The following is a 115,343-nucleotide window of genomic DNA, read 5'->3' on the forward strand; positions in this document are numbered from 1 at the left end:
TGAAGACCTTCAGCAATATTGTATTGATTATGAAATGAAAATTAAAGCTTACGGCGGATTGGATTTTCAGCTTTTAGGAATTGGAAGAACGGGACATATCGGGTTCAATGAGCCGGGATCTCACGTAAATTCAGGAACGAGAAGTATTACATTAGACCACTTAACGCGTGTTGATGCGGCATCATCATTTTTAGGAATTGATAATGTGCCTAAAAAAGCGATTACAATGGGAATTGGTACTGTAAAACATGCCAAAAGAATTGTACTTCTTGGATGGGGAATCAGCAAAGCAGAAATTATAAAAAAAACAATCGAAGGTGAAATTTCATCTCGCGTTCCGGCGACGTATTTACAACAGCACAACAACACAACTTTTGTTTTAGATACCGAAGCTTCATCAGAATTAACGAGAGTTAAAACACCTTGGTTGGTAAAATCGGTAATCTGGACAGACGAATTGAAATTGAAAGCGGTGGCTTGGTTAAGCGAATTGACGAAAAAACCTTTCCTGAAACTGACTGACAAAGATTATAATGATAACGGAATGTCTAGTGTTTTAAGTGAAGAAGGAACTGCATACAATTTGAATATTAAGATGTTCAATAAAATGCAGCAGACTATTACGGGCTGGCCGGGCGGAAAACCAAATGCTGATGATACATACAGACCAGAACGTGCTACTCCGGAAAGAAAAAGAATTATCATTTTTAGTCCGCATCCGGATGATGATGTGATTTCAATGGGAGGAACTTTTGATCGATTGGTAGAGCAGGGGCATGATGTTCATATTGCGTATCAAACTTCTGGAAATATTGCGGTTTCGAATCAGGAAGCTTTAAAGTTTGCTGAAATTTCTAAGGCATTAAATGCTAATTCTGGGGAAGCGGAAAAGATTATTGACTTTTTGAAAAACAAAAAAAGTAATGATATTGATTCATTAGAAGTTAGAAAATTAAAAGGTTTGATTAGAAGAAGTGAATCTTTAGCGGCAACAAGATATTTAGGTTTGCCGGATTCTAATGTAAACTTCCTTGATCTTCCTTTTTATGAAACGGGAACGGTAAAGAAAAATAATCTTGGCGAAGCGGATATCGAAATTATGTGCGATATCATCGAAAGAATAAAACCTCATCAAATTTACGCAGCTGGAGATTTAGCAGATCCGCATGGAACGCATAAAGTGTGTCTGGACAGTTTATTTGAAGCTTTAAAACGTTTGAAACACAAAAGTTTTATGGATGACTGCTGGGTTTGGTTGTACCGAGGTGCTTGGCACGAATGGGAAACATACCAAATTGAAATGGCTGTTCCAATGAGTCCGGATCAGGTGTTGAAAAAACGTCATGCGATTTTCTATCACCAGTCTCAAAAAGATGGTGTAATGTTCCAGGGTGATGACAGTAGAGAATTCTGGATTAGAGCAGAAGACAGAAACAGATTAACAGCTGAAAAATATCACGCTTTAGGTTTAGCAGATTATTCTGCAATCGAAGCTTTCAAGAGATATTTTTTCTAAGGGAATCTTTAAAAATAATAAACTATTTCATGTGGTTTATTTGGTTAGTTACCAAGTTTTGAAATGCAGCCGTGGTTGGCTGCATTTTTTTTATGCTTGTTTTGAGATTTAACCACAAAGTTTTTTTTACCGCAAAGTTAGCTAAGGGCACAAAGTTTTTTTTGCTTGGTCTAAAAAAGGAATATAAAAAAGTTCGCAAAGCTTTGTGAATAAACTTTGCGAACCTTGCGTAACCTTAGCGCTCTTTGCGGTTAAATACTATATAGAAGAATTCAAAATTCTTTGCTTCACATGATCGATATACGATCTTCCTATAACATATCGAAGTCCTTCAATTTCAATACTGTTTCCTTCAACGGCGTCGATTTTGTCAATTGCAATGGTGTACGAACGGTGAATTCGCAGGAAGTTTTTTTCCGGGAGTAAATCTGTAAAGTCAGATAAAGTACTGTGAATGATATATTTTCCGGTTAAGGTGTTTATTTTTAAGTAATCTTTTAGGCTTTCAATAACCAGAATTTCGTTGAAGAAAATCTTCTTCATTCTCTTTTTGTCGATTTTCACGAAAATAAAAGGGCTGTCTGTGGTATTTTCTTGTGGAGAATTGGTTTTGTTTTCAAGTCTTTTGCTGATTTTATTCAGCGTTTTCATTAATCTCGGGAACTCAATTGGTTTTACCAGATAATCTAAAACGTCCAATTCATAAGTTTCAATTGCAAACTGACTGTAAGCACTTGTAATAACTAATAATGGCGGGTTTTCAAGACTTTTTATAAAATTAATTCCGTCAAGAACAGGCATATTTATGTCCAGAAAAATAACATCAACTCTATTATTTTTCAGAAAATTTAAGCCCTCAATTGGATTACTGAAAGTATCTATTACCTCAAAATTCTCAATCGGCTCTAAATAGTTTTTTATAACATTGATTGCCAATGGCTCATCGTCAATAATCAAACATTTTATTTTCATTTCTATAATCTTATGTTATTTGAGCGAAATAATTTAGCAGGTAAACTTATATACGAGAAAAAGCTGTGTTAGGTTACTTTAATAACAAGCTTCACGACAAAAATATTCTTTTTATTTTTAAATGAAAGCTTATAGTCACTTTTATTATAACCTAATTCCAGTCTTTTTTTAACATTTTCAATCCCTATGCCACTTGACTTGTTAAAATTATCCTGATGCGGCGTAATTTCTGGCGTTGGATTTGAAATCGTAAAGTGCAGAAAATCTCCTTTTACTTTAAAGTCAATGTTGATTCTAACCTTTCCTGTGTTTTTGTTTACACCGTGTTTAAAGGCATTTTCAACAAAAGTCAATAAAATTACCGGAGAAATCTCCTTATCGTGAATATCTCCGGAAACTTCCATGTTAACTTCCAGACGTTCATCATTTCTAATTCGTTCCAGATCAAGATAATTCTGAATACAAAGAATCTCATTTTCTAAACTTTGCTTTTTTCCCTGCGTATCATAAAGCATATAACGCATTAATTCCGAAAGTTTAAGAACAATCTTTGGAGTTTTATTTGATTTTTCGACAGATAAAGAATAGATATTATTTAAAGTGTTGAAGAAAAAGTGCGGAGAAATTTGCGATTTCAAAAAAAGTAACTCAGTTTCTAACTGCGATTTTTCAAGATCGGTAACTCTTTTTTGCTCTTTTAAAAAATCTAAAGTGATTTTAATAGCTGTTACAAAAGTCATTACATACAATTCTCCCATCATCATATCTATAGTGTAATTGAGCGTTAGTTTATCAATTGTCTGCGGACCTTCCGGCCATACATTATGCGTGATTAGCATATAAGTAAGATTGAATTTTATAAGCACCATAATAAAGATGGCTGATAAAACTGCAAGTACATAAAGCACATACTTTTTTCGGTACACCAGATACGGCATAAAAATCAAGATATTCAGATAACACAAGGTCATGTGAATTGGAAAACCCAGTAAATTGGTTTTTAGCGAATACAAATAGTCATTAAAATAGCTTCCCCATCTAAAAGTATTGAATAAGAAGTAAGTCAGCCAAAAAACCACATGATAATACAAAGGTACGCGGTATAATTTGTTAGAATTAAAATTCATAATATGAGTATGTTTTGTGACTTTTTTTGATGTTTATCTAAGTTTATGTGTTATCCGTCTAAATAAGTTTTAATAAAAAGTCGGTTTGTTTAAATTTAAAGTTAAATTAAGGTTGTTTTATATGAAGAAATTTCTCGTGCCTGCTTTATTTGTAATTCTGGTTACAAGTTGTAAAATAAAGTCATACAAAAATAATAATAATGAAAATATTTTTGTAAACCATGTTGATCCTTTTATTGGAACAGGTGGACACGGCCATACGTACCCAGGGGCAACGGTTCCTTTTGGGATGTTACAAGTAAGCCCAGATAACGGAATCTCAAGCTGGGACTGGTGTTCAGGCTATCATTATTCAGATTCTATCGTTTCTGGTTTCAGTCATTTGCACTTAAGCGGAACAGGAATTGGCGATTTGGCGGACATTTTATTTATGCCGACCAACAAAAAAGTCGATTTAACATTAAAAACAACTTCACGCGATCAATTACCTTATAAATCATTTTACAGTCATGTTAACGAAAAAGCAACACCGGGCTCTTACCAAGTTTTTCTTAAGGATCCTAAAATCAATGTAGAATTAACTTCTTCACAAAGAACAGCGTATCATAAATATACGTTTACAAAAAACGACAAACAATCAGTAATTGTCGATTTAGGATTTGCCATAAACTGGGACAAAGCCTTAAAGACCGGAATTACAATTGAAGACGAATATACTATAAGCGGTTACAGATATAGTAAAGGCTGGGCAGTAAATCAAAAAGTATTTTTTGTAGCGAAATTTTCAAAACCTATTACAGAATCAGTTTTAACGGCTGATAAACAAATTGTTACTGGCAAAAAAACAGATGCAGAAAATACATCGGCACAATTATTTTTTGACCCAAAAAACTCAGATGAATTATTTGTAAAAGTAGCTTTATCATCTGTAAGTGTGGCTAATGCCAAAGATAATCTGGACGGAGAAAAAGCAAATTTCGACAATACAAAATCAGAAGCTGCTTCGATTTGGAATAATGCATTAAGCAAAATTAAAGTTGAAACACCTGTAGATTCGTTAAAAACCATTTTTTATACTGCGATGTATCACGCACAAGTTGCCCCTGTAACCTATAGTGATAAAAACGGTCAATTTAGAAAAGAGGATGATCAAATTGTTACAGCAAAAGATTATACGGCTTATTCGACCTTATCACTATGGGATACTTTTAGAGCCGAAAATCCTTTATTGACTTTGCTGGCTCCAGATAAAACTTCAGACATTGTAAACTCAATGTTAGCGTATTACGATACCAAAAAAATATTACCGGTTTGGACTTTATACGCCAACGAAACCAATACAATGACAGGATACCATTCTATTCCGGTAATTGTCGATGCTTATTTAAAAGGTATAAAAGGTTTTGATGCCGAAAAAGCTTTCGAAGCCATGAAAACTACCATGATGCAGGACGAACGTGGTTTAAACTTCTACAAAAAATACGGTTATATCCCTTATAATTTATTAGATGAATCGGTTACGATTACACTAGAATATGCTTACGACGATTGGTGTGTAGCGCAAATGGCAAAAGCTTTAGGAAAAAACGACGATTATCAATTTTTCTTAAAACGTTCTCAGGCCTATCAATATTTATTTGATCCGAAAACAGGATTCATGAGAGGAAAATCGGATGATGGAAAATCTTGGAACGAACCTTTCGACCCAAAGCATTCTAACCACAGAGAACATACTGATTATACGGAAGGAAACGCTTGGCAGCACAGTTGGTTTGTACCACAAAATGTCGATAATTTAATTTCGATTCATGGCGGAAATGAAACCTTTACCAAACGGTTAGAGCAATTATTTACCGAAAGTTCTGAGATTACAGGAAACAATGTTTCGGCAGATATTTCGGGATTAATTGGACAATACGCACACGGAAACGAACCAAGTCACCATATTGCGTATATGTTCAATCATGCAGGGCAGCCTTGGAGAACGCAATATTGGGTACGTCATATTTTAGACACGCAATACAATACAACACCGAACGGATTAAGCGGAAACGAAGACTGCGGACAAATGTCGGCTTGGTATGTTTTCAGTTCAATGGGATTATACCCAATGAATCCGGCTTCGGGAGAATATGAAATAGGAAGTCCTATTTTCGAGAAAGCAACCATCAATCTTGAAGGAGGCAAAACTTTTGTAATTGAAGCGCAAAATGTTTCAGACAAAAACTTTTACATTCAGTCGGCTACTTTAAACGGTGTCGAATTCAATCAAACAGCAATCACACATCAACAGATTTTAAAAGGCGGGGTTTTACATTTTGTAATGGGACCTCAGCCAAATAAAAACTGGGGAACAAAAAATAAACAAAAAACGTAACTAACCTACTAACAAATAAATTTAATGGATATTATTGACGTATCGATAATCGTAGCTTACATTCTGCTCTCAGTGAGTATCGGAATTTGGATTTCAAGAAAAGCAAAACAAGGATTAGATGACTATTTTCTTGGAGGAAAAACTATCAAATGGTATTTTTTAGGTCTAAGTAACGGATCTGGAATGTTTGATGTTTCCGGAACTTCCTGGATGATTGGGGTACTTTTTCTATACGGAGTAAAAAGCTTTATGTTCATGTGGCTTTGGCCAATTTGGAATCAGATTTTCGTGATGATGTTCCTTGCAGTCTGGATTAGAAGATCAAAAGTAATGACAGGTTCTGAGTGGATTTTAACTCGTTTTGGAAGTGACAGAGCCGGAAAAGCATCGCATATTATTGTCGCCATTTTTGCCATCATTTCTACCATTGGTTTTATCGCTTATTTCTTCGAAGGAATCGGAAAATTTGTAACCATTATTCTTCCGTGGGATTTAACACTTCATTATGGCGATTTAATTCTGTTGACTTCAGAGCGTTCTTATGCCTTAATCATCATCTTTTTAACTACGATTTATACCGTTAAAGGCGGAATGTTTTCTGTAGTTGCGACAGAAGTGGTGCAATATTTAATCATGATCGTAGCCGGAGTTTTAATTGCCGGATATGCTTTTGTTAATTATACAGATATTCAAATAAATTCGGTTATTACCGAGGAATGGAAAAATGTTTTCTTCGGATGGCAGTTTGAAACCCAGTGGAGTGATAAATTCCAAACTTTCAATAATTTAATTGATTCTGAAGGTTACAAAATGTTTGGCGCTTTTATCGGAATGACGTTGTTCAAAGGATTTTTTGCAAGTGTGGCCGGGCCAACGCCGAGTTATGATTTACAGCGTGTTCTTTCTACAAAATCAGTAAAAGAAGCAGCTTATATGAGCGGTTTCACGAACTTAATTTTATTCATTCCGAGATATTTATTAATCACAGGAATCGTAGTAATCGCATTGGTAAACTTAGCACCAGAATTAAATGCAAACACAGGTTTAACAGGAGCCGATTTAGAATTATTAATGCCAAAAGTGGTCAATTTATATATCCCGGTTGGAATTAAAGGAATTCTTTTAGCAGGTTTATTAGCCGCTTTTATGTCGGGATTCTCAGCATTCGTAAACGCGGGGCCAGCGTATATTGTAAATGATATTTATAAAAAATACTTTAAACCGGTTGCGACAAATGCACATTATATTAAAGTAAGTCAGATTTCATCTTTCCTTGTAGTTGGTTTAGGGGTTTTTATGGGATTCTTCGCAGACTCAATCAATTCCTTAACGCTTTGGATTACAAGCGCTTTATATGGAGGTTACGTTGCAGCAAATTTCCTAAAATGGATTTGGTGGCGTTTTAATGGCTGGGGTTATTTCTGGGGAATGTTCGCCGGATTAATTGTAGCTTCTTTACAATTTGCTTTAGGTCAGGCTAAAGGAAGTTTAACAGAAGGATCATTTTTATACGATTTATCACAAGTGCAGGCAATTTATTTGTTCCCAATAATATTTGGTTTCTCTATTTTAGGATGTGTTTTAGGAACGTTCTTAAGCAAACCAACTGATATGGAAGTTTTAAAATCTTTTTACGCAAACGTAAGACCTTGGGGATTCTGGGGGCCAGTTTATAAAGAATTAAAGTCAGAAGATTTTACTTTCGAAAAAAACAATGATTTCTGGAGAGATATGATGAATTGTGCCATCGGAATTGTGTGGCAGTCCAGTATGATTTTGCTTCCGATATTCTTTATTATCAGAGATTATCCAAAAGCAATTACGGCTTTGATTGTGTTTTTAGTAACGACTACGATATTAAAATTCACATGGTTAGATAAAGTTAGAAAAATAGCGGATTAGATAAAAGATACAAGATGCAAGAGCTTTGTCAAAGTTTCAAACTTTGACAAAGCTTTGAAAAACGAAAAATTAAAAACATAGAAACATAGGTTTAAATGTGTATAAAAGAATACAAAAAGAAACTAGTTTCTAACACATAGCGATGTTTGTTGATACAAGTGAAACGCCTTTATGAGGTTTTCAAAAACTATGTTCCTATGTGTTTAAATAAATGACAAAGCTTTACAATAAAACAAACAATAAAAAACAAAAAAATGAGCAGTATTCCTTGGCAAGACAGACCCGAAAACAGTAACGATGTAATGTGGAGATATTCTGAAAATCCAATTATCGACAGATATGCAATACCATCATCAAACAGTATTTTTAATAGTGCTGTAGTTCCTTTTGGAGATGGTTATGCAGGAGTTTTCAGATGTGATAACAAAGCGGTTCAAATGAATATTTTTGCCGGCTTTAGTAAAAACGGAATCGATTGGGACATTAACCACGAACCAATCGTAATGCAGTCTGGTAATACAGACATGATTGAATCTGCTTATAAATATGATCCGCGTGTGGTTTTCATTGAAGACCGTTACTGGATTACCTGGTGTAATGGTTACAACGGACCAACAATTGGAATTGGATATACTTTTGACTTTAAAGAGTTTTTTCAATGTGAAAATGCCTTTTTACCATTCAACAGAAACGGAGTTTTATTTCCTCAAAAAATAAACGGAAAATACGCCATGTTAAGCCGTCCGAGTGATAACGGACACACACCATTCGGAGATATTTGGATCAGTTACAGCCCGGATATGAAATATTGGGGAGAACATAGATTGGTAATGAAACCAAGTCCTTTTGAGCAAAGTGCATGGCAGTGTACAAAAGTTGGGGCAGGACCAATTCCTATTTTAACGAATGAAGGCTGGCTGATGATCTACCACGGCGTTATCAATACCTGCAACGGTTTCCGTTACGCAATGGGTTCAGCACTTTTAGATGTCGATTCACCAGACAAAGTAAAATACAGAACGCAGCCTTATTTATTAGGCCCGGCAGAAATTTATGAAATGGTAGGAGATGTGCCAAATGTTGTTTTCCCATGTGCCGCTTTACATGATACTGAGGAAGATAAATTAGCCGTTTATTATGGTGCAGCAGATACTGCCGTAGCCATTGCATTTGGTAAATTAAGTGAAGTAATTCAGTTTACAAAAGATAACAGTTTATAGAAAAAAACATGCGTTTAAAATTTCAATGGTTAACAGTTGTTTTAGTTTCTTTTTCGGTTGTAAGTTTTTCACAATCGAAAAAAAATACCATTATTCCTAAAACATATGTTGCTTCAAAAACGGCAAATCCTATTACAATTGATGGAGACGAATCTGATGCTTCATGGAGCAAAGCAGATTGGACAGCTCTTTTTGAAGATATAGAAAATGGCATTAAACCCAAATATGCAACAAAAGTTAAAATGCTCTGGGATGAAACCAATTTTTATATTTTAGCAAAGATTGATGAGCCGCACGTTTGGGCAAATTTAAAACAGCGTGACACTATTATTTTTTACAACAATGACTTTGAAGTTTTTATAGATCCCGACAGCGACACTTTTAACTATTACGAATTAGAAATAAACGCCTTGAACACTGCTTGGGATCTATTTTTATCAAAACCTTATAGAGAAAATGATCTCGTAGTTTTAAACGACTGGAATATTCCGGGTTTAAAATCAGCGATTAAAGTTCATGGAACGCTTAATAATCCAACCGATATTGACCAAGGCTGGGTTTTAGAAATGGCGATTCCGTGGGCATCTTACAAAACATCTTATTTCGATCAGAACGTACCTGTAGATAAATTCTGGAGAGTTAATTTTTCAAGAGTAAACTGGCAGCATTCACTTGTTGACGGCAAATACGAACGCAAAAAAGACGCCGACGGAAAATTTCTGCCAGAGTACAACTGGGTTTGGTCGCCAATGGGAGTCATCAATATGCATGAACCTGAAAAATGGGGCTATGTTTATTTTTCATCCAAAGAAGGAAAAGATACCTTTACAATTCCGCAGGATGAAAAAGTAAAATGGGAACTTTACAATTTATACAGAGTCCAAAAAGAATATTTTCAAAAGAATAAAATTTGGGCAAAATCGCTGACGAACCTAACAAAAGAAAACATCAGTGTTGATAATAAAATTTTAAAACCTATCTTAGAAAACCATTCCGCTGGATATAATATTTCAGTAAAAAGCCCTTTTTCGAATCAAACATTTGCTATAAAAGAGGACGGAAAAATAATAACACAATAACCACTATGAAACTACCAAAACTATTACTTTTTTTACTGGCATTCAGCATTTTTTCGTGTGCCAAAAAAGAAGAAACCACATTTAAATTTGCAGTCTGGACAACCGCAGACGCCAAAAAATCAGATGCAGATTACACCAAAGAATTCAAAAAATACAAAGACGGGGGAATAGATGAAGTATTAATCAATACGACTACAGATCCGAAACTTTTAGAAAGATTAGTGCCTCTTGCCACAAAAGAAGGCCTAAAAGTTCACGCCTGGATAATGGCCATGAACAGACCCGGAGATTCTGTTGCGTTAAAACATCCAGAATGGTATCAGGTAAGTAAAGAAGGAAAATCCTGTTTCGATAATCGTCCTTACGTAGATTATTACCAATGGTTATGTCCAACAAGAAAAGAATCCAGAGAACATGTTTTACATTTAGTGGAAGAACTGGCAAAAGTTGACGGAATCGAAAGTGTTCATTTAGATTATATTCGTTTTCCGGACATCTTTTTGCCAATTAGTTTATTGCCAAAATACAACTTGGTTCAGGACGTAGAATTACCTCAATTCGATTTTTGTTATTGTGACGAATGTGTAAAAGCATTCGAAAAAATCCACCATAAAAATCCAAAAGAAAGCCACAACACTTCTATCGATATGGAGTGGAAAAACTTTCGCTTAAACGCCATAAAAGCCGTTGTTGACGATGCATACAAAATTGCACACAAACACAACAAGCAATTAACCGCAGCCGTATTTCCTTATCCTGAAATGGCAGACCATATGGTGCGCCAGCGTTGGGATAAATGGAATATCGACGAAGTATATCCAATGATTTACCATAGTTTTTATAATGAAGAAATTGACTGGGTAGGTTATGCCACAAAACAAGGTGCTGCTGATTTAGAAGATAAGAAAACGAAAATCAATACAGGAATTTATATTCCGGGATTGAAAAATGATAAGGAGCTAAAACAAGCTATTTTAGAAGCAAAAGAAAATGGAGCTGTAGGAGTTTCATTTTTCGACGGAAATGCATTGTCTGAAAGTAATTTGAAGACAATCAAAGAAACAAAAGCAAGTTTAAAGTAATATTTTTTAAATACATAGAAACATAATATTGATAATTCAACTTTGTCAAAGTTTAAAACTTTGACAAAGTTCAGGCGATAAAGCTATGTTTGTTAATACAAATGAAACGCCTTCTATTCGGTTTCAAAAGCTATGTTCCTATGTGTTGAAATAAAATTAAGATAAAAGTAAACAGCATGTCAAATAGAAGAGACTTTATCAAAAAAGCAGCTTTAGGCGCAGCAGCTGTAAGTTCTGTAGGCTTTAGCGGATTTGCGAAAGAGAAAGAAAATGAAAAAGAAGGCGCATTAGAATTTCCTTCAAAAAAAGTAAAAAAGCCGGTTGTTATTTCAACATGGAATCACGGATTACCTGCTAATAAGGAAACCTGGGAACAATTAAAAGCCGGAAAACCAGCTTTAGATGCCATTGAAGCCGGAATGAAAATTCCCGAAGCAGATCCAAATGTTCGCAGTGTAGGTTACGGAGGATATCCGGATCGCGAAGGAAAAGTAACGCTTGATGCCTGTATTATGGACCACAACAGCAATTGCGGTTCAGTTTGTTTTTTACAAGGCATTATGCATCCAATTTCTGTAGCAAAAAGAGTATTACAAAATACACCACACGTAATGCTTGCCGGACAAGGCGCATTGCAATTTGCATTATCAGAAGGATTTAAAGAAGAAAATTTACTAACTCCGGAATCTGAAAAAGACTGGAAAAAATGGCTGGAAGATTCAAAATACAAACCAGTTATTAATATAGAAAATCACGATACCATAAGCATGCTAATGTTAGACCAGGATGGAAACCTTTCTGGTGGCTGTACTACAAGTGGTGCGGCCTGGAAAATGCACGGACGCGTCGGTGACTCCCCAATAATCGGCGCGGGTCTTTTTCTGGATAACGAAGTTGGAGCTGCAGCGGCAACAGGTTTGGGTGAAGCCGTAATTAGAACCGCAGGAAGTGCCATGGTTGTCGAATTAATGCGTCAGGGAAAATCACCTTATGATGCGTGCAAAGAAATCACAGAGCGTATTTACAACAAACACAAAAACCACAAAGACATGGAATATCTGCAAGTTGGTTTTATTGCCTTAAATAAAAACGGAGAACATGCAGGTTACAGCCTTAGATCAGGTTTTAATTATGCCGTTTCTGATGATGAAAAAGGACACAGAATGGAAGATGCGAAATTTAAAATGTCGTGGGATAAATAAAAACATTATGCGGGAACTTTGTCAAAGTTTTAAACTTTGACAAAGTTGAATCGCGAATAAATTTTAAACACATAGTTACATAGATTTTTCTCTCACAATCTATCCTGATAATATCGGGGCTATGTGTTCAAACAAAAACAAAGAATGAAAACAATAATATCCATATTAACCTTATTACTTTCAGTATTATCTGTTAATGCACAAGAAAAAGTTCCGTTTTGGCAGAATGAAAAAATCAATGAAGATAATAGAGAGCCCATGCACGCCGCCTATTATGTTTTTGAAAACGAAACATTAGCTGCTAAAAACGAATGGAGACAATCTAAAAATTACCTTGACATTAACGGAGCCTGGAAATTTAAATATGTGGATAATCCGGCTGCACTTCCAAAAGATTTTGAGAAAACCAATTTTAACGATAATGCCTGGGATAATTTTAAAATTCCGGCAAGCTGGGATGTAAACGGTTATGGATATCCGGTTTATGTAAATACGACTTACGATTTTGATTATTTAATGGCGCCAAATCCGCCGTTTGTTCCAACAAAATATAACCCAACAGGAGTTTACAGAAGAGAAATCACCATTGATAAATCTTGGGAAGGAAAAGATATTTTTTTGCATATCGGAACAGCAAAATCAAACTTGACCGTTTGGGTAAATGGTGTTTATGCAGGTTATGGTGAAGACGGAAAATTACCTTCTGAATTTAAATTAAACAAATACGTAAAAACCGGAAAAAATACGATTGTGCTTCAGGTAATGAAATGGAATGACGGTTCGTATTTAGAATGTCAGGATATGTGGAGAATGAGCGGAATTACAAGAGATTCTTATTTAGTTGCGAGAAACAAAGCACATTTAAATGACTTCGAAATTATTCCAGATTTAGATGCTAATTATGTAAACGGAAGTTTAAAAATATCGACTCAATTTTCTGATTTAGATAAAAAAGACAGTTATACTTTAGACGTTCAGTTAAAAGATGGCGACAAGATTGTAACCTCAAAAAATATTTCCGCTTTAAGCGAAAAACAAACATTTGATTTTGCAGTAGAAAATCCGAAGAAATGGAGCGCAGAAATTCCAAATTTATATCAGGTACGTTTTATTTTAAAAGATAAAAAAGGAACTGTAATTGAAGTTATCAATCAAAATGTTGGATTTAGAAAAGTAGAAATTAAAGGCGGACAGCTTTTAGTAAACGGAAAAGCGATTTACATAAAAGGGGTAAACCGTCATGAAGTTGATCCAATTACGGGGCAGACGATTTCAAGAGAAAGAATGGAACAGGATATTAAATTGATGAAAGAATTTAATATCAATGCGGTGAGAATGTCGCATTATCCAAACGATGAATATTTCTACGAATTATGCGATAAATACGGAATTTATGTTGTCGATGAAGCCAATATAGAATCGCACGGAATGGGTTACGATATTACCAAAACGCTTGGTAATAAACCAGACTGGGAATTGGCGCACATTCAGCGTATGCAGCGTATGATCGAAAGAGACAAAAATCATGCTTCGATCATTATCTGGAGTATGGGGAACGAAGCAGGAAACGGCTACAACTTTTACAGAGGATATTTGTGGATTAAAAACAGAGACAAATCAAGACCAATTCAGTACGAAAGAGCAACTGCGGGAGCCTGGGACGGGAAAGATTTAAAATTCGAATGGGATTCAGACATTATCGATCCAATGTATAGTTCTCCAAACAAAATGGAAGAATATATTTTGGCAAATCCAAATCCATCAAGACCTTACATTCAGTGCGAATATGCGCATGCAATGGGGAATTCAATGGGGAATTTTAAAGATTATTGGGATGTGATTCGTAAATATCCAAACTTTCAGGGAGGTTTCATTTGGGATATGATCGATCAGTCGGTTTATAAAAAACTGGATAACGGAACCACTATTTTAGCATACGGAGGAGATTTTGGGCCAAAAGATGTAAAAAGCGATAACAATTTTGTGAACAACGGCGTATTTACGGTAGACAGAAAACCAAATCCGCATGCACTTGAAGTGCGAAATGTGTATCAAAACATTCTGACTTCCTGGCAAAATCAGGAAATGGCTACAATAAAAGTTTACAATGAATTTACGTTTAAAGATTTAAGCAACGTAACTTTACACTGGACATTAATTTTAGACGGAGTGAAAGAGACGACAGGCGTTATCGATTATTTAGCAATCGATCCAACACAATCAAAAAGCTATACATTGCCCATTAAATTAGGCGATAAAAAATTTCAGGAAGCTTTTATAAACATCAGCTATCAGTTAAAACAAGAAGAACCATTTTTACCAAAAGGTTTCGAAATTGCGACAGAACAACTGGCGTATAAAGGAACGTGGAAAAACGATATTAAAATCGAAGGAGCTTCAAAAATTACGGTGGAGAAAAAAGCAAATGCGACGGTTTTCAAAAGTGATAAAGCAGAGATTACTTTCGACAAAAAAACAGGATTTATCAGTGGTTATTCCTTCAATAATCAGCCTATTATAAAAGACGGATATCAATTGCGTCCAAATCTTTGGAGAGCACCAAACGATAATGATTTTGGCGCTAATTTTCAGGTAAACTTAAAGGCTTGGAAAGAGGCAACAGAAAATCCAACTTTGGTAAACTGGACATTTACTCCAACTAAAGACAATAAAATTCTGGTAAAAGCAACGTATAGTTTAGCTTCAGTTTCTTCTACTTTAGAATTGAATTATGAATTAAACGGAAACGGAGAATTAGTCGTAAAAGAAGCTTTAAATATTGATAAAAACAAAGAACAGCCTATTTTACCAAGATTTGGAATGGAAGTAATTGTTCCGAGAGATTTTAGTAATATGAAGTATTACGGAAGAGGTCCGCACGAAAATTATATTGACAGAAACTACAGTTCAAAAGTGGGATTGTATACACAAACCGTTTCAGAACAATATTATCCATACATCCGTCCGCAGGAAACGGGAAATAAAACTGATGTACGTTTCTTAGAATTATTGGGTGATAAATTAAAATTAACCGTAACATCTGATGAATTATTGGCCGTAACTGCTTTACATTTTTTAAATGAAGATTTAGACGACGGATTGAAAAAAGACCAAAGACACGCTGCCGAATTAAAGGAAAGAGATTTAACAAGTTTAAAAATCGATTCTAAACAAATGGGAGTTGGCGGAATCGACAGCTGGCAGGCATGGCCAATGGAAAAATACCTTTTGAGAGGAAAAAATTATCAATATCAATTTAAAATAACACCATCTTTAAAATAGTAATTATGAGATCATTAAAACCCTTATTCGTCTTAATCTTCTTAACTGTTTTAAGTTTGGGTTATAGTCAGAAAAAAGTTTTTACTGCAAAAGACATTCAAATTATCCCGAAACCAAATCAAGTTTTGATTCAATCAGGAAGTTTTGAGTTTTCTAAAAATACCGTTTTTGTTGCCAATACAGATTTTCAAAAAGATATTTCAAATGCTTTAATCAACAAATTTGAAGTTGCTGCAGGCTGGCGACCAATTTTGGGAGTAAAAGCACCGCAAAACAATTTTGTTCAGTTTAAAACAGATCCAAATCTGCATAAAGAAGCTTATAAAGTTGAAGTAAACAATAACATAATCACAATTACAGCAAAAGGAAATGCCGGTTTTATCTACGGATTAGAAACGATTAGACAATTGCTTCCTACAGCTATTGAAAGCACTTATGCAATTACATCAGCAAAATGGCAGATCCCGAATGTTGTGATCACAGACGAACCGCGTTTTCAATGGAGAGGTTTAATGCTGGATTTATCACGTCATTTTTTCGATAAAAATTATATTCTGGCAACAATCGATCGTTTGGCTATGCACAAAATGAACGTTTTGCATTTGCATTTAGTTGATGATCAGGGCTGGAGAATTGAAATTAAGAGATATCCAAAACTAACAGAAGTTGGAGCATGGAGAGTGAATCAGGAAAATGTAGCGTGGAATGCCAGATTAACCACAAACCCAGATGAAAAAGGAACTTACGGAGGATTTTTTACGCAGGAAGAATTAAAAGAAATTGTAAAATATGCAGCAAGCAAAAACATCGAAGTAATTCCTGAAATCGAAATGCCGGCGCACGTAAGTTCTGCCATTGCAGCTTATCCGGAATTGGCTTGTTTTGATCAGCGTATCGGCGTTCCGTCTGGCGGAGTTTGGCCAATTACAGATATTTATTGCGCAGGAAAAGAATCTACATTTGAGTTTCTGCAGAATGTATTAGATGAAGTGATGGCCATTTTTCCATCAAAATATATTCATATTGGAGGCGACGAAGCGACAAAAACCAATTGGGATAAATGTCCGAACTGCCAAAAAAGAATGAAAGATTTAGGTTTAAAAAATTCAACTGAATTGCAAAGTTATTTTGTAAAACGCATTGAAAAGTACATCAATTCTAAAGGTAAAAAAGTAATTGGCTGGGATGAAATTGTAGAAGGAGGTTTAGCTCCAGAAGCAACTGTAATGAGCTGGAGAGGAACAAAAGGCGGTATTGAAGCGGCAGACCAAGGTCATGATGTAATTATGACCCCAGAATCTCCTTGTTATTTTAATTTTTATCAAGGTCCTCAAAATGAAGAACCATTGGCTTTTGATGCATATAATCCTTTAAATAAAGTATACGAATTTGAGCCTATTGTACCAACAATGTCGCCTGTAGAAGCAAATCATGTTTTGGGCGGACAGGCTAACTTATGGGCAGAATATCTTTCGGGACCAAAGGATTCAGAATATATGATTTTTCCAAGACTGGCTGCTATGGCTGAGGTTTTATGGAGTTCAAAAGAAAGCCGTAACTGGATTGATTTTACAACGCGATTAAAACCATTATTAAACCGTTATGATTATTTGGGAATCAATTATGCAAAAAGTGCTTATTTGGTAACCGCTTCTTCAACAGCAAATTTGGCTAATAAACAAGTTAGTGTGTCTTTGCAAAATGAATTTCCAAATCCGGATATTCGATATGTTTTAGGAGATGGAAATATTGATCATCGTGCTTCAAAATATACGATGCCGCTTGATTTTAAGCAAACCACAATCTTAAAAGCTTCGTTGTTTCAGGACGATAAACCAATAGGGAAAGTATTTACAGATACAATTATTTTCCATAAAGCCTTTGCACAAAAAGTAAAATACTTAACACCTTATAATGATAATTATAAAGGTGATGCAAATACAATGGTCAATACAATTCGAGGAAGCAAAAACTTCCATGACGGACAATGGCAGGCGTGGCTTGTTAATGATATGGAATTGGTAATCGATTTTGAAAAGCAGGAAAGTATTGAACAGGTAACCGTAGGAGCTTTAGAAAGTCAGGGAGCTGGAGTAAATTTTCCTGTAAAAATTAAAGTTTTGGTTTCTAATGATGGAATCAAATATCAGGAAGTTGGGAAAGTTTCACGTCCGTATGCTCCAAATGTAACATCGGAACTGAAAGATTTCAAAATCAATTTTGCAAAAACCAATACAAGATTTGTAAAAGTAATCGCTTATAACCTTAAGAAAAGCCCTAAAGGAGAAAGTTCTTGGTTGTTTGTGGATGAGATTTTAGTGAATTAAATACTTAGTACGTTTCGAACTTTGTCAAAGTTTTAAACTTTGACAAAGTTGATATTACGTAGATTATTTAAACACATAGAAACATAGATTTATTTTTTGAATGAATAAAAAAGAGTATAAAAAGAAACTGGTTTCTCACACATAGTCCCGATAGCTATCGGGATGTGTTAATGCAAGTGAAACGCCTTTTTTTATAAACTATGGGAGCTATGTACCTATGTGTTGAAATGTGAATTTTACAATTAAACAAAAACAAAAAACTATAAATAAAATAAAGATGAAAAGAGGAATATTCATAATCGCGTTATTATTTTCCGTTCAAATGTTTTCGCAGGCCATTTATGAAGATGAGCGTTATGTACCGGAAACGGATCCGTTAGTGTTGAAAAATTTAGAGGCATGGCAAGGCAAAAAGTTTGGATTATTAATGCACTGGGGAACTTACAGCCAATGGGGAATTGTAGAATCATGGTCAATTTGCCCGGAAGATTATGGATGGTGCGAGCGTAAAAAAGGAAGCAATCCTGCTAATTATAATCAATATGTAAAAGATTATGAAGGTTTGAAAAAGACTTTTAACCCAACTAAATTTGATCCGACAAAATGGGCAAAAGCAGCAAAAGCAGCGGGAATGAAATACATGGTTTTTACCACCAAACACCATGACGGATTTAATATGTACGATACTAAATATTCTGATTATAAAGTAACAGATGCGGCTTGTCCTTTCAGTACAAATCCAAAAGCCGATGTTTTGAAAGAAGTTTTCAATGCTTTTAGAGCTGAGAATATTTCAACCGGAGCGTATTTTTCTAAACCAGACTGGCATAACGAAAATTACTGGGACCCATATTTTCCTCCTTTCGACAGAAACGTAAATTACGATCCGTCATTATATCCAGAAAAATGGCAGAAATATGTTGACTTTACACACAACCAAATTTTAGAAATCCTTACCAATTACGGTAAAGTAGATATTTTATGGCTTGACGGAGGCTGGGTTAGAAAAAGAGATCAGCAAAACTTAAAAGAAAATTACGACGAGAAATTTACTGAAAACGAATCTAAAAATGGTTTCATCAAACACAGAGTTGTAGATCAGGATCCTAAAATGGACGAATTGGTGGTGAAAGCGCGCCAAAAACAACCGGGATTAATTGTGGTTGACAGAGCAGTTCACGGAAAAAATCAAAATTATTTAACTCCTGAAAATAGAGTTCCTGAAAAAACACTGCCTTATCCTTGGGAGTCTTGTATTACATCTGGCGGAGGATGGTCTTATACTCCAGACGCGAAATATATGACAGGAAGACAAGGTATTCATATGCTTATTGATGTTGTTGCCAAAGGCGGTAATTTATTATTGAACGTTGCGCCGAGTCCGGAAGGAGAATGGCAGCAAGGTGCTTATGATTTATTACAAGCTTATGCAGACTGGATGAAAGTAAACAGTGTAGCGATTTATGATACGAAACCAATCGAGCCTTTTAAAGAAGATAATATTTGCTTTACACAAAATAAAGCAGGAAATGTATTTGCTTTTTATTTAGCAAAAGAGGGAGAAGATAAAATTCCTGCATCGGTTACAGTAAAATCTATCAGCCCTAAAAAAGGAACGAAAATTACAATGTTAGGTTCTAAAACTTCGCTTAAATGGACAAAAGAAGGAAATGGATTTAAAGTTGTAATTCCGGAAAGCCTTAGAAATAATTTACCTGTAAAAGAAGCATGGACTTTAAAAATAGAAGCTATTAACAGATAAGAATATGTTTTCAATATCAAAAAAAATACTATCAAAAACAGCATGCAGCTTTTGCATGCTGTTTTTTAGCATCACAAGTTTTGCACAACAACCAGCAGACTATGTGAATCCGTTTATTGGGACTTCGAACTTTGGAGCTGCTTTTCCGGGACCGATTGCGCCGCGCGGAATGGCAAGTATAAGCCCGTTTAATGTTGCCGGGGTAAAAAATACTCCAATGGAAAAAGACAGTCAGTGGCTTTCGAATCCGTATGTAAACGAAAATACCTTTTTAACTGGATTTAGTCAGGTTAATTTAAGCGGTGTGGGCTGTCCGGAATTGGGTGTTATTTTATTGATGCCAACAACCGGAGCAGTCGAAATTGATCATTTAAAATACGGATCGGCGTATTCTAATGAAGTGGCAAAAGCCGGATATTACAGCGTTGACCTCAAGAAATATAAAGTTAAAGGAGAATTTACAGCTTCAAAACGAGTTGGAGTAAGCAGATTCAATTTCCCGAAAGGGCAGTCAAACATTTTATTAAATCTAGGTTTAGGATTAACGAATGAAGAAGGTGCGATGATAAAAGTCGTTTCTTCTACAGAAATTGAAGGCATGCGTTCCGTTGGTTCGTTTTGTTATAACAGTCCTGAAGATGCTTATCCGGTTTATTTTGTGGCTAAATTTTCTAAACCTGCCGCTAAATTCGGCGTTTGGAAAAAACCAGCTAAGCATAACGGTGTTGAAGCGCAATGGATGGGATATAACGGTAAAGCCAGAATAATGGAAAATACTATCAAAACAGTAGTTGGCGATAGTATTGGAAGTTTTTTTACCTATAAATTCGATAAACAAGAAACGGTTGAAGTTAAAATAGGAATTTCGTATGTGAGCATCGAAAATGCCCGTGAAAACTTAGAAAAAGAAACGGGAAACAAATCGTTTGATGATGTTTATAAAGATACTTATAACGAATGGAATCAAGAACTTTCGAAGATTTTAGTTGAAGGCGGTTCAGAAGATGATAAAACAATTTTTTACACGGCTTTATATCATACGTTAATTCATCCAAATACCCTAAATGATTGTAACGGAGAATATCCGCAGATCAAAAGAAGCAAGATTGGTAAAACCGACGGAACCCGTTATACTGTATTCTCATTATGGGACACGTATCGAAACATGCATCCTTTAACATCTTTAGTTTATCCTAAGCAGCAATCAGATATGATAAAAAGCATGTTAAAAATGTATGATGAAAACGGCTGGCTGCCAAAATGGGAATTAAATTCTACAGAAACATTTACAATGGTAGGAGATCCGGCAAGTATAGTTATAGTTGATGCCTGCTTAAAAGGAATTCAGGATTTTGATGTTTACAAAGCCTACTATGCAATGCTGAAAGGTGCAGACCAAATTGAAAATAACCCGCTTCGCCCTGGACTTAAAGAATATATAGAAAAAGGATATTTATCAACTAATTATCCCGGACCTGTTTCTACAACGCTGGAATATAATACTTCAGATTATGCGATTTCACTTTTGGCAAAAGCTTTAGGTGAAAAAGAAGATTATAAACGTTTTGCTAAACGGTCATTATCCTACCAAAAATTATTTGACAAAAATTTAAAATTACTGCGGCCTAGAATTGCTAACGGAAATTGGTACGAACCTTTTGACCCGGAAGCAGGATCTAATTTTCAGGCAAATGTTGGTTTTATCGAAGGAAATGCGTGGCAGTATGCTTTTATGGTGCCGCATGATATCAGGGGATTGATAAAATTAATGGGAGGTGATAAACCTTTCTCAGATCAATTGCAAAAAGTTTTTGACAGTAAACAATTTGATATGGCAAACGAGCCGGATATTGCTTATCCCTATTTATTCAATTATATAAAAGGAGAAGAATGGAAGAGCCAGCAAATGGTCAAAAAACTGGTAGAGGAATATTTTCAAAACAAACCAAAAGGATTACCGGGAAATGATGATACCGGAACAATGTCGGCTTGGTTAGTATATTCAATGATGGGATTTTATCCAATATCTCCCGGCGACCCAATTTATACGATCACAACACCAATGTTTGATAAAGTAACGATCAAATTAGATTCAAGATATTATAAAAAAGAAAATATTGTTATTGAAAAAGAAATCAATACTGATGGAAAAATCAAAACAATAGAATTAAACGGAAAACCACTGAACAGTTATTTTATTTCACACGATGATTTTGTGAATGGAGGAACACTGAAAGTGATTCAAAATTAAACTCTCACAACTATGTTACAACTCAAAATCAAAAAAACAGCCATTATTTTTGTAATGGCTGTAGGTTTTTTTAACCAAACCTATGCACAGAAAAAATACCCGTATCAAGACGCAAAACTACCGGTAGAAGATAGGGTAAAAGACTTGTTAAGCCGTATGTCGCTTGAAGAAAAAGTGCGCCAGATGGATATGTACAAAGGCGAATTTTTTAAGGAAAAGGAAGATTTCTCAAAAGTAAAGTCGGATGCTAAAATTGGAAATCTGGGAATTGGGGCGATTCATGATATTTATCCGCGTTCTGCAAAAATGATTAATGATCTTCAAAGTGAGATAATTAAAAAAAATAAATGGGGAATTCCTGCCCTTATTATGTGCGAGATGCTTCACGGATATTTAGATGATGGAAGTACAGCTTTCCCAATGAATATTGGTCTTGGAGCAACCTGGGATGTAAGCGTAATGGACAAAGTGGGAAAAGTAATTGCGATGGAAGCAAGAGCGCACGGTGTTCATTTTGGTTTAGGCCCAAATTTAGATTTAGGCCGCGAACCACGCTGGGGTCGGGTTGCAGAAACTTTTGGTGAAGATGCGTATTTAAACAGTGAAATTGGTTTAGCGATGATAAAAGGAATGCAGGGCGATGATTTAAAATCAGATCGTTCGATTATTGCAGAACCTAAACATTTTGCCGTTCACGGTATTCCACAGGCGGGAGGAAATTCTTCTCCAATTTTAGTCGGAGAACGTTCGGCGAGAGAAGATCATCTTCCTTCATTTGAAAAAGCATTCAGAAAAGGCGGTGCATTGGGAACTATGTGCGCATATTCTGAACTGGACGGAATTCCTTGTGCAGCGAATCATTGGTTATTGACTGATGTTTTAAGAAACGAATGGGGTTTTAAAGGAATTGTAGTTTCAGATTTAGGTGCAATAAAATATCTTCAGGTAACGCATTTTGTTACAAGTTCTCCAAAAGAAAGTATCAGAGAAGCAATTACAGCTGGAGTTGATATGCAGTTTTATGATTTTACAAATGAATTTTGGCAAACCAGCATTATAGAATTGGTAAACGAAAAGAAACTAACAATGGCACAGATTGACCGTGCAGCCGGAGGGGTTTTACGTTTGAAATTCTTATTGGGATTATTTGAGAATCCATATACAGATAAAAACCTCATCAAAGAGCGTTTTCATACTAAAGAAAATCAGGATGCTGCCTTAGAAGCGGCTCATAAATCTATCATTTTGTTAAAAAATGAGAATAATTTATTACCTTTAAGTAAAGACATTAAAACAATTGCTGTTATTGGTCCAAATGCAAATGCTTCAAGACTAGGCGGATACGCGGTTAAGAACAAAGTTGGAACAACAGTTTTAGAAGGAGTACAGCAAATTGTGGGAAAAAACGCAAATGTACTTTATGAAGAAGGTGTCCCTTTAATTGTAAAAGGACAGATTATTCCGTCGAAATATTTATTTACTCCAGATGAATCTCAAAACGGATTAAAAGGAGAATATTTCAATAACAGAAATGTAGAAGGAACTCCGGCATTGACTCGTATTGACAGCCAATTAGAGTTTGACTGGCCTTGGTCTCCTGGCGATGGCGTTACAGATGATGATTTTTCTATTCGCTGGACAGGTTACATAAAATCAGATAAAGCATTCGACGGCTGGATAGGTTTAAGTTCTGATGACGGAATCAGAATGTGGATTGATGATCAATTGGTTATCGACAACTGGACAAAAGGTGCGACAAGCATGGTTACCACTCCAAAAAACATTGAAGCAGGAAAAAAATACAAAGTCCGCATTGAAATGTGGGAAGGAGGCTGGGGGGCCAGAGCGCACTTACGCTGGAATTTAGAAAAAGTAAACTTACAGCCGGCAATTGATGCTGCTAAAAAAGCCGATGTTGCGATTGTAGTTTTAGGTGAATCAAACGAATTGGTTGAAGAAAACAGAGATGTTGCTTCTTTAGACTTATTTGGAATGCAGCAGGAATTGATCGAAGAGATTCAAAAAACAGGAACTCCTGTGGTTTGTGTGTTATTAAACGGTCGTCCGCTTTCAACAAACTGGATTGCAGAAAATATTCCGGCAGTGGTTGAAGGCTGGTTTCCGGGAGAATTAGGAGGAAGAGCAGTGGCTGATGTTTTATTTGGAGATTACAATCCGGGTGGAAGATTGCCAATAACAGTTCCAAAATCAGTTGGACAGCTACCTATATATTATAACCAAAAACGATCTGCGATTCACAGATACGTTGCAGAGAGCGAACATCCGTTATATACATTTGGTTACGGATTAAGTTATACGAAGTTTGAATACTCAAATCTTAAAATTAATACTACTGAAATTAAAGCCGACGGAGAATTGAAAGTTTCGGTTGATGTTAAAAACGTTGGAAGCAGAGACGGAGATGAAGTTGTACAATTATATATTAAAGATGTTTACAGCAGCACTACAACTCCTGAAAAAACCTTAAAAGGATTCAAAAGATTAAATATTAAGAAAGGCGAAACCAAAACGGTTGATTTTACACTTACACCAGATGAGTTATCTATTTGGAATAGAGAAATGAAGCGCGTTGTAGAGCCTGGAGATTTCGAAGTTATGGTTGGAGGAAATTCTACAGATTTGATTAAAACAAATTTCAAAGTTTTGAACTAATTTGTACAAATTGGATGATATGTTTAAGGTTTAAGATAATTAAAAAAGAATGCTGTTAAAAAAATGATAAATCATTTCGATTAATGCGAGAAAGGCCTTTAAAATAAAGAGGATAAAGATTACAAATTAAAACGTTTTCGTACCCTAAAATGATAAATGTATTCCCAACACCTTTGCAAAATTGTCATTTGTCGAAATTATATCCTGTTAACAAAATGTATTCTTAAGTTTAACATGTTATTAACTCAAAAAACAACTAAATATGATCAAGAACGTACTAAAATTACTGTTTGTGATATGCTTATTTGGATTTCAAAATCTAGAGGCACAAACAACAGTAAAAGGAACGATAACAGATGCTCAAAGCGGAATTCCGATCCCTGGGGCAAATGTTGTTGTTAAGGGAACAAAAACAAGTACATCATCAGATTTTGATGGTAAGTACTCTATTACGGTTCCAAATCAATCAGCAGTTTTGGTTTTCTCTTATGTTGGCTCAGCTTCAAAAGAAGTGGCCGTGGGAACTCAAACTACCATTAATGCTGCTTTAGGCGCTTCGGCACAACAATTAGGAGAGGTAGTAGTAACTGCTCTTGGTATTAAAAGAGAGAAAAAAGCAATTACTTATTCAGCTCAAAACATTGCCGTAGATGAATTATCAGAAGCAAGATCATTAAACGTTGCTAACTCACTATCAGGTAAGGTCGCAGGTCTTAACTACTCTACAACTTCAAATGGTGTTGGTTCTTCTTCAAGAATTACATTAAGAGGTAACAGATCTCTTAACGGAAATAACCAGCCGCTATATGTAGTAGATGGTGTGCCTATTAGTAACGGTACAACTACAACTAACCCGGATATTGATACGGGAGGAACTACACAGCCAGACGGTATTTCAAACATCAATCCGGAGGATATTGCTTCGATGACTGTTTTGAAAGGACCCTCGGCAGCAGCTCTTTACGGATCAAGAGCGAGTAATGGTGTTATCGTAATTACAACAAAATCTGGAAAAGCAGGAAAAACATCTGTTTCGGTATCCTCTAATTTCATGGCTTCATCTGCTTACAACTTGATGAACTTACAAAATGAGTATGGTCAGGGAACAAATGGAGTTTACAATCCAACTTCTACCTCAAGCTGGGGAGGAAGATTAGACGGAAGCCAGGTTTCAAACTGGCAGTTAGTTCGTAACCCAAATTATGCAGGGCCGGCTACACAAAGTTATTCTCCACAGCCTAACAACGTTATTGATTTTTACAAAACGGGTTACAATTTAGCTAATACTTTAACTGTTGTAACTGGTAACGAAAAAGCACAGGGGTATTTCTCTTATACTAACACCCGTGCTGAAGGTATCGTTGGCGGAAACAAATTAGACAGACACAATCTTAACTTAAGATTGACCAGCAAAATCTCTGATAAATTATCATTGGATGTAAAAACTAACTACATCTTTCAGGATATCGATAACTTATTGAGAACTGGTGAAGAATCTATCGGAACATCTGCTTATTTATTACCTCGTAGTATCGCTTATAACGATTATAAAAATTTCGAATATTTTGATGGTGCTGGACAAAGACAATTAAATTATTTTGTTGACGAAACTGGATCTCCAGGAGGAAACCCATTTTGGTCTGCTTTAAGAGATGATGCCCGTAAAGATAAAAGAAACAGATTTATTGGTTTAGCTTCTCTTAAATACGAATTTACAAAAACGTTAAGTTTACAGGGTAGAGCTGGTTTAGACCAAATGACAAACAAAAATGAAAGAAACAGATATGCAACTATAGCATTCAATAATAACTTAGGTTCATACAGCGAATCTTATGAAACAGTAAGTGAATTGAATATTGATGCTTTACTTTCTTATAACGAAAAATTTGGAGATTTTTCTATTGGACTTAATGCTGGTGCCAGTTCATTGCAGCAAAACAGTTCAGCTTTAAATTCAGGAGGAGTTTTAAGTAAAAGAAACTATTTTGCATTGTCTAATGTGCAGACTGTTCAATCTACTTCTACAGCTTCAGAAAAAAGAATTAACTCAGTTTACGGATTTGGTCAAATTGGTTTCAGAAACTATTTATTCCTTGATTTAACAGCAAGAAATGACTGGTCTTCTACTGTACCAAATGATTATTTTTACCCTTCTGTAGGTCTTTCAGCTGTTATCTCTGACATAGTTAAATTACCTGAAGTAATTAGTTTTGCAAAAGTAAGAGCCTCATACGCAAAAGTAGGTAATGATACTGATCCTTACCAAACACAACAAAGATTCTCTTATATTGGAGGAAATGGCGGTATGTTATACGGACAAAATACAAAAGCTAATCCGAACTTAAAACCAGAGTTATCTTCTTCTACAGAGTTTGGTGCTGATGTTAGATTTTTCAATAATCGTTTAGGCTTAGATTTTACTTATTTCAATTCATTAACGAATAATCAAATTTTCTACATCAATACTCCTGAGTCTTCTGGATATTCTAGAGCGATCGTAAATGGCGGGGATATAGGTAATAAAGGTATCGAGCTTACACTTACTGCAACTCCTATCCAAACAGAAAACTTTAGCTGGGATATTACTGCCAACTACGCTTCTTATAAGTCAAAAATTAAATCTATTGCAGATGGAAGAGAAGAGTTAGTTCTTGGAGAAGGACGTTTAGTAAGAAGTAAAGTTGTTGTTGGCGGTGAATATGGAGATTTATATATCAAAGGTTTTCAAAGAGATCCAAATGGAAATATTATTGTAAATAGTGCCGGTATTCCATTAGCAACAAACGGTTTCGATGTTCGTGCCGGTAACTTTAACCCAGACTGGACTGGAGGTTTTAAAAACAATTTTAAATACAAAGATTTCTCTTTAAGCTTTTTAGTTGATTTTAGAATTGGCGGTGAAGTTATTTCATACACTCAGGCAAGACAAGCTGGTTTAGGAGTAAGTGATGTTACTCTTGCAGGAAGAAGCGGCGGAATTGTTGTTGATGGTGTTGTTTCTAACGGAAACGGTACATATTCTCCAAATACTACAAGTATTACTGCAGAGCAATACTGGACAGCTATTGGACAAAGAACACCTATTGCAGAACCTTTTATTTATGATGCAACAAACATTAGATTAAGAGAACTTGTTTTGGGTTATGCTTTACCAAAACGTTTATTAGGTGATTCAGGATTTACAAGTATTGATTTTTCATTGGTAGGAAGAAATTTATTCTTCTTCGTGAACAAAGCTAAATATTTTGATCCGGAAGCAGGAGCAGGAACAGGAAACCTGCAAGGTATAGAATCTTTCAACATTCCTTCAACGAGAGATTATGGAGTTAATGTTAAATTTGGATTTTAATTAAATAAAGAGATATCATGAAATATAGTTTTAAAATAAAAACGTTAGGGGTTGCATTAATGGCAGTTTCGATTTTATCAAGCTGTACCGGCGACTTTGATGAAATAAACAAAGATCCTAATTCATTGACTGAAGATCAGTTAGATGCTACGTTAGCAGGGCCTTCATTTGCATCAGCGCTTTATGCGGGTATTCATAACGGGTCTTACTCATCGCCTGGTGTTGATGATCAGGGAACATGGGGTATTGCTACAGGTATTTTATCTTCTACTTTTGTTCAATACTTAGATTGTAGATATGGTACAGAGAGAAATGCATTCGTAAACGGTTACGAAGGCCGTGGATGGTTAAGATTTTACACCGTTGCAGTTCCTGCTTTAAACAATGCTATTAAAGCATCTGAAGGAAACGCTGAAGCTTTGGCAGTTCTTAAAATCTGGAAAGTTTTCATGTACAATCAAATGGTTGATGCTTACGGGCCAATTCCTTATACTGAAGCAGGAAACGGAAAAGAGAAAGTAGCTTATGACAGCGTAGAATTTATCTACACAGACTTTTTTAAATTATTGAACGAAGCAAATGCGACATTATCTTCTACTTCTGCAACAACTGTGGCTTCACTTCAGTCAAGCGACAGAGTGTATGCAGGAAGTGTAGCCAATTGGAGAGTTTTTGGTAATAGTTTAAGACTTCGTTTAGCTTTGAGAATTTCTGATAAAGAACCTGCAAAAGCAAAAACAGAAGCAGAAGCAGCTGTAGCTGCAGGTGTAATGCAGACAAACGCTCAAAGTGCTTATTTCAAAGCGAGCAACATTACTCCAAACAATTTAAATATGATTGTAAACAGCTGGGGTTATGTGATGACCGCTTCTATGGAAAGTATTTTGGTTGGATATAATGACCCGCGTTTATCAAAATGGTTTGCTCCAATCGATACAGGAGTTTACAGAGGTCAGCCTATTGGAGGTTTGCAAGATCAATTTGGGACGACTAAATTCTCAGCTTTCAATAATGATGTTTTGGGTAACGGATCTGCAGGAAATCTTAGTGAATCTAAAAATATTGAAATCTTCATGGCTTCTGAAAATTATTTGAGCAGAGCTGAGGGAGCTTTAAATGGATGGAACATGGGCGGAACAGCTCAAAGTTTATACGAAACTGGTATTAGATTGTCTTTACAGCAATGGGGAATTGTTGATAATACAGCAATTAACGCTTACATTGCAGGATCAACTTTGCCAACTTTACCAAACGTACTTACTGTTTATCCAACTTTAGACTTACAAGATATTCCGGTAAAATTACCTGTAGCTTGGTCTTCAACAGTAGCGAATCAGCGTACACAAATTGCGGTTCAGAAATATTTAGCAATTTTCCCTGAATCTTGGGAATCTTGGGCTGATTTACGCAGAAGTGATGCAAAAGTTATCTATCCGCCGCTTAATACAGATAATAATGATCCGGGAGTTGGAAAAAGCTTAATGAAACGTATCATTTATGTTACAAACGAATATTCTTCAAACAAAGACGCTGTTACAGACGGAATCTCAAAACTAGGAGGTCCTGATTCTGGAGGAACTAAACTTTGGTGGGATACAAAATAATTATTTGGTTGAGTAAAGATCCACACAATTTTTACTTAAAATGATAAAAGGAGAGGAAACTCTCCTTTTGTTTTATATAAAAGTTAGGTTATGAATTTAAAAAAATATGGGGCAATTGTTTTATTAGTTTCAGTTTTTCTTGCTTGTAAATCAATTAAAAATGAACCAAAAACAGTTAATATTACCCAAAATTATATTGCAGCAAATCCGGTTACGACTGCCAGTCATGCCTCAACATTGGCGGAATTAGAAAATAATACACTTTTGGCAGCTTGGTTTGGCGGAAAATATGAAGGTGCAAAAGATGTTAGTATTTATATTTCATCTTATAAAGAAAAAAAATGGTCGGCACCAAAAAAACTGATTGAGCCTTTGGTTAAAGACGGCGATACACTGCCATGCTGGAACCCGGTTTTGTTTAAAAGTAAAAGCCAGAATTTGTATTTATTTTATAAAGTGGGAAAAAATCCTAGAGAATGGTTTGGCGCCATGATTGTTTCAAAAGATGATGGAAAGAGTTGGAGTAATCCAAAATATCTTCCAAAAGGAATTTTAGGACCAATTCGGAACAAACCCATCGAAACTACTCCCGGAATTATTTTATGTGGAAGCAGTACAGAAAGTATCGACGATAATAAATGGCGCGTTTTTATAGAAACCTACACAGAAGCTTCAGACAGCTGGACAATTGTAGATATTTACGACAAGAAGAATTTCGATATTATTCAACCGACATTTTTAATTCATTCTGATAATGAAATCCAGATTTTATCCCGAAGCCGACATAATAAATTGATTTCATCTTGGTCTGAAGATAACGGAAAAACATGGCAGAAAACAGACAGCATTAATGTTGTAAATTCAAATTCTGGAGTTGATGCTGTAACTTTATCGAATAAATCTTTTTTATTGGTAAATAATCCGCTTAAGATGGGAAAAGACTGGTTTAACGGAAGAAATGTTTTAGATGTTGAATATTCTAAAGATGGTGTAAATTGGAAAAAAATATTTGATTTAGAAAACCAGCCAGAAGGCGAATTTAGTTATCCAGCGATTATTCAGACTTCAGATAAAAAAGTTCATATTTTGTATACTTATAATCGAAAGTTTATCAAGCACACAACATTTGATTTGAAATAAATTTTAAAAACAGAATTATGCAAAAATACTGTCTTGCCTTAGACTTAAATAACCACCCGGATTTAATGGCAGAATATATCGATTATCATAAAAATGTTTGGCCTGAAATTCAGAAAAGTATCAAAGATTCTGGAATTATCAATTTAGAGATTTACAATGTTAGCGATCGTTTGTTTATGATTATCGAAGCCAATGACGATTTCTCATTTACAGAAAAAGCAAAACAAGATGCCGAAAATCCAAAAGTGCAGGAATGGGAAACGCTAATGTGGAAATTCCAAAAAGCATTGCCGCAAGCCAAATCAGGAGAAAAATGGATTTTAATGAATAAAATTTTTGAACTTAAATGAGCTGGCACACGGATGAAACGGATTTGCTTCGCAAAGGCGCGGATGGACACAGATTTTTATTATAAAAAACTATAAAAAGAAATCCGTTTTAATCAGCGTTTTCGCGAAGCGAATCCGTGTCATCCGTGTACCATTTTAGACAACGAAATTAATTATGAAATTTTTGCAAAAGATCAACTTTGTTTACGGTTTGTTACTTTTTAGTTTTATTACAAATGCTCAAAAAAGCAACTTGCCTCAGACATTTTATAAACACGATAAATATCTTTCTTCAGATAAATTAGAAGGTCGTTTGGTTGGAACAAAAGGAAATAATGACGCAGCATCTTACATCAAAAAATATTTTAAAAAGTACGGATTAAAGGAATTTAACAGCAGCTATTATCAGCCTTTTAATGTATTTGTAAAAGAAGGAATCAACAAAACAAAATCAGATAGTGTTTCAACCCAAAATGTTTTAGGATATATTGAAGGATCTGACGAAAAGCTCAAAAACGAATTTATCGTTATTGGCGCACATTATGATCATTGGGGCTGGGGCGGAATTGGTTCCGGAAGCAAAAAGAAAGATACCATTGCGATTCATAACGGAGCAGATGATAATGCATCTGGAGTTTCGGCTTTGTTATGTATTTTGGAAGAAGTTTCTAAGTTGAAAATCAAACCAAAAAGAAGTATTATTTTTATTTCTTTTAGCGGAGAAGAAGAAGGATTATTGGGTTCGAAATATTTCATAAATCATTTGCCGATAAAAAAAGAAGCCGTAAAAGTAATGCTGAATATGGATATGGTAGGAAGATTAAATGCCGAAAAACAAATCTATATGGGCGGAGCAGGAACTTTCCCAAACGGAGTCGACCTAATGAAAAAACTAGGCCAAAACAGCGGATTAAATCCTGTTGTATTCGCCGGCGATGTTGGCGGATCTGATCATGTTTCTTTTTACAAAGCTTCGATTTCTGCAGTAGGTTTCCACACAGGCGGACATCCGCAATATCATACGCCAGAAGATGATATTGATTTAATTAATTTTGAAGGTGGTGCTTTGGTAGCGAAGTATATTTATAATGCTTTGGTAAGTATTGCTGATTATGATGAGGAATTGGTTTTTATAAAGCAGGATTAATATAAATTAAAAAGCGCTTTTATTATGAAGTGGCTTTTTTGTTTATTGACTTTGAGTGCGATTACGAGCGGGAAGACATTATAAAATTTAGCAATGCCGACCCCTGATAAGGTTTCCTTCTTTCATTGTATTCTTTTTCTACAATAATATAAGACTTAACTTGTTTGTTTTTATCATTTCAAGAAAAAGGGAAGAAAAGTTAGAGACTTTTGATACGCTTATAATTTCTAGTAACAAAAAAATGCGCAAAGTCAGAGACATTTGCGCAGCTTTTCAGTTGAACTCATCTCAAAGCGGGTGAAGTTATTTTTTAATTGAATCATATTGCTGTTTAGTAATTAAATTGTTTTTAATCATCTTATTTAACCAATATATTGCCTTTTTCTTCGCAGTATTATCCATCTTGCTTAAATTAAGAGTTGAATAATCACCATAATCATAACTTATGTTATATTTCCTACATAATGCTTGGAAATAATCGAAATAAGCTTTTTCATAGTGGTATTTTTCAGCCATTATTTTTGAATAAACCATTACACTATCTGTGCTTTCTTCTTTAGTTGACTCCATCATACTATAAAAAAGTTCATCATAAGAATCTCTATCTCCTTTTTTACGAATATTATAAGCCAAAGTATCTTTGATAGTAGTAATTTGATTGATCGTAATGACTTCTTCAGAATTAATGTTAGCTTTATTATCTTGTATATGTTTATTCTTTTGACATGAAAAAAAGGAAAGAAGTAAAATATACACAATTTTTAATTTCATAATTTATTTTTTTAATTGTTAAAATACTATTCCAGTGATGAATATTAAGGATATAAATTCTTAAATTAGTTATTATACATATTAACTAATTTACAACAGTTCCTTCTGACAATTTCCCAACAACGACTCTATTTTTTGGGACGTTTTGTCCATTGGTTTGATATATTAATCTCCCATACATAAATGTATTCCAATTACCAAATTGTCGTGTTTGAAAGCCATGAGTACCACGATCTTGAAGGGCATAATCGCCATTGAAATTTACATTTTTTGTTACTTGTGGTCCAATTTCTTTGCCTTTGGCAGAGAAACCATCTCTTTCGTCTGGTGCAATTATAGAAACCCCTATCATTTCTTTTGAAGCTGAAATTTTGGCGGCTACAGGATCAGTTAAATTTCCATTTGAGTCGAGAGTATAACGGCCAGTTCGACAAGCGTGTATTACTATAGTAAATCCTTCTTTGCTTTTCGAATTTTTCCATAAGCTACTTGTTTGATTGAGGGTTTTATTTAAAATAGCCCCCGAATTAATTGTAGTTTCTCCCTTTTTTCCATAATCATTATAAAATTCTGCAGGATTTCCGTGGGCGAAAACATGAATTGTTTTTGTTATCGGATCATCTTTATATTGCCCACTATTGGCGGCCATAATTACAGGCTGATTATGGGCTGAATCTTTCAATAAAACAACTTCCAGACCTTCTAATTCTACACCATCAATTACTCTGTTTTCAGAAAAATTATAATGTGATTGATATGCATATTTTTCGCTTAAAGGGTCTGCATTCATAAATCTTGCTATAGTAGTATCATAATTTCTCCATTTAAAACTATCCCAGGTAAGTCCTAGTTCTTCTTGACGTTCTTGATTTTGGTATTTATAGTTTAGTGCATCATTACTGGACTTTTTAATATTATTATAACCTTCTTGTTTTAATCCAAAAGCATAAAAGTTATTTTCCTCTTGTATAGCGAGTGTTTTGTCATAACTTAAACGTACATTTCCTAATTGGTCCTTATACTGGAATATATATTTATATGAATTTCCAACAGGTTCTACATAACCTTCTGAAGTTGGAAAAAATTTTAATAGAGAATTTTTATACTGATAACCCTCTAAATAATCGGTTGTTGTAACACTAGGTGGCGAGGTGATGGTAATTGTTTTCTGCAATTTTTGACCATCCGCATTATAAAGGTATGTAATGCTGCCTGTTTGCAAGATTATTTTAGTTGGGAGATTAAAATGATTATAGACAATATCTGTAATACCTTTATTGGCATCAGTAATCATATTTCCATTTGAATCGTAGGTATAGTCAGTAGTAGTATCAATGACACCTGTACCAATTACATCATCCTTAAAACCAAAGGTTTTACTTCCCAGATCTGAGACCATCTGCAGGCGATTTCCACCATCATAAGTATAATTAAGATCATCCATTAGACCAAAGTTGGTTGGAATACTAATAGAGGCATTATTAACTAAATGTCCCGTACGTTTTAAGGTAACAATATTTCCATTTTTATCATAGGTAACATTCTCGTTAAAGAAACCTGTATTATCAGTAGCGCTTTTTAAACGACTTAAATTGTCATATGTATACACATAATTTTTAAGGGTTTTATCTAAATTATCTGTTAACCAGAAAGTTTGACTGATATTTCCGTTATATAATTTTTTGGTAACATCTGCGATGCCATTATAATTAATTTTAAAAGCAAATAAATCTTTAGGATCACCGACTATACTCAGTGAACTTATATCATTGATATTGGTTAACCAGCCACGTATGTTGTATTTATAATCTACTTTTTGTGTAGGTGATTCTACAGTATTTCCTATTTTTTTATAAATTAGGTTTCCTAACTCATCGTATGTATTATTCGTAATAAGTTCTGCTGCATCATTATTAATTTGATGAGTCTGTGTCAGAAGACGTCCTTGTGATAGATAAGTAAACGATTCTTTTGTTGTCAATTCTGTATCAGAGGATAACCTTTTGTGTTTGGTAATGCTGTATTGTAGTTGTCCTGAAAAAGGTTCAAGTTTGTTATCGGTATAGGTATACCCCCCCAGGTAGTTTTTGAGATAATTCCGAATAGGCCTTGCTTTTTCGTCGTAAAAGATAGCCTTTGTTTCTCCTAGATTTGAATTGTTGGTAACCAATATTCTTTTCCAGAAAGCTGTTGCAAGACCCTTTAACTGATTTGATGATAAAGCATTTTGTCCCTCTATACTAGTTGGTATTGAAATTGCCGTACTTGGAAAGATATAATTGTCGTAGTAGTTTACAGAAAGAAGTTTGAAAGTAGTTGGAGTAACTAAATTACTATAATAAGCCTCTATACCATCGAGTGTTCCATTTGGTTGTTTAGTTTCATTAATGATAATACGATTTGGATCATTTTGATCAGTCTGTAATGAAATTCTTCCCGAAGTATTTGCAGCAACAGAATTCATCCAGCCTGTATAAACTGGACGATTAAAAGCATCATATTTGGTAATAAGCCATCCAATTGCAGAAATATCTGAAAAAGGAGAATTAGCAGGTCCTGTCGCTACGATACGGTCTAGCTTATCATATATTATAAACTCCCATTGAGCCCCTGGCAGCTTTTTTTCTACTAATCTGTTTTTTGTGTCGTATTTGTATTGGTAACATAAATCATTTAAAATAGAAGTAGTAATACCTCCATCTGCTTTTGGAGGTAGTATAAAGCTCAAATTACCATAATCATCATAAATATAATATGTTTCGTGTGTGGTATTAATCTCTACGTTATTTACTACTGACACTCCATACGTTTTTTTTAGTATTAGATGGCCCTGCTTATCTTTAAATTCTTCTGTAGTATTGTTGCTTCCACTAATCCAGTTTTCGTTTTTTGTGATAGTCTTATATAGTTGTCCAACTCCATAATACCCAACGAAGGATAATGAAGGAGTGAATGTATTATTGGCTAAATTTAGAGTTATTCCATATAGTTTTACTTCATTTGCTAAATTTGTTTGATAGTCAACCTTAATTTCATGACCATTGCCCAATGCCCAATCTGCTCCCGGAGCGCAATATTGTAAAATACGGTCTTCTGACGAATTTTCAAATCCTTTTTGAGAAAATGGGTTTGGATTGACACTATTAATCTCGCTAGGATAATTCGCAACATAATAATTATTTGTATTTGTAGCTGCGTTATTTCGATAAGATGCTGTAGGTTCTGAAATATCTGTGTAAGGCAAATAATTCTTATCATTTCTGCCAATATTGTCATATCCTATATGAGTTATAATATCTTTATATGAAGGTGATGCCTTTATGGCGATTTCTTGCATTGGCCGACCTAAGCCATCAAAATATATAATACTTTCGTCAACGTCTTTATTAGAAGAGATTTCAGAACTATTTTTTAATGCTTTATTATAATTACGAGTAAAGATGTAGTTCTCATTACTAAAATTTAATGCCGTATACGCATCTGAAGAAATTTTTGCAACAAAACTACTTCCAAATTGTATAGTTGAACTAGGTTTTATAATAATACTTTGAGTAGCAATAAGAGTTTGTAATCCCATCTCAGGTGTAACTGTGTAATCTGTTTTTATTATATTTTCTGAGGTCTGAGCAATTAAGGTAGTACTTATAAAAAACAATAGTATTGGTAAGAATCTTAATGTATTTATCATCTTATATTAGTTTTTATATTTATATATATTTTCAGAAATAATATTTCCATCTCTATCTTTTACAAATTTAAGACGATTGAGTTCGTCATATTCATAAGTTGTAATATAGCCTTTAGGGTCCGTAATACTACTTATACCAACAAGCGGTTTGTAGGTATAGGTAGTTACCATAGCAGCAGGTAAATTTATCCTCAATTTATTAAGTTCAGTTATCAATAATTGTTCGTCAGATCCATTTGAAAGATTTTGAATAGTAGTAATGTAAGGATCTACCTGAGCCGAGCTTGCATTTTCAATCTTTGCTATTGGTTTTGTTTGATTATATCCCCATATATATACGGTCGGTGTACCGTCTTTTTGAGTAACCTCTTTTAAATTTCCATTTGAGTAATAGCTTTTGAAAATTACATCTTCAAAATAATTAACTGATTTTGTAAAGTCAAGAACAGGCTTGTTTTCTTTTAAATATGAGTCTACAAAAGCTGTATTTGATCTTTCAAGATTATATATTTTTGATTTTACGATATTGGTATTATCATATGCATACTCTGTTAATGAAGATGAAATAACTTTTTCCGTTCCATCATTTAATGTTTGTTTTACTTCTATAGGAAATTGTAGGTTATTGTCATTCATTCCTTTTAAAACATAAGCAAAACCATTTAAGATGTAGTTGTTTTCGGTTTGACACTGACACCAAACGTTATAACAGTTTTGATCTGTCCCGCACTTATATTTATTATCTATTTCGCATTGTTTTCTATAAGCGACACAATCAACAATATATTTTAAATTTGTATTATAATCTGATGGATATTTGTAATAAGTTGAGAACTCTTGTCCTTTGCTGTTTGTAGATTTAGTTTTTCTAACAAGATTATTGATAGGATTGTATTCTGTTTCATCAATAATCGTGATCGGGTTCAACTCATCATTATCATATGTTGTTGTAATTTTTTTAGAGATATTATATTGGTAACTGAATATTCTATAGCCATGACTAAAATCCATTACCCAGTTATCACCAGAACTATATTGATTAAAACGATTAGGATTTTCATTATAAAAATAAGAAGTACTGCTTACTTTTTTCTTGTTAGAATTAAAAACACTAAATTCTTTTAATTTGCCTCTTTCTATTGAAGTATCATCAAAGCGAAGAGCATTCATAACATGTGATTTATTATCGGGATTCGCTAAAAAAGTATTAAGTTCTGTTGATTGAAGGTTGGTTATATCAGGATTAGTTACATTGGTATTAAATTTTGAAATTTTAAATCCACCATTTTGATACACTTCTGCAACTTCAGAATAAGTAATATAATTATCATTATAATTCATATAGCCTATGTTATTCCCTGTAAGAGAGTATACTCTCCATTGAGAAGCCGAGTAACTATAATAAACTAATACGCCAATCCAACCAGATGATGCTGGTCTTACAAAAGTCATTCGGGTTACATATTTTGGCCAAAAATTCACAATACCACTTGATATTCCTGGAGTAGGATTATTATAATTTTGGACATATTTAAATTCACGACTATTTATATTTCCTTTTGAGTCATTATCTGTAATTTTTGAAACCCTAACACCTCCAGCAAGTGGAACATTCGCATAGTCATATAATTTTGGAAAAAAGTTATTGTCAGACTTTCTTTCTAATTTTTTTGAATACGTATGTAGTTCATATTCAAATTCAGATGTCCCTTTTGTGGGATAAGTTACAGAGGTTAATACTGCAGTATTAGAATAAGAATTAGGTTCTTGTGTATTTGAAGTGTATACAATGTCCCCACTTTGGCTAAAGTTAAAAGTAGGAAGCTGTAATTCACCAGTATCATTTCCACCATTCCAAAAACCCCAATAATCCTTACTGTTAGTAAGTGGATTAGGTAGGCTTTGATTTTGTTTATAAGTGAATTTATAAGGATTTCCAAATTTTTCTTCAATATCTGTTAAAAATACCCTATTATAATAATTCTGATATTTAAAATTAAACTCTTTTATTGTTTGAGTATCGTATTTAACTTGTATTGTATTAAGTTTTAGGTTTTTTTGATTGAATCGTTGGTTTAACCCTATGCTGGTTAAATCACTTGCATCGTAAAAAGTAAAATCATTTTCCCCATAAGCAAAATTGATTGTTGTTTTATCAATAGTAATCTTTTCAAGGTAAGAGGTTTTCGTAGCAGTATGATATCTTCCAGATCTAGGCCCTCCAAGTCCTTGGCCACTTGTTTCGTTATATGATAAATTGAACCAGTTTCCAGCATTAAATAAATAATGTTGAGTATCACTAATGGTTCCAGATGGATTGTTGAAGTTCTTGTATTCATAAATAAGTTCTCTTCCATTCGGAGCTTTAACCTTTCGCAAATTCCATGATGTAATTTTTGGCGCTAGCCCATAGTCGTGATCCAAATCCAAACCTATTGAATATTCTAAATATTTTTTAGTTCCTCCAAAAGTATAAACATAACCTTTAGAGTCAGTAATTGTAATTTCTGAATCGACCAATTCAGATTCATGTGTAGCAGCATTACATCTTTGGGCTGCAAATTTAGTTAAATCAACTTTGAAATTTCCATCTGCTATTACATGAACTTCTCCATTAATGTCAAAGAAAAATTTTCCAGAATATCCCATAAAATTAAAATTGAACATATCTGGACTTGTTTCATAATTTTTTGAATTATACCTTATTTTTATATCTGGTAGAAAAATATAATCACTTGTTGATAGGCTTCTATTAAGAAAGGCCTTTTGTTTTGCTAATGCATAATAACCGGAAGTAATAACTTCCAAACAGCCACTACAACTTACCGATTGGTCAATTACATCATCAGGTAAGCCTTCTATTGAACGAGTTATACTTCCTCCAGTATTTATGTACCAGTCTAATCCAACTGCACTAGAGCGTTTGTTAGGTTTGAAACCAGATGAATTATAATTAATATCAACTCCAAAAGAGAAATCATTATCAGAATATTTATATATAGGTACTGAGAGATTTAATGAGCCTGTATACTGCGAAACAGGGATGTTTCCGTACCTAATAAAATCGTAAGTTTGAGGTGAAGGAATATCTACTCTATTTTGACTATAAGCAAAAAAACAAATAAATATTAAACTGGTTATTAAAATTTTTTTCATTGGCTGATTTAGAAATTGATTTACATTTTATTTTCCAAAACTAATGAATAATTCTGTCAAAAAAATTGTTATAATTTCAATTTTATAAAAAAAATGTTAATAATTTGTAATTAAATATAAGAAATCATTTATATTAATATTTAAATAATTGACTGTCAGAGTTTAATGCGGATAAGTCTTTTTAAGTTGGCTTATTTTTTACCCAATCGCACTGCTCAACTGAAACATTGGTAAATACATAGCAACCAATAAAACGGCTACTAAAACTCCAACAAAAAGAATAATAAAGGGTTCAAGAACAGTAGTCATAACTTTAGACTGCTGTACCACTTCCTGATTGTATTGTTCGCTTAGTTGTTTGAAAACATATTCAGTTTGATTGGTTTCTTCGGCTACTTTTACTAAGGATATAATTCGATTATCGAAGAGAGGAGTGTTTTTTAAGCTTGCGCTTAAACTATTTCCTTTTAAAATACTATTCTCTACTTGTTCAAGAGCTTCCTGAAGTGGTACAAAACGAATCATTTTTTTGACCATTTGAATACTGTTCAATAAAGGAACTTTCGCAGTTGTAAGTAGCGTTACTGCCTGAGTAAATTGTGCCAGATAAACCTTTGTCATAAAAGGCCCTAAAACTGGAATTTTTATAAGAAAATAATGCAATGCTTTTTTGTACTTATAATTGTCTTTAAAAAACTGAGTTGAAAAAATAAAAATAATTATTGCCAAGAAAAAATAGAGTCCGTATGTTTTGGTCCAGATGGATAATTTTACAATCATCTGTGTCAAAAAAGGAAGTTCCATATTGTTTTGTTTGAAGATATCCTGGAACATAGGTACGACATAACTCAACATAAAAATAACAACCAGAACCGCTGTACTTAATACAATAGAAGGGTAGGCGAGTGCAGCTACGATAATTCTTTTTTGTTCATTTTTGCGTTCAAAAAAGCGACCAAGTTCTTCACATACCTGTGCAGTAGTTCCTGTTTCTTCTCCAATTTGAATAGAATAATATTCGTATTCTGTAAATGATTTTGAAGTCATTAAAGCATCTGAAAAAGGTTTTCCGTTCACTACATCATTTAGAATTGTCTGAATTAAATCTTTATCAGCTTTTTTCTTTAATGACTCAATAATCAACGATAATCCTTCTTTAAAACTAACTCCAGCTTTTAGTAAAACAGCAAGTTCAAGATAAAAGGCCTGTTTCTTTTTATTATTGAAACTGTCACCAAAAAGAGTGATTTCTTTTTTTAACAGACTTTCAATACTATTCTCATTTTTAGATGGAACAGCTTTTTTATTGGGTGTGTTTTCTATTTTAAAGGCCATCTTCCTGATTCATAAAAAAGGTTAAATCATTTTTTTTCGAAACAAAAATCTGATAATCTGGTAATTCTGTTTCAGCAAATATTGATAAAGCGTCTATTTGCCCGTTGGTTATTTCTTTACCTTTGAAAAAAGCTTTTCTTGGAGCAATTTTCAATTTAATTGTATCCCGATTTCGCATACTAAATTTGTCCTGAAAGGAATAAGTTATCGTATCAATTTCTGAAATCATTATTAATAACTGTTTATCGCTATCGTACATTATATTATGTGGTTCATTAAAATCCTGCCAAAGTTTTTGTTCGAAGAGCGCCAGAGTACTCGTTTTTTCAAAATTGTTTTGGATAGTATGAATTTGTTTTTGAACAATTCGCAGAACACTAAATGCCATACCAACTACGATAGCAGTAATAATCATAACTACTATCATTTCTGACAATGTAAACGATTTTAATTTTCTTGCAGCCATATTACTTGTTGTTTTGTAATTTCTTTTTTAGAAATGTTATTTACTGCTGAAATCGAAATCATCTTTTTTGCAGATACAGCTTCCAATTCAATGCTGATATTCCAATTTTTATATTCTTCCTGATAGGGTAATTTGATAGTATTATTTTGAACTTCATATTCAAGTTCATTAATTCGGGTTTCAATACCATGGGTGTTTTTAGAGAAGGTATTAAACACTAGATTGTTTAATATTAAACTTGCCACAATGAAAATAATGACTACTAAAACTGTAGCTACAATAGCTTCGACCAATGTAGCCGATTTTATTTTTTTTAGTATAACCATTTTAAAACAGTTTTAGGTTGTTGCTCTAAAATTATACCTCCATAAATTGCTGGTACAGTTTCGTTTTCAATAGTAGCATTATAAACGTGATTCATAAAAATAGATCCAGCCTGATTGGCTACAAATTGCTTTGTATAAACCGATCCGGAAACTGTTCCTTTTATTTCAAAATTGCCATTGCAGTATACTTGTCCTTTTATTTTTGAATCTTTTTCTAAAACAATTTGAGTCTGAAAATCGGATGTTTCTTTTGTTTGGATATAAGTTACACATCCTTTTAAAACACTTCCTTCTCTTATAAAAATTTGATTTTCTGATAAAGTATTATAATTTGAGTTATTAGCAATGTTATTTTTATTGTCCTGAAATAGAAGTAAAGCCGATGGATAGCTTAAATTACATTTTTTGCCCAATGTAATTTTTTTAGATGCAATAGCCTGAAAATTTCCAATTGTTTCATCTTCAATTTCAATAATTGGCGCAATTAAGATTAAGTCATTTAGCAAAGCAGTTTTTCTAACTTTAATAGCCGTTTCTGATTTAATTATAATATTTCCAGATATAATTTTGTTTTCAAGTGTTATGGTATTTTGAGAATAAAACCCTTTTGTTTTTTCTTTAAAAGAATTTGTAATTTTTAAAGCTGAATTAAGATTGATATAATCTTCCTGACGATCTATTTTATATTCTTTTAGATAAAAATTTACGGCATCAAGAAAAGCTTTTTCAGGTTTTGGAAGTTCAGAAGTACTTTTTTCAATACGTCCATAAATTAATTGTGTGCCATAATAACTGTTTCCTGCTATATATCCTGAGTTTACACTTTGCGTTGGCAGATAAGCAATTCCTCGAATTTTAGTACTTCCTACTACAGTCAACGCATTATGTGTCTCCTGCAAAAACAAAGTAGGAGATTTATCTGCTGTAATAAGCGAACCAATTATAGCAGTTTTAGTAAATTTCTTCTTTCGGAATTGTGTTATTGTAATTCCTTTTTGAAATACTCCCCATTGTGATAAATGGGTTTTTATAGTTTGATTTTCTTTTTTTATGAAATCGCTTGTGACCGTATCAGTATTTAATTCCTTTTGTTCTAAAAGTGATTGCATTCCTATATCAGCAATCTGGATATTTTCAATGGCTCCTTTTGACTGCTCTTTCATGTATATAAATGTATATGCATATAAAACAAGACCAGCCAGAAGCAAAGCAATTAATACAGCAATAAAAACTGTAAACTGTAAAGCACCAGATTTAAGTTTTAATTTCAATCTTGGAGCATTATAAGGTTAAGGTTTCCTTTGTATTTAACATATACAGATTCTTTGTTGCCGTCTTTTAGAAAAATTTCATTTTCTGTATCGCCAATTTTCATATAGTAATTTTTACCGTCAATAATAAGCATATAGATTTTGCTTTTGCCTTTTGTGTCAGTAATTAAGCCTTTATAAATAATATTAGGCCAAACCAATGGATCTGGTTGCTTGATTACTTTTGCAGTTTTAGTTTTAGTTGTTTTTGCAGAGGAAACAGTTTCAGGATTATACATTTTTCCTAAAAAAGGATCTCTATAATTTACATTAATGGCAAATGATTCTCTTTTATTAATTTTTAAAGGTTTAAAATTAAACTCGGGATTGTTTTCAGGGATTATTTCATTTGAATTTGTAAATGAAAATACCTGAAATAAAACAGCACCCCAAACAAATAAAACGAGTGGTAAAAGAACGTATATGTTTTTTTTGTTTTTCATTAATGATTTATTTTTGACCTAATTCTTTTTCTATTTTCTCTATGCGCAAAACTAAAGTTTTTAATGCTTCAATTTCTTTTGCCTGGTCTTCAATTTTTTTATTTTGTTGAATAGAATAAAGTGTCAATTCTTCAATTTTCTGAAGCAATTTAGAATTCATTTCTCCCAGATTAATCCCATTTTTTAAAACTTCTTCTTCGTTTGGGATATCTTTTAGATGGCCTTTTTCAGCAATATGTTTTTCAACTTCTTCAAGTGTTGGCAGATTATATTCTTTTTTGAAAACAAAATCAGACCAACCTGTTGCCTGAACTTTTATTTCTCTTGCTCCAATAGATCCTTCTACCGCCAGTTTATGTGTTCCTGTTGTTAAAGTACCAATTCCTAAACTGCCATTTGATGTTAAGATCATTTTTCTATTACCATAAGAGTCCCATGCAAATAATGGTCTTGTAATTATAGAGGCAGCAGCTGTTCGTGAATCAAATGTCATAAGAGGATCTGTTCCAATATCCATGTTAGATTCTGTGGTAGCGGTTAAGTAAAGTATTGATCTACTGTCGCTAATACGATATCCTTGTATAGTAGGCATAAATTGATTATCAGTATTCGTACCATTACTAATCCTTATGTAATCTTGGTTAGCATCACTTACACTCAATTTTAGTAATGTTTCAGATCCAGCAATTGCAGGTGTTTTAACTTCAAGAGTTGATGAAGGAACAGAAATACCAATTCCTACATTACCATTTATAATTTGATTTCCATTAAAAGTATTTAATCCTCTTGTCGCTAATTCAACCCAATTTGTATTTGTAGAGGATAAATCACCAGCGACAATTTTTCTAAAAAATAAACGATCATTTATGGCAAAAGAAGAAGCTATTTGAAGTTGATAATTGTTTATAGTACTAATATGTCTTGCAGCAAACAAATGCTGCCATACATTGCTGTTATCAGGAGCCATACCTGACGTTGTTGTGTTTAATCCATTATAAATACCAGATTTGAGTGGTGCTGAAAAATCTGCTATAGTTGCCGGGGCATGTCCGTCTCCAATTTGCTGTGCATATGTAATGAAGCCAGAAATAACTAAAACTATTGTAGTTAATTTAAATTTCATATTATTTTTTTGATGCTATTATATTTTTAAGATTTTTTATTTCTTCGTTTTGTTTCTCATTTTGCTTTGCATTCTCCTTTTTAATCTCAATAATATAAAGAGTCAATTCTTCAATTTTTTGGAGTAGTTTAGAATTCATTTCACCTAGATTAATTCCATTTTTTAAAACTTCTTCTTCACTTGGAATATCTTTTAAGTGTCCTTTTTCACTGATATGCTTTTCTACTTCTTCAAGAGTTGGCAAATTGTATTCTTTTTTAAACACAAAATCAGACCAGCCTAGCATATCAACTTTTACTTCTTTAGAATGAATTGTTCCATTTACATCAAGTTTGTTTGAAGGAGTTATTGTTCCAATACCAACATTTCCATTACCTTTTATAATAAATGGAATCATATTACTCGCTCCAATATCTCGAACCCTAAAGAAACTACTTCGTGAGGCGTTTTCTGCTGTTCCAAATGAAGTTACGTCAATAGTGAAAGCATCAATTTGTTCTGCACTGCCTGGTACGCTTAAATTTATTTTTGTAGTGTTTAAAGTCTTAGCGATGAAATCAGTACTGGAATTATTTAGATTTCCAGAGTGCCAAATTTTATTCCATCCTTTCCATTGGCTTGACCATCTTCCGAAATATAATTCATTTGTTCCTATTCCGTTTACCAAACTAGCATAATTATTAACGTCAAAACCAAAATTTAATCCCTGATAATAATTTGCTCCTAGTGTATTATTTGTTGGAGAAACGGCAACCCATTGTCCATTTACTCCAGAAAAAGATTCTAGATTTGTTTCGACGTTTCTTGATGGAAAATAAGTCTGTGAATGCACTATTGTAGAGAATAAGATAAAGAGTATTGCAGATATATTTTTAATGATTTTCATGCTTATTATTTTGAATTAGTTTCTATTTTTATTAATCGGTTTTCTAAATCTTCAAGCTTTTTATTCTCTTTTTCAAGTTCATTTATTTTTTTATTTTGCTCAATCATATAAAGCGTCATTTCTTCCATTTTCTTTAGCAAAGCCATATTCATTTCAGCCAGCATTAAACCATTTTTTTCAATTTCTTGGGCTGATGGAATTTCAGGTAAATGCTTATTTTCTTTAATATAATTTTCTATTTCTTCTAATGATATAAGTTTGTAATCATTTTCAAAAACATAATCAGGAACTAATGCTCCCAACAAATCAATTTTAACTTCTTGTGTGTGGATTTTTCCTTTTACTGTTAGCTTTTCATCAGGTGTTAAAGTTCCAATACCAACATTCGAAGTAAAATATGCATTTCGACTTTGATAAGTACCAGTTGTTGTTGCGTAAGCATCAACTGCAGTTTTAAAAGTTAACTGTCCTCCGTTGGTTATATTAAAAGGAAGTGGATTTTGAACCTCATCATACACAACAGGATTTACAGCATAATTAGATTGATAATAATAAGTAGTTGCGCCACCTCTAATCCAGATTATAATTTCTTTATTTCCAGAGGCCGCTGTAATATCTTGCCATCCAGCTATTAATGGACTACTGCCGGTAATTATAAGAGGTTTAACATCAGCATCAATAAAATTAGAACCATTTCCCCAAGCAGTAGTATGAAAATTAAATGTAGCCATTAACGACCCTCTCCATGATGCATTAGTATGAACACTACTTCTGCCTAAAATTAGATTAGTTGGAACATTATTTCCCCATCCACCATCAATAAATTTTACAGGATAAAATTTGTCGAGATCACCATTTACTACAAAATTACCGGAAACCTGCCCGTAAGAAATTATAGAGATTAAAAGTATAACGCTAGTTAGTAGTTTTTTCATGTTATTTATTTGATTGTTTTAATATTGATATGTCTTTTTTCATTTCTTCATTTTCCTTTTTCATCTCAATCATGTAGAGTGTCATTTCTTCTATTTTTTTAAGCAAAGTCATATTCATTTCTGCCAGCATTAAACCATTTTTTTCAATTTCCTGTGCAGAAGGAACTTCAGGTAAATGTTTGTTCTCTTTAATATAATTTTCAACTTCTTCTAAAGTTTTAATTTTATAATCATTTTCAAAAACGTAATCAGGTACTAACGGTCCAAGCATATCAACACGAACTTCTTGTGTATGGATTTTTCCTTTTACGGTTAATTTTTCATCTGGATTTGCTGTTCCAATTCCCACATTACCATTTTGTATGGCTTTTATGGCAAGAGTTGCCCCGTCTGCAATAAAAACATTTCCGACATATAAATCCCAATCAGAAGTCATTGGAACGAATTTAGAAACTGTTGTATCGTTTCCAGTAGTATTTAAAGCAGTAAAAGTACCATTTGTGTTTAAAGCTGTTACCTTGATATAAACAGTAATAGGAGTGTTTATTCCTAAGGTATTTATTGCTCTTATTCTAAATCGTGGGTTTGCATATTGTGTGTTACAATCAATAGTAAAATTAACCCCAGATCCTACATAAGGGTTATTATTTACTCTCCCTGCTTCTCTCCACAATGCAGGATTAGAATGAGATATTGAAGCAATATGAGTCGCTGCCGAAGCAACATTACCCCTCGTATAATTTATCGAGATTTGATAATAACCACTGGCTCCTGCGGAAGCTGGATTTACACTTAAGAATTCAATATAATCACCTACAACATATCCTGCAGGGAAAGTAACACTGCTTTCATATTCTGTCGTATAAAATAAATTATTTGATTTAGCAGAAAGTTTAATAAAAAATAAAGCAGCAAATACTAGAAGTAATTTTCTTTTCATTTTAAGGATTATTTAGTTAGGATTGTTTCGATTTTCTTTTCAAGATTTTTAATTTTTTTATTTTGCTCAATCATATAAAGTGTCATTTCTTCCATTTTCTTTAATAAAGTCATGTTCATTTCAGCCAGCATTAAACCATTTTTCTCGATTTCCTGTGCAGAAGGAATTTCAGGTAAATGTTTGTTCTCTTTGATATAATTTTCAACTTCTTCTAAAGTTTTAAGCTTATAATCATTTTCAAAAACATAATCGGGAACTAATGGTCCAAGCATATCAACACGAATTTCTTGTGTGTGAATTTTTCCTTTTACTGTCAGTTTTTCGTCAGGAAGCATTGTGCCAATACCCACATTATTACCCATTACAAGAAAATTACCTACAGAATGAGTTTCACTTAAATTAGGTGTAAAATCTTCAATATTGGAAAGGACATCTGTATTTACAGGGGCTCCATTTATTTGATACGCTACAGATTTCATGTTTTCACCGGTTGACTTTGTCCAGCCAGAAAATTTAAAACCCCAATTGTGATAGGCAGCTGAATAAGGTACGTCGACGGCTAAATACTTTTTTCCATTGTAAATACAGGTTTTTAAAGTCCAATAACTATAATTATCAATTGATTTTATAGAAGCAGTAGTACTGTTGTAAGATGATGAAGAGTTAACTTCGAGTATGTTTATTCTATTACCGGCTGATGCAGTCCCTCTAAGCGCTGTAATTGTACCTATTGCGTTATTCATATTTATTAATGTACCGTTGTACATTTCATGCAGTAAGATTAAATTTCGAGTGTAATCGCCTCCACCATTCCAACCCATATCAATGATTTTGTAATCACCAGCTAAAGGCGTTGTTGACACCTGTGCATTAATGTATATGGGAACAAATAATATTAACAGACAAATATTTTTTAGTTTTTTGTTCATTTCTTTTGTTTTATTTTATAGTTGCTTTTTTCTATTATAATAACTGTATTTTATCTATTTTAAATAGAGAAGAATAATTTTATATAAGTTTTAATTTATAGTAAAATTAAAAACTACACTTCTTGTACTTTGATTTCCAGCTTCATCAAATGATTTTACAAACCAATAATATGTTCCGGCAGTCATGGTTTTATTATAAGGACTGGTACCTCGGTCTTTAAAGTTTAAATTGGTCAATGCGCTTTCAGTATAAACATAAATACTGTCTCTTTCTGCGCTTCCAGAAACAGGAGTTCTGTTCCATTGAAAATCTATGCTTTTACTAGTTGTAGTACTTGCATTTGTTGGAGTAGACAGAATTGGAGTATTAGGTGCTTTAGTGTCTACTAAAATTGATCTTGAAGTATAAAGGGTTTGTACAGTTCCGTTACTGGCTCTTACTTTCCAGTTGTATTTACCCTCATCAAAGGTAAAATTAAAAAATGTTGATGCTGAATTTTGTTCTTTTACCAAAGTGTTGTTTTCATCTAAAACTTGAAGTTGATAGTTTGTCGCACCAATAATAGCATCCCAGGATAATTTTTGTAAAGCAGTTTTTGTAATTAAATTGTTGCTTGGCGTTAATAACACAACAGTATTATTTTGAAAATCATCATTATTTAAAATTTCAAAACTTCTTTTGAAGTATGCAGTTTCATATGCGCTGTTAACCGCTCTTATGCGCCATTCATATTTTCCAATATTTAATTGCTGTGTATAAGAGTTTTTTGTGACCAAAGTGTCAAGTATTATTTGCTGCGGGGCGTCAAAAGTTGGAATTGCAATTTGTAATTGATATTTATCAGCACCTTCAACGGCCTCCCATGAAAATGTAATACCTGTTGAAGATAAAGCTGCATTGTTTGCCGGGGCTGTTAATGATACTTCTTTTTTAGAGATATCATCAACCATTAATATTTCTTCGCAAGAAATAAAAGTTAGAAGAGCTAGAAATAGAAAATATTTAAATGAAATTTTATGCATGATATTTAAGAATAGACATTAATATAATTAGTAAACGCTGAAAAGAAACTACATGTCAAACAAATCTTTGTTGTTTTTCTTTTCAGTTATTTTGCGTTTTGTGATTCCAGAACAGCTGTTTTTTTCGTTTACAATATCAGCGACATTCCAAGTTCCTTTAATGGATTTAACCCAGCAGAAAGAACTTACCTGATATGCAACAATTGTTTCGGGATTGATGTCTATAGTATCTGTTTTTTTTCCGCCTTTGAATAAAGAAATTGTATATTTTTTGTACTGATTATTTGTTAAATAAAAAGCATCTGATTGCCTGATTTTAGCAATTTCTTCAACAGGTAGACTTACTGCAAGGCTTGAAATAATCTTCAGGTTTTGAGTATCTGTTAATAGTTTTAAAATATTAGCATTATAATCGGCATTGATTTCCTGAACTAAACCTGCAATATCTAAAATTTTAATAGTTACTAATTCAGGTTTGATAGGTAGACTATCTATAAAAGCAACTTTGGTTTGATTCTGATTGTATTTGGCTTTCGATTTATAGATTTTATTTAATTTTCGATTATAGGGAACGACTCCAATTTCTATACGAATATTATTTTCCAGTTTTGGTAAACCTTTTGGCTCAAATATATTTTCGGTGTATGATAATTTTGATGTTCCAATACTTCCTAATTCGACAACAGAAGAGGAGAATTTATAGTGGTCATTTTTAATTTTAGTTGTCTGGCAGGCAGTGCAAATTATGATCATCAAGACAACAATTTTTTTTAACATAATATTCTTTTTTATGGATGGAAAAATATAATAAATTCATTTAAAAAATAATATTTCACACATTATTTTTAGCTGTAATTTTTTAACAAATCTAGTAAAATTGATGTAATAGATTGTTAAAATTAAATCTTTTATTTTTAATATAAATTGTTAGTTTTTCTCTCATTTTTTACTTTGATTTTATGTCTTTTAATTTTCCATTTCTATCATTTAAAGTTATTATTAATTGTTAAATTTTAATTCAAATTATGAGGTAATATCTTATATTTGATTTTAAATTTAAAATCTAATTATGAAAAAAATCTTAGCTCTTTTGGCTTTATTAGTATGTCAAATTATCAATTGTCAAACATTCTCAACAAATTTAACACCTGTTGGCTGGGAGCATAACATTTTATTTAATTCCGTAACTCGTTATACAGTGACTCAAGAGGGACCAGCAATTAATTTGCCGGGATTGTTTGATGGAAGTATGAATCCTTATTATATGGCAGGAGTTACCCCAGCAACTCCAAAAGTTATTCTTATCGAAGGTCTATCAGGATATCATACACAATCAGGAGCATGGGTTGGATGGACGACACGTTACTTACCGGCAAGCAGATTTAAGATTGAAGGCTACGATACGTATAACGGGGTAAATGTATGGAGGGTGATAGCTGATTATTCAAATGTTGATTATGGAAATTATAATTTTTCAGTGAAGATTCCAGTTGGTGGTGTTTACAGCAAGTTAAAATTTACATTTTATAACGGCCAAGGAGGAAATGTTGGTCTGTCGGAGCTGTTTTTTATTCATCCGGAAGCTACATCGCCTTATTCAGGATTATTGACGCAATCAGCTACTAATTGGCAAAATAGTGGTACAAATTTATCATATAATTTAGGAAATGTTGGTATTGGTATAAATTCTCCTCAAAATAAACTTGACGTAAACGGAACAATTCATGCAAAAGAAGTTAAAGTAGATGTTACAGGCTGGCCGGATTATGTTTTTAAAAACAATTATAATTTGCCAACTCTTGAAGAAGTAGAAAAACATATCAAAGAAAAAGGTCATTTAGAAAATATTCCAAATGAAGAAGAAGCTTTAGAAAATGGAATCTCTTTAGGGGAGATGAATGCGAAATTGCTCCAGAAAATTGAAGAACTTACCTTGTATATTATTAAGCAAAATAAAGAAATTGATCTTTTAAAAAAGCAAGAAAAAAACAACGATCTTATTTCTCTGCAAATTCAGGAATTACAAAATGAAATTCATAAACTAAAAACCAAATAAAAAATGCTAAAACCAAAAAAGAGAAAACTAAAAAGAAAATTTTTCGGCTTAATTTTAATACTATTTTTTAATTTCTCATCCTATTCTCAAGCAAATGGCCCATTTGATTTAACACTCAGTACCTTATTTCCACAAGGTGTCGCAAATCAGGCAGTAAATATTCAATTTCCTAGTGTTCCATTGTGGGGTTGGTTGGAAGTTACGGTTACTTCTGGATATAGTAATCAATTGTCAATAGGAAAATTAACTAAAAGATATCAAATTGGTCATAATGTAGGGGGTTATTTTACTCAGAAAACTGAAATTCCAGAAGCATTTGGGGATGTTGCCAATCAATGGCTTATAGGTGATTTTAATCATGATACAAACAGTATTCCTATTTATCATTTAGTGGGAACTAGTAATTTTTTGATAGTTGAAATTGAAGGTTTAATAGTATCAAGTGCAGCAGATATTAATCTAATAAAAACAGGAACAACACTTAGTGCCTTACAAACCGTTGTTTCTCCTTCAACACGTCATTATACAGGATAGAGTAGGGATTGGTACAAATACGCCAGATAGTGCCTTGGCAGTAAACGGAACGATCCATTCAAAAGAAGTAAAAGTAGATCTTCTAAATTGGCCTGATTATGTTTTTAAAATCAATTACAATTTACCAACACTCGAAGAAGTAGAAAAACATATTAAAGAAAAAGGCCATTTAGAAAATATTCCAAGTGAAGAAGAAGCTATAAAAAATGGAATTTCTTTAGGAGAAATGAATGCTAAATTACTGCAAAAGATTGAAGAACTTACACTTTATATGATTGATCTAAATAAGAAAGTAAATGTACTTCAGGTTAATAATGATAAGCTTATCGAAGATAATAAGTTGTTAGTTAAAAAGATTGAAGACTTAGAAAAGAAATAGTTATTGAAGAATAGTTTTAAAATTTTCAAGATTTTGATAGTTTAATAAAAAATGCACGAATGTTTTAGATTTCGTGCATTTTTTATTAAATATAGTTACTTCTTAATTTACTTTATCACGAGCCAAATGTTAGTGCCAGCTGGAGATGCACATGACTTTCAAGATTCACCATTAATCATTAGCTCAAAATATGATTGTGTTGAAATATTAATCTTTATATTCCAATAACATGAACCTCCATCAGCAATGTCTATCATTTCGTTTTGCCAATCTAGTAATTTTTCTTTACCATTATGATAAATTGTTGGTACCTTACAAAAGGAATTTATATAAACGATCTTGTCTCCGTCATCATTAATGTAGCATAAATATTGCATATATCTTTCTTTAAGCTCTTTAAGAGATTGTTGTTTAAGAAATAAAGAGCGTTTATCAATAACAGCTTTTTCTAATACAGAATCAATTATATTTAATTCTGATTTATTAGGATTCCATGGTTTATAAGCTTTCTTAGAAATCCACTTAATGTTTTCAGAACTATTAATAATAACAATTCTGTTATCAAATTTATCACTTGAAATAATTTTCTTTTGTTGAGAGCAGGATGTAAGAAAAATATACACAAAAAAGGGTATTAATTTAAACTTCATAATTTGGTGTTTTAATTAACTATTTTAGGTGTAGTTCTTGGAGTAACTTTTTGCTCCTCTCTAATTTTATTTTCCCTTTCCCTAACATTTATTTCATCCTGCTGAACTTCCACCTTGTTTCCAGGATATGCTCCGTCTGGATTTATTATTGCAACAGGTGTTTTATCATAAGCACCATCAGTTTTAGCATTTTCATCAGCATGAATTAATTCATGTGCCAATCCTATTTCTGCAGGACGCCCTTTTGTTCCGTCTGCGTTACTAATATTTTCACCTTTTGCATCAGGATTAAAACTAACAGAGGTATCTCCATTTTTTGATCTATCAGCACGATTCTCTCCTCCTAATTTGATTGTTATTTTCTCATCTGCTCCAATTAGTCCAGTAATCAGACTTGTTCCTTGTGATAATTTTTTACCCTCATTTACCTTTTCACCTTTGACTTCTCTAACAAGAAATCCCCCTCGAGTTTTTGTCATTTCTAGTTTTGAATTAGTTAATTTTTGTAAATTAGTTAAAATGGTTGATTTTTGTCTTGCGTTTTCAACCCCATTCGGGTTTTTTCCGACAATATTCGGGATGAAAATTTCTTTACCATTTGGGTCAATAAATATCACTGGATTGTTCACAACATATGCGTAAGGAGATACAAAATTATATTTTTCTGCTAATGGGTCAATATTCATCCATCGACTAAGTGCAGGGTCATAATTACGTGCACCATAGTCGTACATAGTAAGCCCTAACTCGTCCTGCAGTTCTTTTCCGTTGGGACTTATACTTATAATTTTTATGGAATTAAATTTAAGCCGTTTAAATTAGGAGTATTATATAAATCATCAATAGAGTTTTCAGGTTCTATTGATATATCAACATTACACACTGTATAAGTTTTAAGAGGGATTCCTAAACTTATCCCACTAAAAACAGAGTACAATTCAAAAGAGTATGTTTTACTAACCTCTATCTCTTTGTGATTATCTTTAAATTCTATACCATCTTCATTTTTTATTGAGACAATTTTAAAAAGCTTATTTTGATTATTAAATGCTTTAATTACATAAACTTTGGACGAATTAAAAGAATCTATACTTTTAATTGTTAGAACTTCCGCATTCAAATTTGGCAACGAAACTTTATTTTCTATCATTTTAACTTTTGAATAACATGATATCAAAACTAATATCAATGAGATAACGATTATTTTTTTCATTTTTATTAGAATGACTTGAAGATTATATATCATTATTCAAATTATCTATTTAAGTAAATACCCTCTAAACTTGTTGTTTGCTTTATCTCAAAAATAGAATCCTTCTTACTTCTACAAAATTCTTGTCCAAAATAATCTAAGCAATTTACTGTAATAGGAGCAGGTCCCATTGCGTCATAAAGATCTAGTTTATAACATTTTCCTACTTCTATTTTTCGTTTACTCTCATGGTTATTACAATTGTTCTTTCTAGTTATTAAAAGAAGTTTTTCTTTCATGTTTTCAGTTTTAATTATAATACGATAAACAACAACAGTATCATTTAAATCGTAAACTTTACTTCTTATAGCCACATTATTCTCATCAAACATTGAGTCAATCGGTAAGTTGCTGTATTCAAATCCAATCAATGAATCAATACTTACAATTTTATATTGTTTTGCTTCTAATATTTTGTTTTGCTTTGAGAAACTACAGATAATTAGACTTAGTGCAATTATAATTGTTGAAAAAGGAATTGATTTTAGTATATTTTTCATATTTACATTTTATTAGGAAATGTTTGGATTTTTACCCCTTTCAACTGTAACCAGCCTTCAGTAGAATTATTATACTTAACCTGCGTTGAATTTGGGGGATTTTTAACATAAATAGCTTTATCCGCAGCTTGTCCACCTGGTGAGTTGCCATGAGCTTCAGTATATACTTTGTTTTCAACTCCAATCATCGCGGCAGGCACTACACCGATATTATCTCTTTGATTGATTTTTGCACCACTATAAGCTTCAAGTGTTTCGTGCAATACATTTTCACCAGGTGTGCCTTTTACATTGTCAGCCCTTTCTAAAACATTCACATTCATTTCTTGCTGTGCAGTTGTTACACCAGATATATTATCTAATGTACTACCTTGAAATTCTCCTTGCAGAATTGATCCAGTTACGGAAGAAACTAAATTATCTGTAGAATTTATATTTGCAACAACAGAATGATCATCTATTGCTTGGGTCAATTTTGACGCTGCTTCATTAAGCGGTCCTGTTAAATTTTGAGAATAAGAAACTTTTCCTTTATCGTTCATTGACAAAGATAATTGACTACCAACAGACTTTTGCAATTGTTCAAATGCTTTTAGTTGATTTTCTTTTGTTCCGTTTATTATTACATCATTTGGTCCCATTCCATCAGGATCAATAAATCTCATAGGATTGTTAAAAGAGTAGTTATAAGGCGACCATCTTCGCATTTGTTCTGCTAGTGGGTCAACATTCATCCATCTGCCTAAAGCAGGGTCATAGTTACGTGCTCCATAGTCATACATGTTAAGTCCCAGCTCGTCTTGCAGCTCCTTGCCGTTGTACTTATACTTATTATCTACACCATTAATAGCAGAATTGTAACCCTTTTGCATTAAACCAAAAGCGTAATAATTATTCTCCTGTACAATTTCACTGGTGTTAACTACTCCATTATTGTCTTTATCCTGATAACTTAAACGGATATTGCCTAAGTGGTCTTTATATTGGTAAATATAATTATAAATTCCTGCATTATAAGTAACGTATCCTTCAGGCTGAGAGAATTGTTTAAGACTATTACTTTCATAAACAAAACTTCCGGCATAATCGGTGCTTCCGCCTGTGCTAATCGTTTTACGTTGTTTTATTCCTGTCGCATCGTAAAAATAACTTATGGTACCTCCGTTTATACTTATAGATGTAGGTAGGTTTAAATGATTGTAACTTATAGCTGTAATACCTTTGTTGGCGTCAGTTTTCATGTTGCCATTATTGTCATAAGTATATTCGATTGGTATATTTGCTCCATTACTAAAACCTTCTGTGCTTCCAGAACTGTCTTCAACTTTATCAAGCCTGTTTCCTGTATAAGTATAAGCAAGATTGTCCATAGTTCCAAATATTGTTGCAGCTGGATTAATATGCCCAAGCCTTAGAATGTTCATAATATTACCATTCTTGTCGTAGCCTAAACCTTCGTTATACCTTCCGGGATTTAAAGCTGAATTGTCTGTGGCCTGTGTTAATCTGTTTAGTGCATCGTAGGTGTATGTGTAACTTTTCAGGCTATTATCATCAATATTCGCTGTTTTCCAGGAAGTCTGGCTTATGTTGCCATTGTACAATTTCTTTAAAGGATCAGTAATATCATTGTAATTTATTTGAAAGGCAAACAAATTAGTGCCAATTGAATTTATATTATTAATGCCCTTTAACCATCCTCTAATATTGTAATTGTAGGTGACGTTTTGTAAACGAGACTGATTTATTTTTCCTCCAACGCCTTTAGAAATTAATTGTCCTAATTTATCATAGGTATTACTTGCAATTATTTCTTTTGTTTGATTGTTTATAGACTGGCTCTGTGTTAATACACGGCCAGCGTGATCGTATGAATAGGAATCTACAATAGTAATTAAAGCATCAGTACCTTTTTTATGGGTGCTGGTTGTTTCTAAAACCTTACCTCCAAAATCAAGCTGCGTTTTTACTGTAGCGATACTATTTAAAAAATTATTTTTATTATAATTGTATACAGTCCTGCCTTTGTTGTCATAATAATTTACAGTTGTTATCCAGTTACTGGTTCCTAAAACTCGTACTTTAGAACAAGTAGACAATCCTTTGGCATTAGAAATAGGAGTAATGCCATAAGATGAAACTAATGTTCCGCCATCTAAATCAATACCAGTATAATCATCATAGTAATTTATGGTAAATAAATCTATACCTGAATTAGGGAAAGCAGTATTTGAATAGTTTAAACTTGTTCCAAGAATGTTTAAAACAGAAGCTTGTTTATTCTCAAATTTTGAAGAACTATTGTCTGCTAATGTCTGAACAGAAACCCTGCTAGTATCTGTTGTGTTAGTATATTCTCCAGTATATGCAGGTCTGCTAAATGCATCATACTTTGTAAAAAGCCATTTTTTATCGGCTCTTAAATTCGCATCTTGCGTTAGTACAGGTCTATCTAATTTGTCATATATGATATATTCCCAATCTTTACCAGGTAGTTTTTTCTCAGCCAGCCGATGGCGATGGTCGTATTTGTATTGATAGCACAAATCATTCAATACAGATTCTGTAATTGCTCTATCAGCTTTTGGCGGAATTACATAGGTCAAATTACCGTAAACATCATAGATATAATAAGTATCATGGTAGGTTTCAGTGGGAATTGAATTAACAATCGAAGTTGCATATGTTCTTTTAAGAATTACGCGGCCTTCTTTGTCTTTTACTTCCTGTGTTGTATTGGCTCGGTTTTCATCTTGGGTTATCGTTATGTAAAGTTCATTTGCAGGATAGAAAACATTTCCTAGAGCGTTTTCAAGTGATATGTCATAAATTTTGGATGTATTATTCCATGAAGTTAAGGCCTTGAATAGTTTAATATCATTATTTTGATTGGTCATGTAATCCATGTTTATTTCATGTCCGGCACCTAAAGCCCAGTCTTTTCCTGGAGCGGCCTGCTGCAATACACGGTTCAGAGGAGAATTTTCAAATTTTTTCTGAGAGAACGGGTTAGGGGAATTAGGATTGATGTCTAAAGGATAATTGGCAGAGTAATAATTGCTGATGCTTACATCTACACCGTTCCTGTAAGAAGCAGTAATCCCTGATTGATCAGGATATGGAAGATAATCTTTATCTTGTCTTCCAAATGCATCATAGGTAATATGTGTTACAATATCTTCTTTGTTTGGTGAGGCTTTTATGGCAATATTTTGCATAGGCCTTCCGAGTCCGTCAAAATAACTGATAGTTTCTATTACATCCTTGTTGTTTGCAATGCCCGAATCGTTTGTCATTGCTGTCTGGAATGTTCTAGTATATATATAATTTTCGTTACTTAATGTAATGGGTTTATAAGCATCAGGGAGTAAACTGGCTCTAAAAGTACTGCCAGTTTTAATCCAAGTTCCAGGTTTTAAGGTAATAGTTTGCGAGGCAGTTATGTTTTCTGTACCGGTTACAATATAATCTGTATTTAATCCATCGGGTTTTGTTACTGTTACTGGTGTCTGGGCAAATAAATTTGTACTGATGAAAACCAATAAGCATACTGTTTTTTCTAAGATGTATCTTGTCATAATTATTGGTTTTTATAATGATATTGGTTCTGTGATACTAAATTTCCCTGGGAGTCTTTAATAAATTCCAATCTGCCAAATGTATCATAAGTATAAGTTGTGATATTTCCTTTTGGATCTGTAATTGTACTAATTCCAACGAGAGGCAGATAGGTATAAGTTGTGATCATCGTATTCGGAAAAGAGTTTCTAAGAGAACTTAGAGCATTAAGTAATGCGGTTTCAGTTCCTGTATTTGAAATAGATTGAATGTTTGAAACATAGGATGAAATATTATCATAGGTTTCATTTTCAATTTTAGCAATCGGCTGCGATTGATTATAGCCCCAAATGATAGAATTGTTGACACCGATTTTATCATGGTATTGGAGAATATTTCCTTTATTATCTCTCTTGTCAATAATACTTTGCTCTTCTATTGGAAGATTGCCTGAAGCTGTTGATATGCTTTTCGGCAGAACAAGACCAGAACCAAAATCTTTATAATTAATCTGTTTTGTATCCAATAAGACGTTATCTCTGTAAACTTTTTCTACGACAACTTCATTAATTCTATTTTGGGTTATCAAGTTACTTAGAATAGGTTGTGAAGTTAATTGATTTGAAAAATAGGGATATTGTCTTTCTGTTTTGATGTTTGATAACCCGCTATTGAATACTTCATTTGTTACAAATGGTAAGGTTAAATCATATTGATAATCTATAATTTTACTTACAGTATTAGTATTGAAGTATGAAGTATTTGTTCTCTTGATTAAGAGATTTTGAGAAACTGGTAAACTTGATTTTATGGTAAGACTTATTCCTTCACGATAAAATGTACTGCAAGTTTCTTCTTGACCTCCAAAACCAATTGTGATTTCAAAAGGAAATGTTTGAAGTACTCTATATGAATAGTCATTTTTTTCTTGATTCAAAATTTTACTCGCTGAATTGTATATAGTTTTAGTGAGCAACTTTCCTCTTCTGCTTTCATTATCTATATAAGTCATCATTGGGTATGAAGTATTTTTTATAAAAAGACAATTACAAGCTATACAATTTGGGTCTGTTTGATTATTAATTCTAACTTCAGGGGTATTTGGGAACTCTAGAGGAGAAGAAAATTCATATTTTATATAGCCATTGTTTATTTCTGTTTCTGTAATTTTTGAATATCCAACAAAACTTCCAGAAGTCAATTCAATACCTCCTTTGGCCATATCGTACACGGCAAATGACTTTGCTATCATTGTATCAGCGTAAAAATCGCTTATGTTAGCAAATTTTGGAATGTTATTAATATATCCTGAAGATTTCCCATTTTGATCTAGGTAAGAATAACTCACTTTTTTGACCTGATTGTTATTATCTGTCAATTTTTGAGACTTTATTCTTGCACCTCCTGATAAGTAGGTTTCTCCTTGATACTGGAATTGGTTATTTTCGTATTCAAATTCAGAACTTCCTCCGGTAGGATAAGTAATCTTTTTTAATAATCCAGTCAAAGAGGAAGTATTTGGAATTAGACTGTAATTTCCTGGAATATTTTGAAAATTACTATTATTTACCAGTTGAAATGGTAATATAGAATTTGTATAATTGTTTTTATAGAAATAAAGTTTAGGTGTTAAAAGTACATTTGAATTATTGTCTACAACACCATTGTTGTTATAATAACCTAAAAAATCATGTTCTAACGATCCTCTTTTTGGTAATTTATTTGTATAATCATACTCAAATGTATATGAGTTTGATTTATTGTCATTGTCAAAGACCTGAACACTGTCTAACCTAAGTCTTATACAATCAGGATCAGTACAGTTTTCTTTAGAATCAAAATAAGAATAATTTAATACGAATCGTTTTATAATAACATTCTTGCTATTTTTGACAGTTATTTCTGTCAAGGCATTTTCCCCCAGATAATCTTGTCTGCTTAATCCATATTGAAAATTTACAGTGCCTTCATCATATGAAATGGTAGTCAATCTTTTTCTTTTAGGATTTTTAGTCATCGAATTCATCTTTAAATAATTGTAAGGATCATTAGGGGCATACATAGCTATCATACATTTATTTAATGAATTTTCATTTTGAGGAGAACTAATTGTTAGATTTACTGGAGTATCAACTAAAATATTATTTTCAATGTTAGGGTTTGCATATGTTTGATAGAAAAAATCTACCGTTTTGTTAGTTTGGCTATCTTCAATTTTACTTAAATTCCAAGTATGTATTCTTTTATTATAATAATTGGCATGATAGCTATTTATAATATCCATACCATTACTACTGCAAATTGCACCTGGAACAGGAATGATTCCAAAAGGACGATAAAAAGTTTCATTGACTTCTTCTTCATTAAATTTATATTTAACGCCATTAGTATTTGCAATATTAAATTCATAGAAATCTTTTATTTTTTTTCCTGCAGCAATTTGATGATAAGGATTTGCATTTAAAAGGCTTAAATTATTCTCACCTAAATTTACATAATTATAAAATCCATAACCAGGATTAGTTCTTTTGTCTATAATTAGAGAAGTCATCTTAATACCTGAATTGTCTAAAAAAGTAGTAGTGATACCAGTGTTATTATTTGGATATATATCTTTTTGCGTATTGTTTGTGGTTATAAATTTAGAACTCAACCCAGGAGCATTTATAATAAAAGTGTCTGGTAAATCTTGTTGAAAGTACCCTCCTGGATATGGTATTGCAGAATCAGCCCAATATTTGCCATTTACACCGTCAATCTCATTTTCATCTATATCTTCTCTATAGTTAAAGCAAGGTGAATCATTTGGAAAATTTGAGTACCTGTAATAAGTTGTAAAAACAGGAATTCGTGCATTTATTTTTCTATTATTTCCTTGTCGGTTAACTATTGGAAAAATGTGTACACCAGTATCTCCGCCATCTTGATAGTCGGTTCCAATTTGAGCGTCATTATCAGGAATGTCGTTAACGATTCTAATAATGCTCCCTCCAGCATTTAAAATCCACCCCATACCTACAGAAGTTGCTCGGTCATCAACCTTAATACCTCCTGAATCATAATTTAAACTAATTGGAACATTGATATTTCCTGAAGATATTTCAAAAATTGGAATTTTTACGTCCGTTTTACCAGTATATAAATTTACGTCGGTAATATTATATTTTTGAAAAGCCATTACATCTGGAGAAGCGCTAAATATTTTCTCTGGAATTGGATTTATAATTTGTGAGAAGACATCGTAATTGTTAAATACTAACATTAGTAATAGTATTACATGACGTCTTTTTCGAAATATTTTCATAATTCTGTTTTTGTTTTGTTTCATTAATTTTTCAAAATGTTTTTGATGCAATATTTATTTTTATTTGTAAGTTGTTAAGGAGTAGGTAGATATGTTATTTGGTTTTTCATTTTTTGTTGTATTATATTTTTAAGTGATAACTGATTTTTTTGGTGCAATATTAACAAAACTTTTATGTAATTTTCAGAAAAATATTTATAAAGTTTTTCTTGTTATTAACCACTTTGTTTTCTCAATAAAAAAGATATATTTGTAAAAAATTATTACACTTTTGTTGTGAAGAAAAATCTACTTAAAAAATTGCCGTCTTTCAATCTTCAGGAAATGTTGATTGTTCTTGCTATCATAGGAATTTTGCTTTTAATTGCTTTGCCAAACCTAATGCCTTTGATTACAAAAGCGAAAAGCGTAGAAGCACAGGTACAGCTTAAAGCAATATATAATGCAGAGAAACAGTATTATTTTATGTACTCAAAATACAGCCCTAATTTTACTGAAATAGACTTTGAAGTACCAAAAACAACAAAAGAAAGCGGAAGTGCTAATTACGTTTATGAAATAGTGCAATCAACAAATAATGAGTTTAAAGTAAAAGCTACAGCAATTACTGATTTTAATGGAAATGGGGTTTTTAATGTTTGGGAAATTGATCAGAATGGTGTTCCAAAACAAATCATAAATGATTAATGTGGTATTTAAAATTAATTTTACTTATTGTATTTGCTCTCGTATTATATCAGGATTTTAAAAACCGTTTAGTTTACTGGTTTTTATACCCAATTATTGGGATTTTAGCATTTGCAATTCAACTACATAATCTGCCTTTGTCAATAGCATTGACCAATTGGGGAGTTAATTTAATGTTTGTAGTTTTAATTTTGGCTGTAAGCTTGATTTATGCCAAGTCTAGAAATTTAGATTTTAAAAATACGATCGGGATAGGCGACATCCTGTTTTTTCTTTTTATAGCCGGCACATTTTCGATAGTTTCTTTTTTGGTTTTATTTGTATTTTCCCTTTTATTTTCCTTGATTTTGCATTTAGTTTTAAGTAACAAAAAAGAGCAGTCTACAGTACCATTAGCTGGTTATATGTCACTTTTTTTTGGTGCTGTTTATGCCATTTCTTTTTTTTGGAACGACACATTTTTATACGCTTATTAAATGGAAAATTTTGATATTTCAATAGAGTTCCAGCAGCTTGTAAAAGCAGAACAGGCTTATTATTACCGAATTGTTCCTGTTGGTAAAAATGGGCAGATTGTACTATTAAAAACCGATAATTCTGATATTGCAGCTTTACAAAATGAATTAACCATTCTCCTTAGTTTTCCTGTTCAGTTAGAAACAGATTCCACAGAAAATATAAACCGTTATTTAAGCACCAATTATAGAAAAACATCTAATAACGTTTCTGAGATTCATTATACTTCTGATTTTTTAGAAAAAATTGTATTAAATGCTAAGGAAATAGGGAGCAGTGATATTCATTTTGAACCTTATGAAAAAAATGCAAGAGTTCGTTTTCGTTTAGATGGAAAGTTAAAAGAACAATTCCATATTTCGGTAGAAGAATATCCTATTATTGTAAACAAAATAAAGATTCGTGCCCAGCTTGATATATCCGAAAAAAGATTACCACAAGACGGACGTATAACAATGGTTACGGATTATCAGGATTTTGACGTTCGTGTTTCTGTTTTGCCAACGCTGCATGGAGAAAAAGTAGTACTGCGTATTTTAAGTAAAGATACCAGTCATATCGATATTAATTCTTTGGGGTTTACGGAAAAAGAATTAGCATCTTATCTGGAAAACATAAAACGTCCGAATGGTATAGTTCTTATTTCGGGGCCAACAGGTTCGGGAAAAACAACAACTTTATATGCTACGTTAAAAAGGTTAAATGTCCCGAATACTAATATTTTAACGGTTGAAGATCCGATAGAATATACTTTGGAAGGAATTAATCAGGTTCAGTTAAAAGAAAACATTGGGCTTGATTTTGCCGCGACTTTAAGAACATTTTTAAGGCAGGATCCGGATATTATTATGGTGGGAGAGATTCGTGATGTGAATACTGCAAATATGGCAATTCGCGCTGCATTGACAGGGCATCTTGTTTTATCAACCATTCATACAAATTCAGCATGGGCAACTGTATCGAGATTGATCGATATGGGAGTTCCGTCATTTCTAATTGCAAGTACTCTTAATATTAGTGTTGCACAGCGTTTAGTACGTAAATTGTGTAAGTCTTGTAAAACGGAAGAGCCAATTGCTGAAGAAATTTTTCCAACAGGTTTTGAAGTTCCAAAAGACTTAAAGTCGCATCATATTGCTGTTGGTTGCGAACATTGTTATCATACAGGTTATTCAGGAAGGAAAGCGATTTATGAAATTCTGCCCATTGGATCAGAATTATCTAATTTAATTAAAAACAACCAACTGGATATCAACGATTATTTAGAAGAAAAAGACATTTTTACACTAAAGCGTAATGCATTGTTACTAATAAAAGATGGAATCACTTCTGTCGATGAAGTTTTTTCATTACTCTTGTAAATTAAAATATATAAAAGTCCTACAATTGACATAAATTCATGAAAAAAATAATTACTCTATTTTTGCTGATTCTTTTCCAGATTTCATATTCACAAGACAATCGGATTTTACAGCTTAAAAATAATATAGAATCCATTTCTGCTGACGCTCCGGGACTTAATGAAAAAGTGAATGTTAATATTAAAGAGGCTTCTTTGTCAAGTTTCTTATTGGCTGTTTCTCAAATTCATAAACTTAATTTTAGTGTTGCAACAAATCTAAACCAGATTAATATTGTAAATAATTTTTCGGATGTCACAGTAGGTGATCTGCTTATTTTTTTATGTAAAGAATATAATCTTACTATTGATTTTACTGGAAATATTCTGGCTATAAAATCATATGAAAAACCTGTAGAAATTCAAAAGATAAAAGAGATTGATGTTGTTCATGATTATGCAAATAATTTACTTTCGTTAAACCTGAAAGATGATAAATTATATGACGTTTTCAGAAAAATAATGGATGTAAGCGGTAAAAATTTGGTTTTTGCCCCTGGATTAGAAAACCAGCCACTGACTGCTTATATAAAAAGCATGCCTTTTGATGCTGCATTAAACAAATTGGCTTTTGCTAATAATTTAAGTGTAACGAAATCAAGAGACAACTTTTATATTTTTGACAAATTAGATGGGAACTTTGTTGTTGAAGGCACAGGAAATCAAAATGGAGAACTAAGACAAAACAAACCTCAACGTCCAAGAAAATCTAATTTTTTCTTTACTGTAGTTGATCCTGATAAAAAACTGTTAAACGTAGATTTTGAAAACACTCCAATTTCAAGTATAGTGTATGATATAGGTCACGAACTTGACATTGATATGTTTATATCAAGCCCTTTAGAAAATGCAGGTAACGGAACAGTAAAAGCCAAAAATATCACTTTTGATGAACTTTTGGCAAAATTGTTTGAAGTAAAAACAGATAGTTATCCAGCGCAAAGTAATAACTCGCAGCAATTTAATAGTAATAGTCAAGCCGGATCTATAGCATCTTCCGGAGGCAGTTATACCTTTAAAAGAAGTGGCTCTGTTTATTATTTTGGAACAAAAGATCAGTTAGTGGTGCGAAACATTAAATCGATTCCGCTAATGCACCGTTCTATTGAACTTTTAAGCGATCCGTCAAAAGAAGGTCGAAGTGCCGGCAGGTTAAATAACACGAACAGCTATTCAAATTATAATTCTTATGATAGTAACAGCAATAGATCTACATCTAATTCTAACTACTCTAATCAAAATAGTAATTATAATAATAGCAGTAATTCTTCGTCTTCAAGCAGCAGCAGTGGTCCTTCTGAATCTATTTTGACCATTATACCTGATGAAATAAAAAAAGACCTGGATATTAAAATTGACAAAGAGCTGAATAGCTTTTTAGTTAATGGACCCGCTGCTAACATTGAGCGATTTGAATCTTTTATAAATTATATTGACAAAGCTGTTCCTGTAATTTTAATAGAAGTAATGTTGTTAGAAGTTAACAGAAGTGCGACAGTAGAAACTGGTATTCAAGCAGGAATTGGAGATAAACCAGTTACTACAAAAGGAACTGTTTTTCCAAATGCCGATATTAATTTAGGTGCTTCAACAATAAATAAAATCATTGATGGTTTTAACGGATTTGGTTCTTTAAATATTGGACAAGTGGTACCTAACTTTTATTTAAGTTTAAAAGCAATGGAAACAAACGGAAACTTGAAAGTACGTTCGTCCCCTAGATTATCTACCTTAAATGGTCATAAAGCTTATTTGTCTATTGGTGAAACAACCTATTATGTTGTTACCAACCAGAATTATTATGGTTCACAAATTCCGCAGGCTTCGGAAGTTAAAAACTATCAGCCTATTGATGCTGAATTGTCTGTAACTATTATGCCTTTGGTTTCTGGTAACGGGCAGATTACAATGGATATTAAAGTAATTCAATCGAGTTTTAATGGGCAAAAAGTAGACAAAGATGCTCCTCCGGGAATTAATTCCAGAGAGTTTACTTCAATTATTAGAGTTAAAGACCAAGACATTATAGTATTAGGCGGACTTGAAGAGTCTGTAAAAAATGATTCAGGAACAGGAGTGCCTTTATTATCGAGAATTCCAATTCTAAAGTGGTTATTTAGTTCGAGAAAACGAGAAGATTCGAAGAAAAAATTAAGCGTATTGATTAAACCTACAGTTATTTACTAATGACCGCATTCTCCTTACATAACTTTTTACTTGGAAAAGAATACATTGGCGTTGAGCACTTCACTATAAATAATGAAGATAAAGTTGCTTTACTGCTAGTTGAAAAGAAAAAAGAGGGATTAGTAATTAGTAAAAAAGACAGAGTTAGTTATAATGGAAAAATTGCAGAAAAATGGGATACAAAACTGCCTTTTTTTGTAGTTTTAAATTCAAATCAAGTTATTCAAAAAGAGGTTTTAGGCGTAGAACCATCAGATGAAAAGTTATTGCATAAATCTTTTCCTAATACAAACTGGGATGAGTTTTATTATGAAATCTGGAGATTAAAAACAAAATCTGTTATTGCTATTGCCAGAAAATCATATGTTACCGCTTTACTGGAAGATTATCAAAATCAAAAAATAACAATTGCCGGAATCAGCCTTGGTGTATGTTCTATAGCTGATATTATTGCCTATACTGAGGAAAATAACCTTTATACCAATCATCAAAATATATCTAAAGAAGAGGCTCAGATAATCTCTGCGAGTTCTTTAGAATCTGCCGTAACATATACTATAAACGATCTTCAAATTGAGAATAGACAATTACTTGCTTTTTCAGGAATTTTACGATTGATATTAAATAACACGCTTAATACTGGTTCAATCATTTCTTATAGTGATGAGTTGTATGATAACTACAATCAAAAAACATTTTTTAATAAAGGAATAAAAATAATGGTTGGAATAGTATTAGGAATATTACTTCTCAATTTTATTTTCTTTACGCACTATTATAAATTAGCTCAGGAAACATCTGAAATTTTACTGGTAAATAAATCGTCTATTGAAGATGTCAGTAAAATAAAGCAAAGAATTATAGTAAAAGAAGAAAAGGTAAAAGATATTGATGGCAGAATGACTTCTCGAAGTTCTTTAATTATCAATGAAATTGCGAATAAAGTACCTTCATCAATTTTATTGACCGAATTAACTTTTAACCCTCTGGAAAAAAAGATTAAAGCAGACGAGGTAATAATCACAAAAGATAAAATAATCACTATTTCGGGAACTACAATTTCAAATCAGTCTTTTACTAAATGGGTAGAAGATGTTGAAAAACTGCCATATATTGACAAGGTTTTGATTACGCATTTTGGAAAAAATGAAGATAATGAAACTACATTTTCTATAAACTTAACCCTGAAGTAAGATGAAACTGAACAAAAAAAATAAACTGCTGATAATTGGTTTTTTTGTTGTGCTTTATATCTGCTATTCTTTTGCGATTTCTAATACAATAAATTATTATACCGAATATAAAGATAAAGAACAAGAGATAGCTCAAGATAGTGATATGCCAAAACTAGTGGCTCAGCTGGTTCAAAAAGAAAAGCAGCTGGATCAGATTTTGGCTAATTACGATGTAAATATTTCAGAATCTTTTCAGAATGATTTATTAAAGCAGCTTACATCATATAGTGATAGTTACCATTTAAAGATTGTAGATTTTAAAGAACCTCATATTATCTCGCAAAAGGGTTTTACCACAACTAGTTATGCATTTTCTCTTGAAGGATCATTTAATGGATGTCTGGCAGTACTTAACAAGGTAGAAAATAATCCCATGCTTGGAAATATTAAACATTTAAATTTCATTAAAAAGAGAAATTATAAAACGAATACAGATCAATTATTTGTAGAAGTTATTATGCAGAAAAATAAGGGAGTTTAAAACGAAACTTCGTATCAAAATCAAAAATTAAATAAATTATGAGAAAGACTTTTTTATTATTTGTGGCATTTGCCACGCAGGTAAATTTTGCTCAAAGTGTTTTTCCTACTGATGGCTCGAATGTGGGAATTGGAACTTTATCACCGGTTTCTAAATTGCATGTTGTGGGTACAATAACCAGCTACGAACCGATAGCTCTTAGTACTACAGTTAATTCTTATCAGCTCATTAACAGTATTTCCGGAAATGTTGGAGACAATACATTAATAAATAAGTTATGGACGTATAGAGACGGCACTTTAAATAACTGGTTTAATGCTAGACTTCATGATGGGATTTCAATAGATGCTTCTTTTAAAACTCCAAATTTGGATACTAAAACATGGTGGGAAAGAGATCCCAAGGATAATATTCAATCGTGGGGGAACGATGCAGTAACCTATTTGACTATTAATCAAGGCAATGTTGGTATTGGAAGCATTTCTCCTGTAAGTAAATTGTCTGTTATTGGATCATTGACTTTAAATGGAGGCTTAACAAATAGCCTGCAAAGACCATCAATAAATGCTGGAACATTAACATATGGTGAAATTAGAGGTTTTAGTAATTCAACAAATTTAGGAGATGATGGTTTCTTAAGGATTTCTGCTGGTGGTGGTACAAATTCTAATACGAAATCTTATATTGATTTGTCAGGATATTCAACTATTCCAGATATGAATAGAAATATCGTATTTGGAACTTTTGGATTAGAACGTATGCGAGTTGATATCAATGGTAATATAGGTATTGGTACAACAAATCCATTAAATAAACTAGATGTTAATGGTACAATTCATTCAAAAGAAGTAAAAGTTGATATGCTAGGCTGGTCCGATTTTGTTTTTAAAAAAGAATATCAATTGCCTACTCTTGAGGAAGTTGAAAAACATATTGCTGAAAAAGGACATTTAGAAAATATTCCAAGCGAAGAAGAAGTTTTAAAAGACGGAATTAATTTAGGGGAAATGGATTCTAAATTATTACAAAAAATAGAAGAATTGACTCTTTATATGATTGAAATGAAAAAAGAGAATGAAAAAGTAAAAGATGAAAATATTTTGTTGAAAAAGAACCAACTAGAATTAGAAAAAAGAATTGTAAAACTTGAAGATAAATAAATTATGAAAAGATTCATCGTTTTAATTTTAATTTGTGTTTCGCAGATAAATTTTGCTCAAAGCACTTTCCCAACTGATGGTTCTAATGTAGGAATTGGGACAATAAACCCTACTCAAAAATTAGAAGTGGTTGGAGGTGGATTATTTCAAGGTGCAGTTATAAGTTCAGTTTCGGGAGATATAGGTGGTAGGTTAAGATTAATTAACTCGTCAAAAACTGCAAATGGAGCATCAAACGATTGGGTAATATATAATATGGCCGGCAGTTATGGAAATAGTTTACAATTTTGGGCCTATGATAATTTAGGTTGTGGAACAGGATTGTGCGCTAATCGTTTTACTATCATGGATAGTGGTAATGTTGGTATAGGTACAAATGCTCCAACTGCCAAATTAGATGTAAATTCATCAGCTGTTGCAGCAACTTTTAGATCTACAACAAATTCAGTTCCCGTAACTATTGTTAACACAGGAACTACACTTTCGTCAATTGGTTTTAAAGGATCGACTTCTTTAACTGAATATAATGTGAGAGTAGGAGCTGATGGAAATGACTTTGCAGCATATACAGCAAATGCAGAGAGAATGCGAATCAATTCAATTGGTAATACTGGTATTGGTACTGCTAATCCATTAGCAAAATTGGAAGTTTATAATGGAAATATACTGGTAAGAAATGCAGCTAATGTTGATAATGAATCTAATATAATGATTGCTCATTCTATTAAATATGCAGATAAAGATACATATGGGACTTCGCTTCGAACTATTACACAAAGTGCAGGGACAAATGCTTATGGTATGCAGTTTTTTACCCAAGAATCATACGTAACTGGGCAGACAGAGAAGCTTAGAATTTTAGGAAATGGAAATGTTGGTATTGGGGAGATAAGTCCCAAAAATAAATTAGACGTAAAAGGTACCATTCATTCTCAAGAGGTAAAGGTAGATATGCAGAACTGGTCTGATTTTGTATTTAAAAAAGAGTACAATTTACCAACACTTGAAGAAGTTGAAAAACATATTAATGAAAAAGGGCATTTAGAAAATATTCCAAGTGAAAAAGAAGTTTTGAAAAACGGGATTAATCTGGGAGAAATGAATGCCAAGCTTTTACAAAAAATAGAGGAAATGACGCTGTATATGATTGAAATGAAAAAGGATATTAGTGTTTTAAAGCAAGAAAATAAGGAATTGAAATCACAGATTAAAAGTAATTAATTTTATCTATATACAACTAAAAGGCCTATGAAAAAGTATTACCTAATTCTAATATTGCTTTTTGCGAGTATTAGTAATGCACAGAATTATAATAATATAGCTAATTATTCAATCAATGGAACTCCTGTGAATGGAGTGAAAATAAAAACGAATTTACCTTTTGTTCCAGCAAGTCAAATGCCCACGATAACTATTACGGGTTTTAATTACCAAACAGCGGAGACAATAAATCTAACAATTGTTTATTATACTTATTCAACAGGCGGTAATTTTAACGATCCATCAAATTTTTATTTTCATACACCAAAAATGTCTTCAGCAGGGAGTTACGCTCCACCTGTTTATTTGTCTAGTGAGAATGGAAAAGTTGTTATTTTTATAAATGATAAGTCGTATTTTCAACGATTTACTGTTAGCGCATACTCACAAGGAATATCAGAAATAGCTAGTTGGTTTCAAGGATGGACTGTTGTAGATGAGGCAATGACAGGGACAAAAACAGTCGAAATTCCGTATCAAAATAGATTTAAAGGAAACGTCTATTTATCTGGAGGAAGCATTTGGAATTCTGTCGGAAATGTTGGAATAGGAACTGAAAATCCTGATGCTAGATTAGCCGTAAATGGGACAATCCATTCCAAAGAAGTAAAAGTTGATTTAAATGTCCCTGCACCGGATTATGTTTTTGCGAATGATTATAAATTAAAAAGCCTTCAGGAAGTTGAAAATTATATAAAAGAGAATAGTCATTTACCTGAAATCCCATCAGCACAAGAATTCGAGAAAAACGGAATTAATGTTTCTGAAATGAATATGACTCTTTTAAAGAAAGTAGAAGAATTAACTCTTTACGCTATTGAACAGCAAAAAAATACCGAAAAGTTAATGAAGATTATCGAGGAGCAGAATAAGAGGTTAGAGACTCTGGAAGGAGCAAAATAAATTGAATAATACTATAACAGAAAGCCGCTTTTATAATGAAGCGGCTTTTTTGTTTATACTGTTGGCGTTGTTTCAGAATTAGTATTTAGCTTCTGGATTATATTACTTAAAAGTTCAAATTCATCCATTGGAAAAAGCTGAAGTGCAACCTCTAAAATAAGGCCGACATTAATTGATGAATTTTTATTTGTTTCTGTAATTTTATGAGTTTCTTGATCTATTGCCAAGATGCATAATTTTAGCATATTAGTAATTACACATCCTAGTTCGTAATAATTTATAAATTTGATTTCGGCAGTATAAATTTCTTCATCATCACTAATGGGCTTTAATGTATTTAAAAATCCGGCTGTTAAATTTTTAAGATCTTCTAAGTTTTTCGTTTCTTTTTCCATAATCCTTGTCTGGCTTTTATTTTTTTTAGATTTCTTTTTGGAGGGTATTTATTAAAAGGATTTTTACTCTTTTACAGGATTTGAATTTTTAATTTGTACTTGTCCGAAAAATTGTATTTTTGTTTTATGCATGCAATTAAATAAGACTGTTTGACGTATTGAATCATTTTGATCTGTATCGTACAGAAATGAATATGTTATTTACAGATTGCATTATTTTTTATTCCTAATTATTACCTTTGAATTATGAGCACATTAACGAAACCAAACCATATAGGGCGAAAAATAAGCCGTATTCGTGAATTAAGAGATATGAAGCAGGAAGCATTGGCTCAGGCTTTAGGAACAAATCAACAAGCAGTTTCTGCTATGGAAAACAGTGAAACTATCGACGATGATAAACTTGCAGATGTTGCAAAAGCTCTTGGCGTAACTGTGGAAGCAATTAAAAATTTTTCGGAAGAAGGTATGGTAAATTATTTTAACAATGTTTATGATAACGAAATTAGTGGAAGTATTGTTAATGCACATGCAAGCAATTGTTCTTTCAATCCGTTGGATAAAATGATGGAGCTTGTTGATGAAAACAGAAAACTTTACGAGCGTTTATTAGAATCTGAAAAAGAGAAAAATACTTATTTGGAGAAGTTTTTGAGGGAGAAGTAGATTTTTTTAGAAGATATCTTGAAACAAAAAAGAGACCTTCGGTTAAGAATGGTCGGAAGAAAAATCTTCCGACTTTTTTTGCTTTGTTTGTTTTTATTTAACGAGATATTTCTTGTTTAAATTAACGATTTTACTTATATTTATTACTGTAAACCAGTAATCTATGCCAAATTTTAAAGATCACAAAGTATCTGTTAATGAACTATTAGGTTTTATACCCGAGGCTCTCTTATCTCACTTATCCACTAATACTAAAGTGGATCATTATTCGAAAGTACTTCATGGGAAAAAAGTATTTTACCTGCTTCTTTATGCTATTCTAGACAATGAAAAACTCAGCCAGCGGACACTGGAAGATACTTTTAATTATTCAGGTTTTAAAACCATTTTTAATTTGGATGAATCAGAAACGGTTAGAAGAAGTTCCATCTCGGAGAGACTCTCAAAGATAGATTCTGGTTATTTCAAGGAGATTTTTGAATATATGTATAATCGTTTCTCTGAAAGTTATAGTCAGCCTGAGAGAGATAAATACAATTTAATCCGCGTAGATAGTACAATTGTTTCAGAAGCAGCTGGAAAACTCAAAGAAGGAATAGACATGAAGACTGGTAAGAAAAATATAAAATTCAGTATTTCCTTTGATGGAATTCTTCCTGCTGGAGTCGAAATATTCAATACTCAGAGTTATTCTTCTGAGGAAAACGCTCTTCCTGAAGCAATTTTAAAGCAAGTAAAAAAGGACACTGGGCATCGTAATATTTACATTATTGACCGAGGGCTTCAATCAACTCGGGTTATGAAAGATTTTTCACAAAAGAATGTCAAATTTGTTATCAGATCTAAAGAAAATCGCAAACATCAAGAAATAGAATCCCTTATCAAAGAAGAACAGGATTTAGATCTTGGAGATAATTTATTAATAAAAGATAGTATTGTAAACTTTTATACAGGTATTCCAGTAAATAACAAACGAGGAAAAATACACTATAGGGAAGAAAAAATTGAAAACAAATTCAGGCTTGTAATGGTAAAAAATAAAGAGCATCCAGAAAAAATATTTTGGTTTATTACTAACGATTTTGAACTTACAGCCAAAGAAGCAGCCGATTACTACAGAAGAAGATGGGATATAGAAGTATTTTTTAGATTTATCAAACAAGAACTAAATGTGAGTCATCTTGTATCGCTAAGTAAAAACGGGATAGAAGTCATGGTTTATATGACTCTAATTGTGGCAATGTTACTCTTAATTTATAAGAAAGCAAATAATCTAGGTTACAAAACTGCAAAAAGAAGGTTTGGTATGGAATTAAGAGAGCTAATTACTGCAGTAATGATAATACTTTCAGGAGGGGATCCACAAAAAGTATATAAAACATAAGTGGTCAGAATTTCTTCCGACCACTCTTAACCTTCGGTCTCTTTTTTTAATTTGTTATATTGATTAGAAGATTTAGTTAAAGCATATGAAAAGATTAATTTTTTAATTATACATACACAATTTTTTTTGTAGTATTATGTATGTATTTATATGAGGTTCAATCTTACAGTTATGTGTTTTTTCTCGTTGTGTAGATCTTTGTAATTTTTTCATGCCAAAATTTACTTTGTTTATCGAAAAGAAATGATACAGGATCTAATGGAATCAATCTTAATATTGTTCGCATAAGAATTCTCCAAAAGAAAGTTTTGTTTTTTTTACCAAAGACGTAAAAACCTAAAATCATTTTGCCTAGAGTTAATTGCAAGAAAAACTCCATTAATAAAAAATATATGCAATAAAATAAAATCTGAAAACTTAGAATTCTACAGGTATTCCAGCAAATAAAATTATCACACTCAATAGTAGCTCCTTTTTCATCCAAAAAAAACAAATAAATAAAAGTTATAAAACAAATAACTATACAATCAATATAAAAAGCTAAACCTCTTCTAAAATAATAATTATTTAAAAAATCTTTATAAGTCATAATTAATTTTTTTGTGATGGAAAAATAAATCCTGCTTTAAAACCAGCTTCAATACCAAAAAAGAAAGAAGCTTCTGCACCAAAATTAAATCCCATTTTTGTTCTAGAAATCTTGCCTTTATCAATTCCAGATGTATGAAACTCGGTTGTTATTTCTGTTACAATGGCACTGGTGGTAATTTCTTTTATATGACCTGTTTTGCCATCAAATTTAAAATCTAAACCACCAACATATGAAGCTCCAACACCAAAAGAATCTCCTGGCTGTCCAGAAACCTCCGAAGTATTTATAAACTCACCGCCTTCAAGTCTTGATCTAGAAGAATCAAAATCAAAACCTATTTGATACAATGATGATTTAGCGACTTCACCTTTTAGTCCTACTTTAGTGCCTAATAACCTAGCTTCAGCTCCTATTGAGCCTTGAGTTATTGCTGCATGTCCTTCCATATAAAGTTCTGGTATATTGTTAGCATTTGCATTAGTACCAAAAAGAGACATTCCACCTGCTCCTGCTCCTGCAAAATTTAACGAAGGTTGTGATTTATTATTATATCTTTTACCTCCAAAAGTAGTTTTAATATCCATTCCATTTCCATCAGAAGATATAGTTCCTGATCTAACACCCCAATCACCATTAACTTCACTTTTGAAGACAGTTCCACCATTCCATAGGGAATACCAAGCAGCTCCAAGCCATCTTGCCCATCCACCATCTGGATCAATAGAGGAAACGGGGTTATTATTCATTCCTAAGTAAGGCGAAGTGTATTGTCCATATGGATCAGTAGATAACCATCTTCCAATTCTCCCATCCCAAAGACGTAGCTGGAAAGCTTCCATTTGTGTATCCTGATCCAATTCTTGTCCCTGAAATGCATAACGATAATTGTTGTTAGATGAATTACGTCCGTACAATAGCTCTCCAAATGGATAATAATCTGCGTATGATTTTGTAACTGTATTTCCACTTTGCCTTTGAACTACAGCTCTAACATTTCCTAAATGATCTGTAATTTCATAGTTCGTTATATTTGCCCTATTGGTAACGCCTAATCTATTTAAACCATAAACAGGTAACTCGACCTGACTTATGCTTCCTCCAGAAGGTAAAAAATATATAGCTATTGTATTTCCGGAAATATCTAATTCATAATAAGTCGTTCCAGGTATGGTGGTGTAACTTTCTTTTCTTATACGATGTCCTCGTTCATTATAAAAAAACTTTACTAGAGAGACATTGTTTTTCTTTACTTCAGTTACAAGACCTTGTGTATTGTAAATATAGTTTAATTTCTCGGAAATATTATCAGTTAATTGACCTATGTCATTATACTTGTAATTTTGCGGGTCTGTCTGATTTTGGATGTCATTTAAATTTGGATCTACAATACCAGTATCAAGAACCCTGTTTAATTGATTGTTTCCATTATAATTATATGTTAGGTTATCAATAATTCGACCTGAATTATCAGTTCTTACTAATGTTTTTATATTTCCGTTTGCGTCATACGTTAAACCTCCTTCTGTTAAATTTGCAGTAGGGGCAATAATAGCTGAACTTGAATTTGCACTTCCAAATGTAGCCCCTGTTAACCAATTATTACGATTGTAATTGTACAAATATGCTTTTTGATTAGCTGTATTTCCAGAATAATCACCATTTATTGCTTTATTTGCCCAGCGAGTTGCTTTTATATTTCCGTTATAATCTGCTCCTGCAGTTGGTGAAGTTGTTATGTTTCTGCCAGTACGTAAATAGTCTCCATTATAGTAATCTAATGTCATCCCAAATATATCAGGAGTTACTGATGCATTTGCAGTACCGGCAAGTCCGTCAGTTCCTGGATCTTTAGCACTTTCTAAACTGGGATGGTTAATACTCTTTAACTGACCACCTAGGGTATAGACATAATCTAATCCTTGAATTCCTTGACCGACATTAACTCTTTTTAATTCTCCTGTTTTGTAATAATTATATTCCGCATGTGTTGTAAACGTTGTATTATTTGTTGAGGTTTGAACTGTTGTTAATACATCATTAATGTTATAAGTGTATTTATGTATAAATGACTCGGTATCGCTATCTTTTTGAAATAATACTTTTTGTATATTACCTTTATAATCATATTCATAATGAAGAGTTTTTGCTCCAATGCCTTCATTGTATTGTATGATCCATTCTGTTCTTCCATATAGATCGTAGCTGTACCAGGTAATTGCATTTATAGTATTACCAGTGTCAGATTTGTAAGTTACGGCTACATTGCCAGATAAATTTTTCTGTAAATTTGAATACGTTGGTGCTAAAGTAGTAAGATTTAAAGCTGTAGGAATTGTTAATGAGTAAGCAGTTGGCAAAAGAACAACATCAGTAACTGTGTTTTCGGTATAATCATATACAGAAAAAGTCCTTTCCTTAACACTAAGGCCCGTAATAATTGTGGTATTATCAACACTATCAACTGCAGTTGCCCATATAGCTGGATCTCCTTTAATAACGCCACTTTCTATTGGCCTGCCAAAACCGTCATAATTTGTGTATGAAACTTCATTGTTTTTGTTTTGAAGCGCACTTTGTGAATAACGTATTTGCCCATCTTTACGATAAGCAAATTTGCTGTTTCCCTGATCTGGATTTGATGTTTCAATTAATTGCCCTAATGTATTATATGAATAAGTAGTTGCAAAACTTGACGAAGTCATGTGTGTAGGACTTGCGACTATTGTTGTATTATTTGTATAACCATTTGGCTGTATTGATTTTATTAACTGGCCAGTTTTGTTGTATATATTTACAGCATATTCATAATAATTTACATTATAAGTTATTCCTAATGAACCATTATCGTATGTTGGTCCTCCAGAAGCAATATAAACTTTTGGGTCTGAAGTAGGGGGTGTTTTTGCTTCTATTCTGTATGCATTTCCACCAGTTATAGTTGAAGCGGTTAACCCTGTTTTTAAATCATATACATTATATAAGTTTGGTAATCCTATTAAATTACCTGATGTAATACCTTTTGGGATATGTACATCTACAAATCCCTGAGTTCCTATAAGTGAAACAACCGGATATGAAACTCCTCCTTCTGGACCTGACCTTGCAGAAGCCAGTAATTTGCCTTCGCCATCAGTAAAAGCTACATTTTCATTGCCGTTTGCATCAACACTTACAGATTTGTAAAACTTAGTAATTACTTCTTCTTTTCCAGCAGTAATAGTTCCATCATAATAATCGGAACCATATACGTAATACATTTCTTGTGCAGCAGGAACAGTAAAAGAATATCCTGTTTTCCATGCTCCATTTATTTTATTGCCTCCTACTACATTAACAATGTTTCCGGGGTTCAAAGAGTCATAATTATTTTGTGCAAAAGGATGAGTAGCGGTAGCTTGGTAAATTTCGTCAGTATTACTATCGTTATAGTAATTTGCCAAGCTTGAATTTGCAGAAACATCCTGCAGGTTTGCAGCAGTTATTTTAAAGCTACTTCCTGTTGATGCTGTAACACTAAATCCCTTACTCAATACAATACTTGGAGCAGTTAAAGTCACAGTAAGTCCGGCATTAACAGACGAGGAAGCATTAATGAGCTCACTGGCTTTAACAATTTGGCTAGTTGTAATAGGAGTTGTAATATTTTGAATTGCTGGGTATGAATCTATAACAATTTGAGCAGGTGTTTTAAAAAAACTTGTCTTTTCAAATGTTGAAAGAGGTGAAGGTGCTATAAAAGAGGTTTTATCAGGTCTTTCAAAATCATCATAGGTTGTTTCTATACCCCAAATTTTATTTGTTACATAATCCTTAGATAAACTAACATCAGATTTTCCTAAATCATCAAAGTAAGATCTTGAAGCCCCTATTGCGTTTCCTTTTGTATCATAAGAAATTTGATGAATCCAATGAGCAGTGTTATCATTCCCTTGATTTAAATAGTTTCCAGCAGGTTTGGTACAGCTAATAATTGGTGAACCGTCTAACTCAGATCCAATACCATCTCCGTTATTGTCTAAATACCATTTCGTGTAAGGGTTAATATCTATATTATTATCGTTACAATCCAGATTATTATCAACATAGTCAACAGGTTGTGTACAACCTGTTATTGTTGTATTACTTGTTCCGAAACCATCATGATCATGATCGTAATACCACACATAATAAGTTATAGCTATATTATTATCATTGCAATCATTGTTATTGCTTACCCATTTATCAGACGGTCTTGTACAGGCCATTTGAGAATTATTGGGATCTCCGGCTCCATCATCATCGTAATCATAGAACCATGCGTACTTTTCATATTCCTCACAATTTCCTGGATCTGGCTCAATAATTTTTTGTACGGTAGCAGATTTGCTTTTTGCGTCTTGAGAATAGGCAACAGTAAAATTTAAAAAACCGATTATGTATAGTAATATGTATCTTTTCATAACTTGATTAATTTAAATATTTATTATTATATGTATTTGTTTTTGAAAGCTTAAAGCCACCTGTTACTTGATTTGCCGTATCATCAATTACTTCACTATAAGTTCTTATTAACCTTCCTGTTGCATCATATTCAAATCTTGTTGCTAATCCATTATTTGCGATAATGTGTGTTAATTCATCCCATTCGTTATAAACATATCCTGTCATTGATGATGAAACAGGGCGTATCATTAAGTCATCAAAATAAACAATAGAAGTATCTGCAGAAATTAGGTAAATCGAATGTACACCTGTAGTTATATTTACATAGGCAGATTTCAACACCCAGTTTCCTGCTGGATATGATTCAGTAAAATCTACAATAGAACCATTATTACTTATTCTGGCTTTCCCAGAATTAGATTTTTCGACCCAAACAGATACTTTGTATTTACCAGCTCTATGCTGACCACTTCTCATAGCAACTCCAAATTGTGAATTTGATGTAGCGGCAATTGATTTTTTACCTGTATGGGAATAGGTAGGATTTATACTGGCATTGATCATTATTACTTCTGGTTCAATAAAATTTGAAAAACCTGTAATCGGTGCATTTTCACCACCCGCAAAAAACATTTCGTTATAACCGGCATTTCCAGCTGCGGTTATTTTAGTATTATTATCTCCCATTTTTGTTGAAGAATAATTACCATTGATATCTTTTGTTTCAAGCGGTGCCGAAAAATGATCATATAATGTTATTTCTGAAACCTGTTTCCATTTTGCAGGCTGTGCGACTGGATTTCCAACAGCTGTTGGAAGGGTCCAGATAAAACCATCATCATCGCTATTTGTACTTGAATAATTTTTGAGAATGCCTTGACTATCTTTTTCTCCATTCCAGATGTAAGATTTGTGTTTTCTAAATATTTTTTCATTAATTCCAGTTGTTCCTTGTGTCGCGCCTGCCATATCTTTATATGCCCATACGTTACTCCAGGTGGTTATACCTACACCTGTCTCTTTCCAAGGTTTTGTTGCGTCATTTTTATCAAAAATATAAGAATAATTAACTGCAATTTGATTAAGCATATTTTTATAAGTACCAGGATTGTCAACTTTTGCTTTCATTCCATCATATTTCATATAGGCAGGAATGATTTTTGTTTTTATTGCTTCTCCGTTGCTATTAACTATTCTCGTTTCAGTTGCTTGACCAGTTAAAAAGTCATAATTGTCATAATAATTTGTAGTTGACCATCCTCCTTTTATAGTGGTAGTACTTTCTAATCTACTAGGTAAAAATGCCTTTGCAACAGAAGTAAAAAGATATTTGTAAGCTCTTTTTACTATCACATTACCATTGATATCTATACTATTTGAATTTGTATAATATTGGTGGCCATATTTAAAACTTTCTTGAGATATTCCGCTTTCAATATCATCATTTTGAAACTTTTTATATTTGTTAACTACCTGACTAATTAATTGTTGTTTAGAATTAAAATGTTTTACACTTAATAACTGCCCTAAACTTGAAAAATTATCATATAAAATTAATTTTGCTGTTGTTACTTTTCGTTGAGAATCAAATTTTCTACGACTTCCTCCAAAAAATTTTATTGAGAATTGATCTCCAAATTTATATTCATACTCTCCATCTGCTGGATCTGTTAGTGTGAGGTCGTCCATCACTTTAAAATTATAAAGTGAGCTGGATAATGTTTCAGAACTGTTTTTTATAGTAGTTGTAACATATTCATATTGAACGTTTGGTGAAGGAATTTCCTCAACAGCCTGAATCTTATCGGCTACTTGTGGATTATCTGAAGGTTCAAAAGAAGTTACTCCTGATATGTTTGTAGTATAAGGATTTCTATAATCATAATCGGTAAACAAAGTGTTTCCATTATTAAAATCTGAGGTTGTAATTCTTTTAACTCTTAGTCCTCCGCCATTTTTCCCATTCCTTCCATATTCACCTATTAAGGGATTATAATTAGCAATGACCCTAAAGCTGTATGCATATTCAGTAGCATTTGGTTGAGAATAATTATAAACATAAGATACGAATCCACCATCGCCACTTACGATAAAACAATAGGGTCCCTCAAAAAATCTTTTTTGGAGACTGATATCTGTTTTATCATTTGGTTTTAAAGTCAATGTTTTATTAGTATTGTTTATGCCAATTATTGTATAATTATTTAGAAATTCTTTGTTTTCTGGAGAATTTGAATTTGGGGCTGAAGGGTTTTTAAATTGAAAACTTAAATTAATTTCCTGATTTAAATTAAATATGTCATTTAAATTATCAGTAGGATATTTAAAGTCTGAATTTATCGTTATGATATTATCTTGAATCGTATATTTAATAGGTTCATTATTACGAGGTTGACGAAAAAAAGCTGCGGCAGATCGGGTAACGGTATTAGTATTAAATGCTGCCTCTCTTGAAAATGAATCTGATTCATAATCAATTTTTATTCTGGCACCATTAGGTGTTATAATTTCATTTAAACTCCATGCATCAGGATTGTCTTTAACATAGCCCCAATTATCTGAATTGGTAAAATTATAAGGAATTGTACTTTTTAAGTAATTGAATTTATATGCAGGCATTGTTTTAATATTGTTTTTCCCGTTAAATTCAAGACTCCTTAAAGCTAATCGGCCACTAGTAGCATTCGGTAAATTACTCCCCAGACTGTAGTCATAATTAAAATTAATAACTTTCACAGCCTTAGTTTGTATATCAAAACCTTGAGATTGATTTAAAATACGAATGTCTTCTGTATCAAGAACATTTTGATCAGTATTTATATCCGCGATTTTTACATCATAAGGATCTTTTCGAATAACATCAGTTGCTCCAAAAAAACCAAAATCAAAATAGGCATATCCTTTTTTTCGATTAGTACCAGTTCCTAGGTTTTTATTAGCATTTAATGCATCGTTATTTTTTAATAATATTATTTTGTCCAATTTTAAACTTAAATTTTCAGGCAGATCAACATATTTGTAAGTTCGATGTTTGTAATCATAGTCAAAATTGAAATTTAAAGATTGGTATGTATTGGGTGAATTTGGTATAGGCTTGTAATAATACCCTTGTTCTATTGGCCTTGCTAGTCGATCTTCAAAGGTTTGTGTTAGATTAACGGGCATTGGGCCTGTTTGATATTGTCCATTTCGATATTGTATCGAAGTGCTTTTGTCATCTTCTCTAACAGATTTAACAAATAAAGCTGTATGGGTACGAGTTTTAATTTTATCTAAATAATAAATTTGTTTTCGCCCCCAAAAAAAGAAATTTTTATTGTTGTAAGTTTTTCCTCCTACTTTTGGAGATCTCCATCCATAACCGTCAGACCATTTTCCATATTCAAACTGAACATAATATCCATAGTCGTCTTTATCTATTATATTATTGTTGTTAATATCTACATAATCAGGACCAGTAATAGCTGTCAATAACCAGTGAGTAGCATAAGGCTTTGTTCTAATTGTTTCTAAAAATTTGTCATTTTCATTATTTACATTTGAGTAATTTTTATATACTTCCTCATAACTGTATACGGGTAGTGAATAATGATATACTTTACCATCTAAAGCAGTAATTCTATACGCACCAATTCCGTTTTCGGCAATATTTTTGTAATAAATTCTATCGTAATCCGATGCTTCTAGAAAAGGTGTTTGACCAGTATTTCCATCTACAATTTGTTTATTCGTAAAAGCTTCAATGTATTGACCATCTCTTTTTCTGTTTCCAACTTTTGTCTGCTGTCCATTGTAAGTAGGAGAAGAGAAAGTAGCGTCAGAATCTGTTACAATATTATTAACAAATCTTGCTGATTCATTTACTCCATTTGCATCGACTGTATTATTGTCTAAATTAAAGGTAGGATCAAGAGATTTAAAGTCACCTGTTTGTGTTCTTAAAAAAGAAGAGTTTACATTGTCAAAATAAAAAAATAATTTATTGTTTAATTTATATGCATTATCATTATTCTCACCTGAAGGTGAAATTAAATATTTCTTACCAATTTGTGGTTGATCAGTTTCATCTCCTTTACCAAAAAGCATAATTTCGTCATAGATTCTTGGAGAAAAGGATCCTGACATTCCTTGAGCTGTAGCAGAGTAATTATCGTAATCAGGTAAAGTTATCTCTACTGGTGCATACAATGTTCCTGATCCAGTAATGCTTCTATTTTTGTCTAAAACCTCATGTGTTCTAACGTCCATAAAAGATTTATAATCTTGTTGATATTGAGACTCTTTTTTAGAATCGTAAAGATTTAAAGTTCCAGAAGTATAATTGTTAGTAAGTTTAAAAAGAGAATATTCGATATTAGTATGTTGATAAGCTATCCAATAAAAACCGGCAAGATTTAAATTGAATCCACGATTATAATTGTTAATATAATAATCTGAAGTTGTAGCAGATGTATTAGTATTACTATTGCTGGAAATATTTAAATCAGGTGTTACTTTATTTGTCGCTGTACTATAAGATATACCAAGCGCAGATGCTTTTGCCTCTCCGTCAGTATTTATCGTAAGACCGCTGTAAGTAGCGCCCATAGCCGATAAAGTGTAAGATCCTGACATCTTTTTTGAATCCAAATTATAGCTCACCCCAACTCCTGCATATGAGACATCAATTTGTTCTGAGCCAACCCCAATACCAACTCCAGCATATCCTACGGTTCCTCCCCAAGCTTTATGTGCACCCCAAGATCTACTCATTCCAATTGTTATACCATTAGGTAGAGTACCTCCGATTGAGAAACTATAATAATCTAAATTTTGTCCTTGATCATACAATAATTCTGAAATTTTTGTTTTGTCCCAGTCATCAGGTACTCCTTTTACAGATCTATTTATAGCTCCAGGATTTAGACTCCATCCAAGCCCAACCCAAGAAGCTTCTTCATCCATTGCTATTCCTGCATGGTTTGATAATGTAAGGGGATACCCTCCTTCAGGGCTTGGTACATTTAATAAAGGTAAAACATAGGACATATCTCCTGTTGCTAGATTTACCATGTCCGTTGCGTCTATAGGTTCAAAACTAGTTGCTTCGGGTGCAACTGGTCCATTATTAGAAGCAAATAAATTATTAGGCAATAATGTTGGAAAAAATATCAACAAGAAAAAAGTAGCAATAATGCGATGGCGCTTGTGGTATTTGGTCATTGTTTAGGTTTTAAAAGGCTAATTGAGGTTCGTTTATTAAGGCTTTAGTATTTAATTTGAATTTAATATCTCCGGTTTCAAGACCTAAATCTTCGATTACAAAATTTAGGTAGTCTTGTTTCAGATATTTTTCATCACGAGGATATACAATCATTATGGATGTAGAATTACTCATGCCATACATTCGGGGATAAATAAAGTCGGCTAGGGCAAGAGTATCTTTTGCGGGAGTGTAAACATGTAGTTTTTCTTCCATTCCAAAAGCCAGTTCATTGACCATTTGTCCAAATTTTGCTTTGTCCTGTGCAACGCCATTTAATAATTCCTGATTGTTTTTTGACATAGAAAGGTTGAAATACATGTATTTACTGTATTGCTTTCTTAACTTTTCTATTTGAGAAGGATTATTATCATCTCCTAATTCTTGTTTTACAAGTAAATCAGTTGGTCTGTATTGTAAAACATAGTCAACATCGGATACGGTTTTTTTATAATGATAACCGTTATCTTCATCTTGTATATAATCATTCATTTCCTCTTGTGTTTCAAATGATTTGTTACAAGAGGAAATGAATATTACTAGAAGAAGTACTAAAAAATTATTTTTTTTCATATTCAGCATTTAAGCCTTTTAAAACTTCTTCAGTTAAATCGGTAGATTCATCAGCATACATGATGTTTCCTCCGCCGCTGGCGCCAAATATGATTTTGTAGTTATGATCTTTTCCGTATTCTTTGATATAATCGTTAATATCATTAATTACGGTTTGTGTTACTTTTTTGTCTTCTTCCTGAATTTTTTTCTGGATGGCTTCTTGGTAGCCATTTATTTGCTGTTGTTTGTTAGATAACAGCTCTTGTTTTAATTTTAATTCTTTAGGAGATAAAGATGTTCTTTCCTTTTCGTAATTTTTTAGTTCATTTTGCCAGTTACTGATTAAAGAATCAACGTTAGCTTTCATTAAAGAAGCTTTTTTGTCAAACTCAGCTTTTGCAACTTTTGTTTTACTATATCCGGTGATTAATTTGTTTACATCTACATAAACTAATTCTGAACTTGATTTTGCAAAATAGATTGCGATAATACTTAAAAGGACTGCAAAACCTGCAGCATACAAAGGCATTTTTTTCATTTTTGTTTCTTGGGATAATTTTAACAATATTAATCAATTTACTGTTAATTTATATGTGTAATTTGTTTTTTTTTAACATTTGTAAATTGTTGATTTTCTGTTTTTTGCGCTGTATTTTTAATGTTTTAGATTACACTGAATTTTAATTTATACGTAATGTTATTCGTAAAACATGCAAATATTGATTTTTATATTCATTTTTTTTTACGGGAAACCTCATTTTGAATAACTTTTTACAAATTATTTAGTTTTCAATATTTGATTTTTTTAAACTAAAAAGAGCAAAATCTAATGATTTTGCTCTTTGCTTTTATAATGGTTGAAATAAAAGAATTTTTTAAGTCGAAAAAGTCAGCCCTTTTGCTTTAAAGTTACTAAACAAAACCTGCTTAGCGGTACTTATAGTTTCTTCGGTTCTGTAAATACTACACCAGAATTTAATTTGTATTTTAAATTTTCCATCAGAAATAGAATTGTAATAAATCTGAGATGGTTTGGTGTTATTTACTAAAGGAAGACTTTCAAGAGAACTTAAAATAGTTGCATTTATATCTTCGGGAGTTGCATCGCCGCTAATTTCGATAGCAATATCTACCAGTTTAAAATTATCAGTATATGTCCAGTTGGTAATGTTTTGAGATAATAAATTACCATTCGGTATAATAATTTCGGCACCATTTGGAGCATTAATTTTGGTTGTACGTAATCCCATCGATTTTACTCGTCCAGATTCAGAACTTATATCAATAACGTCTCCAATTTGAATAGGTTTATCAAAAATTAAAATAATACCCGAAACGAAATTGTTTACGACATTTTGAAGCCCAAGACCAACACCGACACCTAAGGCTCCTAAAAGAATACTCAATTTATCTAAAGGCATTCCAGAAGCAGCAACGGCTAAAAGATAACCCACAATCAAAACGATAAGTCTGGTAATTAGTAATTTAGAATGCTGCCTTTTGTTGATGTTTTCTTCGTTTTCGTCTTCAATTTCTCCAAAAAAGTAAGCAACATAATTCTGTAGTAAATGCGCAGCCCAGACAATAATGAAAAATAAAACGATATTCCCTAAAGTAAAAGTGATGCTTCCAATAGTATTTGGTCGACTAAGTAAAGTGCCAAGAGAAGAACGTAATGATTCCCAAATGTTTAAATTGGAGGCAATTACAACCAGCCACATATAACTGATTATAATTATAAAAGGTTTTTTTAGTGTATCGGACACATTCTCGTAATCAAATATTTTTTCGATTCCGCGTTTTATACGTGTTGTGTAAATCTGTAAAAGGATTATTTCCAGAATTATTTTCAAGAGAACACTTAAAGCAACAATCTGCGTCAACGAAATGAACGCAGTTAAACTCAACATATTTGAAAGCGAAACTCTTCCAAAAATATTATAAAGAATTGATAATCCATTTAATCCGATAAAAATAATGCTGGCCCATTTAAAAAATCCTTTAATATACAATTGATCTTTTAAACTTTTAATTTGAACCAATCCATATCGAATTCCCAGAATATTTATAATAATAAAAGAACAGCGTTGAAACAGTCCAACTTCAATAAAAAGATCTAGGAAACATAGCGCAAAAAATAATCCAAAAAGCAGCAGCCAGTTGCGCATTGATTTTCCAGACCAATCATTCTTAAATAAAATTGTGAGTACACCTAACGAGCCTAACTGAAGCAGTTCTAAAAATAGGGCAGGAGCATATAAATTTGTAACTATAGCAATGTTTAAACCTATTATAATTACAGGTAAAATAACGCCTCTGTTTAAATACTTAAAATTAAAAAGAGAAAGATTTTCGGCATGACCGTTAGATTTTAAGTACTTCAAATTACGAGAAATATACCAGGCCAAAAGTCCCATAAAGAAACATAACGTAATTAATCCACCGGCTTTGTAGCTTAAATAATAGGCAGCAACATTTTCTTCAATTATAACTTTTGCTTTAATGTTGTGTGATACCACTTTTTTTGCCGTAGAATCAGTGCTCCATAGTGATGGATATTCTTTTTTAAGAATACTGATTCCAGATTTTTCGAGTTTTGTTTCTACAGTTGTTAAGGCGTTTGAAACAGCAATTTTATGTTCAACTGTGAGTCTTTTTTTTGTATTTAAAACTTCCTGATTTTTAGTCATCAGGCTGTCCGTTTTTAGATATCTTTTTTTAAGACTGGCTAATTCTGTTTTAAATTGTTTTCTTCGAATGGTATCTTTTATGAGTGTAAAAAGAGTTTTGTCTTTACGCAGATCAAGAATTTTACCTTTAATTTTTTCAAGATTTGCATTGCGGTGATCTATAGCTTTATTTTGATCGTTTAATTCTTGTTCGATTTCTTTTAAAACGATACGATACATTTGCTGATTTCGCACATTAGGGTTTGCACCTTTTAAACTTGCTAATATTAAATCAAGTTTACTTTCGGTTCGTTTAATTTCGCCAAACAAGTGAAAAGTGTTTCCTTCGAATTCGGCATCATTAGCAGCCGATTGTAAAACATCTCCGGCTTTTTCAATAGACATTAAGTAATCACTGTCTGTTGCTGTTTCTTCAAATAATTTAGATTTGTTTTCTGTTTTTGAAGTTGTAGTTTGTGAATAGGAAAATGATACGGAAAACAATATCATTAATAAGGCTTGTAGGTAAGAATTTCTTTTTGAAATCATAATTAATTTGGTGATTTAAGGTCTCCAAATTTAATTGTTTTTTGGATAGGAATGGTTTTGTAAATGGGAAATATCAGAAAAGAAAGATCTGTCAGCTATAAAGAAAAATGTCCTTGAATGTTAAAAAATATTCAAGGACATTTTCTTAAGAATGAAAAGGGATTTACTGTATTTTATTTTTTAAAAAGGAAAAGATATCCCATTTCCTGAATTATACAGTTTACTAATATCATCTTGATTTAATACTCTATTCTTCCAAATAGCAAGTTCCTCAACATATCCAACATGTCTTAAAGTTGATGATAAAGTCCAGTTAGCAGTACCAATTCGGGTTGTACTGTTACCTATATTCATTCCTAAATATTGACCAATACTTGTATCGTTTATTGTTTGACTTATTGAATTAATGTATATTTTAGTTCCAGAAACTGTTTTTGAACCATTATCAGTAACTACGATATGGTACCAATTATTTAAAGCAATAATTCCATTTGGAGTTATTGCACTTTGATAAGCTGCATTTGATCCACTTGAGAATTTAGTTAATGTTGCAGCTCCATAAGGGGTTAAATGTATTTGCCATTCAACATCTGCGGAATTTTTTCTTTTATTTATAATCCAGTTGCCTGTTGTTGAAAAATTAGATGCATAAAACCAGAAAGAAATAGAAAACGGAATATCCACTCCGTTTCCTGATGTAAAACTAAAGTTTGCTGTATTTGGAATATCAACATAAGCTAAATTTGATAGAGGAAAATTTATTGCACTTCCTGTTTTTCCCATAACATAGTTTGTATTTGTTGCTGTCCCATTTGGAGATAGACCAGTAGATTCAGCAACATTGTCATTAAATTTATAATATGCGACTAAGTTATTTACCAATTTATATTTTTTTCCAAAAATAGTATTCTGTAATAAGCTTCCCATAACTTATACTCCTAATAATAATACACTATTTGTACTACCTCTTTTTGTGAAAGTGAAAATTTGTTTTTCAGCTGTTACAGAAGGAGTTCCAAATAACCATGTATGAGGTGTTGTAATTGCCCAGGTTACGTTTACTCCAGGCAGTGTAATACCGTTAAAAATGAAACTTGCTGGTAAAGATGCAGGAACTGTAATTGTACAGCTTGTTGTGAAAAGGATTGTTTTTCCATGCCATGAAGAAGGAATAGTTTGACTTGTAGCTACTTCAACCTGATTAGCAATATCTTGTTTGTTTGATAAATCGATATTTCCGCTTCCTACAAGGGATTCTCCGTTGATTGTTTTAAGATTGCTAAATTCCAATTCGCCAAATCCATTAGTTATCAAAGTTTTATTTGATTCATTTTTTTCTAAATCGGCTACCTTAATTCTGTTGTATTTTGTTGTGATCATTTTTTGTTTTTATTTATTGTGATTAGATAGATTTTTGAAATTTTTATGGAGTATGATATTTAAAGAAATTATATATCATTTATATTCCTCCATCTGTTATTGTCCAATTGTTTGGAGTTCCAGTTAAAATTGCTTTTCCAACAGTAGATGCTGATGTTCTTTTTATTGTTCCAAATTCTAAAGCAAGATTCGGTTTTACACTTGCTAAGACACTCCATCCGTTATAAATTGCATCTAAGTTTGAAGATGAAAAATTTGATGGATTTTTACCATTCATAAAACCTGTGAATACAGTTACATTGCCAATATTCCAGGATCCTATATTTTGATTAAATGCCAATGCATTAAGGAACATTTGGGACATATTTGTTACTGATGAAACATTCCAATCGGTCAAAGGTTGATTAAATACTTTTGTACCTGAAAACATTTGAAACATATTTGTTACTGCTGAGACATCCCAATTGTTTAAAGGTTGGTTAAATGAATTATTGTTAGTAAACATTTGAGTCATTACAACAGGCTCTGAAGTTTTTAATATCCAATTGTTAATTGTATCATTGCCACCGTTATTAAATGCATGTGTCGTAAAGGTTGAAAACATCAAAGAAAAATTAGTTACATTACTAACATTCCATGTTCCTATATTTTGATTAAATGAAATTGCATTTTGAAACATATTATTCATGGCCGTTGCTGAACTCGTATTCCAGTTTCCAATGGACGAGCTTCCACCGTTATTGAAAGCAGAAGCCAATTGAAACATATTAGCGAAATTAATTACACTACTTACATTCCAGGCTCCAATGTTTTGATTGAATGGTGTATTTTGGAACATTCCACCAATATTTGTAACAGAGTCGAGGTTCCATAAATTTATTCCAGGATTTCCGCCATTATTAAAATTACTGTTTCGAAACATTACAGATGCATTAGTGACTTTTGACATATTAAAATTACTTATGTCTTGATTAAATGGTGTCTCAGCAAACATTCCTGAAGTAATAGTGACATTTGAAGTATTCCAAAGATTAAGCGGTTTATTAAAAGATGTCCCATTAAGAAAATTTAGCAAAGTAGTTACTGCCTGAACATTCCAATTGTTTATAGGTTGATTAAATGCAGTGGCATTTGCAAATGTTTGCGACATTAATACTGATCCACTGTTTTTAATAGTCCAATTGTTTATGTCAGCACTATTGCCGTTATTAAATGCAGCAGCTAAATAGAAAGTTCCACTAAAATCAACAACGTTAGAAACGTTCCATGCTCCAATATTATCATTAAATAATGAACATCCATAAAAAGTCATATTTAATGAGTAAATGTTTGAAGTATCCCATTTGTTAATATTATTAATAGTTGTTAGTGATGTACAATTTCTAAAACTATTACTAAGAGATGTAGTTTGTGTTAAATCCAGAACATCTCTAACATTATTTAATGTAAGATTAGCGCATCCAAAGAAATTACCATTTCCCAATTTAAATTTTCCCCAGTTTATAATAGAGATTAACTTTAATACATCTGTATTTACTCCTGAAAAAAACCATCCAGTACAAATTCCTGATATTTTAATTGTATAATCGCCAGCAGAAGAGTAAGTATGAGCGACTTGTGGTTGATTCCAAGTAGTTATATTATTTGTAGTTCCGTCTCCCCAATCTACTGTAAAATTATAGACTCCTGGCGCCCCTAAAGGCAGCTTTATTTGATTTGAAGCACTTGAACCTGTAGAGGTATTTGAAGTTCGCCAAGTAGAAATGAAAGAATTTTTAGTCCTTCCAAAAATTGTATTTTGTAATAAAGATCCCATGATGAAATAATAAGTATAAAATGTTGTAGTGCTGGTTCTTGTGTAAAAAGGAAATTTGCTTTTTCAATTGTAATTGAAGAAGTATTCATTAAAGAATTGTATTATCGTGTATGCTGCATTTATTACTGTTATCTCATCATTTTGTCTCTTATTATAATTTAATAAGATGATGGGAATTTATATCTTGCATCATACGTAAGTTTTACATTTTAGTAAGTAGTTAGTAAACAATTTTACGATCTCCAGTTGCCGTTTTGTATTCACATCCTACTGGAAGACCTGCGGCAATGGCTGTAGAGTTATCTGCATAAGTTGGCATGTTTAACCAAACTAAGTAGCCATTTTCATCAATGTAACATCTTAATGTTTCGGTTTGTAAATTTGTTCCTGATGCTGTTTTTTGACCTGTTATAAATTGAATTCTCGATTGACCGGTGCCTTTTCCAATTCCAGCTTTTTGTTTTAAAATTCCTCCGTTCAAATTAGGTAAGCCAACTGAATTAATATTGTAACTATAGATGTCTTGTGAACCATTTGATGTATTCATCCAGGCTGTAAAAAGAATTGTTTTGTAAAATGCTAAACTTCCGCAGGCAAATCCAAAAGAAGCATTTTGACTTATCGCAGAGCCAGAACCATTCGCAAATTTATAGAGACCAGTTCCTGATGAACAATACAAATCTCCTGCTATTCGATCCCAAACAATTCCGTTCCAAAGTAGTAAAGTACTATCCATTTGAACAAAAGTGCCATTACTATTAGTCTGTTTGTATAAATATCCGCTACTTCCTCCTAAAAATGTACTTCCTCCTTCTGCAGCATAAATATTATTGTTTAAATCTGAAGTTAATGATATATAATTACGAGAAGTTTCTCCAATGTCTACAAAAGAACCAGTACTATTTGTTTGTTTATAGATTTTGCCACCTGTCCCAAAAGTACAGGCATAAATATCGTTGTTAGGTGTAATCGTAATTCCAGTGCCATAAAACCCAGAAGGTAATGATGCATATAAAACAAAGGCACCGACACCACTTGTTTGTTTAAATATATTTCTCGCTTGATTAATGTAATAAACATCACCATTTGGGGACTCACAACCTCCCCACATATTATTTCCAGTGGCTAAACCTGTAGCATAAACTGAAAAAACACCAGAAAGCCTATCTAATTTATACATAACTGTTCCTGCACATGCGTAAACATTGTCAGAGTAATTGGAAGAGAAAACACTACTTGGATAGGTTGGAAATCCTGCAGACATTTTTCTTATACTATTATGTCCTTGAGAATTACTTGCATTACCTCCTTTTAGAATAAAATCTGTTCCATCAAAACCCGAAGAAGCTGATTCAGAGCCAATACTGTTTTCTCTTTTTATAGAATTAAATTGTAAATCTAATTCCGCAACCTGATAATTATCAATTAAAATTTTTGAACCAGTGTCTACAATTCTACTATTACCTAAAGAGGTTCCACTTGCGCTATATTTAGGAATAAAATTGGAGCTTCCAGTAATGTCTGATGTTAGTAATACGGTACCGTTTTTATCTGGTAACGTATAAGTTCTTGATGCTGTATTTGCATTCGTAAAAAATGAAGTAAAAGTATTTGCAGCATTTCTTAAACCTAGTTTGCCAGCAAGGAATGTTTTAATTCCCGATACAGTCTGATCGTTAGAAATTCCTAAATATAGTGTATCAAAATAAGTTTTAAGAGTGTCTTTAATGTTATCAATTAAATCTTTTAAAACTTTACCCTGTCTGGCATCTAATGATTTACCTTCCTGAGTATAATCTAACGCATTATAACTATCAGTTTTAATATTATTAACATCATTAAATTCTAATTCACCACTAGAGTTTGTAGTTAAGATTTTGTCAGGTTCATTTTTTTCTAAATCAGCTACTTTTATTCTGTTATAATTTGTATCCATGTTATATGATTTACTAAATATTTATATATTGATTTTATCTTGTTATGAAATGTAATTGACTGATGCTCCTCTGGAAGAGATAGCATATTGAAGATCACCATCTGGTAAACCGGAATTGCAGGTTTGTAAAAATGCATTTACGGTTATGATACTGCCAGTTTTACATAAATAAAAAACAGAATTTTGAGAAACATTCGGTCCTAATTGTCGGCATTTTGGGAAATAAAAATTTTTAATACCATTAGCATCTGCATAGAAAGCAGAAACACTGGTTATAGCTGTTAAATTAGGAAAAGATAGGGTCGTTAAATTTTCGCAATTTCGCCCAAAATAATCGGCATTAAAAGTTATTAAGTTAGGCATTTCAAAACTTGTAACAGTTGATGTGTCTCTTATAATATTATTACCATTAATCTTTGTAATTCCATAAAATTTTGCCCATTGGATAGTGGACTGATTAAATGCATCGTTACTGATATCAGAAACAAATCCTCCAATAGAATCATCATAATATGTAATACTTTTTTTAAATTCAAATAAAGAAAGTTTCAATACATAGTTATCAAGAATTTTAAACCTGATATTACTGCCAATAATTTGAAAATTAACAATTCCGCCAGAACCAATCCCGATCGTATTAGCCAAAATACTTCTGGAAGTGACAATATTTGCAACGTTACCAATTTCAGTATTATATGAATTGTCAGGAACGTAGCCAATGTAATTTATAGTTGTTTTGCCAAGGCGTGAGTCAGTCAGTTCAGAATGAGGTTTTCCGTTATTAATAGTCATTAATGACAAAGGAACATTGATCGTATAAATACCGTTTGGTGAAATAAAAGAATTAATGGCAATATTAGTTAACGAAGGGAAATTTAAAACACCTGTTCCTTTTAAAAAGGTAAATGAATTTGTTTCAACAGTTGTGCAATTTGGAAAATTTATATCAGCAGAAATTTTCGATTCCTGAAAAGAATACTCTTTAATAGTTGTAACGTTTGGAAAGTTGACTTCGGTTAGGTTACTTGTAAAACGAAAGGCTTGACTATTTATAGTGCTAACTAATCCTTCTTTATCATTATATGATGTAATTTTTGAATTACTATGAAATGCTCCAGACGGAATTATATAAGTTCCGCCAATAATGGCACATTCAATATTGTTGTCTGAAATGCGGAACATTTTAATACGGTTTGCCGAAATACCCAATTTAGCTGCCAAAAGTGCCGGCGTAGTAATTATATCGCCTATACCGCCTATGTATGTATTTATTTTATAATTGGATTTTCCAAAAATAGTATTTTGTATTAGTGAACCCATTTAATTTGATTTATATTGATAGCATTTTTGATTCCAAATCCGGCATTATAAATTCGATTCAATTTTTGAATTTAAAATCTGTTTAATAAAATTTATGAAGCCGAATTTGAAAATGTTATAGATTTAAGAATAAAAATGTTCTGGTTTATGGATTTGAATTCCCTTCTCCCTCTTTATAATTGTGAGTTAAAATTCCATTTGCGAAATAGGTATGAAATGGATTCAATGTTAAAGGAAATATTCGTCTTTTCTCTAAATTAATTTTAACTGATGTAACCGGAATTATTTCATTGTTAATAGAGTACAAATTATCTCCAACCTGAATGTCTCCAAGAGAGATAAATCTCCACAAACCATCACGTTGAATAAGCTGTAAGTGAGTTGGAGTAGCCTCTAACAATCCGTCGTTTACAATTATTGTTTTGTAAGCATCTTTTTGCGTCAATTTAGTAATTGGCGATGTTATTCTTCTTTCTAATAAGGAGTCAGAAGACCATTTATATAACTCACTAGCATTATTGGTATCAATTAATGTTTCAATTTCGGCAGAAAGAAGCAGTTGTTCCAGATGTAATTCTTCAATAGCTTTTTTAGAACCATCTGGAAGCGTAATCAATGTACCTTCAACGAAACAGCTTCCGCCGCCGCCTGGTCCTCCTGCAGAACTATCACCTGTTGTTTGATAAGTGACATTACTTGGTGTTGACAAACCTGCATCGCTTCTTGTTACAACCTTATAATAATAAGTAGTATTGGCTGCTAGTGAGGTATCTGAAAATGATTTTAGGTCTGGAATATTTATAGATCTGTATGGTAACCAATCACCATTTAAATCAAGAGTTCTATATAATTGATACCCTGTAATTTTTACATCATCATGTGGAACAATCCATGATAAATTTATGGTCATTCCGTCACTTGAAAGACTGCTGGAGATAATTGGGGTATTAAGTATACACGTCCCTAAATTATTGGCATAGACTTGAGCATTTTCTTCCAGCCAGGCAATAGCTTGGTTATTTGCGTCAGTAATACTAATATCAGATACAAACTGATTTGTATAAGCAGTGAGAGTAATTTCAGTACCAGCTTCACCCACAGCGCAGCTGTTTTTTGTTACAGTTTTAGTTTGTTCTGTATTATAATATCGTGCACTAGGAGGACAGTTTGTTGTATCTAAAAAGGGTGCAATATAATCTGGATCTGTTACCACATTTGGTTTTGTATCTCCAGTAGAAGAGCCATCGTCTTTATAGTATCTCTCTAATAAAGTAAAAGATTTATATCCTGTATTTGCCATGTTGTTTAATAAGTTATTACGACTTTTGCTGTTGAAGAGTCCACATTATATGTAATATATCCAATGTTTGTAACCTGATTTACATCGTTTACCCAAGTAGGAGGTTGAGGTATATTTTTAGAAAAATTGAGTTGTTGTATTTGAGAGCCATCTACGTTAATAAAATCAAATCCTGATTTTTCCATAGTTCCTCCTGAAAAAGTTGTTATCTCAATATCTATGTTTCCTGTTCCAATTTGACCATACCATGCGCCAGCCATTCTAACCGGAATCGATTTTAATGAATTATTATCAGAAGTCAGTTTGTCGAAATTAATCAAGCAGGCCTCGACACCATTATTTTCTCGATTATCTCCTGCATACATAATATATGATTCAGTAACTATATTGTTGTTTGGTAACTCAGTTCCATGACCGTGACCAAATCCCATATATTTGTTATCCCACTGTGTTCCTGTACTGACAAATCCTGTAAAAGTATCTAAATCTCGACCTGCACCTAATGCCCACTTGTATCTGATTACCATGTAATCGAAAGACTGTAATGTAGTTGGTGGTTCGATTACACATGAAGGATTTGCACCACGCCAAGCCGTTTCTCTAATACTGCAAATTCCTTCATTGTTGGCATAAGCCTGTACATTCGCTCTAAGCCATGATTCGGCTTGTTCATTTGCATCTGCTATACTTTCAGTAGATACAAATTTATTTGCACCAGCAGTTAAAGTCATAAGATTTCCAGCTGTTTCTTTCGAACAATCATTCTTTTTAACCGCTAATGTTTTTTCTGTATTATAAAAAACCACCTCACCTTCTATAGGAGTGTAATTATCTAAATAATTAAAAGGTTTATATGTTGTATTTTCTTCCATACATTATGTTTTAATAAATAATAATGTTGTCTTTTGTTTTCTAAAAACCATTAGAAAGTCATTGAACAATTGTTTTTATTATGATGGTTGTGTAGGCCAAACAATAGACGTTAAGTCATCGAGACTAGTTAAATCCCTTAATGCTTGTCTGTAGTTTTTCCATTCTGTTTTTTTCTGTTTTGAAAGAGGAGAATCACCTAGTTGAGTCCAGTCACTATTAGTTAACAATGTATCTCTGGTTGTTCTTAGATTTTCTAAAATAGTATCCTCGTTCTGTACGAAAGCAGAAAAGGTATGTTTTCCATCAATTACCTTGTAATTTTTAGATAACGCTTGCTGCCATTCTTCTGTAGTTAATTCAATATTTGGCTGGGGAATATTTTCATGAATCCCTTCAACATAAAATCCTGTGTATTCTCCAACTTCGTTGTATGTTCCTTTATACATAATTTTTTTATTTTAAATTTTAGATTAACGTCCAATTGCAAACATGAAACCGTAGTTACCGTCAATAATCGCTTGATATGATGTTTTTGAAAGATTAGCGACATGGTTAAAACCTTTATTTCCAGAAGAATCTCTAATAGTAGATAAAACGACACTAAATGCTCCCACTGGCCAGGCAAGAGGAAAACTGTAGCTTACACTTCCTGACGTTAAATAAGCCCATTGTAATATTAACCCGTTACTAAGTTTTTGATAACCGCTTGTTGTTAACATATCAAAACCAGAATGTCCTGCGTCATAATCAGAAGCTGTAGAGGTAGAAACCGAGCCATCTGCCATAAGATATTGGTTAGAAGCCCCGCCAGTTTTAATGAAACTTTTACTTTGTGTATCTCCGGTAAAAGTTTTATTTCCATCAATACTTTGATTTGTTTTTAAATCAACATATTTTGATTTTAATTGTTGATCATTCAATGATATTGAACTTGCAAACCAATAATCTACTTCAATGTTACGGTTGCTTATTGTTTCAGAAAATGTAATGACATTGGTCCCGTCAACTATTGAATAGTCTTTATCTTCTCTAAGTAACTGCCCATTTTTGTAAATTTTCACACTGTATTTTAGAGGCTTGTTTTGCAGCGCAATAGTATCACTGCTAAAAACATCGGCACTAAAATTTTCTTTAAACGGAATAGAAGATTTTCCATACATTGAATCAGAATCTTCCAAAATTGGATTCATGTTCTGATACCAATAATTGATTTCAATATTTCTGTCGATAATTCCCTCAGGGAAACTAATTTTTGCAAGATCATAGTCTAATACATAATCTTCATCTTCCCCTAATAATTGTCCGTTTTTGAATACTTTAACGCTGTTTTCAATAGGCGGATGTTCTAATTCGATTAATGAGCCGGTGAAATCATCTTGATACTCTTTTAAAGGGAAGTAACAGTTACCGGATATAATTCCTGAATTTTGAAAAACAGATCTTAAGAGTGCGGGAGTAATATAATGTTCGTTAGATGTACCAGTTTCAACCATTTGAAAATCGGCTTTGTCATCTTGTCTGTGAACGAAATTGTCAAAAATTTCGACGAAATCAGCATGTGACGGAATATCTCCATTATTGAATTTGCTGTGAAAGTCATTTCTGCTTGTTGCCATGTTATTTAATTTTATTTCTTGCTTTAAATGTTTGTTGAGTAAAACCTGATTTAAATACCAATGAGGTTAGTCATTGGTATTTCTTGGTTTAAAGAGTTAGAATTTTTTCTTCGCTGCTGAACATGCCTGATGAGTTTTCAGAAATTACTTTGAAGTGATGGTAAATTCTTTCACCATCTTCATTTTTAATTACTAATTGATCTGTTCCCAGTTTAGTTTCCTGCAGAGGTAAATTCACAATAATTTCATTAGATGCTTTCTCGTGAATTTTCTCCCAGTTGCCTTGGTTATTCATTTTATACAAATGATATTTACCATTATGAACTGTTTTTTCCCAGCTAAAAATTACGGGTTTAAAGATTTCTCCGTTTGCTCCGGTTTCGATTCCCGAAGCTTCTAATACTGGAGATTCTGGCGAAACATTATCTGCAATTATAGTAGCCGTAATTTTTGATGGCTGCGAAGGAGCATAATCAATATTAACGATTGGGTTTAATTCAGTCGAACTAGAATCTTCATATTCGATTTCTCTTGAAACCGTAATTCGGTAAAAAAGACCATCTCCAAACGGAACAGATTCCAAATCTTCAAATTCGTCATAAACCGTCCAGACATTATCAAATTCATTAGACAAAGTTTCTTCATCAATTAAAACTTCTTTAACCGGAGTCATTGTTCTTATCGATTGTGCTTCCTGCATTGATTTAGCACGATAGATATTAATTTTCTTAATGTTGGATGTCGGGAGATAAGCATTTAATTCAAACTGAATAGCCGGTTTAATCCCTAAAACCTGATTTTCAAGAATTGGCATAATTCTCTTTATTTCCGGCATTTTAGGCGGAGTTGAAGAAACCAATTTAACAGGCCCTAAAAGATCACTAAATTGGCTGAAATTCATTTTAATGTCCATTTCGCGAACAGCGTAGAAATAAATACTCTGCGAATTTCCATCAAGATTAAAATCGGTGAACTGCGTAATATTTTCAGTTTCGTTTAAGATTTTCATCATTGGAGCAATGTCAAAATCAGTATCAGTTGGTTTTAAGGCATGACCATTTTTATCTTTAATAGTTTGTTTTTTATTAGTTGGAGTATACGTTTTTCCTTTAATGTGTTCATAAATAACCGGTACTTCTGTTAAAGGAACAAAGGCTGACTGAATAGCTTCTTCGATAAAATGGATAGCCAACATATCTGATTCAAGCTCCTCACCTTTAAGAATTAAGATTTGATTTAATGAAGTTAAACTATCAATTTCTAAAGCTTCAATTACAGGTTTTTGTGTCTTATTATGCCATTTAATAAAATCGTTAATCAGATTTTTTAATTCTTCATTATCTGGTAATGGGAAACCAAAGCCTTCAGGATCATTTTGCGGAAAGGTTTTATACTGACCATCTGTTTTAAGTTCATTAAAGTTTAAAAAGTTTTTCCATCTGTCTCTAAAATTTACTTCATCGTTTCCGCCAAGTTTTTGTAGTTCTTCACGAATCGTTTTTATAGTTTCTCTTTCATACAGAACATTTAAGAAGCTTTCTTCATTGGCTCTGTAATGCAATGCTCCATAAGGTTTGCGGTCTTTTTTATATCTTGTTGTAAAAGTGAAAGTCGAACGATTATAAAAATCAGGTCTTGTAGCATAATAACTCTCGCATTTTACCTCTTCTGGTTTTTCTGGTTTTTCAATTTTAACAGCATACATCGGACTAGGAATACTAATCTTTGATTTGTATTTCAAATTTGGTCTTACAGCACGTGTGCTGATTCCGAAAATAGAGTAGTGTGTACTTTCATTTGCTCTTGGCTGAATATTTTGTTCATTAATTCCAGATGCAGAATCTGCGTACAGGTAAACTCTGTAACTTGGATAATAATTTACATCTTGATTTCCAACAATGATTTCATCATAATCAGGATGTATTGTCTGATCTATGAAATTACCCAGTTTAAAGTCAGTATCATTTATAGTTAAAACTAAATCTCCAGTTAAATCTTCTTTTTCAACACGAACAACTTTAAATTCTTTTCGTGATTCTACGTGGATTGTACTTCCAGCTTTTACAGAACTTTTTCTAAACAAACGGACAATACCATTAAACCATTCTACTGAGTTTTCGTTTCCAGCTTTATATTGAGGATGTTGAGGTAAATTAAAACCAGGAAAAGTGATTTTGTATAATCCCAAGTGCTTCTTATCATCTTCTGCTAATGGAATAACATCTTCGTTTACATCTAATTTATATGACCCATCGGCATTCATTTCATAAGATTTTTCTAAAACCCTCTCAATTACAGCTGGTTTCCAGAACCCTCTAGTTTTTTCCAGTTGTAAATCTTTTGTATTGTTACTTTTGGGCTGAATAACTTCACGATGAATCTCATTAAGATAAGCTGGGTATTCAACTTTAAAATCAATTCCCGGTTTATGCCAGTTACAAGATGACTGCATATTTTGTACAAGAGTACACAATCTGTTTTCAGGCATCTGAATTGATTTAATTTGATCAGAATCTATCGTGGCATCTCCATCAGCATGAACACTGTCGCTAACTTCTTTTTTCAGGACTTCAATTAATGCATAATCAAATACTTTATCAAGACCTACTGTTTTAGTAACAACTTCGATGCTTTTTACAATATAATTTTGATCTCCAATAGTCAGGATTCCTCCATCATACTTTTCTTTGTTGTCATCTGTTAATGAGATTTTAATTTCCTGACCACTGCTTAAGACTTTATATTCTTTAATTTTAACAATCGAAGTTAAATTATCTGTGCCATTATCAATAATGTCATCAATAGCAGCATATTCAACTTCTGGAAGTCCATCTTTGTAATACAGTTTAAAATGATCTGCAAATATTTCTTCACTATCAGGATAAATACTGTTTACGTCAGTTTCTGCTGTTTCAGCAGACATATCTGCAGGAAGAGTATAATTTGTCAATTCCTGAGCGGAGTAATAATCAAACAATATTCTAACTAATGTTTTATCAGTTCCTGTAATCTTGCCAAGACGTTCTTGTTCAGAAGCTGAAGTAAACATTAAAGGACTTTCGTCTGTAATTAAAAGTGAGTTGATATTACTTGGCGGCATTAAATTGTTTGCCGGTTTAATATCTGATTTAATACTTATTTGTCTTCCTGTTGTTGCTCTGGAGAAAATATTAATACCATATCCCTGGTAGATATAATTTTTTTCGCCTACTTCTTTCTGACGGATATTTATAATCGATTTTCCAGATTCAGGAATAATAATTGGTACAGACTCATAATTCGATTCTTCAAGATTTTTATTGACATTTTTGTATTCTACATCATGTGATAATTCCGGTTTTACCCAATTGTCATCCAACTCTTCAACTTTATAATCAACTCCTACGTAAACAGGAAATGTAAAAGTACTTCCATCATATTCTTCTGGAGATTTAAAGAAATCTTTATCATCTTCACTAACGTCATAATCCATGACATCATCCATAAATAAACTTACGTATCTTTTCTTTCCATCAAAACTGTATCCTTCTGGATCTGTAATATTTGCAGTCTGACTTTCATCAGAATCCATATTTAATCCCGGAACAATTTTATTTAACTGCACAGGAAGAGACTGACGTTCTGTGTTTAAAGATGTTGGAATACTCATAGAAAGATGCTGTCTTTCTTTTGCTCCAGCGCCGTCCAAATCACCCAAAGTTGTATATTCTGTTAGATAAACAAATTCTCCAGATAAAACTTCGTCATCCATGTCAATGCATCCCAAACCTAACATACGCGCAATATGATAATCATTTGCTGCAATGTTTAAAAGATCCAAATAAGATACTTCGGTTAAGTTTTCAGCGTATTCTTGAGGTTCACCGTTTTTGGGTTCATTTACAGGAACACGATCACCAAAAGGAATATCTTTACTAGCAGTTGGGTTATTTATATCTTTACTTAAAAGGATATATTGATTAAGGATTTCTTTAATGTTGTGATCAGTAATGTCACTTGTATTCGTTGGCCTATTCCATTTATGCTTATAATTAGCAATATTTACATAGTCATCTTCATTATACTTTAACCATTTTCCGTGAACGGCATTTAGTTTAGGTTCTAATTGTTCAAAAACTTTAGTGTCGTCATTGCTTAGTGCATACTTTCCTTTTAAAGTCCAGTCTCCAGTTGTATTTGCCTGCGTGATAAAATCTGAATAAAACTCAAAACTTATTGAATGTAAAAGACATTTATCAACTTTCAATCGGATACTTTTTCCGTTTTCAGAAACCAAACGAATATTGTCTATTTGAGATGAAGAATACGTTTTACGATTTGAAACTCTTTTTTCTGCAATAAAATTATTTTCGGCAACAGATAAAGTTTCTAATCTTACTTTGCTCGAAGTGTTTACAGATGAAAAGTTCAATTCAGCAGCAAAAAATAATTCAGATTTATTTTCAATTTCGATCAAATTATTTCCATACGCCTGAATAAAATCAGCAGGATTAACCAGCGGATCTATAGCAAGTTTAACCGATTTATATTTTGTTATATTATGAAAAGTGACATAAATTGATCTTGTTGAATTGGCAGGTTTATAAATCCATAATGCTTTTTGATTATCAACAACATTTGGTTTTTCACTTAAATCTAAAACATGAGTTTTCTTGATGTAAGGAGCTCTGTAAACTTTTACGAAGTCATCAGGTTTATTGTGATTTAATATATCACCTGTATATAAATCCCCCTTTGGAAGATGTTTTTCTCCTAATTTTCCAGTAAGCATCCAGCGAAGGTGAATTCCTTTTGTACTGTCAACTCCTCTCGATCCGGCAGCTGCAATTTGCAAATAAGTAGACTGCAGATTTGTTTTTAAGTTATCAATATCAATTACAGCAGATCCTTTACCAACATTAAAGTTAATGCTGAATCCGGCATTATTTTTAACGTTGTCCAGAAAAATTGGAGCCGTAGAATTTCCAAGAGTTAATGGTTTTCCTTCAATTAGAATCGCAGCATCAACCTGAGCCGATCCAGGAATTGTAACAGCATTTTGAAACCTAAAAATTAAACCATTTAAACTGCTTTTTTGATGAATTCTTGTTCCTGCACTTAATGTAAGCGGAATGCGGCTTTTGTTTCTAAGAGTTAAAGTTCCGGCTGCTTCCTTTACTTTTTTGCCTTTCTTTAAAACTGGGTAAACAATTTTATTTTCAATAATACTTACATTCGAAATACAGCCCGTTTGAGCATTGTTCAAATCAGTAATAAGTTGATTTAATTCTGCCTCTAAAGTGCTGAAATCAGTAACCCTAAGGTAATCTGAATCTAAAGCAGTAAGTTTATCTGATTTTAATTTTGGCGTTCTTCCCAAAAACGTATTTAACGGAGTTGTTAACTCATTTTCGCTTCCAATTTCACTTGTAACACCATAAACAAAAACCTGCGATTTTAAGTTTAACTCTGTGAATATATCTTTTAAGAATTGAGAATTGTTTACCTGAACACCATCTGTTACAACAAAAACAATATCAGGAGTAACAGCCAGATTCCTGACTTCATTTAAACCAGAAGCCCAATAATCAGACTGAACAGTAACTCTGCCTTGACCAAATAAAGTGATCCAGTTTAAAAAGTCCTGTTTGTTATCTGCAATTTTTTTCTGGATAACATTATCGGGTCTAACAGCAGTATCGCTGTTAGACATTCCGATTAATGAAAGTGTGATGTTGCTTTGGGAGTGAGAATTGATAAATGAAGTCAGCCCGCCTCTAATTTGCTGTGCTTCATTGGAGCTAATCGAACCCGATTCGTCAACAACGATTGCTATATATTTTTCGCAGCCAGAGAGTTGGCTTTCCTGAAGATTTATAGAACTCATTTTTTTCTTGTTTTTAAAGATTTGTATTTTCTGATAGTTGTACCTCTATGTTTTGCTTGACAATAGATTCTGTTAATGCTGTTCCTCCATTTTTCCACATTCTGTAATCAAACTGAATGTTTAGGTTTTCCTTTGGAATTATTTTGCTGTTTAGCATAATTAAAGCCTGTGAATAATCTTTAGAATGCAATACTTTATATCCAGTTTTAGGATTTAGTGATTCATCAACAACTAGAATTGAATCCTTGATTTCTTCCAAAGGCATTTTAGGAATATTAAATGGCTCCGGATTACGAACTAAAAGAGCGATGATATTACCAGTATTTGTGTCGATAATTTTATTGATCTCGGTATTTTGTGCCGGATCAAGAGGAGACATTTTTAAGATTCCTTCAATGGCACGATCAAATGAATGCTGGTATTTTGATGCCATCGAATCACTTAATGTGTTAGCCTTATTTTCTGCGAAAACCAAATGATATAGGCTGTCAATTTGTTCCTGAACTACATTAAGTTTGACATCATATAATGCTCTTTGTGATTGATCTTCACTTAAATAATAACTTTCAATTTGTTCTTTGAAATCTTTGTAACGAGAAGTCTGGAAACCAAATTGGTGTACCAATACGTTTTTGCTTAAGCTGGTAGTTCCATTTTGTGCATCATCAAAAAAGTTATTTACTAAAACTGTATAAAGTTTAGAAGGTTTTAAATCAGTTAATTTTACTTCGTATCTATATGATTTTGGTTTTATAGGATCGCCCCAAGTTAAACTACATCTCATTGCTGATTTATCAGTAAGAATATTGTTTATCAATTGAATACCTAATGGAATTCTAGGATCATTATCGTCTTTCCAATCATTAATTGTTTCAATTGGTTTTGGATATGCTATTTCTTCATTTTTAAACGGATATTCGATAAGCAAATCAGTCAGCGGGTCTTTAATAAAAAGATTTATTTTTCCTTTTATTTTAGGTACGTCTTCATCATTATATGGTCCCCAATCTTTAAACATGTGATATGCATAAGGATTTGTAAAAAACAAAGAAACTTTGCATTGTTCATTTCCATAAAAAGCAGGTTTCGATTGCAATAAACTTCCATCGGCATTTGGGTAAGAGCGATTGTAATCTAAATATTGTCTTAATGAAGTCAATGGCGATTTCGACAACTCAGTCAACTCGTTTTTAACTGGCGGCTGTTCATTAGGCTTTACTGGTTTATCAGGAACCGGATAATGACCTACTGGTCCTAAAGTTTTAAATCCATAGAAATAATTAAAATCTTTTGTGTCTTTGTCATCTACTGTGTCAGTTAAAGTGAAGTCTAAACAATACGTTGTATTTGGTCTCCAAATTGGCTGAACAGTATGTTCTACTGCAGTTTTCATTGCTTCTCGATCGTCTTCTACAGCTTTTATTTCAGGAATGGTTGTATTATGGAAATAACTTTCTTTACTCAGCCATTCAACACTTTGAATTGAAGTTGTATAATCTAATTCAGGATCTTCTTCAGCATTTCCGTTAGAACAAATCATCTCATTAACCGAAATTAATTTTGAATTTTTTGGAGCTCTTGTATAATTTACTTTTTCAACTAATGCTGCTGTTGTTACACTTGTCATTTCAGTTGTTAAGACTGATGCAGAAGTAGTTATGGTAACTGTTTGTTCAGGATATAAAGAACAATTATCAAACTGATCAGTAAACAATGAAAAATAAACACCTTTTTCTTTTGGTTTAGATGAAAGCATCAGAATCTCATTTTCAGAAGGTTCATTTTGAAGATGAATAATTGATGCATTTTCTAAGTCATTTCCTCTCTTAATTAATCTTGTAAGTACTAATGCTGAACTAAATACAAATAGATACTTCGTGTTATAAGCTACAATCGAATTATCTGCCAGAGTACTGTTTGATAAATAAATTGGAGAATCAAAAACGGTATCTTGTTTTACAATATCTAATGAATTTCCTGTAATTTGAGCTAAACCAAATTTTTCATCTGTGAACTTAACGGTAACTAAAACTTTTCCGTTTGCAACGACAGCATCAATAATTTCAGAAACTGAAGGATCAGAAATAACCTTTGTATCCATTACCTCAATTGCATTTGTACTCGTGTTAAGATTAAAATGAATAATCTTTTTGTCTTTAGTAACTAAACTAAACTCAGCAGCATTATGCTGCAGTACTTTAATGGCGCTTCCATTTACTTTTACACGCTTAATAAGAGTACGATCGGTTCCGTTAACCCAATTAATTTGTGTTTCGGTTTCTAATGCATTAACCCAAAGCAATTCGTTATTTGCAAGAGGCAGTACTTTGTTGAATCCTAAAGAATAACTGTTTAAATACTGTACTCCAGAAGTTAAATTCAGTTCATCATCAAGCTCCGTAATAGTCATCGCAGCAATAGGCGATGTACAGCCAATAATAAGATCAAAATCAACAATAGCTTCTCCAATTACTTTACATTGCTTCGCATTCAATGCCTGAGTGATTAGTAAATTATGATTTACAACCTGCATTGAAGTAACAACTCCATTTAGCAAACGTTCTCTTAAAATAGCTCCTTTTGAATCAATTTGTAACAAAACCGTTGTATCAACTTTCGGATGAAAAGCAATAATGTAGGTGTCATTGAATTTAATTACTTTATCAAAAGCATAAATATTTTTTCCTTTATATCCATAATAATTGGTAAAAGTCAATTTATTTGGAGCACCTATAGATGGATTATCATTTCCGGCATTAATTTTTAATGATGCTAATTCAGCTAATAACTGATTATATTTAGTCATATTACCTGGTAAAGAGATAGAAACTTCACCCGTTTCGCTGCTGTATGTCTCGTTAAATAAAGCGGCTATTTCATTTCTAATTTCATAAATACGTTTTGCATTAGGCGATAAAGGAATAATTACAATTTTATCAATTTTAGTTTTTGATATTGGTTCATTTTCTTCACTTAATAATTTTATGCATTTTAACAATTCAGCTTTAGTATAAGTTAAATCATATTGGGCTGTATCAGTATCTGTTTTTTTAAGTTTAATTGGTTTATACGAAACTGATTTTGCATTATTTTCAGTAATAGCAGTAAAGGCTTTTATGACAACTTCTTTCGCCTGAGTTGTTATTTGGAAAATCGGCTCAATTGCTGAATCCGGAAAAATAACTTCTAACTGATTATTGTTTTTGAAAGACAAAGATTTATTGTAACCATGCGGGTTTGTTTGTCCCGAAATACTCATAAAATCTAAACCTTCAATTGTATTATCTTCAGTGATTTCTGAAAGTTCTCCGATTAATTTAAAAAACAATCCATTGATTTTATCTGCTTCATGTTGAGATGGAACATAATAGCGTAAACCAATTTGTTTGTTAAGGAAATCAGTATGTTTTGGCTCAATTTTCACAGAAGGACAGAATAATTTAGACGAAGTAATCCCGAATTGTTCCGGAACGTGCCATCCAGGTTCAGCTGCACTTAAGAATGAGAATGGATTGGTTCCTAATACACGAATACTATCATATTGATCAATTGCTTTCTGCCATTGTGCCCAAGGTAAATTGCTTAAATCTTCGGTTGTATCTATATTTTTTACAGCTTCAAATGGGTGATAATCTTCCCATGCTGAACCATTCCAAGATTTTATTCCAATAGATTTAATTGCATATTGATGTTTAACCTGACGTGGCTTCTTAGCTGTTTTAGGATTATCGTCTTTTGGAGGCATAAAATCGGTATAGTTTTTAGCATCTCCGGTATAACCTCCAATTTTGTGAGACAATTCAGGATTTGGTAATACTCCTTTTGCCATTTTAATATCGATGTACGTATCTAAAGGAATTACTTGTGTAATAAGTTCTGCTTTAGGTAATCCATCTTCCCCAAATTGATCTTCGTTATAACCTAGTCCTAGTTCATCTTTTGATTTGAAATAATCAAGTGCAAAAGCTTGATTCGTAAGCATGTGTACACCTTTTACATTTTCTAAAGTTCTGTTGTCAACTCCATCACCAAATGTTCCTTTAGGGAGCGGACTGTAAGGTGTACGATCAACAACTCTGTTAATATCCCATTGAATTTCGACTACAAAGTTTTTACGGACTCTTATAAAACCAATTTTTACACGAACACTCAACTCCAGTTTAGCATAAATTAAGAATGGTCTGAATGATTCTACAGAGAAAATAGTATCTAAAACAATCTCCACATTAATGATCCAAAGTTTAATTTGAATACCACCGCCGGCCGTAATATATCCGCCCATTTGCGGACGCTTGAAAGAAATTTTTCCACCAAGTTCCAGGTAAGCCCATAATCTTACTTTAGCAGGACCAAAACTTTGCTGTAAATTAAAATCTAACCTGGCACCGGCTTCAATTCCCTGAGCCGAAAGCATAATAAAGGCTTTGGCAGTAAATAATGTCAAAATTTCTGCAGTAATTGGATCTTTTCGAGATCCGATATTTACATACCACGGTTTCTGATTTTTAAAGAAGAATCCGGCTTCTAATAAAGCATGAAGTTTAAAGATTTCACCGCTGTCTTTTGGAATACTAAAATCTGCTCCGGCTGCCAGTTCTAATGAATCATCGCCAAATGCAACCATTGCAAAGAATGGAGGATTACTTGGATCATCTTCAATAAGTCCTAATCGTCCGGCAACAACATTTAATCCCGCTTCGATATAAAATAACGTAGGCAGAGATAATAAAAGCATTGCTCTTAAAGACAATACATGTCCGCCGTCTGCAACGGTTCCAAAAGTAGCTCCGGCTCCAATAGAGAACGGAGAATTGTATTGCATAGAATCTGGTGGTCCGCTGAATTTTCTAATATTAATACCTGGTTTTGGAGCTTTGTAAAACTCATACCAAGAGTTATCTTTTTTCAATCCTGCAGCTTCTTTTGTTGCAACATATCTAAACCCTAATAAACCTCTAAAAGCAGAAATAGCAAGGAATCCAAGTGGAATAGGAGTAGGCAGTTCGATATGAGCATCAATTAAGAATGCTGGGTATTTTGGCATAAAGCGCATTCCAACACCACCAGAGATTTTTGCTTTTGGCAGTTTTAAACCAACTTCACCAATAAACTCTTGAGATTTTCCAGGTTCAGGAAGTGAAATCATACCATTAATGATTGCCATTGCAGAAGCTTCTGTAGCTGTTCCCGGAATAATTAAATCAACTTCAATAGTTTGAATTCTTAGGAAAGATTTTGCTTTACGATCGTCTTCATCATTGCCATCCGTAGGATAGTAAAATTTCACACCTTCTCCACGTGCGTCAACTCCAAGTGGGTTGATGCTGATTGCTCCGTCAAAGCCCCAGAAATTATATTTACGGCCGTTAATTTGAGTTGAACCAAAACTGATGTTGGTAACCGCCATTTGAACAGGCCCAAGATTTACAGAAAGACTGATAGGAATAGGAATTGAGCCTCCTTCAACTTCAATATTTCCATCACTGTAAATTCGAAGTTTTTCGATGTCAAATCCCTGACCTTTCATAAGGTTTCCAATTAAAGAACCTTGAGGAAATGAAATATGACATGAAGTACCTATATAAAAGTCATCGTCTTGTTTTCCTAGTTCGAAACTGTTGAAATCAAATTGTACGAGATCGAATAAGTTTGCTGTAGGCTTATTTTCTTTAGGGAAAGAAGCGGTAAGGTTGAAGTCGCCATCATCTTGTAAGTGACCTTCAAGATCTATTTTAAAAGCATCGTTCCCCTTTTTGAATTTTTCAATTTCTAAAGCACCCTTTATATTAGAACCAATTACTTTGTTTTGTTTAAATGAAATATCAAACTTATTGAAACCAATTTTGAAGCCTTTGTTTGACGAGCCAATTGTTTTCCAAAGTGTATTATCATACAACTCCAATAAAAAGTTCTGATAATCTTTAGCATCTGTAAAAATATATGTTGTAGAAGGTTCAATAGGCGAAACTACTGAAGAAAGTGTTGTTAGCGATAAAGGATAATCAAATGCATAAGGAGTTTTTTTAGTATTTAATTCTTGTAAAAAAACAAGTAAAGAGGCATAATCAGCAATTTCTTTTTTATTTGCCACACCACTTTGATCTTTTTCGAACATCGTGATGGGGTAATTAAAATTGAATTTGTCATTGAAATAATTGAAAGCACCATTTGAGCTTGGAACTGTCTCCAAATAAATATTTCCCGAAAGACCGCCAGAACCCACTAATAAATCAGAAGCACCAATTTTTAATGTTGGAGTTGTACTTAGTGGATTTTCTTCAATTTTGTTAAACCATGTTGAAGGCAGGGTAACTGAAACGGCACGCATATAAACTCCAACGAAATCGTTTGGACGCCCGTCTGCATCAGCTTCAGGAATATTTGTTTTTTTGCTTAAATCTACTTTTAAAGTATCTAATTGAAGAATTAAGCCCGTATTGCCAATCATGGCATATTCCGGTTTTAATGATCCGCCTAGTTCTAATTGATAACCAATTCCTTCTTCAGTATCAGCATACAATTGTGCCTGGCCAAATACAAACATTGATTTTGCTGTTGGATCTGGAAGAGACTCACCTTTATCTGTAACAGGTTTTAAAATGTTTTGAGGAAACTCAATACCGGCACTTAAGGCTAAAGTTGCTTTTGCCTTTGGTGTAATAATTCTTTTAATATGAGCTTCGATACCATCAGGAACAATAATGTTGTAGAATTCCTGTAGTTTTTGTTTTGTTGCGCTTAAATCTGATTTTAAGATATAAGTTGCAAATAATAATAGCGAAATAGATTCTGTAATTGCTGGATTGTTTTTAATAAGCGTGATTACAGCATTAATAGATTGTTCAGTTCCTTCTGGGAATTCTAATTTTTGTACTCCAGTTAAATTCTCAATATCATTAATATCTTCTAAAAGCTGTTCGTATTTTGTTTTTCCTTCTTCAGCTTCAATAAAAATGTTCAGCATGTGGGCCACAACTTGTTCTTCGCTGATGCGGAAAACTTGTAATCCTACCGAATAAAAATCTTTTATTGAAAAAGAGAAATTGCTTGAACTAAAGGTTTTTAGAAAAGCTAAAATTTCCCACTGGTATTCTAATGTAATTGGAAAAGAGGAAATAGACGAATCGCCGTCAAGATCTGGATTAAGTACCAGACCTAAACCAAATGGCAGGGGAATCGCGAGTTTTTCGCTTGTTACAATATCAAGACTGTAAAAAGCCGAATCGCCGCGATATCCTTTTGAATATTGTAAGTTTTTGTAATGAATTTTATTGAAAATGTCATTTAAGCCATTTTCTACAAAGGATAAAAACTCCGGTAAGTCATCTACGGTAATTACCTCAGATAATCGAGGATAATACCTTGCCGTAGGAATTGGAGTAGCTGGAATTGGATTAGTTGGCATATTCTAATTTGTTTTTGACTTTAATTTTCGTTCGTGTTTTTGCATGATTAAATTCTTGTTTTGATAAACCAAATTGAGTATTCAAATAATGAATAGATTATTTGATGATCAGGTTTATTGTATTTTTTGATTTAGATAATGCCTCGAAAAAAGCAGCTGAAAAATTGATTTTTTTGCAGTATTTTCCTTTTGATAGTGTAAAGATCAGCCTAAAAAAGAGGTTTAAAAAACAGCTGCTTAGTGGTTGAACATTGATGTTCTGGGGCTTTACAGAGTTGTAAAGGAAGTGGATATAGATAGGTTAAGTTTTGTAGAAAGAGGGTGGTAAATTTACATTCTTATTCTCTCTATTAAAGTTGAGGTTATTGATGTATAAACTCTTATTGCTTGATTTTTTCCATTTGCATTTGTAGAATCAGCAAACTCAGTGCGTCTTCTACAAAAAATTTGCGCAGATACTCCATTTAAGTTTTTTGGACTTGCCGGATTTGCACTATCCCATACATATATACCGTTAAACAAACCAACATTTGAATCCCATGGGGCATAAGTACCAGTAAGCATTGCAGTAGTTCCTGTTACATTAAGATTATCTATCAAAACTAATTCGCTTATTGTGCCTGGACCCCAATACGAAGAAGACAGAAGAGCATTAGTGAATTTTATAACAATTTGAAATTTGTTTACTGTTGGCGCTATAGTTCCGCCGCCTGCAACTACGTCACCAGCGCTTCCCATCATTGATAATTTTGCCAAAATACTATTAGACAAACTACCAGCATTGAATGTGCCCAATAGTGTGTCAGTTACTGTGTTTGTTGTAATATAAGGTGATGGAGTGTCTAAAGTCTTTTGTCCACCATTCAATATGATTTTAATGTAACTTCCGTCATCTTCAGTAAGCATATATCTTACTCCGCTTCTTGTTGTCCAGAGTTTTCCAGAACTGTCACGTTCAATAGCCCCATTTTGTGCTGTATTTGTAAAAGTACCAGTAGGTAAAATTAAAGGAGGGTAATTTATAGTACCAGATGCCAATGTAACTTTATTAGTAAAATTCCAAGCTCCGGAAATAGTTTGAGCCTGAGACTTAACCCACGTCCACCAGTTGAATAATTTCAATCGGCTGATTACTTTTTTATCTTCAGTTACAGTTGATGCTATTTGCGTTTCTGCATCTGTTGCTAGTGACGCCGTAAGCTTTGTATTTTCTAAAGTTTTTCCCATTTCAGCAGTCAAAGCTTTCGTTGTTCCACCAGTTGTAAGATCATTCACTAAAGAAGGCGGAGATATGTTGACATTATCAATCATATCTTTTAATACTTTTCCTTGTCTGGCATCTAAAGCTTTTCCTTCGGTTGTGCAGTCAAGTGCGTTGTATTTTTCGGTTTGAAGATTATTTACATCATTAAACTCTAGTTCACCTTTTTCGTTGGTTATTAAAATTTTGTTAGACTTATTTGTTTCTAAATCTGCCACTTTGATTCTGTTGTGATTTGTACTCATTTTTAATTAATTATTACGGGGTTTTTAAATTTATAGGCGTTTATTAAGGCTTATGGGGGTTACCGTAATTTATTCTGGTTGATTTTTGCTTTTAGAGAGGATGTTTTTTGCCTTCTTTTAGCATATTTTCAACCAAAATGGATTGTTTTAAAAATTGTGTTAGTGGCGTCACAATAAATTTATTTTACAGAATCTGTAAAATATTTGGGTAATTATTGGCTTTCAGAAAAGCCAATAAGGGGTTAGGGAACTTAGTTTTAAGTTCCGGATTGGGTTTTTTAAAATGTGATTTTTTGGGGTTTGTTAGATTATCATTTTCTGGGAAGGAGAATGATGTTTTTAAGATAGCTCAAAGACTTTTTTGTCTCTGAGCTATTATACTTTGTGTTCACGAGCGGGACACTCGCACTAGCAAGGGATTAGTTTATAAAACTTAACAATGATTCTAAAATTTCTTTAATATCAGTAAGAGGAAAATTCTCTAAAGTCTGATCATAATGATCTTCTAGAAATAAGTCAAAAGTCATATTACTTTTAATTATTCCAGTATATTGTTGCAGTCCTAGTTCTACACTCCATTCTTTATCTTCAGAGGAAATTAAATTTCCGTTTAAAGCTAAATCTAAAGTTATGATTAAGTCTTGTAACATTTTTTTTTGCTTTATGAATCTAGTTAAGTAGATTGCTAAATTTAATGAATTACATGTTATTTTAATCTCTCCATCGATTTGTTTATAAAATTTGATTCCGTAATTTTTTAAGATTAATTTATTCATATTTTTTTTAAGTTTAAAAGGTTTGAGGATATATACTTTGTAATTTTCCTAACAAGGGATTTGAATTATTACTTAAATACACGAGTTCTAGTGTATGATTATCAGTTGCTTTTGAGAAATAAGTGAATGAATACTGACCTAGGGAATTTTGTTCCACTTTGCTAGGTTTTAATCTATCAATTTTTGAAAGTGCATAACTCATTTCTTCATTTATTCGTGCTGTTGAATAACTGGAAGGGAAATATACATTTTCTCCTTTTTTAGTTGCAATACTACTTCCACTTCCTTTAACAAAATATTGGCCAGTATGTGGATCTATTAAATCTGACATGTTTCTTTGAATTTTACCTTGTTGATAAGAGTTTAAAACATTATTAGGATTATTATATTTAGGGGGAGGATTGACCCAATAAATTTCTCCCTTTTGTAATGGATTAGAAACTGTAACAGGAGTGTCTCTCATTGCAGTCAGATTATGAGACCCGGTAATTTTAGGTTCACCAATAACTGCATTACCTCCTCTAAGTTTTATTTCAAAATGCCCTTCATGAATATGTTGTAAGAGATTAGAATCATTTCTTATTATATGAAAGCTTTCTAAAAACTCATATGTCCTATGGTTTTTCAAAAATTGAATTTCATTCTGCCATACATCTACCCAAGTGTAAAATTGAGTTTCCCCATTAACAATACGAGAATGCTTGAAATCCATTTTTATCCATTTTCCTTCTTCTTGAACATTGTAAAAATAGTTAAAAAATGCAAATTGTTCATCTTTGGCAAAACCGTTAAATTTAGTTATGATTGTTTCGCGTGCATAATCTGGAAGATTGTTTAACTTTAAATGCATTAAATCTATTAAAGAATCTATATCATAGATTCCTCTGATAGCATTCATAGTGTCAATATCTAAACCATGAGGTTTTCCTAATGTGATTAATTTCCTTTCTTGTGTTAAAACGTCTGCTGCTGCACCATAAAGTCTTTTTTTGATAAATGGATTTGAAACCAGTGAGCTAATTGTCAAAATTCCAAGAAAAGTATTCAGCCTTTGTGTAAATTTTTGTATATCAGGATCAGGATTTGTATTTCCTATATATGAACTAATTGCAAGTGCATTTCCCGCAGTAAATTGTATCAAACCGTTTACTCCAGAAACTGCTTCCCAAAATAATACAGTTTCTGATGCAGTGGCTGCACCAGTCCAAACAGCCCTTGTTTTTGATAAATAATTCAAGTATTTTAGACTTGATAATTCACCAACTCCTGTTAAATTTAAGGCAACTTCAACAGCAGTCATTGCAGCAAAATCAATTTTTTTTAGATCGCTGTAATCTTGCAT

At 32.6% G+C, this 115,343-nt stretch carries 75 protein-coding genes (2 of these 75 cut by a window edge); 31 read left to right on the top strand and 44 right to left on the bottom strand.

The annotated features are described in order from the left end of the window. Positions 1 to 1,516, top strand: partial view of a glucosamine-6-phosphate deaminase gene (gene nagB, locus BUE10_RS16900; protein ID WP_073486975.1) — the 3' portion only. 398 nt of this gene lie to the left of the window's left edge; only the last 1,516 of its 1,914 coding nucleotides appear in the window; the start codon falls outside the window, past its left edge; the stop codon is at positions 1,514 to 1,516. A gap of 258 nt (positions 1,517 to 1,774) precedes the next feature. On the opposite strand, the gene BUE10_RS16905 is transcribed toward nagB, so the two are convergent. Together BUE10_RS16905 and BUE10_RS16910 are read right to left on the bottom strand one after the other, a co-directional pair. After that, the gene (locus BUE10_RS16905; protein WP_073486976.1) at positions 1,775 to 2,488 is read right to left on the bottom strand and encodes a LytR/AlgR family response regulator transcription factor; all 714 of its coding nucleotides are present in this window, start codon (positions 2,486 to 2,488) and stop codon (positions 1,775 to 1,777) included. A gap of 68 nt (positions 2,489 to 2,556) precedes the next feature. After that, positions 2,557 to 3,615, bottom strand: coding sequence for a sensor histidine kinase (locus tag BUE10_RS16910; RefSeq protein WP_073486978.1), 1,059 nt, complete (start codon positions 3,613 to 3,615; stop codon positions 2,557 to 2,559). A gap of 121 nt (positions 3,616 to 3,736) precedes the next feature. Between BUE10_RS16910 and BUE10_RS16915 the strand changes: the two genes are divergently transcribed. The 16 genes from BUE10_RS16915 to BUE10_RS16990 all read left to right on the top strand — a co-directional run bounded on the left by BUE10_RS16915 (position 3,737) and on the right by BUE10_RS16990 (position 32,341). Further along, positions 3,737 to 5,992: a GH92 family glycosyl hydrolase gene (locus tag BUE10_RS16915; protein WP_073486980.1), complete on the top strand. Its 2,256-nt coding sequence runs from the start codon at positions 3,737 to 3,739 to the stop codon at positions 5,990 to 5,992. 24 nt (positions 5,993 to 6,016) lie between these two features. Continuing rightward, the gene (locus tag BUE10_RS16920; protein WP_073486982.1) at positions 6,017 to 7,894 is read left to right on the top strand and encodes a sodium:solute symporter family protein; all 1,878 of its coding nucleotides are present in this window, start codon (positions 6,017 to 6,019) and stop codon (positions 7,892 to 7,894) included. Between the two features lie 254 nt (positions 7,895 to 8,148). Beyond that, entirely contained in the window at positions 8,149 to 9,114 is a 966-nt protein-coding gene (locus tag BUE10_RS16925) for a glycoside hydrolase family 130 protein (protein ID WP_056203439.1), read from the top strand. A gap of 8 nt (positions 9,115 to 9,122) precedes the next feature. Beyond that, positions 9,123 to 10,193 (top strand): carbohydrate-binding family 9-like protein, encoded by a 1,071-nt coding sequence (locus tag BUE10_RS16930; protein ID WP_073486984.1) that lies wholly within the window; start codon positions 9,123 to 9,125, stop codon positions 10,191 to 10,193. Between the two features lie 5 nt (positions 10,194 to 10,198). Continuing rightward, positions 10,199 to 11,275, top strand: a complete 1,077-nt coding sequence (locus BUE10_RS16935; protein WP_073486986.1) for a putative glycoside hydrolase — start codon at positions 10,199 to 10,201, stop codon at positions 11,273 to 11,275. 176 nt (positions 11,276 to 11,451) lie between these two features. After that, positions 11,452 to 12,477: an isoaspartyl peptidase/L-asparaginase family protein gene (locus BUE10_RS16940; RefSeq protein ID WP_088636425.1), complete on the top strand. Its 1,026-nt coding sequence runs from the start codon at positions 11,452 to 11,454 to the stop codon at positions 12,475 to 12,477. Between the two features lie 144 nt (positions 12,478 to 12,621). Next, the gene (locus BUE10_RS16945) at positions 12,622 to 15,759 is read left to right on the top strand and encodes a beta-galactosidase, LacZ type (RefSeq protein ID WP_073487390.1); all 3,138 of its coding nucleotides are present in this window, start codon (positions 12,622 to 12,624) and stop codon (positions 15,757 to 15,759) included. A 5-nt stretch (positions 15,760 to 15,764) separates the two neighbouring features. After that, positions 15,765 to 18,086: a glycoside hydrolase family 20 protein gene (locus BUE10_RS16950; protein ID WP_073486988.1), complete on the top strand. Its 2,322-nt coding sequence runs from the start codon at positions 15,765 to 15,767 to the stop codon at positions 18,084 to 18,086. Positions 18,087 to 18,363: 277 nt separating this feature from the next. Beyond that, positions 18,364 to 19,848 carry an alpha-L-fucosidase gene (locus BUE10_RS16955; RefSeq protein WP_073487391.1) on the top strand — a complete coding sequence of 495 codons (1,485 nt, stop codon included), beginning with the start codon at positions 18,364 to 18,366 and terminating at the stop codon, positions 19,846 to 19,848. A 4-nt stretch (positions 19,849 to 19,852) separates the two neighbouring features. After that, complete coding sequence (locus tag BUE10_RS16960) at positions 19,853 to 22,099, top strand: GH92 family glycosyl hydrolase (protein ID WP_083598137.1); 2,247 nt, start codon at positions 19,853 to 19,855, stop codon at positions 22,097 to 22,099. Between the two features lie 12 nt (positions 22,100 to 22,111). Further along, positions 22,112 to 24,772, top strand: coding sequence for a glycoside hydrolase family 3 protein (locus tag BUE10_RS16965; protein WP_073486989.1), 2,661 nt, complete (start codon positions 22,112 to 22,114; stop codon positions 24,770 to 24,772). A 262-nt stretch (positions 24,773 to 25,034) separates the two neighbouring features. Next, positions 25,035 to 28,121, top strand: coding sequence for a SusC/RagA family TonB-linked outer membrane protein (locus tag BUE10_RS16970; RefSeq protein ID WP_073486991.1), 3,087 nt, complete (start codon positions 25,035 to 25,037; stop codon positions 28,119 to 28,121). A gap of 17 nt (positions 28,122 to 28,138) precedes the next feature. Next, the gene (locus BUE10_RS16975; RefSeq protein ID WP_073486993.1) at positions 28,139 to 29,725 is read left to right on the top strand and encodes a SusD/RagB family nutrient-binding outer membrane lipoprotein; all 1,587 of its coding nucleotides are present in this window, start codon (positions 28,139 to 28,141) and stop codon (positions 29,723 to 29,725) included. Positions 29,726 to 29,815: 90 nt separating this feature from the next. Continuing rightward, positions 29,816 to 30,865, top strand: coding sequence for a sialidase family protein (locus BUE10_RS16980; RefSeq protein WP_073486995.1), 1,050 nt, complete (start codon positions 29,816 to 29,818; stop codon positions 30,863 to 30,865). Between the two features lie 17 nt (positions 30,866 to 30,882). Continuing rightward, on the top strand, positions 30,883 to 31,215 hold the full coding sequence (locus BUE10_RS16985; protein WP_073486996.1) for an L-rhamnose mutarotase: 333 nt from the start codon (positions 30,883 to 30,885) through the stop codon (positions 31,213 to 31,215). A gap of 154 nt (positions 31,216 to 31,369) precedes the next feature. After that, positions 31,370 to 32,341, top strand: coding sequence for a M20/M25/M40 family metallo-hydrolase (locus BUE10_RS16990; protein ID WP_073486998.1), 972 nt, complete (start codon positions 31,370 to 31,372; stop codon positions 32,339 to 32,341). Positions 32,342 to 32,644: 303 nt separating this feature from the next. Here the strand turns inward: BUE10_RS16990 and BUE10_RS16995 are convergent, their stop codons facing one another. From BUE10_RS16995 to BUE10_RS17065, 15 genes are all read right to left on the bottom strand, one after another. Next, positions 32,645 to 33,112 (bottom strand): hypothetical protein, encoded by a 468-nt coding sequence (locus BUE10_RS16995; protein WP_073487000.1) that lies wholly within the window; start codon positions 33,110 to 33,112, stop codon positions 32,645 to 32,647. A gap of 85 nt (positions 33,113 to 33,197) precedes the next feature. Further along, the gene (locus BUE10_RS17000; protein WP_073487001.1) at positions 33,198 to 36,800 is read right to left on the bottom strand and encodes a DUF6443 domain-containing protein; all 3,603 of its coding nucleotides are present in this window, start codon (positions 36,798 to 36,800) and stop codon (positions 33,198 to 33,200) included. A gap of 6 nt (positions 36,801 to 36,806) precedes the next feature. After that, the gene (locus BUE10_RS17005) at positions 36,807 to 39,956 is read right to left on the bottom strand and encodes an RHS repeat domain-containing protein (RefSeq protein WP_073487003.1); all 3,150 of its coding nucleotides are present in this window, start codon (positions 39,954 to 39,956) and stop codon (positions 36,807 to 36,809) included. 198 nt (positions 39,957 to 40,154) lie between these two features. Further along, positions 40,155 to 41,291 carry a type II secretion system F family protein gene (locus BUE10_RS17010; protein ID WP_073487004.1) on the bottom strand — a complete coding sequence of 379 codons (1,137 nt, stop codon included), beginning with the start codon at positions 41,289 to 41,291 and terminating at the stop codon, positions 40,155 to 40,157. Then, a complete protein-coding gene (locus BUE10_RS17015) occupies positions 41,281 to 41,757 on the bottom strand; it encodes a PulJ/GspJ family protein (RefSeq protein WP_073487006.1) in 477 nt (158 codons plus the stop codon). The genes BUE10_RS17010 and BUE10_RS17015 overlap by 11 nt, the downstream gene beginning before the upstream one ends. Further along, on the bottom strand, positions 41,739 to 42,083 hold the full coding sequence (locus tag BUE10_RS17020) for a hypothetical protein (RefSeq protein ID WP_073487008.1): 345 nt from the start codon (positions 42,081 to 42,083) through the stop codon (positions 41,739 to 41,741). Before BUE10_RS17020 ends, BUE10_RS17015 begins: the two co-directional genes overlap by 19 nt. Continuing rightward, positions 42,071 to 43,354, bottom strand: coding sequence for a hypothetical protein (locus BUE10_RS17025; protein ID WP_073487010.1), 1,284 nt, complete (start codon positions 43,352 to 43,354; stop codon positions 42,071 to 42,073). Before BUE10_RS17025 ends, BUE10_RS17020 begins: the two co-directional genes overlap by 13 nt. Further along, a complete protein-coding gene (locus tag BUE10_RS17030) occupies positions 43,351 to 43,836 on the bottom strand; it encodes a hypothetical protein (RefSeq protein ID WP_073487012.1) in 486 nt (161 codons plus the stop codon). Before BUE10_RS17030 ends, BUE10_RS17025 begins: the two co-directional genes overlap by 4 nt. A 7-nt stretch (positions 43,837 to 43,843) precedes the next feature. After that, on the bottom strand, positions 43,844 to 44,959 hold the full coding sequence (locus tag BUE10_RS17035; RefSeq protein WP_073487014.1) for a hypothetical protein: 1,116 nt from the start codon (positions 44,957 to 44,959) through the stop codon (positions 43,844 to 43,846). Position 44,960: 1 nt separating this feature from the next. Next, complete coding sequence (locus BUE10_RS17040; protein ID WP_143055996.1) at positions 44,961 to 45,845, bottom strand: hypothetical protein; 885 nt, start codon at positions 45,843 to 45,845, stop codon at positions 44,961 to 44,963. A 5-nt stretch (positions 45,846 to 45,850) separates the two neighbouring features. After that, positions 45,851 to 46,780 (bottom strand): tail fiber protein, encoded by a 930-nt coding sequence (locus BUE10_RS17045; RefSeq protein ID WP_073487017.1) that lies wholly within the window; start codon positions 46,778 to 46,780, stop codon positions 45,851 to 45,853. A 1-nt stretch (position 46,781) separates the two neighbouring features. After that, positions 46,782 to 47,720 carry a tail fiber protein gene (locus tag BUE10_RS17050; protein WP_073487019.1) on the bottom strand — a complete coding sequence of 313 codons (939 nt, stop codon included), beginning with the start codon at positions 47,718 to 47,720 and terminating at the stop codon, positions 46,782 to 46,784. A gap of 8 nt (positions 47,721 to 47,728) precedes the next feature. Beyond that, positions 47,729 to 48,649, bottom strand: a complete 921-nt coding sequence (locus BUE10_RS17055; RefSeq protein ID WP_143055995.1) for a tail fiber protein — start codon at positions 48,647 to 48,649, stop codon at positions 47,729 to 47,731. A gap of 90 nt (positions 48,650 to 48,739) precedes the next feature. Then, the gene (locus BUE10_RS17060; RefSeq protein ID WP_073487022.1) at positions 48,740 to 49,672 is read right to left on the bottom strand and encodes a phage tail protein; all 933 of its coding nucleotides are present in this window, start codon (positions 49,670 to 49,672) and stop codon (positions 48,740 to 48,742) included. 48 nt (positions 49,673 to 49,720) lie between these two features. Beyond that, entirely contained in the window at positions 49,721 to 50,449 is a 729-nt protein-coding gene (locus BUE10_RS17065) for a hypothetical protein (protein WP_073487024.1), read from the bottom strand. A 292-nt stretch (positions 50,450 to 50,741) separates the two neighbouring features. Here BUE10_RS17065 and BUE10_RS17070 point away from each other — a divergent pair, with 292 nt between their 5' ends. From BUE10_RS17070 to BUE10_RS17080, 3 genes are read left to right on the top strand one after another with little or no spacing between them, the layout of a single operon-like run. Then, positions 50,742 to 51,728, top strand: coding sequence for a hypothetical protein (locus BUE10_RS17070; RefSeq protein ID WP_073487026.1), 987 nt, complete (start codon positions 50,742 to 50,744; stop codon positions 51,726 to 51,728). Between the two features lie 3 nt (positions 51,729 to 51,731). Further along, positions 51,732 to 52,262 carry a hypothetical protein gene (locus BUE10_RS17075; protein WP_073487028.1) on the top strand — a complete coding sequence of 177 codons (531 nt, stop codon included), beginning with the start codon at positions 51,732 to 51,734 and terminating at the stop codon, positions 52,260 to 52,262. Further along, positions 52,228 to 52,641: a hypothetical protein gene (locus BUE10_RS17080; protein ID WP_143055994.1), complete on the top strand. Its 414-nt coding sequence runs from the start codon at positions 52,228 to 52,230 to the stop codon at positions 52,639 to 52,641. Before BUE10_RS17075 ends, BUE10_RS17080 begins: the two co-directional genes overlap by 35 nt. A gap of 158 nt (positions 52,642 to 52,799) precedes the next feature. Here BUE10_RS17080 and BUE10_RS17085 read toward each other — a convergent pair whose 3' ends face one another. Genes BUE10_RS17085 through BUE10_RS17110 form a run of 6 tightly spaced genes read right to left on the bottom strand, consistent with a single transcriptional unit; the run spans position 52,800 to position 61,863 of the window. Further along, entirely contained in the window at positions 52,800 to 53,291 is a 492-nt protein-coding gene (locus BUE10_RS17085; protein WP_073487031.1) for a hypothetical protein, read from the bottom strand. 11 nt (positions 53,292 to 53,302) lie between these two features. Next, positions 53,303 to 54,085 carry an RHS repeat-associated core domain-containing protein gene (locus BUE10_RS17090; protein WP_317043643.1) on the bottom strand — a complete coding sequence of 261 codons (783 nt, stop codon included), beginning with the start codon at positions 54,083 to 54,085 and terminating at the stop codon, positions 53,303 to 53,305. Next, a complete protein-coding gene (locus BUE10_RS17095; protein ID WP_143055993.1) occupies positions 54,082 to 54,504 on the bottom strand; it encodes a hypothetical protein in 423 nt (140 codons plus the stop codon). Before BUE10_RS17095 ends, BUE10_RS17090 begins: the two co-directional genes overlap by 4 nt. 41 nt (positions 54,505 to 54,545) lie before the next feature. Beyond that, positions 54,546 to 55,043, bottom strand: a complete 498-nt coding sequence (locus BUE10_RS17100; RefSeq protein WP_073487036.1) for a hypothetical protein — start codon at positions 55,041 to 55,043, stop codon at positions 54,546 to 54,548. Between the two features lie 2 nt (positions 55,044 to 55,045). Then, on the bottom strand, positions 55,046 to 58,621 hold the full coding sequence (locus BUE10_RS24280) for a DUF6443 domain-containing protein (protein WP_073487038.1): 3,576 nt from the start codon (positions 58,619 to 58,621) through the stop codon (positions 55,046 to 55,048). A gap of 2 nt (positions 58,622 to 58,623) precedes the next feature. Continuing rightward, complete coding sequence (locus BUE10_RS17110) at positions 58,624 to 61,863, bottom strand: RHS repeat domain-containing protein (RefSeq protein ID WP_073487040.1); 3,240 nt, start codon at positions 61,861 to 61,863, stop codon at positions 58,624 to 58,626. A gap of 318 nt (positions 61,864 to 62,181) precedes the next feature. On the opposite strand from BUE10_RS17110, the gene BUE10_RS17115 reads away from it, so the two are divergent. The 9 genes from BUE10_RS17115 to BUE10_RS17155 are packed head-to-tail and all read left to right on the top strand — an operon-like array spanning position 62,182 to position 71,733. Further along, positions 62,182 to 62,592, top strand: a complete 411-nt coding sequence (locus BUE10_RS17115; protein WP_255396506.1) for a type IV pilin protein — start codon at positions 62,182 to 62,184, stop codon at positions 62,590 to 62,592. Next, on the top strand, positions 62,592 to 63,068 hold the full coding sequence (locus BUE10_RS17120; RefSeq protein ID WP_073487042.1) for a general secretion pathway protein: 477 nt from the start codon (positions 62,592 to 62,594) through the stop codon (positions 63,066 to 63,068). Before BUE10_RS17115 ends, BUE10_RS17120 begins: the two co-directional genes overlap by 1 nt. Further along, positions 63,069 to 64,469, top strand: coding sequence for a GspE/PulE family protein (locus BUE10_RS17125; RefSeq protein ID WP_073487044.1), 1,401 nt, complete (start codon positions 63,069 to 63,071; stop codon positions 64,467 to 64,469). A gap of 38 nt (positions 64,470 to 64,507) precedes the next feature. Next, positions 64,508 to 66,694 (top strand): type II secretion system protein GspD, encoded by a 2,187-nt coding sequence (locus BUE10_RS17130; protein ID WP_073487046.1) that lies wholly within the window; start codon positions 64,508 to 64,510, stop codon positions 66,692 to 66,694. Beyond that, entirely contained in the window at positions 66,694 to 67,887 is a 1,194-nt protein-coding gene (locus BUE10_RS17135; protein ID WP_073487048.1) for a general secretion pathway protein, read from the top strand. The genes BUE10_RS17130 and BUE10_RS17135 overlap by 1 nt, the downstream gene beginning before the upstream one ends. A 1-nt stretch (position 67,888) precedes the next feature. Next, positions 67,889 to 68,410 carry a general secretion pathway protein gene (locus tag BUE10_RS17140; protein WP_073487050.1) on the top strand — a complete coding sequence of 174 codons (522 nt, stop codon included), beginning with the start codon at positions 67,889 to 67,891 and terminating at the stop codon, positions 68,408 to 68,410. A 38-nt stretch (positions 68,411 to 68,448) separates the two neighbouring features. Next, on the top strand, positions 68,449 to 69,570 hold the full coding sequence (locus BUE10_RS17145) for a hypothetical protein (protein ID WP_073487051.1): 1,122 nt from the start codon (positions 68,449 to 68,451) through the stop codon (positions 69,568 to 69,570). 3 nt (positions 69,571 to 69,573) lie between these two features. After that, entirely contained in the window at positions 69,574 to 70,791 is a 1,218-nt protein-coding gene (locus tag BUE10_RS17150; protein WP_073487053.1) for an autotransporter outer membrane beta-barrel domain-containing protein, read from the top strand. Positions 70,792 to 70,818: 27 nt separating this feature from the next. After that, the gene (locus BUE10_RS17155; RefSeq protein WP_073487055.1) at positions 70,819 to 71,733 is read left to right on the top strand and encodes a hypothetical protein; all 915 of its coding nucleotides are present in this window, start codon (positions 70,819 to 70,821) and stop codon (positions 71,731 to 71,733) included. Between the two features lie 53 nt (positions 71,734 to 71,786). Here the strand turns inward: BUE10_RS17155 and BUE10_RS17160 are convergent, their stop codons facing one another. Then, on the bottom strand, positions 71,787 to 72,128 hold the full coding sequence (locus BUE10_RS17160; RefSeq protein ID WP_073487057.1) for a hypothetical protein: 342 nt from the start codon (positions 72,126 to 72,128) through the stop codon (positions 71,787 to 71,789). Between the two features lie 246 nt (positions 72,129 to 72,374). Here BUE10_RS17160 and BUE10_RS17165 point away from each other — a divergent pair, with 246 nt between their 5' ends. Together BUE10_RS17165 and BUE10_RS17170 are read left to right on the top strand one after the other, a co-directional pair. Then, entirely contained in the window at positions 72,375 to 72,794 is a 420-nt protein-coding gene (locus BUE10_RS17165) for a helix-turn-helix domain-containing protein (protein WP_073487059.1), read from the top strand. Positions 72,795 to 72,957: 163 nt separating this feature from the next. Further along, positions 72,958 to 74,178 carry an IS4 family transposase gene (locus BUE10_RS17170; RefSeq protein WP_073487061.1) on the top strand — a complete coding sequence of 407 codons (1,221 nt, stop codon included), beginning with the start codon at positions 72,958 to 72,960 and terminating at the stop codon, positions 74,176 to 74,178. Between the two features lie 169 nt (positions 74,179 to 74,347). Here BUE10_RS17170 and BUE10_RS17175 read toward each other — a convergent pair whose 3' ends face one another. The 20 genes from BUE10_RS17175 to BUE10_RS17270 all read right to left on the bottom strand — a co-directional run. After that, positions 74,348 to 74,767 (bottom strand): RDD family protein, encoded by a 420-nt coding sequence (locus BUE10_RS17175; protein WP_073487063.1) that lies wholly within the window; start codon positions 74,765 to 74,767, stop codon positions 74,348 to 74,350. A 2-nt stretch (positions 74,768 to 74,769) separates the two neighbouring features. Further along, positions 74,770 to 79,209 (bottom strand): RHS repeat domain-containing protein, encoded by a 4,440-nt coding sequence (locus tag BUE10_RS17180; RefSeq protein ID WP_073487065.1) that lies wholly within the window; start codon positions 79,207 to 79,209, stop codon positions 74,770 to 74,772. A 7-nt stretch (positions 79,210 to 79,216) separates the two neighbouring features. Then, positions 79,217 to 84,394, bottom strand: coding sequence for an RHS repeat domain-containing protein (locus tag BUE10_RS17185; RefSeq protein ID WP_143055991.1), 5,178 nt, complete (start codon positions 84,392 to 84,394; stop codon positions 79,217 to 79,219). Between the two features lie 10 nt (positions 84,395 to 84,404). Beyond that, positions 84,405 to 85,007, bottom strand: a complete 603-nt coding sequence (locus BUE10_RS17190; RefSeq protein ID WP_234984759.1) for a hypothetical protein — start codon at positions 85,005 to 85,007, stop codon at positions 84,405 to 84,407. Beyond that, on the bottom strand, positions 84,994 to 85,527 hold the full coding sequence (locus BUE10_RS17195) for an OmpH/Skp family outer membrane protein (RefSeq protein ID WP_073487071.1): 534 nt from the start codon (positions 85,525 to 85,527) through the stop codon (positions 84,994 to 84,996). Before BUE10_RS17195 ends, BUE10_RS17190 begins: the two co-directional genes overlap by 14 nt. A 337-nt stretch (positions 85,528 to 85,864) precedes the next feature. Continuing rightward, positions 85,865 to 88,207: a mechanosensitive ion channel family protein gene (locus BUE10_RS17200; RefSeq protein WP_073487072.1), complete on the bottom strand. Its 2,343-nt coding sequence runs from the start codon at positions 88,205 to 88,207 to the stop codon at positions 85,865 to 85,867. A 180-nt stretch (positions 88,208 to 88,387) separates the two neighbouring features. Beyond that, positions 88,388 to 89,134 carry a LamG-like jellyroll fold domain-containing protein gene (locus BUE10_RS17205; protein ID WP_073487074.1) on the bottom strand — a complete coding sequence of 249 codons (747 nt, stop codon included), beginning with the start codon at positions 89,132 to 89,134 and terminating at the stop codon, positions 88,388 to 88,390. 3 nt (positions 89,135 to 89,137) lie between these two features. Beyond that, positions 89,138 to 89,587: a hypothetical protein gene (locus BUE10_RS17210; protein ID WP_073487076.1), complete on the bottom strand. Its 450-nt coding sequence runs from the start codon at positions 89,585 to 89,587 to the stop codon at positions 89,138 to 89,140. Between the two features lie 79 nt (positions 89,588 to 89,666). After that, positions 89,667 to 91,403 carry a BspA family leucine-rich repeat surface protein gene (locus BUE10_RS17215; protein ID WP_073487078.1) on the bottom strand — a complete coding sequence of 579 codons (1,737 nt, stop codon included), beginning with the start codon at positions 91,401 to 91,403 and terminating at the stop codon, positions 89,667 to 89,669. Positions 91,404 to 91,623: 220 nt separating this feature from the next. Next, positions 91,624 to 93,339 (bottom strand): NHL repeat-containing protein, encoded by a 1,716-nt coding sequence (locus tag BUE10_RS17220; protein WP_073487080.1) that lies wholly within the window; start codon positions 93,337 to 93,339, stop codon positions 91,624 to 91,626. Between the two features lie 42 nt (positions 93,340 to 93,381). After that, on the bottom strand, positions 93,382 to 94,659 hold the full coding sequence (locus BUE10_RS17225) for a leucine-rich repeat protein (protein WP_073487082.1): 1,278 nt from the start codon (positions 94,657 to 94,659) through the stop codon (positions 93,382 to 93,384). Positions 94,660 to 94,804: 145 nt separating this feature from the next. After that, positions 94,805 to 95,959 (bottom strand): DUF5977 domain-containing protein, encoded by a 1,155-nt coding sequence (locus tag BUE10_RS17230; protein WP_073487084.1) that lies wholly within the window; start codon positions 95,957 to 95,959, stop codon positions 94,805 to 94,807. A gap of 5 nt (positions 95,960 to 95,964) precedes the next feature. Next, a complete protein-coding gene (locus BUE10_RS17235; protein ID WP_073487086.1) occupies positions 95,965 to 96,831 on the bottom strand; it encodes a DUF5977 domain-containing protein in 867 nt (288 codons plus the stop codon). Positions 96,832 to 96,909: 78 nt separating this feature from the next. Continuing rightward, positions 96,910 to 97,278: a tail fiber assembly protein gene (locus BUE10_RS23710; RefSeq protein ID WP_083598139.1), complete on the bottom strand. Its 369-nt coding sequence runs from the start codon at positions 97,276 to 97,278 to the stop codon at positions 96,910 to 96,912. A 24-nt stretch (positions 97,279 to 97,302) separates the two neighbouring features. Beyond that, positions 97,303 to 98,448, bottom strand: coding sequence for a gp53-like domain-containing protein (locus tag BUE10_RS17245; protein ID WP_073487088.1), 1,146 nt, complete (start codon positions 98,446 to 98,448; stop codon positions 97,303 to 97,305). A gap of 88 nt (positions 98,449 to 98,536) precedes the next feature. Further along, positions 98,537 to 104,314: a vWA domain-containing protein gene (locus BUE10_RS17250; protein WP_073487090.1), complete on the bottom strand. Its 5,778-nt coding sequence runs from the start codon at positions 104,312 to 104,314 to the stop codon at positions 98,537 to 98,539. A gap of 13 nt (positions 104,315 to 104,327) precedes the next feature. Next, complete coding sequence (locus BUE10_RS17255; protein WP_073487092.1) at positions 104,328 to 111,719, bottom strand: hypothetical protein; 7,392 nt, start codon at positions 111,717 to 111,719, stop codon at positions 104,328 to 104,330. Between the two features lie 330 nt (positions 111,720 to 112,049). Then, positions 112,050 to 113,225 (bottom strand): hypothetical protein, encoded by a 1,176-nt coding sequence (locus BUE10_RS17260; protein ID WP_073487094.1) that lies wholly within the window; start codon positions 113,223 to 113,225, stop codon positions 112,050 to 112,052. Positions 113,226 to 113,644: 419 nt separating this feature from the next. Beyond that, entirely contained in the window at positions 113,645 to 113,875 is a 231-nt protein-coding gene (locus tag BUE10_RS23900) for a hypothetical protein (RefSeq protein WP_143187740.1), read from the bottom strand. Between the two features lie 139 nt (positions 113,876 to 114,014). After that, on the bottom strand, positions 114,015 to 115,343 hold the end of the coding sequence (locus tag BUE10_RS17270) for a hypothetical protein (protein ID WP_073487098.1). 1,680 nt of this gene lie beyond the right edge of the window; 1,329 of the gene's 3,009 nt are visible here — the last part of the coding sequence; the start codon falls outside the window, past its right edge; its stop codon occupies positions 114,015 to 114,017.

It is taken from the genome of Flavobacterium sp. CF108, from assembly GCF_900129795.1.
Classification (GTDB): Bacteria; Bacteroidota; Bacteroidia; order Flavobacteriales; family Flavobacteriaceae; genus Flavobacterium.

What these genes read in the sequence shown, in the direction of transcription:
- BUE10_RS16905 (WP_073486976.1), bottom strand. Translation starts at nt 2,488, where the DNA reads ATGAAAATAAAATGTTTGATTATTGACGATGAGCCATTGGCAATCAAT.
- BUE10_RS16910 (WP_073486978.1), bottom strand. Translation starts at nt 3,615, where the DNA reads ATGAATTTTAATTCTAACAAATTATACCGCGTACCTTTGTATTATCAT.
- BUE10_RS16915 (WP_073486980.1), top strand. Translation starts at nt 3,737, where the DNA reads ATGAAGAAATTTCTCGTGCCTGCTTTATTTGTAATTCTGGTTACAAGT.
- BUE10_RS16920 (WP_073486982.1), top strand. Translation starts at nt 6,017, where the DNA reads ATGGATATTATTGACGTATCGATAATCGTAGCTTACATTCTGCTCTCA.
- BUE10_RS16925 (WP_056203439.1), top strand. Translation starts at nt 8,149, where the DNA reads ATGAGCAGTATTCCTTGGCAAGACAGACCCGAAAACAGTAACGATGTA.
- BUE10_RS16930 (WP_073486984.1), top strand. Translation starts at nt 9,123, where the DNA reads ATGCGTTTAAAATTTCAATGGTTAACAGTTGTTTTAGTTTCTTTTTCG.
- BUE10_RS16935 (WP_073486986.1), top strand. Translation starts at nt 10,199, where the DNA reads ATGAAACTACCAAAACTATTACTTTTTTTACTGGCATTCAGCATTTTT.
- BUE10_RS16940 (WP_088636425.1), top strand. Translation starts at nt 11,452, where the DNA reads ATGTCAAATAGAAGAGACTTTATCAAAAAAGCAGCTTTAGGCGCAGCA.
- BUE10_RS16945 (WP_073487390.1), top strand. Translation starts at nt 12,622, where the DNA reads ATGAAAACAATAATATCCATATTAACCTTATTACTTTCAGTATTATCT.
- BUE10_RS16950 (WP_073486988.1), top strand. Translation starts at nt 15,765, where the DNA reads ATGAGATCATTAAAACCCTTATTCGTCTTAATCTTCTTAACTGTTTTA.
- BUE10_RS16955 (WP_073487391.1), top strand. Translation starts at nt 18,364, where the DNA reads ATGAAAAGAGGAATATTCATAATCGCGTTATTATTTTCCGTTCAAATG.
- BUE10_RS16960 (WP_083598137.1), top strand. Translation starts at nt 19,853, where the DNA reads ATGTTTTCAATATCAAAAAAAATACTATCAAAAACAGCATGCAGCTTT.
- BUE10_RS16965 (WP_073486989.1), top strand. Translation starts at nt 22,112, where the DNA reads ATGTTACAACTCAAAATCAAAAAAACAGCCATTATTTTTGTAATGGCT.
- BUE10_RS16970 (WP_073486991.1), top strand. Translation starts at nt 25,035, where the DNA reads ATGATCAAGAACGTACTAAAATTACTGTTTGTGATATGCTTATTTGGA.
- BUE10_RS16975 (WP_073486993.1), top strand. Translation starts at nt 28,139, where the DNA reads ATGAAATATAGTTTTAAAATAAAAACGTTAGGGGTTGCATTAATGGCA.
- BUE10_RS16980 (WP_073486995.1), top strand. Translation starts at nt 29,816, where the DNA reads ATGAATTTAAAAAAATATGGGGCAATTGTTTTATTAGTTTCAGTTTTT.
- BUE10_RS16985 (WP_073486996.1), top strand. Translation starts at nt 30,883, where the DNA reads ATGCAAAAATACTGTCTTGCCTTAGACTTAAATAACCACCCGGATTTA.
- BUE10_RS16990 (WP_073486998.1), top strand. Translation starts at nt 31,370, where the DNA reads ATGAAATTTTTGCAAAAGATCAACTTTGTTTACGGTTTGTTACTTTTT.
- BUE10_RS16995 (WP_073487000.1), bottom strand. Translation starts at nt 33,112, where the DNA reads ATGAAATTAAAAATTGTGTATATTTTACTTCTTTCCTTTTTTTCATGT.
- BUE10_RS17000 (WP_073487001.1), bottom strand. Translation starts at nt 36,800, where the DNA reads ATGATAAATACATTAAGATTCTTACCAATACTATTGTTTTTTATAAGT.
- BUE10_RS17005 (WP_073487003.1), bottom strand. Translation starts at nt 39,956, where the DNA reads ATGAAAAAAATTTTAATAACCAGTTTAATATTTATTTGTTTTTTTGCT.
- BUE10_RS17010 (WP_073487004.1), bottom strand. Translation starts at nt 41,291, where the DNA reads ATGGCCTTTAAAATAGAAAACACACCCAATAAAAAAGCTGTTCCATCT.
- BUE10_RS17015 (WP_073487006.1), bottom strand. Translation starts at nt 41,757, where the DNA reads ATGGCTGCAAGAAAATTAAAATCGTTTACATTGTCAGAAATGATAGTA.
- BUE10_RS17020 (WP_073487008.1), bottom strand. Translation starts at nt 42,083, where the DNA reads ATGGTTATACTAAAAAAAATAAAATCGGCTACATTGGTCGAAGCTATT.
- BUE10_RS17030 (WP_073487012.1), bottom strand. Translation starts at nt 43,836, where the DNA reads ATGAAAAACAAAAAAAACATATACGTTCTTTTACCACTCGTTTTATTT.
- BUE10_RS17035 (WP_073487014.1), bottom strand. Translation starts at nt 44,959, where the DNA reads ATGAAATTTAAATTAACTACAATAGTTTTAGTTATTTCTGGCTTCATT.
- BUE10_RS17040 (WP_143055996.1), bottom strand. Translation starts at nt 45,845, where the DNA reads ATGAAAATCATTAAAAATATATCTGCAATACTCTTTATCTTATTCTCT.
- BUE10_RS17045 (WP_073487017.1), bottom strand. Translation starts at nt 46,780, where the DNA reads ATGAAAAAACTACTAACTAGCGTTATACTTTTAATCTCTATAATTTCT.
- BUE10_RS17050 (WP_073487019.1), bottom strand. Translation starts at nt 47,720, where the DNA reads ATGAAAAGAAAATTACTTCTAGTATTTGCTGCTTTATTTTTTATTAAA.
- BUE10_RS17055 (WP_143055995.1), bottom strand. Translation starts at nt 48,649, where the DNA reads ATGAACAAAAAACTAAAAAATATTTGTCTGTTAATATTATTTGTTCCC.
- BUE10_RS17060 (WP_073487022.1), bottom strand. Translation starts at nt 49,672, where the DNA reads ATGCATAAAATTTCATTTAAATATTTTCTATTTCTAGCTCTTCTAACT.
- BUE10_RS17065 (WP_073487024.1), bottom strand. Translation starts at nt 50,449, where the DNA reads ATGTTAAAAAAAATTGTTGTCTTGATGATCATAATTTGCACTGCCTGC.
- BUE10_RS17070 (WP_073487026.1), top strand. Translation starts at nt 50,742, where the DNA reads ATGAAAAAAATCTTAGCTCTTTTGGCTTTATTAGTATGTCAAATTATC.
- BUE10_RS17075 (WP_073487028.1), top strand. Translation starts at nt 51,732, where the DNA reads ATGCTAAAACCAAAAAAGAGAAAACTAAAAAGAAAATTTTTCGGCTTA.
- BUE10_RS17085 (WP_073487031.1), bottom strand. Translation starts at nt 53,291, where the DNA reads ATGAAGTTTAAATTAATACCCTTTTTTGTGTATATTTTTCTTACATCC.
- BUE10_RS17095 (WP_143055993.1), bottom strand. Translation starts at nt 54,504, where the DNA reads ATGAAAAAAATAATCGTTATCTCATTGATATTAGTTTTGATATCATGT.
- BUE10_RS17100 (WP_073487036.1), bottom strand. Translation starts at nt 55,043, where the DNA reads ATGAAAAATATACTAAAATCAATTCCTTTTTCAACAATTATAATTGCA.
- BUE10_RS24280 (WP_073487038.1), bottom strand. Translation starts at nt 58,621, where the DNA reads ATGACAAGATACATCTTAGAAAAAACAGTATGCTTATTGGTTTTCATC.
- BUE10_RS17110 (WP_073487040.1), bottom strand. Translation starts at nt 61,863, where the DNA reads ATGTTAGTATTTAACAATTACGATGTCTTCTCACAAATTATAAATCCA.
- BUE10_RS17120 (WP_073487042.1), top strand. Translation starts at nt 62,592, where the DNA reads ATGTGGTATTTAAAATTAATTTTACTTATTGTATTTGCTCTCGTATTA.
- BUE10_RS17125 (WP_073487044.1), top strand. Translation starts at nt 63,069, where the DNA reads ATGGAAAATTTTGATATTTCAATAGAGTTCCAGCAGCTTGTAAAAGCA.
- BUE10_RS17130 (WP_073487046.1), top strand. Translation starts at nt 64,508, where the DNA reads ATGAAAAAAATAATTACTCTATTTTTGCTGATTCTTTTCCAGATTTCA.
- BUE10_RS17135 (WP_073487048.1), top strand. Translation starts at nt 66,694, where the DNA reads ATGACCGCATTCTCCTTACATAACTTTTTACTTGGAAAAGAATACATT.
- BUE10_RS17140 (WP_073487050.1), top strand. Translation starts at nt 67,889, where the DNA reads ATGAAACTGAACAAAAAAAATAAACTGCTGATAATTGGTTTTTTTGTT.
- BUE10_RS17145 (WP_073487051.1), top strand. Translation starts at nt 68,449, where the DNA reads ATGAGAAAGACTTTTTTATTATTTGTGGCATTTGCCACGCAGGTAAAT.
- BUE10_RS17150 (WP_073487053.1), top strand. Translation starts at nt 69,574, where the DNA reads ATGAAAAGATTCATCGTTTTAATTTTAATTTGTGTTTCGCAGATAAAT.
- BUE10_RS17155 (WP_073487055.1), top strand. Translation starts at nt 70,819, where the DNA reads ATGAAAAAGTATTACCTAATTCTAATATTGCTTTTTGCGAGTATTAGT.
- BUE10_RS17160 (WP_073487057.1), bottom strand. Translation starts at nt 72,128, where the DNA reads ATGGAAAAAGAAACGAAAAACTTAGAAGATCTTAAAAATTTAACAGCC.
- BUE10_RS17165 (WP_073487059.1), top strand. Translation starts at nt 72,375, where the DNA reads ATGAGCACATTAACGAAACCAAACCATATAGGGCGAAAAATAAGCCGT.
- BUE10_RS17170 (WP_073487061.1), top strand. Translation starts at nt 72,958, where the DNA reads ATGCCAAATTTTAAAGATCACAAAGTATCTGTTAATGAACTATTAGGT.
- BUE10_RS17175 (WP_073487063.1), bottom strand. Translation starts at nt 74,767, where the DNA reads ATGACTTATAAAGATTTTTTAAATAATTATTATTTTAGAAGAGGTTTA.
- BUE10_RS17180 (WP_073487065.1), bottom strand. Translation starts at nt 79,209, where the DNA reads ATGAAAAGATACATATTACTATACATAATCGGTTTTTTAAATTTTACT.
- BUE10_RS17185 (WP_143055991.1), bottom strand. Translation starts at nt 84,394, where the DNA reads ATGACCAAATACCACAAGCGCCATCGCATTATTGCTACTTTTTTCTTG.
- BUE10_RS17190 (WP_234984759.1), bottom strand. Translation starts at nt 85,007, where the DNA reads ATGAAAAAAAATAATTTTTTAGTACTTCTTCTAGTAATATTCATTTCC.
- BUE10_RS17195 (WP_073487071.1), bottom strand. Translation starts at nt 85,527, where the DNA reads ATGAAAAAAATGCCTTTGTATGCTGCAGGTTTTGCAGTCCTTTTAAGT.
- BUE10_RS17200 (WP_073487072.1), bottom strand. Translation starts at nt 88,207, where the DNA reads ATGATTTCAAAAAGAAATTCTTACCTACAAGCCTTATTAATGATATTG.
- BUE10_RS17205 (WP_073487074.1), bottom strand. Translation starts at nt 89,134, where the DNA reads ATGGGAAGCTTATTACAGAATACTATTTTTGGAAAAAAATATAAATTG.
- BUE10_RS17210 (WP_073487076.1), bottom strand. Translation starts at nt 89,587, where the DNA reads ATGATCACAACAAAATACAACAGAATTAAGGTAGCCGATTTAGAAAAA.
- BUE10_RS17215 (WP_073487078.1), bottom strand. Translation starts at nt 91,403, where the DNA reads ATGGGATCTTTATTACAAAATACAATTTTTGGAAGGACTAAAAATTCT.
- BUE10_RS17220 (WP_073487080.1), bottom strand. Translation starts at nt 93,339, where the DNA reads ATGGATACAAATTATAACAGAATAAAAGTAGCTGATTTAGAAAAAAAT.
- BUE10_RS17225 (WP_073487082.1), bottom strand. Translation starts at nt 94,659, where the DNA reads ATGGGTTCACTAATACAAAATACTATTTTTGGAAAATCCAATTATAAA.
- BUE10_RS17230 (WP_073487084.1), bottom strand. Translation starts at nt 95,959, where the DNA reads ATGGCAAATACAGGATATAAATCTTTTACTTTATTAGAGAGATACTAT.
- BUE10_RS17235 (WP_073487086.1), bottom strand. Translation starts at nt 96,831, where the DNA reads ATGGAAGAAAATACAACATATAAACCTTTTAATTATTTAGATAATTAC.
- BUE10_RS23710 (WP_083598139.1), bottom strand. Translation starts at nt 97,278, where the DNA reads ATGTATAAAGGAACATACAACGAAGTTGGAGAATACACAGGATTTTAT.
- BUE10_RS17245 (WP_073487088.1), bottom strand. Translation starts at nt 98,448, where the DNA reads ATGGCAACAAGCAGAAATGACTTTCACAGCAAATTCAATAATGGAGAT.
- BUE10_RS17250 (WP_073487090.1), bottom strand. Translation starts at nt 104,314, where the DNA reads ATGAGTTCTATAAATCTTCAGGAAAGCCAACTCTCTGGCTGCGAAAAA.
- BUE10_RS17255 (WP_073487092.1), bottom strand. Translation starts at nt 111,719, where the DNA reads ATGCCAACTAATCCAATTCCAGCTACTCCAATTCCTACGGCAAGGTAT.
- BUE10_RS17260 (WP_073487094.1), bottom strand. Translation starts at nt 113,225, where the DNA reads ATGAGTACAAATCACAACAGAATCAAAGTGGCAGATTTAGAAACAAAT.
- BUE10_RS23900 (WP_143187740.1), bottom strand. Translation starts at nt 113,875, where the DNA reads ATGTTACAAGACTTAATCATAACTTTAGATTTAGCTTTAAACGGAAAT.